Annotated in this window: 105 protein-coding genes and 1 tRNA gene (2 of these 106 cut by a window edge); 38 read left to right on the top strand and 68 right to left on the bottom strand. The window is 76.5% G+C overall.

Translation table 11 applies throughout. From position 1 onward, the window contains the following. The 7 genes from E4A51_RS02335 to E4A51_RS02305 form a co-directional block, all read right to left on the bottom strand. On the bottom strand, positions 1-590 hold the 5' end (the start) of the coding sequence (locus E4A51_RS02335; RefSeq protein ID WP_134850768.1) for an FHA domain-containing protein. Its footprint begins 829 nt before the window's first position; the window shows 590 of its 1,419 coding nt (coding positions 1-590); it begins with the start codon at positions 588-590; its stop codon lies beyond the left edge, outside the window. Further along, positions 587-1,432 carry a PP2C family serine/threonine-protein phosphatase gene (locus tag E4A51_RS02330; RefSeq protein WP_240696345.1) on the bottom strand — a complete coding sequence of 282 codons (846 nt, stop codon included), beginning with the start codon at positions 1,430-1,432 and terminating at the stop codon, positions 587-589. The genes E4A51_RS02335 and E4A51_RS02330 overlap by 4 nt, the downstream gene beginning before the upstream one ends. A gap of 139 nt (positions 1,433-1,571) precedes the next feature. Further along, positions 1,572-3,200 carry an alpha/beta hydrolase family protein gene (locus E4A51_RS02325; RefSeq protein ID WP_370297427.1) on the bottom strand — a complete coding sequence of 543 codons (1,629 nt, stop codon included), beginning with the start codon at positions 3,198-3,200 and terminating at the stop codon, positions 1,572-1,574. A gap of 18 nt (positions 3,201-3,218) precedes the next feature. Next, entirely contained in the window at positions 3,219-4,139 is a 921-nt protein-coding gene (gene era, locus E4A51_RS02320) for a GTPase Era (RefSeq protein ID WP_070320175.1), read from the bottom strand. Beyond that, positions 4,136-5,464, bottom strand: a complete 1,329-nt coding sequence (locus E4A51_RS02315) for a hemolysin family protein (protein WP_134850766.1) — start codon at positions 5,462-5,464, stop codon at positions 4,136-4,138. The genes era and E4A51_RS02315 overlap by 4 nt, the downstream gene beginning before the upstream one ends. Next, positions 5,461-5,913 carry an rRNA maturation RNase YbeY gene (ybeY, locus tag E4A51_RS02310; protein ID WP_046528661.1) on the bottom strand — a complete coding sequence of 151 codons (453 nt, stop codon included), beginning with the start codon at positions 5,911-5,913 and terminating at the stop codon, positions 5,461-5,463. The genes E4A51_RS02315 and ybeY overlap by 4 nt, the downstream gene beginning before the upstream one ends. Continuing rightward, positions 5,910-6,911 (bottom strand): PhoH family protein, encoded by a 1,002-nt coding sequence (locus E4A51_RS02305; RefSeq protein WP_046528662.1) that lies wholly within the window; start codon positions 6,909-6,911, stop codon positions 5,910-5,912. Before E4A51_RS02305 ends, ybeY begins: the two co-directional genes overlap by 4 nt. 209 nt (positions 6,912-7,120) lie before the next feature. On the opposite strand from E4A51_RS02305, the gene ppdK reads away from it, so the two are divergent. Beyond that, a complete protein-coding gene (gene ppdK, locus E4A51_RS02300) occupies positions 7,121-9,841 on the top strand; it encodes a pyruvate, phosphate dikinase (RefSeq protein ID WP_134850765.1) in 2,721 nt (906 codons plus the stop codon). Positions 9,842-10,007: 166 nt separating this feature from the next. Here the strand turns inward: ppdK and E4A51_RS02295 are convergent, their stop codons facing one another. The 3 genes from E4A51_RS02295 to hrcA form a co-directional block, all read right to left on the bottom strand. Beyond that, positions 10,008-10,766: a 16S rRNA (uracil(1498)-N(3))-methyltransferase gene (locus E4A51_RS02295; RefSeq protein WP_134850764.1), complete on the bottom strand. Its 759-nt coding sequence runs from the start codon at positions 10,764-10,766 to the stop codon at positions 10,008-10,010. Beyond that, positions 10,763-11,887: a molecular chaperone DnaJ gene (gene dnaJ, locus E4A51_RS02290; RefSeq protein WP_046528665.1), complete on the bottom strand. Its 1,125-nt coding sequence runs from the start codon at positions 11,885-11,887 to the stop codon at positions 10,763-10,765. The genes E4A51_RS02295 and dnaJ overlap by 4 nt, the downstream gene beginning before the upstream one ends. Positions 11,888-11,969: 82 nt before the next feature. Continuing rightward, on the bottom strand, positions 11,970-12,992 hold the full coding sequence (gene hrcA / locus E4A51_RS02285; RefSeq protein ID WP_046528666.1) for a heat-inducible transcriptional repressor HrcA: 1,023 nt from the start codon (positions 12,990-12,992) through the stop codon (positions 11,970-11,972). A gap of 169 nt (positions 12,993-13,161) precedes the next feature. Here hrcA and E4A51_RS02280 point away from each other — a divergent pair, with 169 nt between their 5' ends. Next, positions 13,162-14,031: a DUF3097 domain-containing protein gene (locus E4A51_RS02280; protein WP_134850763.1), complete on the top strand. Its 870-nt coding sequence runs from the start codon at positions 13,162-13,164 to the stop codon at positions 14,029-14,031. A 66-nt stretch (positions 14,032-14,097) separates the two neighbouring features. On the opposite strand, the gene E4A51_RS02275 is transcribed toward E4A51_RS02280, so the two are convergent. Continuing rightward, entirely contained in the window at positions 14,098-15,057 is a 960-nt protein-coding gene (locus E4A51_RS02275; protein WP_134850762.1) for a hypothetical protein, read from the bottom strand. A 164-nt stretch (positions 15,058-15,221) separates the two neighbouring features. Here E4A51_RS02275 and E4A51_RS02270 point away from each other — a divergent pair, with 164 nt between their 5' ends. Continuing rightward, positions 15,222-15,611, top strand: a complete 390-nt coding sequence (locus E4A51_RS02270; RefSeq protein WP_046528669.1) for a DUF4870 domain-containing protein — start codon at positions 15,222-15,224, stop codon at positions 15,609-15,611. A gap of 60 nt (positions 15,612-15,671) precedes the next feature. On the opposite strand, the gene hemW is transcribed toward E4A51_RS02270, so the two are convergent. Together hemW and lepA are read right to left on the bottom strand one after the other, a co-directional pair. Continuing rightward, complete coding sequence (gene hemW / locus E4A51_RS02265; protein ID WP_134850761.1) at positions 15,672-16,910, bottom strand: radical SAM family heme chaperone HemW; 1,239 nt, start codon at positions 16,908-16,910, stop codon at positions 15,672-15,674. Positions 16,911-16,941: 31 nt separating this feature from the next. Then, positions 16,942-18,822 (bottom strand): translation elongation factor 4, encoded by a 1,881-nt coding sequence (gene lepA / locus E4A51_RS02260; RefSeq protein WP_046528671.1) that lies wholly within the window; start codon positions 18,820-18,822, stop codon positions 16,942-16,944. A gap of 139 nt (positions 18,823-18,961) precedes the next feature. Between lepA and E4A51_RS02255 the strand changes: the two genes are divergently transcribed. Continuing rightward, a complete protein-coding gene (locus E4A51_RS02255) occupies positions 18,962-19,681 on the top strand; it encodes a maleylpyruvate isomerase family mycothiol-dependent enzyme (protein ID WP_134850760.1) in 720 nt (239 codons plus the stop codon). A gap of 21 nt (positions 19,682-19,702) precedes the next feature. Here E4A51_RS02255 and E4A51_RS02250 read toward each other — a convergent pair whose 3' ends face one another. The 3 genes from E4A51_RS02250 to E4A51_RS02240 are packed head-to-tail and all read right to left on the bottom strand — an operon-like array spanning position 19,703 to position 23,042. After that, positions 19,703-20,542 carry a transglutaminase family protein gene (locus E4A51_RS02250; protein WP_070320165.1) on the bottom strand — a complete coding sequence of 280 codons (840 nt, stop codon included), beginning with the start codon at positions 20,540-20,542 and terminating at the stop codon, positions 19,703-19,705. Then, entirely contained in the window at positions 20,539-21,468 is a 930-nt protein-coding gene (locus E4A51_RS02245) for an alpha-E domain-containing protein (protein WP_046528674.1), read from the bottom strand. Before E4A51_RS02245 ends, E4A51_RS02250 begins: the two co-directional genes overlap by 4 nt. After that, complete coding sequence (locus E4A51_RS02240) at positions 21,462-23,042, bottom strand: circularly permuted type 2 ATP-grasp protein (protein WP_046528675.1); 1,581 nt, start codon at positions 23,040-23,042, stop codon at positions 21,462-21,464. Before E4A51_RS02240 ends, E4A51_RS02245 begins: the two co-directional genes overlap by 7 nt. 70 nt (positions 23,043-23,112) lie before the next feature. On the opposite strand from E4A51_RS02240, the gene E4A51_RS02235 reads away from it, so the two are divergent. Together E4A51_RS02235 and rpsT are read left to right on the top strand one after the other, a co-directional pair. Continuing rightward, entirely contained in the window at positions 23,113-23,637 is a 525-nt protein-coding gene (locus E4A51_RS02235) for a type II toxin-antitoxin system PemK/MazF family toxin (RefSeq protein WP_233421163.1), read from the top strand. A 145-nt stretch (positions 23,638-23,782) separates the two neighbouring features. After that, on the top strand, positions 23,783-24,043 hold the full coding sequence (gene rpsT, locus E4A51_RS02230; RefSeq protein WP_134850759.1) for a 30S ribosomal protein S20: 261 nt from the start codon (positions 23,783-23,785) through the stop codon (positions 24,041-24,043). Between the two features lie 118 nt (positions 24,044-24,161). On the opposite strand, the gene E4A51_RS02225 is transcribed toward rpsT, so the two are convergent. Next, positions 24,162-25,490 (bottom strand): helix-turn-helix domain-containing protein, encoded by a 1,329-nt coding sequence (locus E4A51_RS02225; protein ID WP_134850758.1) that lies wholly within the window; start codon positions 25,488-25,490, stop codon positions 24,162-24,164. 114 nt (positions 25,491-25,604) lie between these two features. Next, positions 25,605-25,733 carry a hypothetical protein gene (locus E4A51_RS18840; protein WP_255430519.1) on the bottom strand — a complete coding sequence of 43 codons (129 nt, stop codon included), beginning with the start codon at positions 25,731-25,733 and terminating at the stop codon, positions 25,605-25,607. A gap of 195 nt (positions 25,734-25,928) precedes the next feature. Between E4A51_RS18840 and E4A51_RS02220 the strand changes: the two genes are divergently transcribed. After that, positions 25,929-26,696 (top strand): EAL domain-containing protein, encoded by a 768-nt coding sequence (locus E4A51_RS02220; RefSeq protein WP_070320963.1) that lies wholly within the window; start codon positions 25,929-25,931, stop codon positions 26,694-26,696. 125 nt (positions 26,697-26,821) lie between these two features. On the opposite strand, the gene holA is transcribed toward E4A51_RS02220, so the two are convergent. The 5 genes from holA to leuS all read right to left on the bottom strand — a co-directional run bounded on the left by holA (position 26,822) and on the right by leuS (position 34,278). After that, complete coding sequence (holA, locus tag E4A51_RS02215; protein ID WP_046528679.1) at positions 26,822-27,787, bottom strand: DNA polymerase III subunit delta; 966 nt, start codon at positions 27,785-27,787, stop codon at positions 26,822-26,824. Positions 27,788-27,902: 115 nt separating this feature from the next. Then, a complete protein-coding gene (locus E4A51_RS02210) occupies positions 27,903-29,456 on the bottom strand; it encodes a ComEC/Rec2 family competence protein (RefSeq protein WP_134850757.1) in 1,554 nt (517 codons plus the stop codon). Continuing rightward, positions 29,453-30,265, bottom strand: a complete 813-nt coding sequence (locus E4A51_RS02205) for a ComEA family DNA-binding protein (protein ID WP_240696344.1) — start codon at positions 30,263-30,265, stop codon at positions 29,453-29,455. Before E4A51_RS02205 ends, E4A51_RS02210 begins: the two co-directional genes overlap by 4 nt. A 99-nt stretch (positions 30,266-30,364) precedes the next feature. Next, a complete protein-coding gene (locus E4A51_RS02200) occupies positions 30,365-31,318 on the bottom strand; it encodes a DegV family protein (protein WP_082740344.1) in 954 nt (317 codons plus the stop codon). Between the two features lie 44 nt (positions 31,319-31,362). After that, on the bottom strand, positions 31,363-34,278 hold the full coding sequence (leuS, locus tag E4A51_RS02195) for a leucine--tRNA ligase (protein ID WP_134850756.1): 2,916 nt from the start codon (positions 34,276-34,278) through the stop codon (positions 31,363-31,365). A 90-nt stretch (positions 34,279-34,368) separates the two neighbouring features. Between leuS and E4A51_RS02190 the strand changes: the two genes are divergently transcribed. Further along, positions 34,369-36,270, top strand: coding sequence for a helicase HerA-like domain-containing protein (locus E4A51_RS02190; protein ID WP_134850755.1), 1,902 nt, complete (start codon positions 34,369-34,371; stop codon positions 36,268-36,270). Here E4A51_RS02190 and E4A51_RS02185 read toward each other — a convergent pair. The 6 genes from E4A51_RS02185 to E4A51_RS02160 all read right to left on the bottom strand — a co-directional run bounded on the left by E4A51_RS02185 (position 36,202) and on the right by E4A51_RS02160 (position 44,749). Continuing rightward, positions 36,202-37,488: an MFS transporter gene (locus E4A51_RS02185; RefSeq protein ID WP_070320917.1), complete on the bottom strand. Its 1,287-nt coding sequence runs from the start codon at positions 37,486-37,488 to the stop codon at positions 36,202-36,204. The two genes, E4A51_RS02190 and E4A51_RS02185, sit on opposite strands and share 69 nt — an antisense overlap. 76 nt (positions 37,489-37,564) lie before the next feature. Beyond that, the gene (locus E4A51_RS02180; protein ID WP_046530623.1) at positions 37,565-38,245 is read right to left on the bottom strand and encodes a metal-dependent transcriptional regulator; all 681 of its coding nucleotides are present in this window, start codon (positions 38,243-38,245) and stop codon (positions 37,565-37,567) included. Positions 38,246-38,264: 19 nt separating this feature from the next. Beyond that, positions 38,265-39,821, bottom strand: coding sequence for a D-alanyl-D-alanine carboxypeptidase family protein (locus E4A51_RS02175; RefSeq protein ID WP_156442198.1), 1,557 nt, complete (start codon positions 39,819-39,821; stop codon positions 38,265-38,267). Positions 39,822-39,948: 127 nt separating this feature from the next. Next, on the bottom strand, positions 39,949-41,964 hold the full coding sequence (locus E4A51_RS02170; protein ID WP_134850753.1) for a metallophosphoesterase: 2,016 nt from the start codon (positions 41,962-41,964) through the stop codon (positions 39,949-39,951). Positions 41,965-42,098: 134 nt separating this feature from the next. Next, the gene (locus tag E4A51_RS02165; protein ID WP_134850890.1) at positions 42,099-42,881 is read right to left on the bottom strand and encodes an LLM class F420-dependent oxidoreductase; all 783 of its coding nucleotides are present in this window, start codon (positions 42,879-42,881) and stop codon (positions 42,099-42,101) included. A 77-nt stretch (positions 42,882-42,958) separates the two neighbouring features. Further along, on the bottom strand, positions 42,959-44,749 hold the full coding sequence (locus tag E4A51_RS02160; protein WP_240696342.1) for a hypothetical protein: 1,791 nt from the start codon (positions 44,747-44,749) through the stop codon (positions 42,959-42,961). A gap of 290 nt (positions 44,750-45,039) precedes the next feature. Here E4A51_RS02160 and E4A51_RS02155 point away from each other — a divergent pair, with 290 nt between their 5' ends. The 3 genes from E4A51_RS02155 to E4A51_RS02145 all read left to right on the top strand — a co-directional run bounded on the left by E4A51_RS02155 (position 45,040) and on the right by E4A51_RS02145 (position 47,729). Further along, a complete protein-coding gene (locus E4A51_RS02155) occupies positions 45,040-46,041 on the top strand; it encodes a glutathione S-transferase family protein (RefSeq protein ID WP_134850889.1) in 1,002 nt (333 codons plus the stop codon). Positions 46,042-46,149: 108 nt separating this feature from the next. Continuing rightward, positions 46,150-46,608 carry a MarR family winged helix-turn-helix transcriptional regulator gene (locus tag E4A51_RS02150; RefSeq protein WP_070320794.1) on the top strand — a complete coding sequence of 153 codons (459 nt, stop codon included), beginning with the start codon at positions 46,150-46,152 and terminating at the stop codon, positions 46,606-46,608. Between the two features lie 29 nt (positions 46,609-46,637). Then, a complete protein-coding gene (locus tag E4A51_RS02145; RefSeq protein ID WP_134850752.1) occupies positions 46,638-47,729 on the top strand; it encodes a DUF6544 family protein in 1,092 nt (363 codons plus the stop codon). Positions 47,730-47,733: 4 nt separating this feature from the next. On the opposite strand, the gene E4A51_RS02140 is transcribed toward E4A51_RS02145, so the two are convergent. Beyond that, positions 47,734-48,366, bottom strand: a complete 633-nt coding sequence (locus E4A51_RS02140; protein WP_070320796.1) for a CYTH domain-containing protein — start codon at positions 48,364-48,366, stop codon at positions 47,734-47,736. A 179-nt stretch (positions 48,367-48,545) separates the two neighbouring features. On the opposite strand from E4A51_RS02140, the gene E4A51_RS02135 reads away from it, so the two are divergent. Both E4A51_RS02135 and E4A51_RS02130 read left to right on the top strand, forming a co-directional pair. Beyond that, the gene (locus E4A51_RS02135; RefSeq protein ID WP_134850751.1) at positions 48,546-50,324 is read left to right on the top strand and encodes an alpha/beta-hydrolase family protein; all 1,779 of its coding nucleotides are present in this window, start codon (positions 48,546-48,548) and stop codon (positions 50,322-50,324) included. Between the two features lie 222 nt (positions 50,325-50,546). Further along, positions 50,547-52,208: a DEAD/DEAH box helicase gene (locus E4A51_RS02130; protein WP_134850750.1), complete on the top strand. Its 1,662-nt coding sequence runs from the start codon at positions 50,547-50,549 to the stop codon at positions 52,206-52,208. Positions 52,209-52,336: 128 nt separating this feature from the next. Here the strand turns inward: E4A51_RS02130 and E4A51_RS02125 are convergent, their stop codons facing one another. After that, complete coding sequence (locus E4A51_RS02125) at positions 52,337-53,404, bottom strand: sigma-70 family RNA polymerase sigma factor (RefSeq protein ID WP_233421264.1); 1,068 nt, start codon at positions 53,402-53,404, stop codon at positions 52,337-52,339. A gap of 116 nt (positions 53,405-53,520) precedes the next feature. Between E4A51_RS02125 and E4A51_RS02120 the strand changes: the two genes are divergently transcribed. The 3 genes from E4A51_RS02120 to E4A51_RS02110 all read left to right on the top strand — a co-directional run bounded on the left by E4A51_RS02120 (position 53,521) and on the right by E4A51_RS02110 (position 56,107). After that, on the top strand, positions 53,521-53,913 hold the full coding sequence (locus E4A51_RS02120; RefSeq protein WP_240696363.1) for a VOC family protein: 393 nt from the start codon (positions 53,521-53,523) through the stop codon (positions 53,911-53,913). A gap of 51 nt (positions 53,914-53,964) precedes the next feature. Continuing rightward, complete coding sequence (locus tag E4A51_RS02115; protein ID WP_046528689.1) at positions 53,965-54,483, top strand: NUDIX domain-containing protein; 519 nt, start codon at positions 53,965-53,967, stop codon at positions 54,481-54,483. A gap of 127 nt (positions 54,484-54,610) precedes the next feature. Beyond that, positions 54,611-56,107, top strand: coding sequence for an AAA family ATPase (locus tag E4A51_RS02110; protein ID WP_134850748.1), 1,497 nt, complete (start codon positions 54,611-54,613; stop codon positions 56,105-56,107). Between the two features lie 111 nt (positions 56,108-56,218). On the opposite strand, the gene E4A51_RS02105 is transcribed toward E4A51_RS02110, so the two are convergent. Next, positions 56,219-58,894 (bottom strand): phosphoenolpyruvate carboxylase, encoded by a 2,676-nt coding sequence (locus tag E4A51_RS02105; RefSeq protein WP_134850747.1) that lies wholly within the window; start codon positions 58,892-58,894, stop codon positions 56,219-56,221. 119 nt (positions 58,895-59,013) lie between these two features. On the opposite strand from E4A51_RS02105, the gene E4A51_RS02100 reads away from it, so the two are divergent. Continuing rightward, the gene (locus tag E4A51_RS02100; RefSeq protein WP_240696341.1) at positions 59,014-59,451 is read left to right on the top strand and encodes a hypothetical protein; all 438 of its coding nucleotides are present in this window, start codon (positions 59,014-59,016) and stop codon (positions 59,449-59,451) included. Positions 59,452-59,459: 8 nt separating this feature from the next. Here the strand turns inward: E4A51_RS02100 and E4A51_RS02095 are convergent, their stop codons facing one another. Continuing rightward, complete coding sequence (locus E4A51_RS02095) at positions 59,460-60,074, bottom strand: NADPH-dependent F420 reductase (RefSeq protein ID WP_134850746.1); 615 nt, start codon at positions 60,072-60,074, stop codon at positions 59,460-59,462. A gap of 81 nt (positions 60,075-60,155) precedes the next feature. Between E4A51_RS02095 and E4A51_RS02090 the strand changes: the two genes are divergently transcribed. The 3 genes from E4A51_RS02090 to E4A51_RS02080 all read left to right on the top strand — a co-directional run bounded on the left by E4A51_RS02090 (position 60,156) and on the right by E4A51_RS02080 (position 62,006). Next, positions 60,156-60,656 carry a MarR family winged helix-turn-helix transcriptional regulator gene (locus tag E4A51_RS02090; protein WP_134850745.1) on the top strand — a complete coding sequence of 167 codons (501 nt, stop codon included), beginning with the start codon at positions 60,156-60,158 and terminating at the stop codon, positions 60,654-60,656. A gap of 100 nt (positions 60,657-60,756) precedes the next feature. Next, positions 60,757-61,515: a DinB family protein gene (locus E4A51_RS02085; protein ID WP_134850744.1), complete on the top strand. Its 759-nt coding sequence runs from the start codon at positions 60,757-60,759 to the stop codon at positions 61,513-61,515. 86 nt (positions 61,516-61,601) lie between these two features. Continuing rightward, positions 61,602-62,006 (top strand): TIGR03618 family F420-dependent PPOX class oxidoreductase, encoded by a 405-nt coding sequence (locus tag E4A51_RS02080; RefSeq protein WP_240696340.1) that lies wholly within the window; start codon positions 61,602-61,604, stop codon positions 62,004-62,006. A gap of 47 nt (positions 62,007-62,053) precedes the next feature. Here the strand turns inward: E4A51_RS02080 and E4A51_RS02075 are convergent, their stop codons facing one another. The 3 genes from E4A51_RS02075 to E4A51_RS02065 form a co-directional block, all read right to left on the bottom strand. Beyond that, positions 62,054-62,530, bottom strand: a complete 477-nt coding sequence (locus E4A51_RS02075) for a serine hydrolase domain-containing protein (RefSeq protein WP_167748800.1) — start codon at positions 62,528-62,530, stop codon at positions 62,054-62,056. Positions 62,531-62,639: 109 nt separating this feature from the next. Next, positions 62,640-63,347 (bottom strand): response regulator, encoded by a 708-nt coding sequence (locus E4A51_RS02070; RefSeq protein ID WP_370297417.1) that lies wholly within the window; start codon positions 63,345-63,347, stop codon positions 62,640-62,642. Then, the gene (locus E4A51_RS02065) at positions 63,344-64,204 is read right to left on the bottom strand and encodes a sensor histidine kinase (RefSeq protein ID WP_134850741.1); all 861 of its coding nucleotides are present in this window, start codon (positions 64,202-64,204) and stop codon (positions 63,344-63,346) included. The genes E4A51_RS02070 and E4A51_RS02065 overlap by 4 nt, the downstream gene beginning before the upstream one ends. A 133-nt stretch (positions 64,205-64,337) precedes the next feature. Between E4A51_RS02065 and E4A51_RS02060 the strand changes: the two genes are divergently transcribed. From E4A51_RS02060 to soxR, 4 genes are all read left to right on the top strand, one after another. Next, positions 64,338-65,048, top strand: a complete 711-nt coding sequence (locus E4A51_RS02060) for an ABC transporter ATP-binding protein (RefSeq protein ID WP_134850740.1) — start codon at positions 64,338-64,340, stop codon at positions 65,046-65,048. Beyond that, positions 65,045-65,836: an ABC transporter permease gene (locus tag E4A51_RS02055; RefSeq protein ID WP_134850739.1), complete on the top strand. Its 792-nt coding sequence runs from the start codon at positions 65,045-65,047 to the stop codon at positions 65,834-65,836. Before E4A51_RS02060 ends, E4A51_RS02055 begins: the two co-directional genes overlap by 4 nt. Further along, on the top strand, positions 65,833-66,552 hold the full coding sequence (locus tag E4A51_RS02050; protein ID WP_134850738.1) for an ABC transporter permease: 720 nt from the start codon (positions 65,833-65,835) through the stop codon (positions 66,550-66,552). The genes E4A51_RS02055 and E4A51_RS02050 overlap by 4 nt, the downstream gene beginning before the upstream one ends. A gap of 68 nt (positions 66,553-66,620) precedes the next feature. Continuing rightward, positions 66,621-67,124 carry a redox-sensitive transcriptional activator SoxR gene (gene soxR, locus E4A51_RS02045; RefSeq protein ID WP_134850737.1) on the top strand — a complete coding sequence of 168 codons (504 nt, stop codon included), beginning with the start codon at positions 66,621-66,623 and terminating at the stop codon, positions 67,122-67,124. A gap of 73 nt (positions 67,125-67,197) precedes the next feature. On the opposite strand, the gene E4A51_RS02040 is transcribed toward soxR, so the two are convergent. From E4A51_RS02040 to E4A51_RS01960, 18 genes are all read right to left on the bottom strand, one after another. After that, on the bottom strand, positions 67,198-68,193 hold the full coding sequence (locus tag E4A51_RS02040; protein ID WP_134850736.1) for a LacI family DNA-binding transcriptional regulator: 996 nt from the start codon (positions 68,191-68,193) through the stop codon (positions 67,198-67,200). A 164-nt stretch (positions 68,194-68,357) separates the two neighbouring features. Beyond that, positions 68,358-69,449: a Gfo/Idh/MocA family protein gene (locus tag E4A51_RS02035; protein WP_134850735.1), complete on the bottom strand. Its 1,092-nt coding sequence runs from the start codon at positions 69,447-69,449 to the stop codon at positions 68,358-68,360. A gap of 4 nt (positions 69,450-69,453) precedes the next feature. Beyond that, positions 69,454-70,560 carry a Gfo/Idh/MocA family protein gene (locus E4A51_RS02030; protein ID WP_134850734.1) on the bottom strand — a complete coding sequence of 369 codons (1,107 nt, stop codon included), beginning with the start codon at positions 70,558-70,560 and terminating at the stop codon, positions 69,454-69,456. Positions 70,561-70,583: 23 nt separating this feature from the next. Beyond that, on the bottom strand, positions 70,584-71,750 hold the full coding sequence (locus E4A51_RS02025) for a Gfo/Idh/MocA family protein (protein ID WP_134850733.1): 1,167 nt from the start codon (positions 71,748-71,750) through the stop codon (positions 70,584-70,586). A gap of 185 nt (positions 71,751-71,935) precedes the next feature. Continuing rightward, positions 71,936-72,820 carry a transketolase family protein gene (locus E4A51_RS02020; protein ID WP_134850886.1) on the bottom strand — a complete coding sequence of 295 codons (885 nt, stop codon included), beginning with the start codon at positions 72,818-72,820 and terminating at the stop codon, positions 71,936-71,938. Beyond that, positions 72,820-73,506 carry a transketolase gene (locus E4A51_RS02015; RefSeq protein WP_046528702.1) on the bottom strand — a complete coding sequence of 229 codons (687 nt, stop codon included), beginning with the start codon at positions 73,504-73,506 and terminating at the stop codon, positions 72,820-72,822. Before E4A51_RS02015 ends, E4A51_RS02020 begins: the two co-directional genes overlap by 1 nt. 146 nt (positions 73,507-73,652) lie before the next feature. Then, positions 73,653-73,725: transfer RNA gene (locus E4A51_RS02010), tRNA-Ala, on the bottom strand. 101 nt (positions 73,726-73,826) lie between these two features. Then, positions 73,827-74,525, bottom strand: coding sequence for a histidine phosphatase family protein (locus E4A51_RS02005; RefSeq protein ID WP_046528703.1), 699 nt, complete (start codon positions 74,523-74,525; stop codon positions 73,827-73,829). Continuing rightward, positions 74,522-74,905: a ribosome silencing factor gene (rsfS, locus tag E4A51_RS02000; protein ID WP_070320490.1), complete on the bottom strand. Its 384-nt coding sequence runs from the start codon at positions 74,903-74,905 to the stop codon at positions 74,522-74,524. Before rsfS ends, E4A51_RS02005 begins: the two co-directional genes overlap by 4 nt. A gap of 64 nt (positions 74,906-74,969) precedes the next feature. Beyond that, the gene (locus tag E4A51_RS01995) at positions 74,970-75,731 is read right to left on the bottom strand and encodes a hypothetical protein (protein ID WP_134850732.1); all 762 of its coding nucleotides are present in this window, start codon (positions 75,729-75,731) and stop codon (positions 74,970-74,972) included. A gap of 547 nt (positions 75,732-76,278) precedes the next feature. Then, entirely contained in the window at positions 76,279-76,896 is a 618-nt protein-coding gene (gene nadD, locus E4A51_RS01990) for a nicotinate-nucleotide adenylyltransferase (protein WP_082131383.1), read from the bottom strand. Between the two features lie 2 nt (positions 76,897-76,898). Beyond that, positions 76,899-77,054 (bottom strand): hypothetical protein, encoded by a 156-nt coding sequence (locus tag E4A51_RS18195; protein WP_163276453.1) that lies wholly within the window; start codon positions 77,052-77,054, stop codon positions 76,899-76,901. 134 nt (positions 77,055-77,188) lie between these two features. Then, on the bottom strand, positions 77,189-78,496 hold the full coding sequence (locus E4A51_RS01985; RefSeq protein WP_134850731.1) for a glutamate-5-semialdehyde dehydrogenase: 1,308 nt from the start codon (positions 78,494-78,496) through the stop codon (positions 77,189-77,191). Between the two features lie 112 nt (positions 78,497-78,608). Then, positions 78,609-79,757, bottom strand: coding sequence for a glutamate 5-kinase (proB, locus tag E4A51_RS01980; protein WP_134850730.1), 1,149 nt, complete (start codon positions 79,755-79,757; stop codon positions 78,609-78,611). 107 nt (positions 79,758-79,864) lie between these two features. Next, positions 79,865-81,382, bottom strand: coding sequence for a GTPase ObgE (obgE, locus tag E4A51_RS01975; protein ID WP_046528709.1), 1,518 nt, complete (start codon positions 81,380-81,382; stop codon positions 79,865-79,867). A gap of 112 nt (positions 81,383-81,494) precedes the next feature. Beyond that, a complete protein-coding gene (rpmA, locus tag E4A51_RS01970) occupies positions 81,495-81,752 on the bottom strand; it encodes a 50S ribosomal protein L27 (protein WP_046528710.1) in 258 nt (85 codons plus the stop codon). A 58-nt stretch (positions 81,753-81,810) separates the two neighbouring features. Next, positions 81,811-82,119 (bottom strand): 50S ribosomal protein L21, encoded by a 309-nt coding sequence (rplU, locus tag E4A51_RS01965; protein WP_201775302.1) that lies wholly within the window; start codon positions 82,117-82,119, stop codon positions 81,811-81,813. Positions 82,120-82,412: 293 nt separating this feature from the next. Then, entirely contained in the window at positions 82,413-85,646 is a 3,234-nt protein-coding gene (locus E4A51_RS01960; RefSeq protein ID WP_240696339.1) for an Rne/Rng family ribonuclease, read from the bottom strand. A 474-nt stretch (positions 85,647-86,120) separates the two neighbouring features. Here E4A51_RS01960 and E4A51_RS01955 point away from each other — a divergent pair, with 474 nt between their 5' ends. The 5 genes from E4A51_RS01955 to E4A51_RS01935 are packed head-to-tail and all read left to right on the top strand — an operon-like array spanning position 86,121 to position 94,176. After that, positions 86,121-87,647: a cytochrome ubiquinol oxidase subunit I gene (locus tag E4A51_RS01955; RefSeq protein WP_070320656.1), complete on the top strand. Its 1,527-nt coding sequence runs from the start codon at positions 86,121-86,123 to the stop codon at positions 87,645-87,647. A 14-nt stretch (positions 87,648-87,661) separates the two neighbouring features. Next, on the top strand, positions 87,662-88,717 hold the full coding sequence (gene cydB / locus E4A51_RS01950; RefSeq protein ID WP_070320655.1) for a cytochrome d ubiquinol oxidase subunit II: 1,056 nt from the start codon (positions 87,662-87,664) through the stop codon (positions 88,715-88,717). A 37-nt stretch (positions 88,718-88,754) separates the two neighbouring features. Beyond that, positions 88,755-90,536 (top strand): thiol reductant ABC exporter subunit CydD, encoded by a 1,782-nt coding sequence (gene cydD, locus E4A51_RS01945; RefSeq protein WP_134850728.1) that lies wholly within the window; start codon positions 88,755-88,757, stop codon positions 90,534-90,536. After that, positions 90,533-92,407, top strand: coding sequence for a thiol reductant ABC exporter subunit CydC (cydC, locus tag E4A51_RS01940; protein WP_134850727.1), 1,875 nt, complete (start codon positions 90,533-90,535; stop codon positions 92,405-92,407). The genes cydD and cydC overlap by 4 nt, the downstream gene beginning before the upstream one ends. Continuing rightward, complete coding sequence (locus E4A51_RS01935) at positions 92,404-94,176, top strand: GAF domain-containing protein (protein WP_306298857.1); 1,773 nt, start codon at positions 92,404-92,406, stop codon at positions 94,174-94,176. Before cydC ends, E4A51_RS01935 begins: the two co-directional genes overlap by 4 nt. Before the next feature lie 166 nt (positions 94,177-94,342). Here the strand turns inward: E4A51_RS01935 and E4A51_RS01930 are convergent, their stop codons facing one another. Beyond that, positions 94,343-94,969 carry a response regulator transcription factor gene (locus E4A51_RS01930; RefSeq protein WP_046530638.1) on the bottom strand — a complete coding sequence of 209 codons (627 nt, stop codon included), beginning with the start codon at positions 94,967-94,969 and terminating at the stop codon, positions 94,343-94,345. A gap of 84 nt (positions 94,970-95,053) precedes the next feature. On the opposite strand from E4A51_RS01930, the gene E4A51_RS01925 reads away from it, so the two are divergent. Continuing rightward, entirely contained in the window at positions 95,054-95,998 is a 945-nt protein-coding gene (locus E4A51_RS01925; protein WP_134850726.1) for an NAD(P)-dependent oxidoreductase, read from the top strand. Between the two features lie 12 nt (positions 95,999-96,010). On the opposite strand, the gene mutM is transcribed toward E4A51_RS01925, so the two are convergent. The 6 genes from mutM to coaD form a co-directional block, all read right to left on the bottom strand. Continuing rightward, the gene (mutM, locus tag E4A51_RS01920; RefSeq protein ID WP_070320413.1) at positions 96,011-96,976 is read right to left on the bottom strand and encodes a bifunctional DNA-formamidopyrimidine glycosylase/DNA-(apurinic or apyrimidinic site) lyase; all 966 of its coding nucleotides are present in this window, start codon (positions 96,974-96,976) and stop codon (positions 96,011-96,013) included. A gap of 3 nt (positions 96,977-96,979) precedes the next feature. Continuing rightward, positions 96,980-97,702, bottom strand: coding sequence for a ribonuclease III (gene rnc, locus E4A51_RS01915; RefSeq protein ID WP_046528717.1), 723 nt, complete (start codon positions 97,700-97,702; stop codon positions 96,980-96,982). A 46-nt stretch (positions 97,703-97,748) separates the two neighbouring features. Continuing rightward, complete coding sequence (gene rpmF / locus E4A51_RS01910) at positions 97,749-97,946, bottom strand: 50S ribosomal protein L32 (protein ID WP_046528718.1); 198 nt, start codon at positions 97,944-97,946, stop codon at positions 97,749-97,751. 2 nt (positions 97,947-97,948) lie between these two features. After that, on the bottom strand, positions 97,949-98,527 hold the full coding sequence (locus tag E4A51_RS01905) for a DUF177 domain-containing protein (RefSeq protein WP_046528719.1): 579 nt from the start codon (positions 98,525-98,527) through the stop codon (positions 97,949-97,951). A 154-nt stretch (positions 98,528-98,681) separates the two neighbouring features. Then, positions 98,682-99,188, bottom strand: coding sequence for a hypothetical protein (locus tag E4A51_RS01900; RefSeq protein WP_070320414.1), 507 nt, complete (start codon positions 99,186-99,188; stop codon positions 98,682-98,684). Continuing rightward, positions 99,185-99,679 (bottom strand): pantetheine-phosphate adenylyltransferase, encoded by a 495-nt coding sequence (gene coaD, locus E4A51_RS01895; protein WP_087510156.1) that lies wholly within the window; start codon positions 99,677-99,679, stop codon positions 99,185-99,187. The genes E4A51_RS01900 and coaD overlap by 4 nt, the downstream gene beginning before the upstream one ends. Before the next feature lie 70 nt (positions 99,680-99,749). Between coaD and E4A51_RS01890 the strand changes: the two genes are divergently transcribed. Next, positions 99,750-100,355, top strand: coding sequence for a GNAT family N-acetyltransferase (locus E4A51_RS01890; protein WP_134850725.1), 606 nt, complete (start codon positions 99,750-99,752; stop codon positions 100,353-100,355). A 37-nt stretch (positions 100,356-100,392) separates the two neighbouring features. Here E4A51_RS01890 and rsmD read toward each other — a convergent pair whose 3' ends face one another. From rsmD to E4A51_RS01865, 5 genes are read right to left on the bottom strand one after another with little or no spacing between them, the layout of a single operon-like run. Further along, entirely contained in the window at positions 100,393-100,971 is a 579-nt protein-coding gene (rsmD, locus tag E4A51_RS01885; RefSeq protein WP_070320415.1) for a 16S rRNA (guanine(966)-N(2))-methyltransferase RsmD, read from the bottom strand. Then, a complete protein-coding gene (locus tag E4A51_RS01880; protein ID WP_240696338.1) occupies positions 100,968-102,647 on the bottom strand; it encodes a DUF6297 family protein in 1,680 nt (559 codons plus the stop codon). The genes rsmD and E4A51_RS01880 overlap by 4 nt, the downstream gene beginning before the upstream one ends. Next, a complete protein-coding gene (locus tag E4A51_RS01875; RefSeq protein WP_046528723.1) occupies positions 102,644-103,330 on the bottom strand; it encodes an ABC transporter ATP-binding protein in 687 nt (228 codons plus the stop codon). Before E4A51_RS01875 ends, E4A51_RS01880 begins: the two co-directional genes overlap by 4 nt. 13 nt (positions 103,331-103,343) lie before the next feature. Continuing rightward, positions 103,344-105,581, bottom strand: a complete 2,238-nt coding sequence (locus E4A51_RS01870) for an ATP-dependent DNA helicase RecG (protein WP_134850724.1) — start codon at positions 105,579-105,581, stop codon at positions 103,344-103,346. Position 105,582: 1 nt separating this feature from the next. Beyond that, complete coding sequence (locus E4A51_RS01865) at positions 105,583-107,097, bottom strand: DAK2 domain-containing protein (RefSeq protein WP_167748799.1); 1,515 nt, start codon at positions 107,095-107,097, stop codon at positions 105,583-105,585. Positions 107,098-107,460: 363 nt separating this feature from the next. Here E4A51_RS01865 and rpmB point away from each other — a divergent pair, with 363 nt between their 5' ends. The 5 genes from rpmB to E4A51_RS01840 all read left to right on the top strand — a co-directional run bounded on the left by rpmB (position 107,461) and on the right by E4A51_RS01840 (position 111,243). Beyond that, positions 107,461-107,652 (top strand): 50S ribosomal protein L28, encoded by a 192-nt coding sequence (rpmB, locus tag E4A51_RS01860; protein ID WP_046528726.1) that lies wholly within the window; start codon positions 107,461-107,463, stop codon positions 107,650-107,652. Positions 107,653-108,051: 399 nt separating this feature from the next. Further along, positions 108,052-109,170, top strand: a complete 1,119-nt coding sequence (locus tag E4A51_RS01855; protein ID WP_134850722.1) for an esterase family protein — start codon at positions 108,052-108,054, stop codon at positions 109,168-109,170. Next, positions 109,167-109,940, top strand: a complete 774-nt coding sequence (locus E4A51_RS01850; protein ID WP_167748798.1) for a DUF998 domain-containing protein — start codon at positions 109,167-109,169, stop codon at positions 109,938-109,940. The genes E4A51_RS01855 and E4A51_RS01850 overlap by 4 nt, the downstream gene beginning before the upstream one ends. Continuing rightward, a complete protein-coding gene (locus E4A51_RS01845; protein ID WP_167748797.1) occupies positions 109,937-110,632 on the top strand; it encodes an alpha/beta fold hydrolase in 696 nt (231 codons plus the stop codon). Before E4A51_RS01850 ends, E4A51_RS01845 begins: the two co-directional genes overlap by 4 nt. An 86-nt stretch (positions 110,633-110,718) precedes the next feature. Then, the gene (locus E4A51_RS01840) at positions 110,719-111,243 is read left to right on the top strand and encodes a GNAT family N-acetyltransferase (RefSeq protein WP_046528728.1); all 525 of its coding nucleotides are present in this window, start codon (positions 110,719-110,721) and stop codon (positions 111,241-111,243) included. On the opposite strand, the gene E4A51_RS01835 is transcribed toward E4A51_RS01840, so the two are convergent. After that, positions 111,228-112,223: a thiamine-phosphate kinase gene (locus E4A51_RS01835; RefSeq protein ID WP_134850719.1), complete on the bottom strand. Its 996-nt coding sequence runs from the start codon at positions 112,221-112,223 to the stop codon at positions 111,228-111,230. The genes E4A51_RS01840 and E4A51_RS01835 overlap by 16 nt on opposite strands. A 93-nt stretch (positions 112,224-112,316) precedes the next feature. Here E4A51_RS01835 and E4A51_RS01830 point away from each other — a divergent pair, with 93 nt between their 5' ends. After that, the gene (locus E4A51_RS01830; protein WP_070320335.1) at positions 112,317-112,790 is read left to right on the top strand and encodes a DUF3515 family protein; all 474 of its coding nucleotides are present in this window, start codon (positions 112,317-112,319) and stop codon (positions 112,788-112,790) included. A gap of 48 nt (positions 112,791-112,838) precedes the next feature. Here the strand turns inward: E4A51_RS01830 and E4A51_RS01825 are convergent, their stop codons facing one another. Next, positions 112,839-113,999: a D-alanine--D-alanine ligase family protein gene (locus E4A51_RS01825; protein ID WP_134850718.1), complete on the bottom strand. Its 1,161-nt coding sequence runs from the start codon at positions 113,997-113,999 to the stop codon at positions 112,839-112,841. A 182-nt stretch (positions 114,000-114,181) separates the two neighbouring features. Here E4A51_RS01825 and E4A51_RS01820 point away from each other — a divergent pair, with 182 nt between their 5' ends. Then, positions 114,182-115,343, top strand: partial view of a PLP-dependent aspartate aminotransferase family protein gene (locus E4A51_RS01820; RefSeq protein ID WP_233421183.1) — the 5' portion only. Its footprint extends 77 nt past the window's final position; only the first 1,162 of its 1,239 coding nucleotides appear in the window; the start codon lies at positions 114,182-114,184; the stop codon falls past the right edge of the window.

Genomic DNA, 115,343 nt, shown 5'->3' with positions numbered 1-115,343 from the left:
TCGACGACGACGGGCTCGACCGCCGGCGCGGGCTCCGCCGCAGCGGCGGGCGCCGGGGCCGCGACGGGCGCCGACGGCGCCTGCTCGACGACCGGCTGCTCGTGCGTCAGCGGGGCGGCGTCGGCCGCGGGCTGCTCGGCGTGCACCTGCCCGGTGCGCAGCCCCGCGGCGCGCACCACGCCACCGACCAGCGGCCACCACGAGGCCGCCGGCTCCTGCGCGGCACCGGTGACGAGCACGAGACCGCGCACACCCAGGGCACGGTGCTCGGTCCACACGGCACCGTCGCCGGCGGCGACCTCCTGGACCTCGTCGGCCCCGTGCAGCCGCAGCAGCAGGGGCCCGCGCAGCACGGCGTGCACGGCACCGTCGGCGTCGGTGCGCACGACCGCGAACCGCGGCAGCGACGCGAAGCCGTCGGCGGCGACCACGCCGAGCGCGCCGAGCACGTCGCCGTCGCCGCGCGCGACGCGCCACAGCCCGTCGACCACGTGCGCGGGCGCGTCCGGCTCGACGAGCGCGAGGAAGCCCGCACCGGTGACGGCGGTCCACTGCCCGTCCTGGTACTCGTGGTGGGGCGTCTCGGTCATGCGGGGTCCTCCTGGGCGTGGTCGGGCGTGGTCGTCCGGGGGTGCGGGGCGGTGTCGGCGGGCGCGGTGGACGACGTCCGCGGGACGGTCGCGCCGTTGAGCATCTCGTCCCACAGGTGCGGCCCCAGGTCGGGGGCCGACCGCGGAGCCGTGACGTGCGTCTGCTCGGCGGGCGTCGCGGCCGTCGCGACGTCGACGACGACCGCGCTGACGTTGTCGCGCCCGCCGCGCTCGAGCGCGTGCTGCACGAGCTGCGCGGCCGCGTCCTGGGGGTCGCTGACCGCGGCGACGACGCGTGCGATGTCGTCGTCGCCGAGCTCGCGGGTGAGCCCGTCGGTGCAGATCAGCAGGCGGTCGGTGACGCCCGCGGGCAGCAGCCAGTAGTCGGGCTCGGGCGGCTCGCCGGTGCCGAGCGCGCGCGTGAGCACGTGCCGCTCCGGGTGGCGCCGCGCGCCGTCGGGCGTGATCTCGCCCGCGTCGATGAGCTCCTGCACGACCGAGTGGTCGACGCTGACCTGCTCGAGCGCGCCGTCGGCCCAGCGGTACACGCGCGAGTCCCCGACGTTGAAGACCAGCCAGTACCAGCCGCCGTCGTGCTGCGTGACCGCGACCCCCGCGACGGTCGTGCCGCCGCGCCGCCCGCCGGTGAACTCGGTGCGGATCCGGGCCGACGTGCGGTCGAAGCACGCGTGCACGTCGTCGGACGTCGCGGACTGCTGGCCGGCCAGCTGCGCGAACTCCTCGACGGCGATCCGGCTCGCGAGGTCACCCGCGTCGTGGCCGCCCATGCCGTCGGCGACGAGGAACACCGGCGGGTACGCCAGCAGGGCGTCCTCGTTCACCTCGCGGACGCGTCCCCGATCCGTCGCCGAACCCCACGACGTGCGCACTGCACCACCCCGTCCTCGCCTGCCAGAGTCATCGGCGCACATGGTGCCTCACCTGAGCGGTGCGGTTCACGTGCGTCCGTCCAGTTCACCCTCAGATGCCCAGCTGGTACACGCCCCAGTACGCGAGCACCACGAGCAGCACCGCCGAGCCCGTCAGCACCCCCCACGTCGCGAGGGTCCGCACCACGCCGGGCGCCACGGCGGCACCCGCGTGGTGCACGTCGTGCACGCGCCGGGCCAGCAGCACGGCCGCGAGCACGGCCACGACGCCGAGCAGACGCACCGCGACCCACCCGCCCTGCACGACCCACGCGTTGCGCTCGTAGTCCATCGCGAGCCGTGCGATGGCCACGAGGTACCAGATGAGCGCGAGCACGGTCACGACGCTCGCCGCCGCGAGCGCGGTCAGCCGGGCGGCGACCCCCCGCCCGAACAGCCGCGGGCCGTGCGTCGCGTCACGCGCCGGGGAGCGCCGCCGCGTGGTGCGCTGCACGACCCTGGTCGCGCCGACCGCGGCACCCGCGAGGAGCATCAGCGCGGGTGCGCCGACGACGAGGCCGAGCAGGACGTCGCCGTCGCGCAGCCACCGCGGCTGCGGCACGGGGCCGGCGACGTACGGCTGGAACGGCTGCGCGCCCGCGACGTGCGGCTCGGCGTCGCGCGTCCCGGGCAGCCCGAGGACCCAGCCGGACAGGTCGCGCAGGAACGTCGGCGCGACCTGCCCGCCCACGCGGATGCCGTGGTCGGCGTCCGCGTAGTAGCGGATCGTCACGTCCTCGTTGCCGGCGGCGGCGACGTCGTCGCGCACCTGCAGGGCGCCCTGCACGATCGGCATCGACGCGTCACCCGTGCCGTAGACGACCAGCACGGGCTGCGTCATGCGGCGCTGCCACGGCTCGACGTCGAAGTCGACGTACTCGAACCCGCCGCCGGGCATGGTCATGCCGACCGCGCGCGGGATCGCCCGGAACACCGCGTCCGGCACGCCCGTGTTGCGCAGGTACGCGTCGACCGCGAACGCGGCCTGCTGCCGCGGCGGCACGACCGGCGACGACACGAGGACCACGCCCTCGATCGCCGGGTCCTCGACCGCCATGACGGGCGCGATCCAGCCGCCCTCGCTCTCGGCGTACACGCTGACGCGGTCCGGGTCGACCTCGGGCCGGTCCCGCAGCAGGTCGACCGAGCGCAGGTAGTCCTGGGCCATCGCGACGTAGTCGCGGTGGCGGGTCGTGTACGTGTCGAGGCGCTTGTCCGGCACCATCGCGACGACGCCGTGCTCCGCGAGGCTGCGCGCCTGGGCGACGAACGCCTGCGCGAACTTCCCCGTGCCGGCACCGTGCACGAACACCACGCCCGGCAGCGGGCCCGGCGCCCCCACGGGGACGCTGATCCGCGCCTGGACGCTCGCACCGTCGAGCGGCACGGTCACGACGACCTCGCGGACGTCGTACGTGCGCAGCGACGGCGCAGCGCCGATCGCGGTGCGCGCCGTCTCGACCTCGATCACCCGCTCGAGCGGCTCGGGCGTCCAGCGCGGACCGAGGACGGCCCCGAGCACGGCGAGCAGCACGACGCCCAGCGCGACGCCCGCGACGACGCGGTACAGGTTCTCGGGGCGCCCGGCGGGCGCGCCGGGGTCGCGCCGGCGCACCACACGACGCCAGGTCGACGTGGTGGCGGCCGGCTCGGGTGCGCCGTCCTCCTGGGGTCCGGTCACCGCGGGAGCCACGTCACCTCAGAAGCCCAGCCTGCCGAGCTGCTTGGGGTCGCGCTGCCAGTCCTTGGCGACCTTGACGTGCAGGTCGAGGAAGACGCGCGCGCCGAGCAGCGCCTCGATCTGCGTGCGGGCGCGCGTGCCCACGTCGCGCAGGCGCGCGCCGGCGCGGCCGATGACGATGGCCTTCTGGCTGTCGCGCTCGACGTAGAGGTTGACGCGGACGTCGAGCAGCTGACGGCCGTCGGCGCCCGGGGGCTGCTCGCGCGGCACGATCTCCTCGACGACGACCGCGAGCGAGTGCGGGAGCTCGTCGCGCACGCCCTCGAGGGCGGCCTCGCGCACGAGCTCGGCGACCATGACCTGCTCGGGCTCGTCGGTCAGCTCGCCCTCGGGGTAGAGCGCCGGCCCCTCGGGCAGGTGCCCCACGAGCACGTCCGCGACGACGTCCACCTGGTAGCCGTCCTGCGCGGACACGGGCACGACGTCCGCCCACTCGCCGAGCTGGTCGACCGCGATCAGCTGCTCGGCGAGCCGCGCGCGCGGGACCTTGTCGGCCTTGGTGACGACCGCGACGACGGGCACGCCGGGGCGCCCCGGGGTCGCGAGCCGCGCGAGCTGCTCGGCGATGTAACGGTCGCCGGGGCCGATCTTCTCGTCGGCGGGCAGGCAGAACCCGACGACGTCGACCTCGGTGAGCGTGTCGCGCACGAGGTCGTTGAGGCGCTCGCCCAGCAGCGTGCGCGGACGGTGCAGCCCGGGGGTGTCGACGAGCACGAGCTGCGCGTCGTCGCGGTGGACGATCCCCCGCACGACGTGCCGCGTGGTCTGCGGGCGCCCCGACGTGATGGCGACCTTCTGCCCCACGAGCGCGTTGGTCAGCGTGGACTTGCCCGCGTTGGGGCGTCCCACGAAGCACGCGAAGCCGGACCGGTGCGTCACCGCGCCACCTCCGTCCCGTGGTCCGCGGCCGCGGGCACGCCGCGGCCGGGCGTGGCCTCGTGCGCCGCGCCGTCGTCCGCCGCGCGGTGCACCAGCACGGTCGCGAGCCGCTTGCGGCGCCCCTCGACGCGCTCGGCCTCGAGCCGCAGGCCGTGGATCTCGCCCACCGATCCCGGGAGCGGCACCTTGCCCAGCGCCTTGGCGAGCAGTCCCGCTGCCGTGTCCACGTCCTCGTCCTCCACCTCGATGCCGAACAGGTCCCCCAGCTCGTCGCGCCCCAGGCGCGCCGGGACACGGTAGCCGCCGTCGGGCAGCTCCTCGACACCCGGTGCGCTCGTGTCGTGCTCGTCGGTGAGCTCGCCGACGATCTCCTCGAGCGCGTCCTCGATCGTCACGAGGCCCGCGATGCCGCCGTACTCGTCGACGACGAGCGCGATGTGGCTCGACCCGTCGCGCAGCTCGCGGAGCAGCTCGTCGACCGGCTTGGACTCCGGGACGTAGACGGGCGGGCGCACGAGCGACGACGCGGGCGCGTCGAGCGGGTCGTCGCCGGGCGTGGCGCCGCGGGCGGGGATCCGGCGCACGACGTCCTTGAGGTACAGCACGCCGAGCATGTCGTCGACCGAGTCGCCGACGACGGGCACGCGCGAGAACCCGGAGCGCAGCAGAAGGGCGAGCACCTTGTGCAGCGGCGTGTCCGCGTGCGCGGTGATCATGTCGGTGCGCGGCACCATGACCTCGCGCGTGAGCGTGTCGCCCAGCTCGAGGACCGAGCGGAACATGTCGCGCTCGTCGTCCTCGAAGCCGTCGGACTCGCTCACGCGGTCGACCATGTCGCGCAGCTCGGTGTCGTCGACGCCCGCGGCGGCGACGGTCGGGTCGGCGCGCCGGCCCACGCCGCCCGCGACGGCCGTGACGACGAGCAGCAGGCGCGACAGCGCGGCGAGCACGCCGACGGGGTGCCGCCGGCCCATGCTGCGCGGGCTGACGCGCACGAGCAGGAACGCCACGACCGCGCACGCGGCGATCGCCAGCAGCGCGGTCGCCCACCAGGACAGCGAGCCGGCGCTGATCGCGAGCGTGAGGCACACCGTCGCGGTCATCTCGCCCAGCAGCCGCACGAACGACGCGGCCTGCGCGACCCGCGCGGGGTCGTCCACGAGCCGCCGCACGCGCTCCGCGGCGCCGGGCCGCTCGGCCTCGAGCTCGGCGACGCGCGAGCGCGTGACCCGCAGCACCGCGACCTCGCCGGCCGAGAGCGCGGCGGCCAGCACGATGCCCGCGACCGCGACGGCCACGAGGCCGGCGACGGGGACCCCGGTCATCGCCCGGCCAGGAACGTCAGCAGCAGCTGCCGCTGCAGCGCGAACATCTCCTTCTCCTCGTCGGGCTCGACGTGGTCGTACCCCAGCAGGTGCAGGATGCCGTGCGTCGTGAGCAGCAGCATCTCCTCGGCCGTCGAGTGCCCGGCGGTGCGCGCCTGGGTCGCGGCGACCTCGGGGCACAGCACGACGTCGCCGAGCACGCCGGGCCCCGCGGGCTCACCCTCGCGACCGGGCCGCAGCTCGTCCATGGGGAACGACAGGACGTCGGTCGGGCCGGGCTCGTCCATCCACCGCACGTGCAGGTCCGTCATCGTGGCCGTGTCGACCAGCCGCACGAACAGGTCGGCCTGCGGGTGCACGTGCATCGCGTCCATGACGTACCGGCCGAGCGCGGCGAACTCCGCCTCGTCGACCTCGACGCCCGACTCGTTGCTCACCTCGACGCTCATGCCCCGTCCCACCTCGCGTACGCGTCGATGATCTCTCCCACCAACCGGTGCCGGACCACGTCCTTCGACGTCAGCCGGCAGAACTCGACGTCCTCGACACCCGCGAGGACCTTCTCGACGACCCGCAGCCCCGACGTGGTCGCGCTCGGCAGGTCGACCTGGGTGACGTCCCCCGTCACGACGACCTTGGACCCGAAGCCCAGGCGCGTGAGGAACATCTTCATCTGCTCGACCGACGTGTTCTGCGCCTCGTCGAGGATGATGAACGCGTCGTTCAGCGTGCGCCCGCGCATGTACGCGAGCGGCGCGACCTCGATCGTGCCGGCCTCCATGAGCCGCGGGATCGACTCGGGGTCGACCATGTCGTGCAGCGCGTCGTACAGCGGCCGCAGGTACGGGTCGATCTTCTCGGACAGCGACCCGGGCAGGAACCCGAGCCGTTCGCCGGCCTCGACCGCGGGGCGCGTCAGCACGATGCGGTTGACCCTGCGCGCCTGCAGCGCCTGCACGGCCTTGGCCATCGCGAGGTACGTCTTGCCGGTGCCCGCCGGCCCGATGCCGAACGTCACGGTGTTGCGCTCGATCGCGTCGACGTAGTCCTTCTGGCCCGCCGTCTTCGCGCGGATCGTGCGCCCGCGCGTCGACAGGATGTTGAAGGTCAGGACGTCGGCGGGACGCGCGCCGGAGTCGGCCGTAAGCATCGTCACCGACCGCTGCACGACCTCGGGGCTCAGCGGCGTGCCCGCGGCGGCCATCTCGACGAGCTCGTCGACCAGGCGCGTGACGAGCGCGACGTCGCCCGCGGGCCCCGCGAGCGTGACCTCGTTGCCGCGCACGTGGACGTCGACGGTCGCGAAGCCGTCCTCGATGCTGCGCAGGACCTCGTCGCGCAGCCCGAGCAGCTCGACCATCGACACGTCCGGCGGGACGGTGATGCGGTGCTCGACGCGCGCGTGCCGCGGCTCGGGGACGCTGGCGGTGGGGGTGGGCTCGGCCATGTGCTCGGCGGCTGCCGTGCGCTCCTTCTCTCGTGGGTGGCCCGGCGGCTGCGGGCACGCCTCCATCCTACGGCGCAGGTCCCACGAGGGCCCGCGAGTTCCCGCCGTCGTGGGCCCTTCGTCCCCGGGCGTCCGGGTCGGGGCAGGAGAACACTGGCAGGAGGCCGTCGGGCAACGGAGCCTGACGGGTGCGACCCGGAGGAGGCACCGTGGCCCGCTACGTGAAGGACTTCAGCGAGGGCGACAAGGACCAGAAGGACCTGCTCGGCGGCAAGGGCGCGAACCTCGCCGAGATGACCCGGCTCGGCCTGCCGGTCCCGCCGGGCTTCACGATCACGACCGAGGCGTGCCGCGCGTACCTGCGCACGGGCGAGGTGCCGCCCGAGCTGCGCGTCGAGGTGACGATGGCGGTCCGGCACCTCGAGGACGAGCTCGGCCGCCGGCTCGGGGACTTCCACGACCCGCTGCTGGTGTCGGTGCGCTCGGGCGCGAAGTTCTCGATGCCCGGCATGATGGAGACGGTCCTCAACGTCGGGCTGAACGACGCGTCCGTGCAGGGCCTGGCCGAGCTGTCGGGCGACGAGCGGTTCGCGTGGGACTCCTACCGCCGGCTGATCCAGATGTTCGGACGCACGGTGCTCGGCATCGACGCCGACCTGTTCGCCGACGCTCTCGACAAGGCGAAGGCCGGGCGTGGCGTGACGGCCGACGTCGACCTCGACGCGCAGGACCTGCGCGCGCTCGTCGGCACGTACAAGCAGATCGTGCGCGACGAGTCGGGGCGCGAGTTCCCGCAGCACCCGCGCGAGCAGCTCGACATGGCGATCGTCGCGGTCCTGGACTCGTGGGGCACCGAGCGCGCGCGTCTCTACCGCCGCAAGGAGCGGATCCCCGACGACCTCGGCACGGCGGTCAACGTCTGCACGATGGTGTTCGGCAACCTGGGGCCGACGTCGGGCACGGGCGTGGCGTTCACGCGGGACCCCGCGACGGGCCGCACGGGCGACTACGGCGACTACCTGGTGAACGCGCAGGGCGAGGACGTGGTCGCCGGCATCCGCAACACGCTGTCGCTGGCCGACCTCGAGCAGGTCGACCCCGCGGCGTACGCCGAGCTGCGCCAGGCGATGCGCCGCCTCGAGACGCACTACCGCGACCTGTGCGACATCGAGTTCACGATCGAGCGCGGCAAGCTGTGGATGCTGCAGACGCGCGTCGGCAAGCGCACGGCGCCGGCCGCGTTCCGGATCGCGTGCCAGCTGGTCGACGAGCACCTCATCACGATGGACGAGGCGCTCTCGCGCGTGTCGGGCGCGCAGCTCGCGCAGCTGCAGTTCCCGCAGTTCGCACCCGCCCCCGACGGCGCGGCCGACCGCGTGCTGCTGACGCGCGCGATGCCCGCGTCGCCGGGCGCCGCGGTCGGCCGCGCGGTGTTCGACCCCGCGACCGCGCAGGAGTGGGCCGCGCGCGGCGAGGACGTCGTGCTCGTGCGGCGCGAGACCAACCCCGACGACCTGGGCGGCATGATCGCCGCGGTGGGCGTGCTGACGGCGCGCGGCGGCAAGACGTCGCACGCCGCGGTCGTGGCGCGCGGCATGGGGCGCACGTGCGTCGTCGGCGCGGAGGAGCTGGTCGTCGACCAGGCCGACCGCTCGCTCACCGCGCGCGGCCGCACGGTGCGCGAGGGCGACGTGCTCGCGATCGACGGGACGAGCGGCGAGGTGTTCCTGGGCGACGTGCCCGTCGTGCCCTCCCCCGTGCAGCGGTACCTCGAGGACGGTCTGGACGCCGCGCTCGAGGCGGCGCCCGACGACGAGACGCGCGACCTCGTGCGCGCCGTCGACCGGATCCTGCGGCACGCCGACACGACCCGGCGCCTGCACGTGCACGCCAACGCCGACACGGCGCAGGACGCCGCGCGGGCGCGCCGCCTGGGCGCGCAGGGCATCGGCCTGTGCCGCACCGAGCACATGTTCCTCGGCGAGCGGCGCGTGCTCGTCGAGCGGGTCGTGCTCGCCGCGGACGACACGCAGCGGCAGGCCGCGCTCGACGCGCTGCTGCCGCTGCAGCGCGCCGACTTCACGGACCTGCTGGAGGCGATGGACGGCCTGCCGACGACCATCCGCCTCATCGACCCGCCGCTGCACGAGTTCCTGCCGGACCTCACCGAGCTGTCCGTCAAGGTCGCCCTCGCGGCCGAGCGCGGCGAGGTCGACGACGGCGACGTGGCCCTGCTCGCCGCGGTGCGGCGCATGCACGAGGCCAACCCGATGCTCGGCCTGCGCGGCGTACGGCTCGGGCTGGTGGTCCCCGGGCTGTTCGACCTGCAGATCCGCGCCGTGTGCGAGGCGGTCGCGGCACGGCTGGCCGCGGGCGGCGACCCGCACGCCGAGATCATGGTGCCGCTCGTGGGCTCGGTGCAGGAGCTGCGGCTCGTCCGCGAGCGCGCGCTGACCATCATGGCCGAGGTCGGCGCGGAGCGGGGCGTGCCGGTCGAGCTGCCCGTCGGCTGCATGATCGAGCTGCCGCGCGCGGCGCTCACGGCGGACCGCATCGCGACCCAGGCGGCGTTCTTCTCGTTCGGCACGAACGACCTCACGCAGACCACGTGGGGCTTCAGCCGCGACGACGTCGAGGGCGCGTTCTTCGCGCAGTACACCGCCAACGGCGTGCTGTCGGTGTCGCCGTTCGAGACGATCGACGTCAAGGGCGTCGGGCAGCTCGTCGAGACGGCGGTCCGGTTGGGCCGCGCGACGCGTCCCGACCTCACGCTCGGCGTGTGCGGCGAGCACGGCGGCGACCCCGAGTCGATCCGGTTCTTCGACGCCGTCGGCCTCGACTACGTGTCCTGCTCGCCGTTCCGGGTGCCGGTCGCGCGGCTCGAGGCGGGCCGCGCGGCGGTCGAGCACGAGGGCAGCGACTCGCGCTGACCGGCGCGACGGGCGGGCTGGATCGCCCTCTCACCGCGAGAGTGCGATCCAGTCCCACCACTCACCGCGAGAGAGCGATCCAGCCCCACCCGACCCACCGCGAGAGCGCGATCCAGTCCCCCGCACCGCGAGAGCGCGATCCGACGGCGCACCGCGCCGGGCGGGCTCAGCCCCAGCGGCCGAGCCGGTCGGCGAGCATCGCGAGCGCGACCGGGCCCGCGGTCGACGTGCGCAGCACGTGCGGCCCGAGCCGGCAGGTCAGCGCGCCGGCCCCGGTGAGCGCGTCGAGCTCGCGGTCGCTGATGCCGCCCTCGGGGCCCACCACGACCAGCAGGTCGCCGGCGGCGGGCGGCGTGACCTCGTGCAGCGGTCGCGTCGCGCTCTCGTGGAGCACGACGACGACCCCGCCCGCGGCCACCACGTCGGCGACGTGCGCGACGAGCCCCTTGCCGTCGAGGGCCTGCTCGACGAGCGGCACGCACGCGCGGCGCGACTGCTTGGTGGCCGTGCGCACCGTCCCGATCCACCGTGCGCGGCTCTTCTGCGCGCGGTCGCCCCGCCAGATGACGACCGAGCGCTCGGCCTGCCACGGCACGACCACGTCGACGCCGACCTCGGTCGCCGCCTCGATCGCCATCTCGTCGCGGTCGCCCTTGGCGAGCGCCTGCACGAGCACGAGCCGCGGCGACGGCGCGGGCTCGCGCACGACGTCCTCGACGTCGATCCGCACGCCCTCGGGACCGGCGGCGCGCACACGCCCGAGCAGCCGGACGCCCGCGCCGTCGACGACGTCGACGCGTTCGCCCGGCCCGCGGCGCTGCACGACGCCCGCGTGCCGCCCCTCGGTCCCGTCGAGCAGGAACTCCCCGCCCGCGACGACGTCGTCGAGCCGCCCGGCGTCGACGAGGAAGACCGGTGCGCTCACCGGCCCGTGAGCTTGTCGCGCAGCTTGGAGAACACGCCCGGGTGGGCGGCCGCGAGCCGCGCCTCGGGGCGCTCCTCGCCGCGCAGCGCGGCGAGCCGCCGCAGCAGCTCCGCCTGCTCGTCGTCGGCGGGCGTGGGCACCTGGACCTCGACGTGCACGTGCAGGTCGCCGCGGCCTCCCACGTGCAGGTGGCCGACGCCCAGCCCCTTGAGCGTGACGACCTGCCCGGGCTGGGTGCCGGGGCGCAGGTCGACCTCGCGCTCGCCGTCGAGCGTCTCCATGGTGAGCACCGTGCCGAGCGCCGCCGCCGTCATGGGGACCTGCAGGGTCGCGTGCAGGTCGTCGCCCTTGCGCACGAACGTCTCGTGCTTGCGCTCGCGCACCTCGAGGTAGACGTCGCCGGCAGGGCCGCCCGCGGGGCCGACCTCGCCCTGGCCCGTGAGCTTGATGCGCGTGCCGGTGTCGACGCCCGCCGGCACGTCGACGGACAGCGTGCGCCGCGAGCGCACGCGCCCCTCGCCCGCGCACTCGGTGCACGGCTCGGGGATGACCGTGCCGAACCCGTGGCACGCCGCGCACGGCTGCGTCGTCATGACCCGGCCGAGGAACGATTGCGCGACGCGCTGCACCGAGCCGCGCCCGCCGCAGACGTCGCACGTGCGGGGCGACGTGCCCGGGCGGCAGCACGTGCCGCCGCACGTCGGGCACAGCACCGCGGTGTCGACCTGGATCTCGCGGTGCACGCCGAACGCGGCCTCGGCGAGGTCGAGGTCGAGGCGCACGAGCGCGTCCTGGCCGCGCCGCGCGCGCGGCGCGGGACCGCGCGGCGCACCGCCGCCGGCGGCGCCGAAGAACGTCTCGAAGATGTCCTGGAACCCGAAGCCGCCGCCCATGCCGCCGCCGGGCGACGACGGGTCGGCGCCCATGTCGTACGCGCGCCGCTTGTCGGGGTTGCCGAGCACGTCGTACGCGCGCGACACGTCCTTGAACCGCTCCTCGGTGGCGGCGTCCGTCCCCGCGACGTCGGGGTGCAGCTCGCGTGCGAGCTTGCGGTACGCCTTCTTGATCTGCTCGGGCGTCGCGTCGCGCGCGACGCCCAGGATCTCGTAGTAGTCGGTCACGTGGCGTGGTGCTCGCTTCCTGCTCGTGCGTGGCGTGGACGGGCCTGCGCGGGGCGCCGGACGGCGCGTGCGCGGCGCGCCGTCAGCCCGCGAGGATCCGGGTCAGGTACCGGGCGACGGCACGCACCGCCGCCATGGTCTGGGGGTAGTCCATGCGCAGCGGGCCGACCGACCCGAGCACGGCGACCGACGACCCGTCGCCGCCGTAGCCGCTGGTGACGATGCTGGTCTCCGCGAGGCCCTCGTGCTGCGTCTCGCGCCCGATGCGCACCGCGACGCCCGAGGCGTCCTCGGCCATCTCCGACAGCAGCCGCAGCAGCACGACCTGCTCCTCGAGCGCCTCGAGGACCGGGCCGAGGGTGTGCGCGAAGTCGGCGCCCGCGCTGCGCGCGAGGTGCGAGGCGCCGGCGACGACCACGCGCTCCTCGCTCTCCTGCGCCAGGGTCTCGGAGACCACCGCGACGACGGCGCGCACGAGGTCGCCGCCCGCGGGCGTGAACTCCGCCGCGAGGTCCTGCAGCGCGCCGTCCAGCTCGGCCAGCCGCATCCCGGCGGCCGCGACGTTGAGGCGCACGCGCAGACGCGCGACGACCGACTCGTCGAGGTCCTCGCGGAGCTCGAGCGTGCGCTGCTCGACGCGCCCGGTGGTCGTGATGATGACGACCAGCAGGTGCCGCGCGCCGACGGGCACGAGCTCGACGTGCCGCAGGGCCGAGCGCCGCAGCGACGGGTACTGCACGACCGCGACCTGGTGGGTCAGCTGCGCGAGCAGCCGCACGGCGCGGTCGATGACGTCGTCGAGGTCGACCGCCTCCTCCAGCAGCAGGCCGATCGCGCGCTTCTCGGCCGCCGAGAGCGGCTTGACGCCCGAGAGCTGGTCGACGAACACGCGGTAGCCGAGGTCGGTGGGCACGCGACCGGCCGAGGTGTGCGGCTGGACGATGAGCCCGGCGTCCTCGAGCGCGGCCATGTCGTTGCGGATCGTCGCCGGCGACACGCCGAGCGCGTGCCGCTCGGTGAGCGCGCGCGACCCGACCGGCTCGCGCGTCGCGACGTAGTCCTCGACGATCGCGCGCAGCACGTCCAGCCGACGGTCCTCGCTCATCTCGCCTCCTCCGTCGCCCGTGCGCCCACCCGTGCGGGGGGCGCCCCGCGGCCCGTGACGTAGCACTCGCCCGGACCGAGTGCCAATTCTACGCGGTCCCTCCGGCGGGACCACGGCGAGGCAGCGCGTCACCCGTCACGTCCCGCACGGACCTCCTAGAGTCTCCCGCGTGACCCACGACCGCTACGGCTCCGACGTGCTGTCGTCGGACCGCTCCGCCCCCCGCACCGCGCACCACCGCCCGCCGCGCACGGCGCGCGACCAGCCGGCCGAGCACGGCCTCGTCGTCGAGGACGTCGAGACCGGCTGGGTCGGCGCGGTCGTGCGGGTCGAGAAGTCCGGCGGGCAGCACGTCGTCGTGCTCGAGGACCGGCGGGGCCGCACGCGGACCTTCCGGCTCGGCCCGGGGTTCTGGGTCGACGGCGAGCCCGTCGTCCTCACCGCGCCCGTGACGTCCCGCGCGCCCGCCCGGCCGACCCGCACCGCGTCCGGGTCGGTCGCCGTGCCCGACGCACCGGCGCGCGTCGCGCGCGGGTCGCGCATCTGGGTCGAGGGCAAGCACGACGCCGAGCTCGTCGAGAAGGTGTGGGGCGACGACCTGCGCGTCGAGGGCGTCGTGGTCGAGCTGCTCGACGGCGTGGACCACCTCGCCGACGCGCTGCGCGACTTCCGGCCGAGCGCCGACCGGCGCGTCGGCGTGCTCGTGGACCACCTCGTGCCGGGGTCGAAGGAGAGCCGGATCGCCGCCGAGGCCGTCCGCGGCGTGCCCGCGGGCACGGTCCTGGTGCTGGGGCACCCCTACGTCGACGTGTGGCAGGCCGTGCGCCCCGAGCGGCTCGGGCTCACGTCGTGGCCCGCGATCGAGCGCGGCACCGAGTGGAAGCGCGGGATCCTGCGCGAGCTCGGGTGGCCGGCCGCCGAGCAGGCGGACGTCGCGCGCGCGTGGCAGCGGATCCTGCGCTCGGTGCGCTCGTACGCGGATCTCGAGCCGAGCCTGCTGGGACGCGTCGAGGAGCTCATCGACTTCGTCACCGCCTGACACGACTCGGCACGACGAGGCCCGCCCGGGGAGCCCGGGCGGGCCTCGTGCCGTGCACCGGGGCCGTCAGGCCGCGATCTGCCCGTTCGTCACGCGGCGGTACGCGTACGCGGAGAACAGCGCGGCGACCGGGCCGGCGACCAGCACGCCGACGAAGCAGGCGATGATGCCGACCACGACGATCGCGATGGCGACGAGCACCACGAGCACCGAGGACCCGACGTTGCGGGTCTGGAGCTGCACCGACTCGCGGATCGCGTCGATCGCGCCGAGGTTGCGGTCGACGATCAGGTGGTAGCCGAAGAACACGAAGTACGTGATGGCGATCTGCGCGAGCGCGCCGAAGAACGGGATGAACGTGAGGACCCCGTTGGCGACCGCGAGCAGCAGGCCCAGCACGAACACCTGGGCCACGTGCGAGAAGTCGAACATGTCGGCCAGCGACACCGGACGCCCGGCCGTGACCTTGAGCGCGGTGCCGATGACCGCGGCGCTGAACAGCGACCCCAGCAGGATCGTCACGGCCGTGATGACCGCACCCGCGATGCCGGCCGAGGCCAGCGCGAAGCCGGCGCCGACGCCGCTGCCGTCGCGGCCGATCAGCGAGCCGAAGCCGCCGAAGATGCCCGAGACGAGCGACGTCACGACGCTGATGCCGATGCCCCACAGCAGCGTGCCGACCAGGAACGTCACCCAGTTCTGACCGAACTTGGAGAACGCCCACGAGAAGCCGTTGCCGATGTCGACCTGGCCCGGTGCCGGCGCGTACGGCTGGCCGTAGGGCTGCTGGCCATAGGGCTGCTGGCCGTAGGGCTGACCCGCCGGCTGGCCGTACGGCGACGCCGGCGGCGTGGTGCCGTACCCCGGGGGCGGCGGGTAGGCGCCGCCCGGGGGCGGGGTGGGCGCGCCCGGCTGCGGCGCGGCGGGCGGCACGTCGCCGCCCGGCTGGCCGTAGCCCGGCGGGGGCGGCGGCACGTCGCGGCCGTCCTCGTCGCGGGGCGGCACGCCCCCGGTGTTCTCGCTCATCAAGGACCCTCCAGGTCACAGGAAGGGACGTGGGCCGTCCCGCGGGTCAGAGAACCGAAACGCGACAGAACGTGTCAAGTCCAGAAGTCCCGATCCCGCCACGTGCACCCGTCCGCACCTGTACGCTACGCGCGGACTTCACCCCCTGCGACCGGAGCACCCACGTGACCCACCCCGCCGACGGGCCACCGGCCTGGGGCCCGCCGCCACCCGCCCCGCCGCTGCGGCCCGACGAGGAGCGCACGTGGGCGATCCTGGCGCACGTGCTCCCGCTGCTCGGCCTCGGTTTCGTGCCGCCGCTCGTCGTGTGGCTCGTCTTCCGCGGCCGCGGGCCGTTCCTCGAGCACCACGCCAAGGAGTCGCTCAACTTCCAGCTCGCGTCGCTCGTCGCCCTCGCCCTGGCGGCCGTGGTGGCCGTCGTGACGTTCGGGCTGCTGTCGCCGGTGCTGCTCGGCGTGCTCGTGGCGTGGGTCGTGCTCGGCGTCCTCGCGGCCGTCGCCGCGAGCCGCTGGGAGTGGTACCGCTACCCGCTGACGATCCGCTTCGTCCCCTGACGGCGACGCCGCCGGTCCGTGGCGGGTCCGGCGAGCGCCGGCACCGGGGCGGACGGCGCGTCAGACGACGAGCGCGCGCACCACGGCGTCGGCCAGCAGCCGCCCGCGACGCGTGAGGACGACCCGGCGCTCGCCGTCGGCACCCAGCGCAGCGCGGCCGTCGACCAGGCCGTCCGCGACGAGCCCCGCGACCGCGGCCCGCGCCGCGGGCTCGAGGTCGGCGACCGGCAGCCCCTCGGCCACGCGCACGCCCAGCATGACGCGCTCGAGCTGCGCGGTGCCCGCGTCGACGAGCTCGCGGCCCGCGGCCGGGCTCAGCCCGCGTCCCAGCCGGTCCGCGTAGGCGCGCGGGTGCTTGACGTTCCACCACCGCACGCCGCCGACGTGGCTGTGGGCGCCCGGGCCGATCCCCCACCAGTCGTCCCCGCGCCAGTACCCGAGGTTGTGCTGCGACGCGTCCGCGGGCGTGCGGGCCCAGTTGCTCACCTCGTACCAGCGCAGCCCGGCGGCCGTGAGCAGGTCGTCGACGAGCTCGTACTTGGTCGCCTGGTCGTCCTCGTCGGGCAGCGTCAGCTCGCCGCGGCGCACCTGCACCGCCATGCGCGTGCCGGGCTCGACGACCAGCGCGTACGCGCTGACGTGGTCGACCCCGGTGCTCAGCGCGACGTCGACCGAGCGCCGCCAGTCGTCGAGCGACTCCCCCGGCGTGCCGTAGATGAGGTCGAGCGAGACCCGCAGCCCCGCGTCGCGCGCCCACCGCACGACGTCCGGGACCCGCGCGGGGTCGTGCGTGCGCTCGAGCGTCGCGAGCACGTGCGGCACGGCCGACTGCATGCCGAACGACACGCGCGTGACGCCGCCCGCCGCGAGGCGCGCGAGCCCCTCGGGCGTCACCGAGTCGGGGTTGGCCTCGGTCGTGACCTCGGCGCCGGGCGCGAGCCCCCACGTGTCGCGCACGCCGGCCAGCAGGCGCACGAGGTCGTCGACCGGCAGCAGCGTCGGCGTGCCGCCGCCGACGAACACGGTCGACACCGTGCGGTGCGGCACGCCCGCGTCCCGCAGCACGCGGTCGGCGAGCGCGACCTCGCCGAGGGCGGTCGACGCGTACGCGTCGAGGCTCGCGCCCCCGCCCAGCTCGGTCGCGGTGTAGGTGTTGAAGTCGCAGTACCCGCAGCGCACGGCGCAGAAGGGCACGTGCAGGTAGACGCCGAACCGGCGCGCGTCGGCACCGGCCGCCGCCGACGCGGGCAGCGCGCCGTCGGGCGGTGCGGGGTCGCCGTCGGGCAGCGCCGGGCTCACGCGGCGCCGCCCTCGACGAGCGCCGTCGCGCTCACTTCTTCTTCGCGTCCTTCGCGTCCTTGCCGCCGCTGCCGCCGTCGGACGAGAGCGCGGCGATGAAGGCCTCCTGCGGCACGTCGACCCGACCGATGGTCTTCATGCGCTTCTTGCCCTCCTTCTGCTTCTCGAGCAGCTTGCGCTTGCGGCTGATGTCGCCGCCGTAGCACTTGGCGAGGACGTCCTTGCGCATCGCGCGGATGGTCTCGCGCGCGATGATCCGCGAGCCGATCGCGGCCTGGATCGGCACCTCGAACTGCTGGCGCGGGATGAGCTCCTTGAGCTTGGCCGTCATCATGACGCCGTACGCGTACGCCTTGTCCTTGTGGACGATCGCGCTGAACGCGTCGACCTGCTCGCCCTGCAGCAGGATGTCGACCTTCACGAGGTCGGCGGCCTGGTCGCCGGTCGTGTCGTAGTCGAGGCTCGCGTACCCGCGCGTGCGCGACTTGAGGTGGTCGAAGAAGTCGAACACGATCTCGGCGAGCGGCAGCAGGTAGCGCATCTCGACGCGGTCCTCGGACAGGTAGTCCATGCCCTGCAGGTCGCCGCGCCGCGACTGGCACAGCTCCATGATCGTGCCGACGAACTCCGACGGCGTGAGGATCGTGGCCTTGACGACCGGTTCGCGGACCTCGCGGATCTTGCCCGCGGGGAACTCGCTCGGGTTCGTCACGACGACCTCGGTGCGGTCCTCGAGCGTGACGTCGTAGACGACGTTCGGCGCGGTCGAGATGAGGTCGAGGTCGAACTCGCGCTCGAGCCGCTCGCGCACGATCTCCAGGTGCAGCAGGCCGAGGAACCCGACACGGAAGCCGAAGCCGAGCGCGACCGACGTCTCGGGCTCGTAGTTCAGCGCGGCGTCGTTGAGCTTGAGCTTGTCGAGCGCGTCGCGCAGCGCCGGGTAGTCGGACCCGTCGATCGGGTACAGGCCCGAGAAGACCATGGGCTTGGGGTCGGAGTACCCGCCCAGCGCCTGGTCCGCGGGCTTGGCCGCGTTCGTCACGGTGTCGCCGACCTTCGACTGGCGCACGTCCTTCACGCCGGTGATGAGGTAGCCGACCTCGCCGACGCCCAGGCCCTTGGTCGGCACGGGCTCGGGCGCGATGACGCCGATCTCGAGGAGCTCGTGCGTCGCGCGCGTCGACATCATGACGATGCGCTCGCGCGGGTCGAGTCGGCCGTCGACGACACGGACGTAGGTGACGACGCCGCGGTAGGTGTCGTACACGGAGTCGAAGATCATCGCGCGGGCCGGCGCGTCGGCGTCGCCGACCGGCGCCGGCACGGTCTGCACGATCCGGTCGAGGAGCGCCTCGACGCCCTCGCCGGTCTTGCCGGACACCTTGAGCACGTCGGCCGGGTCGCCGCCGACGAGCCCCGCGATCTCCTCGGCGTACTTCTCGGGTTGCGCGGCCGGCAGGTCGATCTTGTTGAGCACGGGGATGATCTGCAGGTCGTTCTCGAGCGCGAGGTAGAGGTTCGCGAGCGTCTGCGCCTCGATGCCCTGCGCGGCGTCGACGAGCAGCACGGCGCCCTCGCACGCGGCGAGCGAGCGCGAGACCTCGTACGTGAAGTCGACGTGGCCGGGCGTGTCGATCATGTTGAGCGCGTACGGCGTGCCGTCGAGCTCCCACGGCATGCGCACGGCCTGCGACTTGATCGTGATGCCGCGCTCGCGCTCGATGTCCATGCGGTCGAGGTACTGCGCGCGCATGGCACGCGCCTCGACGACGCCCGTGAGCTGCAGCATGCGGTCGGCGAGCGTCGACTTGCCGTGGTCGATGTGCGCGATGATGCAGAAGTTGCGCAGCAGCTCGGGCGCGGTCGCCGACGGGCGGATCCGCGCGGCGGCGGTGGCGGACGGGATGGGCAACTCGGCGTTCTCCGGCTTCTGGACGGGCTCGACGGGCGCTCGCGCCGACGGCGCTCGAGCACGCGCGCGGCGTGATCACGACGGTCGGTGGCGGCCCCGGCCCTGTCGGGGTGTCGGTGGCGGGCAGCACCATGGTCCCATGACGGACGCCCTGGGCCACCCACCCGTCGCGACGACGGCCGTGCTGGCGGATCTGCAGGACCGGTTCCTCGCGTCGATGCGCGAGGTCGACGCCGAGGTGCGCGTGCCCTGGTGCGGCCGCTGGCGCGTGCGGAACCTCGTCGAGCACCTGGGCCGGATCCACCACTGGGCGGCCGGCCAGGCGCGGCGCCGCCAGGAGACGCCGCTCGGCCGCGGGCCGTTCGTGCTCGACGCGTTCTACGCCGCGCAGGCCGCCGAGCTCCGCGAGACGCTCGCCGGGCTCGACCCCGACGCGCCCGCGTGGACGCTCGACGACTCCGGCGTCGTGCGCTTCTGGCACCGCCGCCAGGTGCACGAGACGCTCGTGCACCTGTGGGACCTGCACACGGCGGGCGGCCTGCCGCTCGACGTGGCGCCCGCGCTCTGGGCCGACACGGTCGACGAGGTCGTCGCGGTCATGCACCCGCGCCAGGTGGCCCTGGGGCGCGCACCCGAGCTGCCGGGGCGGGTGCGGCTCGTGGCCGACGACGCGCACGGCACGTGGGACACGACGGCGGCACCCGACGCGCCCGCGGAGCCGTCGGTCGTCGTCCACGGGCCCGCCGAGCGGCTCGCGCTGCTGCTGTGGGGCCGCACGACGCCCGCCGACGCCGCGCTGGCGATCACGGGCGACCGCGCCGCGCTCGACGCGGCGCTCGCGGGGCGGATCACGCCGTGACGCGCGCCGAGGAGCGGCCGGTCACGCCTCGCGCGTGATCCGCACCCGCACCACGAGGTCCTGCGTCTGCGCGCCCGCGTAGATGCCGCGCAGGGGCGCGACGTCGTCGTAGCAGCGTCCGCGCGCGAGGACCACGTGGTGCTCGCCCGCCGGCACGCGGTTGGTCGGGTCGTAGCCGTACCACTCGCCGGCCCACCACTCGACCCACGCGTGCGACTCCCCCGTGACCGTCGTCCCGACCTCGCCCGACGAGTCCGGGTGCAGGTACCCCGAGACGTACCGCGCGGGCACGCCGATCGCGCGCAGCGCACCGAGCGCGAGGTGTGCCATGTCCTGGCACACGCCCGTCCGGCTCGCCCACGCCTCGGCCGCCGGCGTGTGCACGGTGGTGACCCCGGGGATGTACTCCATCTCGTCGCGCAGCGCGCGGCACACCGCCTCCGCGGCCGCCGCCGGCTCGAGCCCCTCGGCCGCGGACCGCGCGAGCGCGACGACGTCGTCGGGGACGTCGGTGGCGTCGGTCGTGCCGAGGTGCTCCGCGAGCCGGTCGCGCACCTCGGGCCCGTGCAGCACGTCCCACGCGACCGACTGCGACGGCGCCGCGCGCTCGGCCACCTCGACGACGTGCTCGGCCGTCAGCACGAGCGAACGGTGCGGCGCGATCACCTCGAACGCGGTGACGTGCGTGCCCCAGTAGTCACGGAAGTCGTGCGACCACGTCTGCGGCTGGATCTCGAGCCGCGTCTCCAGCACCGACTGGCCCGGCAGCGACAGCGGCGTCATGCGCGCCTCGTTGTACGACGCGACGACCGGGTCGGCGTACCGGAACGTCGACGTGTGGACGATCCGCAACCTGCTCACAGCGCCTCCCCGACCCACGTCAGCTCCGCCCCGGACGGGAAGTACCGCGCTCGGATCGCGTCGGACGCCGCCGAGCACGCCCGCTGCACGAGCTCCATCTCGCGCGGGAGGTCGTCGAGGACCTCCAGCAGCGGCCGGTACTCGAGGTTCGAGCGCACGTGCCCGATGTGCCGGCGCGCGTCGTCGATGCCGGCGCGGTCCGCGACGGGCTCGAGCGCCGTGAGCGAGGCCTCCGCCTCGTTGAGCGCGTACACGATGGACCGCGGGAACAGCCGGTCGAGCAGCAGGAAGCCCGCGGCACGCTCGTCGGACGCCGTGCCGCGGTACGTCCGCAGGAACGCCTCGTGCGCACCGCACGAGCGCAGCAGCGTCGACCACCCCGGGCCGGCGGACCCGAGCAGCGCGCGCGTCGTCAGCAGACGGGCGGTCATGTCGGCGCGCTCGATCGCGCGGCCCAGCACCAGGAAGTGCCACGTCTCGTCGCGCGACGTGGTGGACTCCACGATCCCCGCGACGATCGCGGCCCGCTCGCGCACCCACGTGAAGTAGTCGTGCGGTCGTGCCGGCCGCATCTGCGAGGGCAGCTGGTTCCAGCTCGCGTTGAGGCACTCCCACAGCTCGGTCGAGACGATCTCGCGCGCGCGCCGCGCGTTCTCGCGCGCCGCGACCAGCGCACCGGCGATCGACGACGGCGAGAACCTGTCGTACCCGAGCACGTCGAGCACGTGCTCGCGCCCCACCTCGACGTGGTCCGGCGGCGCCGGGCGGTCCATCACGGACAGCAGCGAGCGGCAGGCCAGGTCCTCCTCGGCCCACGGGTCCTCGAGCAGGATCTGCACGTGGACGTCGAGGAGGCGCGCGGTGTCGTCGGCGCGCTCGACGTAGCGGCCGATCCAGAACAGCGACTCCGCGATGCGGCTCAGCACGTCGTCCCCCCGACCGCGAGCGTCTGCTGCTGCTGCATGACCTGCACGCGCCGGTCCGACGGGTTCGAGTCGATCGGGACCGACGCGTCCTTCGGCACGGTCTGCGGCACCGTCTGCCCCGTGCCGGGCGCGCGGCGCGGCACGCGCCCCCCGAGCACCCAGGTGTCCTTCGACCCGCCGCCCTGCGACGAGTTCACGACGAGCTGCCCCTCCGGCAGCGCGACGCGCGTCAGCCCGCCGGGCAGCACGTAGACCGACTCGCCGTCGTTGACGGCGAACGGCCGCAGGTCGACGTGCCGGGGCCGCAGACCGTCCTCGACGAGCGTGGGCACGGTCGACAGCTGCACGACCGGTTGCGCGATCCAGCCGCGGGGGTCCTCGCGGAGCCGCCCGCGCAGCTCGTCCAGCTCGGATCGCGTCGCCCGCGGCCCCACCACGAGCCCCTTGCCCCCGGAGCCGTCGACGGGCTTGACCACGAGCTCGTGCAGGCGGTCGAGGACCTCCTCGAGCGCGCCGGGGTCCTCCAGGCGCCACGTGTCGACGTTCGGCAGGATCGGGTCCTCGCCCAGGTAGTACCGGATGAGGTCGGGCACGTACGTGTACAGCAGCTTGTCGTCCGCGACCCCGTTGCCGACCGCGTTCGCGAGCGTCACCGTGCCGAGGCGCGCGCACGTCATGAGGCCGGGGCAGCCCAGCAGCGAGTCCGAGCGGAACACGACCGGGTCGAGGAACTCGTCGTCGACCCGGCGGTAGATGACGTCGACGCGGCGCCGGCCCCGCGTCGTACGCATCCACACGCGCCCGCCCGCGACGTACAGGTCGCGTCCCTCGACGAGCTCGACGCCCATGGTGCGCGCGAGCAGCGTGTGCTCGAAGTACGCCGAGTTGTACACGCCCGGCGTCAGCACGACGACCGTGGGGTCGTCGACGCCCGCCGGCGCCGCGGCCATGAGCGCGGCGAGCAGGCGCCGCGAGTAGTCGACGACCGGCCTGATCCGCAGTGTCGCGAACAGCTCGGGGAACGTCTGGGCCATCGCGCGGCGGTTGGACAGCACGTAGCTGACGCCCGACGGGACGCGCACGTTGTCCTCCAGGACCCGCCAGCCGCCGAGCGAGTCGCGCACGAGGTCGATGCCCGACACGTGCACGCGCACGCCGTTGGGCGGCTCGACGCCGCGCGCGGCGCGGTGGAAGTGCGTCGAGGACACGACGACCGAGCGCGGCACGACGCCGTCGGCGACCGCCTTCTGCGGGCCGTACACGTCGGCGAGGAACGCCTCGAGCGCACGCACCCGCTGCGAGACCCCGGGCGCGACGTGCTCCCACTCGTCACCCGCGAGGACGCGCGGCACGACGTCGAGCGGGAACGGCCGCTCCTCGCCCGCGAAGTCGAAGGTCACGCCCTGCTTGAGGTACGAGCGCGCGAGCGTGTCGGCCCGGGCCCGCAGCTCGCCCGCCGAGAGCTGCGCGAGCGCCGAGTGCACCTGCCGGTACGCCGCGCGGGCCTCGCCCTCCGGCCCGATCATCTCGTCCCACGCGGTCCCCGCCGGGTAGTCGTCGAAGAGGTCCGCCATGCCGCGAATGTAGCCGGACCGTGTCAACGTCGCGTTACGGGACGCACCGCTCACCCCTAGGCTCCTGGACGTGCGCACCGGACGACTGGCGGGACTGCTGCGGCAGGCCACGCGTGCCCTGCTCGCGCCGACGCGCGAGCGGGCGCCGCAGACCCGACCCGGCCCTTCCGCGCCGTCCGCGGGAGGCGCTGCGACCACGCCGTCGGGCGGGGGCGTCCGACCCGCGTACGCGCCGCGCGACGACGGCCGGCCCGACCCCGGCGAGGTCGTCTGGACGTGGGTGCCCTACGAGGAGGACGCCACGCGCGGCAAGGACCGCCCCGTCCTCGTGCTGGCCGTCGAGGGCCCCGTGATCGTCGCGCTCATGCTCACGAGCAAGGACCACGACCGCGACGCCGCGGACGAGGCACGGCACGGCCGGACGTGGCTCGACGTCGGCACGGGCGCGTGGGACCCCCGCGGGCGGCCGAGCGAGGTCCGGCTCGACCGCGTGCTGCGCCTGCCCGCCGACGCGGTGCGCCGCGAGGGCGCCGCGCTCGACCGGCGGCGCTACGACGCCGTGGTGCGCGCCGCCGCACGGCTGCACGGCTGGTAGCATCGTCAGTTGCGTGTCCGCTCCGGGTCGGTGTGGACACACGCGCAGGCCTTTCCCGAGGGTGTCCCCACGCCCCAGTCCCGGCGCTGCGCACGCCCTCTACGACCTGTCAGATCGCTTCGGCGAACACAAAGAGAGTCCACACGTGGCGAACATCAAGTCCCAGATCAAGCGCATCCGCACGAACGAGAAGGCCCGGCTGCGGAACAAGGCCGTCAAGTCGGAGCTGAAGACGTACGTGCGTCGCGTCCGCGAGGCCGTCGCCGGTGGCGACAAGGAGGCTGCCGCGACCGCGCTCACGGTCGCCTCGTGCAAGCTCGACAAGGCCGTGTCGAAGGGCGTGATCCACGCCAACCAGGCCGCGAACCGCAAGTCGGCGCTGGCGAAGGCCGTCAACGGCCTCTGAGCCCGCCGCGCAGCTTCCACCTGCGCGCACGGTCACCTCGCGGTGACCGCACGAACGCCGGAAGGGCGGCACCCCCGCGGGGGTGCCGCCCTTCCGGCGTTCGTGCGTCGGCGCCGCCTCAGCTCTCCAGCGCCCACGTCTCGCGCGGCACGCCCGCCGGGACCGACGGCTGGAAGCCGGCCTCGCGCAACGCGCGGTCGAAGGCCCGGGCCGCGGCCTCGACGTCACCGCGCCGCAGGTACCGGTCGCCCAGGTCACGCCAGACGCCCGCCGAGTGCCGGGTCGCCGCCATCATGCCGAGCATGTCGGCACCGCGCTGGTACGCGTCGGCAGCCCCGTCGTGGTCGCCCTGCGCGTCGAGCACGTCGCCGAGCGCGATCCGGGCCGTGGCCGCCTCCAGACGCGGCGCGTCCCCCAGACCCGCGAGCGCCGCCCGCGCGTCCGTCTCGGCCGCGGCACGGTCGCCGAGCAGCAGGTGCGCGCGCGAGCGCTCGACCTGCAGCCGCGCGACGTCGAGCGCCGACCCGACCGCCGTCAGCCCCGGCTCGGCCCGCTCGATCTGCTCGAGCGCACCACGCGGGTCCGCCGGGTCCGAACGCAGCAGGAGCCACGCGTAGTTGACGCGCAGCCGCGGCAGGTCGCGGTCCGGCTCACCCTCCGAGAGCAGTGCGAGCGCGCGCTCGGTGTAGCGCTGCGCGAGCTCGTAGTCGCGACGCTGCTCCGCGACGAGCGCGGCGTTCCAGTAGACGCTGCCACGCCCCCGGGGGGTGCCGAGCGACTCGGCGAGCCGCACGAGCTCGGCCGCGCGGTGCGTCGCGTAGAGCAGGTCCCCCCGCTCGACGTACGCCCACAGCACGGTCGACGCGAGGCGCAGGTGCTCGTCGGTGCCGACGAGGTCGGCGCCGTCCAGCTCGGCGAGCGTGCGCTCCCCGACCTCGACCGCGCGGTGCAGGTCCCCTGCCTCGAGGTAGCAGCCCACGAGCGCGGTCGTGAGGGTCGCCGCGCGCAGGTGGTCCGGGCGCTGCTGCGTCTCGAGGAGCAACGGCTCCAGGAGCGCGATCGCGGTCTCGAGCTCACCCAGCAGCTCGTGCGCGCGTGCGAGCGTGGTGTGCGCCTCGATGCGCAGCGTGGGCGTCACGACCGAGAGGTCGAGCCCGACGATCCGCTGGACGGTGCCAGCCGCGTCCCCGCTGGCCAGGTCCAGCCGCGCGTAGTCGAGCTCGAGTCGCGTGCGGGCCTCGTTGGGGCCGTCCTCGCCGTGCTTGAGGAACTCGAGCGTGGTGCCGAGCCGCTCGGCCAGCACGCCGAGCGCGGCGTCCGTCGGCTCGCGGTGCCCGGCCTCGATGAGGGAGATGTAGCTGGGCGAGAACGCGCTGCCCGCCAGGGCCGTCTGGGAGAGCCCAGCGGCCAACCGCGCCTCGCGGACACGGTCACCGATAGTCGTCATGAGAAGTCATTGTACGTATGACCTCTGGGTGCGCCAGACCCCATCGTCCCGGCGCGTCCACGCGGGTGCGGCGCCACGCCCGTGCGTGACGCCGCGACCCACGGATCGATCAGATCAGTGGAAGTCCTTGCAGCAGCCGCTCGCTCCACCGTTGAGCGAGGCGGACGCCGAGACGGCGGGCGTGGCGACCGCGAGCGAGCCGACGACCGCGAGAGCGGCGAGTGCGCTGGCCAGAGCCTTCATGTCGTATCTCCTGTCCGGTGTCTACGTATCTCCTGGGAACCGATGCCGACGGGCCTCCAGGCAGGCGGGCCGTCGCGGACAGGGTGACACACGGCACACCGTCGCCGCGACCCTGCGTTCACCCGGACGAGTGGTCCACGATTCCACCCGGCGGCCGAGGGATCACACGGTGCGACCTGTGGTGTCATAGTCCCCATGACATCGGACGGGCCCGACGCGGTCCTCGCGCAGCTGGGGGCGGCGGTCGACGCCGCGATCCCGCGCTCGCTCGCGCAGGCCTGGCAGGAGCACGTGGCGCACGCGCCCGTGCTCGTCGCGCGCCAGGGCATCTACTCGACGCACGGCCGCCCCTTCGCCTATCAGCTGTCGTACCGCGGCCCGGGTCTCCACCCCGAGCTCGCGCGGGAGTGGGGCCCCCTCGAGCACGAGCAGGCCACCGACCACGTGCTCGGCGCCACGTTCGGTCGCGCCGACCTGGAGCGCGTCGCGCACGGGCGGCTGCTGTTCGTGCGCTGCCCCCGCGCCCACCTGGTCGGGGACCTCGCGGTGCCCCACCGTCCGGACCGGCTCGTCATCGAGGTGAGCGCGACCGCCGACGTCGACGCGGCGGCCCTCGCCGGGCTGCGCCGGCTGCGGGAGGAGGGCTTCCGCATCGCGATCCCCGCGTTCGCGGACCGCCCCGAGCAGCGACGCCTGCTCCCCCACGCCGACTTCGTCAAGGTCGACGTCCGCGACCTCGACGTCGAGGGCCACCCCGTCGTGCGGGTCGCGCGGTCGTTCGGCGCGATGCTCGTGGCCGAGTACGTCGAGACCGCGGACGAGCTGCGGCAGGCGCGCGACCTCGGGTTCACGCTGTTCCAGGGCAACCTCATCGAGCGCGCGGGCGTGCTGGACCGGACGGACGACAGGCCCGTCGGCAGCGACGCCGGGCGGCAGCAGGGCGGACGACCCTTCCGCCCGTGACCTCGGGCGGGTGAATCCCGCACGCCACCGAGTCACGCCTCGCGCAGCGGTCCGTGACGCGCAGGCACGCACGACGAGCCGCTCGCAGCCCGCGCTTACCCCGGGACGTGACGCCTCCGCAGACCTCAGCGGTCGACGGCGGCGGCGACGCGGAGCACGGCACGCTCGACCGCGAACCGCGGGTCGCGCCCCTCGCCCTTGACCTCGGCGTCGGCCTGCGCGACCGCCGAGATGGCGACCGCGAGACCCTCGGGCGTCCACCGCCGCAGGTCCTGCGCCGCGCGGTCGACCTGCCACGGCGCCATGCCGAGCTCCCGCGCAGCAGCCGCTCCCCTGCCGCGGACCGCACCGACCTTCGCGAGCGTCCGCAGGCGTGCCGCGACGGCGGCGACGATCGGGACCGGGTCCAGCCCCGTCGCGAGCGCGTGCCGCAGCAGGGCGACGGCCTTGCCCGCGTCGCCCGCGACGGCGGCGTCGGCGACCTGGAAGCCCGTGGCCTCCACGCGCCCCCCGTGGTACCGCTGCACCGCCTCCTCGCCGATGAGGCCCGTGGTGTCGGCGACGAGCTGCGCGCACGCGGCCGCGAGCTCGCGCAGGTCGGAGCCCACGGCGTCGACGAGGGCGCGCACGCCCCGGGCGTCGGCCCGGCGCCCGGCACGCCTCAGCTCGTCCTGCACGAACGCCGACTTGTCGGCGTCGGTCTTGACGGGGTCGCACGCCACGGTCGGCACCTGGGCCCGCTTCGCGGCGTCGAGGAGGCGCTTGCCACGCTGCCCGCCTCCGTGGCGGAGCACCACGACGACGTCGGGCACAGGGTCGGCGAGGTACGCCTCGGCGTCGAGCAGGAGCGCGTCCCCGGCGCGCTCGACGCCCTCGACGAGCACGACCTTGCCCTCGGCGAAGAGCGACGGGCTGGTGAGGACCGTGAGCTCTCCCGCCGCGTAGGTCGCGGCGTCGACGCGCGTCACCTCGACGTCGGGGTCCGTCTCGCGCACGCGCGCGACGATCCGCTCGCTCGCGCGCTCGGACAGGAGCGCCTCGGCGCCGCTGACGAGCACGACCGGTGCGGGCTCGGCCTGCGACCACGGCACCCCGGCGGTGCCACCGCCGCGACCCGATCGCGCGGGGGTGCCACGGGAGGAACGAGCGGGGGCTGCCACGGGTCCAGCCTGCCAGACCCCGACGACACCGCCGCGCGCCGTCCGGTCACCCGTGCCGGGGCCGCACGAGCGCGGCCACCGCCACGACCACGAGGACAGCGCTCGCGGCCCCGACCGGACCGGGCCACCACGCCAGACCCGCGGCGGGCAGCCGCGCGACCCACCTCGCCACCGCCGCCACCCACCAGCACGCCGCGCCCGCGACCGCGGCGAGCGCCGCGCCGCCGGGTGGCCACACGGTCGCGACGAGCGCGGCGAGCAGCCCCAGCACGGTCGCGGGCGCGATCGCGGGCACCACGGCGAGGTTGGCGAGCACGGCCCACGGCCCGAACGTGGGCCACACCGCCAGCGCGACCGGCAGGCACCCGACCTGGGCGGCCACGGGTGCCGCGAGCAGGCCGGCGGCGTCCCGGCCGCACAGCGGGGCGAGCCGTTCGACGAGCGGGCGCGCGAGCAGCACGAGGCCCGCCGTCGCCGCGACCGACAGCCCGAAGCCCACGTCGACGGCGAGCCACGGGTCGGCCACCAGCAGCACCACGACCGCCGTGGCGAGCGCCGCGGGTCCCACGGAGCGGCGTCCCACGACGAGCCCGAGCAGACCGACGCCTCCCATCACTGCCGCCCGTACGACGCTCGGCTGCGGTCCGACGACGAGCAGCATCAGACCACCGGCCGCCGCGACCGCGGCCGCACGGACCACGAGCGGGGCCCGCAGCGCGCCGGCGAGCGCGAGGACCAGCGCACCCACGATCGCGAAGTGCGCGCCCGACACGGCCGTCACGTGCGTCAGCCCGGCGGTGCGCATCGCCGCCACCAGGTCCTCGGGCACGGCGCGCGTGTCGCCGACCGTCACGGCGGGCAGCAGGCCGCGCACGTCGGGCGGCAGCGGAGCCGCGACGGACCGCGCACCGGCACGCACGCGCTCCGCCCACGTGTGCGCGGTGCGCGGGTCCGCCGTGACCGACGCGGGCCCGCGCACGCTCAGCCGCACCGCCGCGCGTCCCGCGCGGTCGGACGGGGCGAGCGTCCCGCGCAGGCGCACGACCGCGTCGGTCGGGAGCCCGGCCGGACCGAGCGTGGTCACGGGCGCCGCGACGGCCCGCCACGCCCCGTCGACCCGCACCGCGGTGGCCGCGACGGTCACGCGCTCGCGCGGTGCGGAGCCCGCGGTGACGGCGCGCGCGTCTGCGCCGACACGTCCGACCAGCTCGACCGCGTCTCCTCGGGCGGCCGCGGCGGCGAGCACGTCGGGTTCCGCCGCCGCCCGCTGCGCACCGCCCGCGACCAGCACGGCCGCGGCGGTCGCGAGGGCGAGCGCCGCGACCCGGGCGACCCGCCCCGGCAGGCCGCGACCCGCCGAGCGCGGGGCGGGTGCGGTCGCGCGACGCCACCGGGGGCTCGACGCGCCCGCCACGCGGCCCGCCGCCGCGGCGAGCACCGCCGCAGCGGCGGCCGCCAGCAGCCAGCCCGCGCCGGTCGCCGCGGGTCGCAGGACGCCGGGCGCGAGCGTGACGACGAGCGCGGAACCCCACGCCGCGACGGCCGGCGGCACGAGGCGCAGGTCCGCAGCGGTCGTCGCGGCCGACGGCGACGCGCTCACACGCGGACCCGCGCACGCAGGTCGGCCATGAGCGCGGGTCCGATGCCGGGGACGTCGTCGAGCTCGTCGACGCTCGTGAAGGGCGTCCGGGTGCGGTGCTCGACGATGCGACCCGCGAGCACGGGCCCGACCCCGGGGAGCTCCTGCAACGCGGTCGCGTCGGCGCGGTTCAGGTCGACGAGCCCGTCGTCCGGCGCGGAGCCGTCGGGCGCCGCGGCGAGCTGCTCGCCGACGACCGGGAAGCGGAGCTGCTCGCCGTCGGTCACCGTGCGCGCGAGGTTCAGCGCCCCGAGGTCCGCGTCCGGCGTGCCGCCGCCGGCCGCGGCGAGCGCGTCGGCGACCCGGGCGCCCGCGTCGAGCCGCACGACCCCGGGGGTCCCGACCGCGCCGACCACGTGCACGACGACGCCGCCCGGTGCGGTGGCGTCCGGTGCGGGGGCCGGGCCGCTCGCGCCGGACGGGACCGCCGCCCCGGGCACGGGCAGCTCGACGGCGTCGCCGCGGGGCGCCGTCGACGCCCGGAGCGCGACGCCGCCCGCCGCGAGCGCGAGCACGAGGACCGCGGCGCCGACGGTCCGCCAGGACGGTGCCCAGCGCGTGCGCGGCGGGTGCGGCGCGGGCGGGCGCTCGACCCGGTCGGCCGCGTCGGCGAGGGCGGCAGCGACGTCGGGGTGCCACGGCTCCGGGGCGACGGGTCGCGGCGTCCAGCCCGTGTCGCGACGGTCCGCGACGGGCGTCGCCGGCGGTGCCGCGAGGGCCGCGAGCCGCCGGGCGACGTCGGGCGGGACGGGGGGACGGTCGGGACGCACCGTCGTGACGCTAGGGACCGTGACCGCCGGGCGGGTGCGCCGCTCGTCCTCGCGGGAGCGAGCGGCGCGTCCATCGTGCTGTGGGCGGCTCGCCGGGCGTCAGGCGTCGGCGACGACCACGGCCAGCAGGCCCGGGCCGACGTGCGCGGCGAGCACCGCACCGGCGTCCGCCACGACCGTCTCGACCACGCGCGCCCCCGGCGTCGCCGCGAGCCGGGCGGCGAGCGCGTCGGCGACGTCGGAGGGCCCCACGTGGTGCACGCCCACGCGTGCCGCAGGTCGCGCGGCGAGCTCGGCGGCCGCGACCTGCTCGAGCCGCTCGCGCGCCGCACGCCGCGTGCGGATCTTCTCGGCCACGACCAGCCGGCCGTCCTGCAGCGACAGCAGCGGACGCAGACCCAGGACCGTGCCGAGCGCCGCGGCACCTGCGCCGAGGCGTCCGCCGCGCCGCAGGTGGTCGAGCGAGTCCACGAGGAACCACACCTGCGTGCCGCGCGCCGCCTGCGCCGCGACGCGCGCGACCCGCTCGGCGTCCGGCCACGTCGGCGCGGCGTCGGGCTCACGGCGCGTGACCCGCGCGACCCACCGCCGGACGGCCGCCGCGCGACCGTCGGCCGGCGCCGCCGTGGCGTCAGGACCGGCGAGCTCCGACGCGTCGAGCGGCGTCGCGGCGCACCGGGCCGCCGCGAGCGCCGCGAAGCCGAGACCGAGGGCGGCGCTCCGCGAGTCCACGACGCGCACCGGCACGGGGCTCACGGTCGCCGCGGTGCGTGCCGACCGGACGGTCCCCGACATCTCGCCCGACAGGTGCACCGAGACGATCTCGTGCGCGCCCGCGGCCGCCGCGCGCTCGTAGGCGGCGGCGAACGCGGACGGCGGCGGCTGCGACGTCGTCACCTTCGCGCCGCGCTCGAGCGCCTGCAGCAGCTGCTCGGGCGTGACGTCGACGCCCTCGACGTGGCGCGCGCCGTCGACGCTCACGTCGAGCGGGACGACGTGCAGCCCGACCTGCGCGGCGAGCGCGGGCGGGAGCGCCGCGGTCGAGTCGGTCACGACCGCGACGCGCGGCACCGCCGCGGCGCCCCTCGGCGTGCCGGTCAGGCCGGCACCACGTTGACGAGCTTCGGCGCCCGGACGACGACCGTGCGCACGTCGCGCCCGGCGAGCGCGCGCTGCACGCCCTCGTCGGCGAGCGCGAGCTCGCGCAGCGCGTCGTCCGTCACCGACGTGGGGACCTCGGCGCGCCCACGGACCTTGCCCTGCACCTGGAACACGCACGTGACGGTGTCCTCGACGAGGTGCTGCGGGTCGGCCTGCGGGAACGACGCGTGCACGACCGACTCGTCGTGGCCCAGGCGGGCCCACAGCTCCTCGGTGATGTGCGGCGCGACCGGCGCCGTCATGACGACGAGCGCCTCGACGGCCGCGCGCGGTGCACGCTCGAGCGTCGTCAGGTGGTTGTTGAGCACGATGAGCTTGGCGATCGCGGTGTTGATGCGCATCGCCTCCATGTCCTCGCGGACGTCGGCGATCGTGCGGTGCAGCACGCGCAGCGTCTCGGCGGACGGCGCGTCGTCGCTGACGACGAGCTCACCGGTCGTCTCGTCGACGACGTTGCGCCAAAGCCGCTGCAGGAAGCGCTGCGCCCCGACGACCGCGCGCGTCTCCCACGGGCGGGACAGGTCGAGCGGACCCATCGACATCTCGTAGACGCGCAGCGTGTCGGCCCCGTACGCCTCGTACATCTCGTCGGGCGACACGGCGTTCTTCAGCGACTTGCCGATCTTGCCGTACTCGCGGTTGACGGGCTGGCCGTCCCACGTGAAGCCCGTGGGCGACGCCTCGTCCTCGAGGACCTCGGCCGCGGGCACGTAAACGCCGCGCTCGTCGGTGTACGCGTAGGCCTGGATGTAGCCCTGGTTGAACAGCTTGTGGAACGGCTCCGCGCTGCGCACGTGGCCCAGGTCGTAGAGGACCTTGTGCCAGAACCGCGCGTACAGCAGGTGCAGCACGGCGTGCTCGACGCCGCCGACGTACAGGTCGACGCCGCCGGGCGAGCCCGCGGGCTGCGAGCCGTGGCCCGGACCCATCCAGTACTCCTCGAGCGCGGGGTCGACCAGGCGGTCGTCGGCGTGCGGGTCGAGGTAGCGCAGGTGGTACCAGCACGAGCCGGCCCAGTTGGGCATGGTGTTGGCGTCGCGCCGGTAGGTCTTGGGCCCGTCGCCCAGGTCGAGCTCGACGTGCAGCCAGTCGGTGTTGCGGCCCAGCGGCGGCTCGGGCTCGGAGTCGGCGTCGTCGGGGTCGTAGGTGCGCGGCGAGAAGTCGGGGACCTCGGGCAGCTCGACGGGCAGCGCCGAGTCGGGCAGCGCGATCGGCGTGTCGTCCTCGTCGTAGACGACCGGGAAGGGCTCGCCCCAGTAGCGCTGCCGGCTGAACAGCCAGTCGCGCAGGCGGTAGGTGACGGTGCGCTCGCCGACGCCCTTGGCCTCGAGCCACGCGACGATGCGCTCCTTGGCCTGCGCGACGTCGAGCCCGTCGAGGCTGATCTCGTCGTTCGACGAGCCGACGACCAGGCCGTCGTGCGTGCGCGCGCCGGGCGGCGTGCCCTCGGGCGCGTCGACCGTGTAGACCACGGGCAGCCCGAACGCCTCGGCGAACTGGAAGTCGCGCTCGTCGCCCCCCGGGACCGCCATGATCGCGCCGGTGCCGTAGCCCATGAGCACGTAGTCGGCGGTGAAGACGGGCAGCAGCGCGCCGTTCACGGGGTTGACGGCGAGGTGGCCCGTGAAGACGCCGGTCTTGCGGCCCGCGTCCTGCTGGCGCTCGCGCGCCGTCTTGGCGGCGGCCTGCGCGCGGTACTCGGCGACCGCGTCGGACGGCGTCGCGTGCCCGCCGGTCCACGCGCTCGACGTGCCGTCGGGCCACGCCGCGGGCACCTCGTCGAGCAGCGCGTGCTCGGGCGCGACCACGAGGAACGTCGCGCCGAACAGCGTGTCCGGGCGCGTGGTGAAGACCTCGACCTGCTCGCCGCCCTGCACCGCGAAGCGCACGCGCGCACCCGTCGAGCGGCCGATCCAGTGCCGCTGCATCGACTTGACCTTCTCGGGCCAGTCGATGCGCTCGAGGTCGTCGGTCAGGCGGTCGGCGTACGCCGTGATCCGCATGTTCCACTGGCGCAGGTTGCGCTGGAAGACCGGGAAGTTGCCGCGCTCGGAGCGCCCCTCGGACGTGACCTCCTCGTTCGCCAGGACGGTGCCCAGCCCGGGCGCCCAGTTCACGGGCGTGTCGGACAGGTACGCCAGGCGGCGCGAGTCGATCACGCGGCGGCGGGTCGCGGCGTCGAGGTCGGCCCACGTCGCACCCGGCGTGACGCCCTCGACGTCGGCGGGCAGCGCGCGCGTGCCGGCCTCGTACTCGGCGACGAGCTCGGCGATCGGGCGCGCGCGCCCGGTGCCGCCGTCGGGGCGCACGGCGTCCTCGTCGTACCAGGACTGGAAGATCTGCAGGAAGATCCACTGCGTCCAGCGCACGTACTCGGGGTCGATCGTCGCGAACGAGCGGCGCGGGTCGTGCGCGAGGCCCAGCCGGCGCAGCTGGCGCTGCATGATCGCGATGTTCGCCTCGGTCGTCACGCGCGGGTGCTGCCCCGTCTGCACCGCGTACTGCTCGGCGGGCAGGCCGAACGCGTCGAAGCCCAGCGCGTGCAGCACGTTGTCGCCGCACATGCGCCGGTAGCGGCCGACCACGTCGGTCGCGATGTACCCCAGGGGGTGCCCGACGTGCAGGCCCGCGCCCGACGGGTACGGGAACATGTCCATGACGAAGAACGCGCGCGAGCCCGGCGCGGCGTGCCGTCCGGCGCCGTCGGTGAGCGCCCCGACCGGGTTGGGCGTGTGGAACGTGCCGCGCCGGTCCCACTCGTCCTGCCAGCGCAGCTCGATCTCCTGCGCGAGGGCGGCGGTGTAGCGGAACGGGACGTCGTCGGGGGTCGGGTTCGAGGACTGGTCGCTCACCCGGGAATCCTATCGACGCCGCACGGTCGCCCGGCGCCGCGGCCCGCACCCGGACCGGCGCGGCGCCCGGTTCGTCCCTAGGATCACGTCATGTCGGACAGCACGCCGTCGTCGTCGGGCAGGTCGTCGGACGCGCCCGCGGGAGCCACCGCGGACGCCGAGCTCGCGCGGCTCGAGGCCGCGGCGGCGCGCGCGACGGCCGACGCCGCGCGCGCCCGCGCCGAGGCCGCCGAGGCGGAGGCCGCCGCCGCGGCCGCCGCGCTCGCGGCCGCCCGCCGCGCCGCCGCCGGTTCCGGGGGCGACGACGTCACGGACTCCCCGCCGAGCGGGGCCGGCGACGACGTCACGACGTCCCCGCCGAACGCGACCGCGTCGGCGACGACGGACGCACCGGGCGGGCCCGACGCGGGCGTCTCCGACCTGGAGCGCGCCGTGACCGCGGGCTACGTCGCTGCGGGGCCCACGCTCGACCTGGGTGTCCTGCTCGAGGACGGCACGCCCCGGCCCGGCGCGGTCGTGCGGCTCCCGCTGGGGATGCTCAACCGGCACGGGCTCGTGGCGGGCGCGACCGGCACGGGCAAGACCCGCACGCTGCAGCTCATGGCCGAGCGCCTGTCGGCGGCCGGCGTGCCCGTGCTCGTCGCCGACGTCAAGGGCGACCTGACCGGCCTGGCCGAGCCGGGCGCGACCTCCCCGGGGCTCGCCGCCCGGACCGCGGCCCTCGGTCAGGAGTGGGCGGCGACGGGCTTCCCGGTCGAGCTGTACGCGCTGGGCGGCGCGGGCGACGGCGTGCCGCTGCGCACCACGGTGACCGACCTCGGGCCGCTGCTGCTGGCCAAGGTCCTCGGGCTCAACGCCACGCAGGAGTCGAGCCTGGGCCTGGTGTTCCACTGGGCCGACCGGCAGGGCCTCGCGCTGCTCGACCTGGCCGACCTGCGCACGACCCTGCAGTGGCTGACGAGCGACGAGGGCAGGCCCGAGCTGAAGGGCATCGGGGGGCTGTCGGCCGCGACGGCCGGCGTGATCCTGCGCCAGCTCGTCGCGCTCGAGGCGCAGGGCGCCGGGGCGTTCTTCGGGGAGCCGGCGTTCGACGTGACCGACCTGCTGCGCACCGCACCGGACGGGCGCGGCGTGGTCTCGGCGCTCGAGCTGCCCGGCGTGCAGGACCGCCCGGCGCTGTTCTCGACGTTCCTCATGTGGCTGCTCGCGGAGCTGTTCGAGGTGCTGCCCGAGGTGGGCGACCCCGAGCGGCCGCGGCTCGTGTTCTTCTTCGACGAGGCGCACCTGCTGTTCGCCGACGCGTCGAAGGCGTTCCTCGCCGAGGTCGTGCGGACCGTGCGTCTCATCCGCTCCAAGGGGGTCGGGATCGTGTTCGTCACGCAGAGCCCGAAGGACGTGCCGGCCGACGTGCTCGGGCAGCTGGGCAGCCGCGTGCAGCACGCGCTGCGCGCGTTCACGCCCGACGACGCGGCGGCGCTGCGGGCCGCGGCACGCACCTACCCCGCGTCGGTCTACGACCTCGAGCGGGTGCTGCAGCAGCTCGGCACGGGCGAGGCGGTCGTGACGGTGCTGAGCGAGAGCGGCGTGCCGACGCCGGTCGCGTGGACCCGCCTGTACGCACCCGAGGCGTCGATGTCCCCCGCCGCGCCCGCGACGGTGCACGCGACCGTGGCGGCGTCGCCGGTCGCGGCGCGGTACGTGCAGCCCGTGGACCGCGAGTCGGCGCGCGAGCTGCTGCAGGCCCGCATGGCGCACGCCGACGCCGAGCGGGCCGCCGCCGACGCGGCCGACCGGGCGGAGCGCGACGCGCGCGCGGCGGAGCAGGAGGCGGCGCGGGCCGAGCGCGAGCGGGCGCGCACCGAGCGGGCGCGCAGCGGGACCGCGCGGGGCCGGGGTGCCGACCCGCTGGACGCGTTCCTCAGGTCAGCGGGCACCCAGCTCGGCCGGGAGATCACGCGGACGATCTTCGGCACCCGGCGCCGGCGCCGCTGACGCGGGGGCCGCGGCGTGCGTCGTCGCGGGCGGGGGCGTGCGCCCCGCCGTGAGCACGACGACCAGGCCGACGGCGGTGAGCGCAGCGCCCACCCACGCGGGGGCGAGCAGCCCCCAGCCGGCCGCGATGACGAGACCGCCGAGGAACGCGCCGGCGGCGTTGCCGAGGTTGAGCGCCGAGTGGCACAGGGCGGCACCGAGGGACGGCGCGTCGGGCGAGACGTCCATGAGGCGCGTCTGCAACGACAGCCCGAGCACCTGCGACGTCACGCCGAGCAGCACGATCGCGGGCACGGCGGCCCAGGCCCAGGGCCCGACGAGCGCGATGAGCACGAGCACGACGATCGTGGCGACCATGCCGGCGATCACGGTGCCGAGCACGGACCGGTCCGCGAGCCGACCGCCGACGAGCGTGCCGGCGGTCATGCCGACGCCGTAGAGCGCGAGCACGAGCGGCACGAGCCCGACGTCGAGCCCCGTGACGTCGGTGAGCAGCGGCTTGACGTACGAGTAGACCGAGAACATGCCGCCGAACCCGACGGCCCCCGCGGCGAACGCGACCCACAGCTGGCGGTTGCGGACGGCCGCGAGCTCGGTGCGCACGCTGGCGGCGGGGTCGGACGGCAGCGACGGCGTCCAGGCGCGCAGCGCGAGCAGCGTGAGGACGCCGATGACGCCGACGGCGACGAACGCCGACCGCCACCCGACCGCGTGGCCGACGACGGCCGTGAGCGGCACGCCGACCGCGCACGCGACCGTCAGCCCCGTCATCATCGCGGCGACGGCGCGCCCGCGGCGCTCGGGCCCGACGACGGCGGTGCCCATGACGGCGCCGACGCCGAAGAACGCGCCGTGCGGGAGCCCGGCGAGCAGGCGCGCGGCGACGAGGGTCTCGGCGGTCGGCGCGAACGCCGAGAGCACGTTGCCGACGGTGAACGCGACCATGAGGAGCAGGAGCAGCCGGCGTCGGTCGAGCCGTGCGCCGAGCGCCGCGAGCGTGGGTGCGCCGAGCACGACGCCCAGCGCGTACGCGGTGATCGCGTGGCCCGCGACGGGGATCGTGACGTCGAGGTCGTGCGCGATCTCGGGCAGCAGGCCCATGGTGGCGAACTCGGTGGTGCCGATGCCGAACCCGCCGAGGGCGAGCGCGAACAGCGCCGCGCCGGTGCGCGTGCCGGGCTCGCCGACGCGCGGCGCGGTGGGGGCGGTGGCGGTCACGGCCGGTCCTCGAATCGATTCGACGCAGGGCGGGAGGACGCCGTCGGCCACACGCGGGGATGACGTCGAGGGTACGTCAGCCGCGCGGCGCGAGCCAGATCGCCCCGGCCGCGACCTCGCCCAGCTCGACCCGGTCGGCCGCGCCGTCGACCCGCACGCTCACGGTGCCCGTGACCGCGCGCCGCTCGTCGAGCTGCACCGGCGCGTCCAGCACCAGGCCGACGTCCTCGAGGTAGCGCAGCAGCTCGGGGTCGGCGTCCGAGATCCGCGCGACCCGGTACTCCCCCGCCGGGACCTCCCACATCGGGTGCGCGTCGGGCAGGTGCACGGTGCCGTCGGCCGCCGGGATCGGGTCCCCGTGGGGGTCCCGGTCCGGGTGCCCCAGCACGTCGGCGACCCGCTCGACGAACCGGTCGCTCACCGCGTGCTCGAGCACCTCGGCCTCGTCGTGCACCTCGTCCCAGCCGTACCCGAGCCGCTCGACGAGGTACGTCTCGATGAGCCGGTGCCGACGCACCATCGCGACCGCGTGCGCGCGCCCCGCGTCCGTCAGCTCGACCGCGCCGTAGGGCCGGTGCGTCACGAGGCCCGCGTCCGCGAGCCGCTTCACGGTCTCCGACACGGTCGAGGCGCCCACCCCCAGGCGACCGGCGATCAGCCCGGTCGTCACGGGCACGTCCGACCACTCCTGGGCGCCCCAGATCACCTTGAGGTAGTCCTGGCTCACCGCGGTCAGGGGTGCAGGGCTCTGGCTCACGGGCCCCAGCGTAGGGGGCTCACGAGCCGTCGACGCTCCAGTGCCAGGGCTCCCCGGGCAGGTTCTCGAGCCCGTACGCCTCCGCGTGCTCGACGAGCCACGCGTACGCCGCCGAGCCGGCGCCGAGCGTCCGGCCGCCGCTCGTGAAGTCGATCGCGAGCCCGCGCTCGTGCCGCGAGGCCCCCGGCCGCGCGGTGCTCGGCGAGCACTGCGACGCGGGCTTGTCGTACACGTCGTGGTCGGACGGGCCGCAGTGCGCGCGGCGCAGCGCGACCTGCTGGTCGGGGCTGCGCCACCCGCCGCCGCCCAGCACGACGCCGTCGGCGCGCGCCGCCTCGACAAGCGCGTCGACCGCCTCGGCCAGGCACGCGTGCACGCGGATCCCGGACCGCGTGCGGACCGTGTCGGCCTCGGGCACGGGCCCGTCGACCCGGGCGCAGTCGGCGGGTCGCACGCCCGCCGGGACGCGGTCCGCGGGCACCGCGACCTGCCACAGCACGCCGCCCTGCGGCCCGACGAGCAGCACCGCGGCCTCCTCGAGCACGAGGCGCGCGCCGTCGTGCCCGGCCGTCGCCGTGCCCCACACCGGCGTCCCGTCCCGGTCGACCAGCACGAGGTTGCCGTCCGGCTGCAGCCGGACGAGCGCGCCCCCGACGTCGCCCGACGTCCAGACGTCCTCGCCGTCCCACGTCGCGACGAGCGCGCCGTCGCGCACCACGAGGCCCAGGTGCCCCGACGGCGAGCCCAGCGACGCACCCGGTGCGAGCTCGCCGCCCGGGTCGAGGGTCGACGGCCCGACGGGTGCGCCCGAGCTCCACACCGCGTCGCCCGCGTCGTCGCGCAGCACGAGCGTCCCGTCGTCGCCGACCGCGAGCGACCTCGCACCCAGGCCCGCGGTCCGCGAGCGCCACACGCGGTCGCCGTCCTCGTCGACCGCGACCAGGTTGCCGTCCGCGCGCAGCTCGAGCGCGACGGCGGTCGTCGGCGCGGGCGCGTCCGGCCGTGCCGGGGCGGCCTCGGTCCCGGGTGCCCACCGCACGCTCCCGTCGGGTCCCTGCAGCTGCACACCCGCGCCGGGCACGACGAGCAGCGTGTACCGCCCGTCCGGCGACGACAGCACCGCGTCGGCCGTGAGCCGCGCGGGGCCGTCGAGCGTCGACGGCGCCTGGGCCGTGCCCGCGCTCCACACGACCGCGCCGGCGGGGTCGGTCACGACGACCTCGCCGTCGTCCCGGACCCGCAGCGTGCCGCCCGACCCGCCCGTCGCGGTGCTCCACACGAGCGTGCCGTCGGGCGCGACGAGCCGCACGTCGCCGGTCGCGCCGGTCGTCAGCGCCGAGCCCGCGACGCCGCGGCCGGACGACCACCGCGGCGCGGTGCCGTCGCCCGCGTACAGCCCGAGGGCACCGTCCGGCTGCACGACGAGGCTGTGCACGCCACCGGGCGCGAGGAGCGCCTGCCCGGGCTCCAGGTGCTCACCGGGTCGCAGCACGTCCTCGCCGGGGCCCGCGAGCGCCGGCCCGGCCCCCGCGAGCAGCACGACGGCCGCGACCACGCCGACCAACAGCCGTCGCACGCCCACCCCCTCACGCCGCGCGGGCGCCGGCACGACGACGTGCCGGGTGCGCGCGCAGCACCCAGGCCAGCACCCCGGTGCGCGGTCGCGCAACCCCCGAGGGCGTTTCTCATCCGACCGAAGCGCTTCAGCCCGCCGGGGCGCCGTCCGTGCCGTCGTCCTGCGCGGGCGGCGCGAGCGGGGCCTCGGGCGGCTGGTTGGCGTCGTCCGCGGCGCCCTCCCCCGCGGGCGGCGCCCAGGGGTTCAGCGCGTCGTCCTGCGGGTCGACCACGCGCGGCCAGGGCCGGCGCGGGTTCACCGTCACGGTCGCCTGGGGGGTCACCTCGACGACCTGGTAGTCGAGCATGCGCCGCTCCTGCGGGTCGAACCGCAGGACGGTCAGCTGCGCCGTGCCGCGCAGCGGCCCAACGGTCGGCTGGTTGAGCGTGGCGCCGGCCGTGCTCGACGAGATGTACCGGATCCCCAGGCCGACCTGCTCGGGGTCGACGCGCCGGTGGTAGTGCCCCGACACCTGTGCGGGCACGCAGCCCTCCTCGAGCGCCGCGTCGCCGACGGTCGGCGTGTGGATGAGCAGCAGGTCGACGTCGCCCGCCTCGCACGCGACCTCGGCGAGCCGCTCACCCATCTCGGCGGGCGTCTCGGCGGACGCCGCCGCGGTGCCCCCGGCGCCCACGCGCGTCTCCTTCGGGTCGTGGTCGCCGAGGATCCGCACGCCCGCGACGTCGACGACGCCGCCGTCCAGGACCGTGGCCCCGGCGCGCGCGTACATCGCAGTGGTCTCGCGCGAGTCGTGGTTGCCGGGCGACGTGACCAGCCGCACGCCGGCCGGGACGGCGCGCGCGAACGACGTCACGCAGTACTGCTCGACCGACGTGCCGTTCATGGTGGTGTCGCCCGCGTCGAGCACGGCGTCGGCGCCCGCGAGGTCGGCGAGCGTGCCGATGAGGGAGGCCATGCCGACGTTGCAGTGCAGGTCGGACACGACCACGAGGACGACCGGCTCGACCTCGGGCGACGGGGTCGGCGTGGGGTTGCGCGTCGGCGTGCCGGTCGGCTCGTCGCCGGCGGCGGCCGCGCCCTGCTCCGGGTCGGCGTCGGCTGCGTCAGGGCCGTCGGAGCCGCCCGTTCCGGCAGCGTCTCCCCCGGCGGCGTCGGTGCCCCCGGCGGCGTCGGCGTCCGCGGCGTCAGTCCCGGGCTCGCCGTCGCCCCCCGGCACGGCCTGCGACCCGGCGTCCGGGTCGTCGGCGGACTGCGCGGACCCGTCGTCCTCCCACTGCCGCCACGCCGCGACGAGGGCCGCGTCGGCGTCGCGGTAGAAGGTCTCGTTCTGCCGCCACGCGTCGACCGCGTACGCGCCGTACGTGTCGATGACGCCGCCGAGCCGACCGGTCACGCGCGCCCCCGCGAGCGGCGTGCCGTCGAACACCGCTGACGACAGGTGCGCCTGCGACGGCCGGTCGCCGGGCCCGACGCTCGACGTGAGCACGGTCGCGCCGAGCACGAGCGCGAGCGATCCGGCGGTCACGGGCCGTGCGTGAGCGCCGAGCCAGCGCGCGAGCTCGTCGCGGCGCGCGACGCCGAGCAGCGCGCGCAGCACCCACCACGCGACGACGAGCACGACGAACGCCGACGCGGCACGGAACGCCGCGTCGCTGACCAGCGCGACCGCGATGTCACGGATCGCGGCGGCGGGGCCCGAGAAGAACTGCACGTACGCGGACAGGTCGTTGCTCAGCGCCTGCAGCGTGCGGGCCTCGCCGAGCTCGGTGACCGACGACGGGATCTCCTGCACCGTGGCGCGCACACCGAGCGTGAGCGGCAGCGGCGAGTCGATCTGCAGCGTGCCGAGCGGTCCGAAGTCGATCGTCACGGTCGAGTCGGTCGTGACGTCGTACCGCGTGACGTGCGGCCCCAGCGCCGACTGCACCGACGCGGTCGTGACGCCGAACACGACGGACGCGACCGCCGCGAGCGCGACGAGCCCCACGGCGGGCCACCAGCCGTGCCTCGGCCGCCGGGGCCGCCACGCCCGCACGGCGCGCACCGCGCGGGCCACCCGGTGCCGGGACCCGACGGTCGGGGCGGCGGCCGGCTCGGCGGGCGGGCGCGGCCCGTCGGGCGGGGCGGTCGTCGGGTCGTCCATCGGCACCGAGCCTAGACGTGGGCGCGCGGGTCGGCGCGCGGGCGTCCGGGCGGACGTCGGCGCCCGGCGACGCCCGCGTCCGAGGGCACCCCGGGGATCCGGGTGCGACGACGCAGGCCCGCGTCAGCGCGCGCTCAGCGGCGCTCGTCGCGCCAGCGCACCCACTTCTGCGTGAGCGACAGGTCGTAGTCGGGGCCGCTCGCGCTCGTCGTCAGCAGCCGCACGCCCGCAGCGAGCATCGCGTCCCCGGCGTCGGCCGGGTCCTGGCCGTCGACGGCCGCGGACCGCTCGACGAGCGTCGCGGTGTCGCGGCCCACGGCGGCGCCGTGCTCGTCGAGGATCGCGCTCTTGCGGCGCAGCGTCTCGACGTCGCCGAACGAGTGCCAGATGTCGGCGTGCTCGGCCACGACGCGCAGCGTCTTGCGCTCGCCGCCACCGCCGATCATCACGGGGATGTCCCGCACGGGCGCCGGGTTGAGCCGCGCCCACCGGTCCTTGATGCGCGGCATCGCCTGCGCGAGGTCCGCGATGCGCGAGCCCGCCGTGCCGAACTCGTACCCGTACTCGTCGTAGTCGCGCTGGAACCAGCCCGCGCCGATGCCGAGGATCAGGCGGCCGTCGCTGATGTGGTCGACCGTGCGGGCCATGTCCGCCAGCAGCTCGGGGTTGCGGTACGAGTTGCACGTCACGAGCGCGCCAAGCTCGACGCGCTCGGTCTGCTCGGCCCACGCCGCGAGCATCGTCCAGCACTCGAAGTGCAGGCCGTCGGGGTCGCCGTACAGCGGGAAGAAGTGGTCCCAGTTGAAGATCACGTCGACGCCGAGGTCCTCGGCGCGCAGCACCGCGTCGCGGATCTGGCCGTACGCGGCGTGCTGGGGCTGGAGCTGGACGCCGATGCGCACACCGGCCGTGGAGATCTCGGTCACACGCCCACGCTAGACCCGCGACCGCCATGGCCGCGCAGCCGAGCCGGTGGGACCACCGGGGGGCGCGCCTACTGGTAGGTGACGAGGTCCGGCACCGGCTGCACCTGGTACGTCTGCGCCGGGTCGAGCATCGGCACGTCCTCGTCGTAGAAGTTCTTCCAGCCCCAGTGCACCTGCGGTGCGCCGTTGCGCAGCGTCGCCCACGTGCCGGCCTTGGCGGGCTGGCTGCCCTGCCCGTCGACGTGGATCAGGGGCGCGAGCTCGTCGTGGGACGTGTCGAGACGCTCGCGCTCGGTGATCATGCGCAGCGAGAACTGGTGCAGCACGAACATCTTCTGCGGCAGGCCGCGCTCGCGCGTGAACCCCGCGAGCCACGCCGCCGTCGCGTTGACCTCGTCGATCCCCACCGAGCCGATCTGCCGCAGGTGCACCTGGTCGGGCGCGAGCCGCCACTCGGGGTCGAGCGCGAGCCCGACGTGCGGCAGCGCGAGCAGGTCGGCGTAGGCCTGCGCCTGCGCGACGAAGTCCTGCCGGCCGGGCTGCAGGTCCAGCACCACGTACTGCCCGGCGGCGCCGGCCGCCTCGACCAGCGGGCGCAGGTCCTCGACGGGCCGCTTGCGCGAGTAGCTGCCGTCAGCCTCGGGCCCGCTCGACGCGATCGTCGCGATGATCTCGACCGCGGGCACCACGGTGTCGGCCGTGAGCCCGCGGTAGGGGGCGGCGTGCTGCTCGGCGCGCGCGATCGTCGCCGGCACGTCCTGCTCGCCGAGCACGCCGAGCGCCCCCGACCCGGGCGTGCCGTACAGCGCGACGTACTTCTTGCCGGGCTGCCCGGCGACGGCCGGGAACACGAGCTGACCGCCGCCGGGCAGCTCGACGCCCGTCCGCGCGGTCGCGACGCGCGCCGCGAGGAGCTCCGCCGTGCCGAACGTGTCGCCGTAGGCGATCACCGCCGTCGGGTCGGCCGACGCGACGGCCTGCACCGTGGCGGACGTCGCGCGCGGGTCGCCGCCCGGGACGTCGAGCACGGCGACGCCCAGCGCGCGCAGCGTCGCCGCCGCGGCGGGCGGCACGGGGCCGTCCGCGAGCGCGACGACGCCGTCGGCGGTCACCGGCGCGGTCGCGGGCAGCGTGTCCGCGGTGCCGGTGGGCGTCGTGGCCGCGGCGGTCGCGCCGCCACCCGGAGCAGCGGACGCGGTCGCCGCGGGATCGGCCGCCGGGGCGTCGTCCGCGAGCAGCACGGCGGGCTCGGGACCCTCGAGCGCACGCACCGCGGCGGCCTCGTCGCCGGCCGCGACCGGCACCGGGGCGCCGAACGTCGCGCCCGTGGCGGCGGCGAGCGCGTCGGCGTCGGCGCCGGGAGCGACCGCGACGACGACCGTGCCGTCGGGCAGCGCGTCCGCGGGCACTCCCCCGACCGTGAGCACGTGGGTGGCGCCCAGGCGGTCGAGCTCGCCCGCGACGTCCGCGCCGTCGGCCGTGAGCAGCACAGGCGCACCGACGGCGACGGCGGCGCTCGCGGCGGTGAGCGTCGCGGCGGTGTCACCGCCGGGCGCGAGCACCGCGACGGGGGCCGACGCCAGCAACGTGCTCGACGTCGCGAGGGCCGCCTGCACGTCGTCGCCCGTGACGACCGACGCCGGCGGGGGCGCCTGCACGGCGGGGCTGACGGGAGCCGCGGGCGCCGACGCCGTCGGCGCCGAGGCGCCGTCGCCGTCGGGTGCCGTGCCCCACGAGCACGAGGCCGTGAGCGCGACGGCGAGGGCCGCCGCGAGCGCGACCGTGCGCGGGCGGCCCCGTCGCCGCCGACCGTGGCGTCCCGTGCTGGCCTCGGACCCGTCGGACGTCTGCACCTGCACCCGCACCTCCCGCGGTCACGCGGTGCCCCCACCGCGGGCCGGCGGCCGCCGACGGGCGTCACTGTAGGGGCGTGGGCCGCCCCGCGCAGCCGCGGAACCGGGGTGATCCGGGGCGAAGCCCCCGCGCCGAGGCCGGCGGGGCGCGCCCACCTGCGACGACGCGCGCGGCGAGGGATGATCGACGCGTGGACGACGAGACGCGCACGACACCGAGCAGCGGGACGACCAGCGACGCCGCGGGCGGGACGACGCCCGACGGCACGTCGGCGCACGACCGCCCGGGCGTCTACGTGACGCCGGGGGCCGGCTACGAGCGCGACACGCGCTACCTGACGGACCGCATCACGGCCGACGGCGCCGAGGGCTGGCCCGTCGAGGCGGGCCGCTACCGGCTGGTCGTGTCGCGCGCGTGCCCGTGGGCGAGCCGCGCGGTGATCGTGCGGCGCCTGCTGGGGCTCGAGGACGCGCTGTCGATGGGCATCTGCGGGCCGACGCACGACGAGCGGTCGTGGACGTTCGACCTCGACCCGGGCGGCGTCGACCCGGTGCTGGGCATCCCGCGCCTGCAGGACGCGTTCCTGGCACGCGACCCGCACTACCCGCGGGGCATCACGGTCCCGGCGATCGTCGACGTGCCGTCGGGCAAGGTCGTGACGAACGACTTCGCGCAGATCACGCTCGACCTCGAGACGCAGTGGACGGCGTTCCACCGCGAGGGCGCGCCGGACCTGTACCCGCAGGCGCTGCGCGACGAGATCGACGCGGTGTCGGGCGAGATCTACCGCGAGATCAACAACGGCGTGTACCGGTGCGGGTTCGCGGGCTCGCAGGAGCAGTACGACCGCGCGTACACGCGCCTGTTCGACGCCCTGGACCGCGTGTCCGACCGCCTGGCGGACCGGCGCTACCTGGTGGGCGACACGATCACCGAGGCGGACGTCCGGCTGTTCACCACGCTCGTGCGGTTCGACGCCGTCTACCACGGCCACTTCAAGTGCAACCGCAGCAAGCTCACCGAGATGCCGGTGCTGTGGGCGTACGCGCGTGACCTGTTCCAGACCCCCGGGTTCGGCGACACGGTCGACTTCGTGCAGATCAAGCAGCACTACTACGAGGTGCACCGCGACATCAACCCGTCGGGGATCGTGCCGCGGGGCCCGCAGACGCACGGCTGGCTGACCGCGCACGGGCGCGAGGCGCTGGGCGGGCGGCCGTTCGGCGACGGCACGCCGCCGGGGCCGGTGCGCGACGGCGAGGTCGTGCCGGCGGGGCACGGGGCCGCGCCGGCCTGACCTCCCGCACACCCGCGGGCCCCGCGGCCCGGGCAGGACGCGCGACCGGGACCGGCCCGGGACGACGGTCCCGTTCGGCGACCGGCGATGCGCAATACGTTGCGCATCATGGATCGCCCCACGACCGAGGACGACGTCCTCGGTGCCCTCTTCGTCCTCACGCAGCACCTCACGCGGTACGCCGACGACGCGCTCGCGCGCTACGGCGTCTCGGCACGCCAGTGGCTGCTGCTCGCGGTCCTCGTGCGCGGGTTCCCCGGCGAGCGGCCGACGCTCACGCAGGCGGCGCGCGCCTACGGGACGTCGCGGCAGAACGTCACGCAGGTCGCGCGCCAGCTCGCGGCCCGCGGGCTGGTGACGCTCGAGCCCGACCCCGCCGACCGCCGCGCCACGCGCCTGGCCGTCACGCCGCTCGTCGCGCGCACCTTCGACACCCCCGACGCGGCCGCGCACCAGCGCGCGGTCGTCGCGACCGTGTTCGCCGACCTCGGCGACGACGACCTCGCCGCGCTCGACCGGCTGGTGGGCCGCTGCCTGGGCACGCTGCGCGCGGCGGCCGACCGGTGAGCCGGTGGCCGGTCCGCACGCTCGCCCGCGTGGCGCTGGGCTGCGTCGTCGTCGCCCACGGGCTCGTGCACCTGCTGGGCGCCGTCGCCGCCTGGGCTCCGGGTGCGGTGCCCGCCCTGGGCGTGCCGCGCGCGGCGGGCGCCGCGTGGCTCGCGGTCGCGGCCCTCACCGTGGTCGCCGGCGTCGGCCTCGCGACGGGGCGCGCACGCTGGTGGCGGGCCGGAGCCCTCGCGCTCGCAGGGTCGGTCACCCTCGTCGCGACGGCATGGCCCGCGGCGGCGGCCGGGCTCGTGCCCGACGCGCTCCTGCTCCTCGCCGTGCTGCACGCGTGGTGGTGCGGGCACGCCGCGTCGCCGCGCGGCCGCTACCGCTCGGCGGTCGCCGCGCTGGCCGCTCCCCCGGGACATCACCCGGCACCCCCCGTGTCCGACGCCGACGTCGACGCGCTGCCGCCGCTCGTCGCGCACTGGCTGCGCCGCACCGGCGTGGTCGGACGGCCACACGTCGGCGTCGTCCGGACGACCGTCACGGGCCGCCTGCGCGGCGGCCCGGACGAGCCCTGGATGACGTTCACCGGCGAGCAGACCAACACGTTCGACGCCGACCCCGCACGGCTGTTCCTGCTCGACGCGACGCGCGGCGGGCTGCCCGTCGACGTGCTGCACGTCCTGCGGGGCGGGCGCGCGACCATGGCGGCGCACGTGCTCGGCGTCGTGCCGGTGATGCGCGGCGCCGGCCCCGACCTGGACCGCAGCGAGGTCGTCACCGTGCTCGACGACCTGTGCCTGCTGGCGCCCGCCGCGCTCGTCGACGCCCCGGTCACCTGGCGGGACGTCGACGCGAGCCGTGTGCGCGCGACCTACCGGACCGCGACCGGGTCGGTCGACGCGGTGCTGACGTTCGACGCCGCGGGCGACCTGGTCGACGTCGCGTCCGACGACCGCGGGCGCGCGTCCGCGGACGGCCGCACGTCGACCCCCACGCACTGGTCGACGCCGGTGGACCGGGTGGAGCTCGACGCGCAGGGGCGGCGGGTGGTCACGGGACGTGCGGTCTGGCACGGACCCGAGGCGCCGTTCACGTACGCCGACATGACGTTCACGGTGGAGCGCACGGCGTGAGGCGTCAGATCCCCGTCATGCGGTGGTCGTGCCCGAAGCCCTGCAGGAACCGCGGCCCGGTGCGCGCGAGCTCGTCCTCCCACGTCGTCGCCCAGCCCGCGTAGGGCGCGTGCGCGAGACCGTCGTTCGCGAAACGCGGGTCGGTCGTCACCTCGGTCACGCAGAAGTCGGGGATCGCGAGGTCCGTGACGGGGCCGCCGCGCTCGACCTCCGCGACCACGAGCGGCGCGTTCGCGCCCGCGAACACGTCGACGACCCAGCCGTCCTCGCCGAGCCACACCGAGTGCCGCACCTTCGCGACACGCGCGCCGCCGCGGCGCACCATCTCGACGCCCACGAGCGGGTCGATCTCACGCTCGGCCTCGTAGCGGGTCCCGCCGTTCATGGGGCCCTTGACGGTCACCGCGCAGAAGTCGACCCGGTCGGCGTACCGCTCGAGCAGCGTGGCCTCGTCGTCGTGCACGTCGACGCCCGCCACGGCGGAGACCTGCGCGCGCACGCGCAGCGCGAACCCCTCGTCGGCCAGGTAGTAGCTCTGCACGATGAGCGCGGGCGCCGGGTCGAGCAGCTCGGCCGGCACGTCGCGCGCGACGAAGCGCCGCTCGAACTCGAAGTCGCCGTACCCGGTGTCGCTCATCGTCGCCCGCCGTCCTGACGGCCCGCGCGGCCGCCCGGCACCACGGTACCCACCCACGCACCGGGACGGGCCGCTCGACCAGCGACGACGCGCCGGTCGGCGCCACGCCGGGCTCGTCCCACGAGTCGGGCGGCGAGGCTCGTGGGACGAGCCCGGCGTGGCGTGGCACAGTGGCCCGCATGGCGAGGGGGGCGTCGGGCGACGCGACGACGACCGACGACGCGCGCCCGGGACCGGGCGCGCCGGCCCGTCGGGGTGCGCGTGCGGTCGCCGCCCTCACCCGCTGGTGGCGCCGCTTCTCCCCCACGGGTCTCGCGGGCGCGATCGTGCTCTTCGCGGCGGCGCTCGGGCCGTCGCTCATGCCCCGCAGCCCGCTGTACCAGGGCGCGATCGCGGGCGTGTGCGCGGCGCTCGGCTACGGCCTCGGCACGTTCGTCGGCTGGGGCGGACGCCGCATCGGCCTGCGTGCACCCTGGCCGCGTGCGCGGCGCACGCTCGTGCACCGCTGCTGCGCCGGGCTCGCGCTCGTCGTCGTCGTGTGGGCGCTGCTCGTCGACGCCGACTGGCAGGAGCGGTCGCGCGCGCTGCTCGGCATGGGCGACCCGACGCCCGCCCGGCCGCTGCTCGTGCTCGCCCTGGCCGCCGCGCTCGCGCTGCTGCTCGTGCTCGCCGCACGCGGCCTGCGGTCGGCCGTGCTCGCGGTCGCCCGGCTCGCGGGGCGGCTGCTGCCGCCGGTCGCGGCACGGCTCGTCGCCGTGGTGGTCGTCGCGGTGGCCGCGTACCTCGTCCTCGACGGGACCGTGGTGGCGGGGGTCAAGCACGTGCTGACGACGACGTACGCGGCGCTCGACCAGGACACGTACCCCGGCGACGAGCCGCCGACGTCGTCCCTGCGCAGCGGCTCGCCCCACTCGCTCGCGGCGTGGGGGACGCTGGGCCGCGAGGGCCGCCGGTTCGTCTCGGGCGGGCCCGACGTCGACGAGCTCGCGCGGTTCTCGCAGGCCGCGGGACTGGACCGCGAGGTGCGCGAGCCCGTGCGCGTGTACGCGGGCCTCGACGCCGGCGACGACCTCGACGCGGTCGCCCGGCTGGTCGTCGACGAGCTCGACCGCACCGACGCGTGGGAGCGGTCGGTGCTCGTCGTCGGGACCACCACGGGCACGGGCTGGGTCGACCCGCCGGCCGCCGCGGCCGTCGAGCTGCTGTGGGGCGGCGACACCGCGTTCGCGGCGATGCAGTACTCGTACCTGCCGAGCTGGGTGAGCTTCGTCGGGGACCGTGCGACCCCGCCGGCCGCCGGGCGGGCCCTGTTCGAGGCCGTGCACGCGCGCTGGTCGCAGCTCCCGCAGGACGACCGCCCCGCGCTCTACGCGTTCGGCATCTCGCTGGGCAGCTACGGCTCGCAGGGCGCGTTCGCGTCGCTGCCCGACGTCGCCGCGCGCACCGACGGCGCCGTGTGGGCCGGCACGCCGGGGTTCACGCCCCTGTGGCGCGACCTCACCGACCACCGCGACCCCGGCTCGCGCGAGATCCTGCCCGTCGTCGACGACGGCCGGCGGGTCCGGTGGGGCGACACGTCCCGCACCGAGGACGCGGCGACGTTCCTCGGCGACGCGCCGTGGGAGCGACCCCGCGTGGCGTACCTGCAGCACGCGTCGGACGGCGTCGTGTGGTGGTCGCCGGACCTGCTGCTGGCGGAGCCGGACTGGTTGCGCGAGCCGCGCGGCGCGGACGTGCTGCCCGACGTCGACTGGTTCCCCGTCGCGACGTTCTTCCGCGTCGGGATCGACCTGTTCGTCGCGGGCGAGGCACCCGCCGGGCACGGGCACACGTACGTCGGCGAGTACGCCGACGCGTGGTCGGCCGTCGCGCCGCCACCCGGGTGGACGCCCGCGGCCACGACGCTCCTGCGCGGCGTCCTGGACGACCCGCACGGCACGTCGGTCGGCACGCGCTGAGCCCCGTGCGCCGGCGCCGAGGGGTGCCCGTGGGACCCCGCGTCCGGGTCGCCGACGCGGCGGCGACCGCGACGCGCCCGGCACCGTCCGCGGGCCGTGTGCGACACTGGAGGTCGAGTGGCAGCGCGACGACCGCGCGCCCCGCGTCGTGGAGTCCCCCCGGGCATCGTGCGGCGGACCCCGACCCCCACCGGCCGATCCCGGCCTGAGAGGCACCATCCTGTGACGACCTTCACCGACCTCGGCGTGCCCGAGGTGCTGGCCCGCGCGCTCGCCGCCCAGCAGATCACCTCCCCGTTCCCCATCCAGACCGCCACGCTGCCCGACACGCTGCGCGGCAAGGACGTCCTCGGCCGCGGCCGCACCGGCTCGGGCAAGACCCTCGCGTTCGCGCTGCCCGTCGTGGCGCGCCTGGCCGCGTCGGGCACGCCCCGCCGCGCCCGCCGCCCGCGGGCGCTCGTGCTGTGCCCGACCCGCGAGCTCGCGACGCAGATCGACGCGACGTTCGCGCCGCTGGCCGCCGCGGCCGGCCTGCGCACGACGACCGTGTTCGGCGGCGTCGCGCAGTCCCGCCAGGTGACGGCGCTCGACCGCGGCGTCGACGTGCTCGTCGCGTGCCCCGGCCGCCTCGAGGACCTGCTCCGGCAGAACCTCGTGACGCTCGACGGCATCGAGATCACGGTCCTCGACGAGGCCGACCACATGGCCGACCTCGGCTTCCTGCCCGTCGTGCGTCGCCTGCTGGACCGCACGCCGACCCGCGGTCAGCGCCTGCTGTTCTCCGCGACGCTCGACAACGGCGTCGGCACCCTGGTCGACCGGTACCTCACGTCGCCCGTCGAGCACGCGGTCGACCCGGCCGCGCAGACCGCGGTCGCGAGCACGCACCACGTGCTCGAGGTCGCCGACGTCGCGGTCAAGCGCGACGTCGTGCACGCGCTCGCGGCCGGTCGCGGCCGCCGCGTGCTGTTCATGCGCACCAAGCACCACGCCAAGAAGCTCGCCAAGCAGCTCAACCAGGCGGGCATCCCCGCGGTCGACCTGCACGGCAACCTCGGCCAGGGCGCGCGCGAGCGCAACCTCGCGGCGTTCGCGTCGGGCGAGGCCCGCGTGCTCGTCGCGACCGACATCGCCGCGCGCGGCATCCACGTCGACGAGGTCGAGCTGGTCGTGCACGTCGACCCGCCCGCCGAGCACAAGGCGTACCTGCACCGCTCGGGCCGCACGGCGCGCGCGGGCGCCGCGGGCACCGTGCTCACGCTCCAGCTGCCCGAGCAGCGCGCCGACGTGCGGGCCATGACGCGCGCGGCCGGCATCGCGGTGACCCCGGTGGCGGTGCGCGCCGACGACGCGCTCGTGCGGCAGCTCGCGGACGCGCCCGGCTCGGTCGCCCCCGCGGCCGGCAGCGCGCCGCTCGCGCCCGCCGCCGCGACCCCCGTGCGGGCGCCCGGGTCGGGCGACGCCGCGCGCGGCGACCGGTCCCGCACGGCCCGCGGCTCCGGCGGCCGCGCCGAGGGTGGCCGGGCCGAGGGCGGCCGCGGCCGCGACGGCGCGCGGCGTGACGACCGCGCCGCGGGACGCCCCGCGGACGCGGCACGCACCGGCCGCGCCCCGGCGGGCGGACAGCGCGACCGTGTCGACGCACCGGCCACGGCCGGCCGGACCGACGACGGTCAGCGCCGCCGGACCGGCGCGCGCAGCGCGAGCCGCCCGGCGGGTCCCGCGACGGCCGCCGCCCCGGCGGCCGGTCGGTCGGCCGGTCCGTCGGCCGAGCAGCACCGGGCGGGCGACCAGCAGCGCCCGGCCGACGGTGCGGGTGGTCAGCGCCGCCGTCGCCGCGGCGGGCGTGGTCGCGGCCGCAGCACCGCAGCCACCACGGCCTGACCTCCCGGGGCCCCGTCCCCGCTGCTCGAACGCGGGTCCACGCCGCTTCTCGTCCGCGAGAACCGGCGTGGGCCCGCGTTCGTCGTCCCGGGCCGGCGTCCCGGGACGGCGTCCCGGGACGGCGTCCGTCAGGCGAGCTCGACCGGCAGCCCGAACCTCGCGAACAGCGCGGCCCCGAACCACACCGTGACGTGCCGCACGCCGTCCGCACCGACCGTCACCTGCTGCACCTGGAACGCGCGGTGCACGCCGTCCGGGTCGCGCATGTACAGCGCGAAGGCCGGGAGCCCGTTGGCGCTCGTCGGGACCATGCGCATGTCCCCCGGCCCCTGCGCGGGGCACCACGTGGCGATGAGCTCGCCCACCGCGCGCGGCCCGGCGTACCAGCCCGGGTACGGCGGCATCTCCCAGACCACGTCGGCCGCGAGCAGGTCGACGATCGCCGCGACGTCGTACGCCTCGAACGCCTCGACGTACCGCTCGAGCAGCTCCTTGTGCCGGGGGTCCGTCGGCTCGAGCGGCGTGACGTGCTGCACGCCGGCCATGTGCGCGCGGGCCCGCTGCAGGGTCGAGTTGACGGCCGCGACGGACAGGTCGAGCGCGTCGGCGACCTCGGCCGCGGACCACGCGAGCACGTCCCGTAGCAGCAGGACCGCGCGCTGCTGCGCCGTCAGGTGCTGGAGCGCTGCGACGAACGCGAGCCGGACCGTGTCGCGGTCGACCGTGACCTCGGCCGGGTCCCGCGGCGGTCGCGACCACACCAGGTCGTCGGGCAGCGGCTCGAGCCACGGCGTGGCGTGGTCCTCGCGCGGCTGGTCGCGCGGGTCGGCCGCGGGCGCTCCGATGCCGGTGGGCAGCGGGCGACGACGCCGACCGTCCAGGTGCGTGAGGCACGCGTTGGTCGCGATGCGGAACATCCACGTCCGCAGCGACGAGCGGTTCTCGAAGCCGCGCATCGCGCGCCACGCCCGCAGGTACGTCTCCTGGAGCATGTCCTCGGCGTCGTGCACCGAACCGGTCATGCGGTAGCAGTGCGCGAGGATCTCGCGCCGCAGCGGCGCGAGCCGCTGCGCGAACTCGTCGGCCGAGAGGTCGGTCGGGACGGGCTCGGCCCGACCCGCGGCACCGTCGGGCGCGGCGCCCGGGAGCGAGCCGGTCACGGCGCCGGGCGGAGTGCCAGGTGTGGTCGTCGTCACACCTGAGACGGTAGACCGCGCCACCGACATCGCACACCCCGACGACCCGGACGAGGTGCGCCGGTCGGTACCGGCGACGCCCCACCCACCTGCCAGGGAGCACCGCCGTGGACCGCATGATCGTCGTCACCCTGCCCGTGCGCGACCTGGCCGCGGCCCGCGCGTTCTACGCCGGCCTCGGCATGCGCGTGAACGAGGAGCTCAGCGACGAGCACGTGGTCTGCGTGGTCGTGTCCGGCACGATCTGCGTCATGCTGCTGGACCACGCGCGGTTCGCCGACGTCGCGCCGCGGCCGATCGCCGACGCGCACGCCACGACGCAGGTGCTGCTCTGCCTGACCGCCGCCGACCGCCGCGACGTCGACGCGCTCGCGCAGGCCGCGCTCGCGCACGGCGGCACCGAGGTGCGGGACGTGCAGGACGACGGCCCGGTGTACGCCCGGGCCGTGTCCGACCCCGACGGCCACGTGTGGGAGCTGCTCCACACGGACCCCGCGGCGACCGCCTGAGCACCGCGCCACCCGGGCCCGACCGCCCGCCCGCCGTGCCAGACTCCCCGCATGCCCGCCGCACCCGGACCCGCCGCCGACAGCTACCCCGAGGACGACCACGTGGACGGTCGCAGCCTGCTCGTCGCGGCGGCCTACGTGGTGCTGCGCCGCCCGGGCCCGACGGGTGACGAGGTGCTGCTGCAGCTGCGTGCCGGCACGGGGTACATGGACGGCTGGTGGGCCACGGTCGCGGGCCACGTCGACCCGGGCGAGTCCGTGCACGAGGCGGCGGTGCGCGAGGCCGCCGAGGAGGCCGGCGTCGTCGTCGACCCCGCGGACCTCGAGCCGTTGACGGCGCTGCACCGGTTCGAGCGCGGTGGCCCGCAGGTCGAGCAGCGCGTCGACGTCTTCTTCCAGGTCACGCGCTGGCGCGGCGACCCGGCCCTGCGCGAGGCCGACCGCGCCGCGGCGATGGGCTGGTACCCGCTCGCGGCGCTGCCCGACCCCGTCGTGCCCCACGAGCGTCTCGTGCTCGACCTGCTCGCGGCCGGCGCCGCCGTACCCGCCGTGCTGTCCGTGCCCCGCTGAGGCACCGCGACGCCGCGCGCCCGCCTCGCCCGCCGCGCGGCGGGCGACGTGCGGCATCCGAGTGGATCGCACGAGCGCCCGGCCGTCGCCGCACGGTGCCGACGGGCGACGGCGCTAGCGTGGCGCCGTGCTCCCCGACGGCTCCCGCGACGACGTCGCCGCGCTCGTGGCGGCCCGCACCCCGATCCTCGTGCTCGAGACCACCGACGAGGCCGAGGCGCTCGAGCTCGTGCTCCGCGCCGCCTCGCGCGCGCCGGGTGGGCGCGGCGCGCTCCCGGTGTTCCGGTGGAGCGTGACGGACGGGCTGCGCCGCGCCGACGTCGACCTGGGCGGCTCGCAGCTGCACAACGCCGACCCGCCGACGCTCCTGCGCTCGGTCCTCGAGAACGTCGCACCGGCCGTCTACGTGCTGCTCGACCTGCACCCGTGGTTCGACGACCCGGTCGTCGTCCGCCTCCTCAAGGACGCGGCGCAGCGACCGCTGCACCTGCGCAGCACGCTCGTGCTGGTGTCGCACGCGATCGACCTGCCGCGCGAGCTCGAGCACGTCGCCGTCCACGTGCCCGTGGCGTTCCCCTCGGCGGCCGAGCGCGCGCTCGTCGTCGACCGCACGGTGCAGGCGTGGGCCGCCGCGACCGGGCGGGTCCCCCACGTCGACCCGCACGCGCGGGAGCTGCTCGTGCAGCGGCTGGCGGGGCTGTCGCGCACCGACGTCGCGCGCCTCGCGCACGGCGCCGTCGTGGACGACGGCGCGCTGACGACGCGCGACCTGCCCGCGGTCGAGCGCGCGCGGTTCGAGGCGCTCGCCGCGGACGGCGTGCTGTCCTACGAGTACGCGACCGTCGGCCCCGCGGACGTGGTCGGGCTCGACTCGGTCGTGCGGTGGCTCCTGCTGCGCCGCCCGGCGACCGACGGCACGGCGCCGCACCTCGAGGCACCGCGCGGCGTGCTCCTGCTCGGCGTGCAGGGCTGCGGCAAGTCGCTCGCAGCCAGGGCCGCGGCGTCGATCCTCGGCGTGCCGCTGCTGCGGCTGGACCTCGCGGGCGTGCACGACAAGTTCGTCGGCGAGTCCGAGCGACGGCTGCGCGACGCGCTCGCCGCCGCGGACGCGCTCGCACCGTGCGTGCTGTGGGTCGACGAGATCGAGAAGGCCGTGGCCACGGGCGACGGCGACGCCGGGTCGGCGCGGCGCGTGCTCGGCACGCTGCTGACGTGGCTGGCCGACCGGCGGTCGCGCGTGTTCGTCGCCGCGACGGCGAACGACGTCACGGCGCTGCCGCCCGAGCTCGTGCGCAAGGGCCGCTTCGACGAGCTGTTCTTCGTCGACCTGCCCGACGAGGCCGCGCGGGCCGCGCTGCTGCGCCTGCACGCGGGACGACGGGGACTGGTGCTGCGCGACGACGAGCTGGGCCCGCTGGTCGCGGCGTCGCACGCGTTCTCGGGCGCGGAGGTCGAGCAGGCCGTCGTCTCGGCGACGTACGTCGCGCACGCGCACGGCGGCACGCTCGACGCCGGGACCGTGCTCGCCGAGCTGCACGCGACACGGCCGCTCGCGGTGGTCATGGCCGAGCGCGTCCAGGCGCTGCGCGCGTGGGCGGGACCGCGCACCGTCCCCGCCCGCTGAGCGCGGTCGGCCGCTGACCGCGGCGCGCCCGCCGCGCGCCGAGCACGTCCCCCACGCACGACGCCCCGTCCCGCACGTGCGGGACGGGGCGTCGGCCCGGGTCGGCCCCGGTCAGCCCGTGTTCTGCAGACCCGCGGCCACGCCGTTGACGCTCAGCAGCAGCAGGCGCCGCAGGTCGTCGACCGACTCGGCGTCGTCGCCCGTGCGCAGGCCGCGCAGCGCGCGCAGCTGCAGCAGCGACAGCGCGTCGACGTAGGGGCTGCGCAGCTGGACGGCGCGCCCCAGGATGCGCCGGTTCGACAGCACGCCCGTGCTGCCCGTGATCGCGAGCACCCACCGGCGCGTGAGCCGCATCTCGTCGAGGATCATCTGCGCGAGGTCGTCGCGGTCGCCCAGCGCCAGGTAGCGCGCGGCGATGCGCTCGTCGGTCTTGGCGAGCGACATCTCGACGTTGTCGATGATGGTCGCGAACAGCGGCCACTCGGCGTACGCGGTGCGCAGCTCGGCGAGGTCGCCGACCGACTCGAGCGCGGCGCCCAGGCCGTACCAGCCGGCCAGGTTGATGCGCGCCTGCGACCACGAGAACACCCACGGGATCGCCCGCAGGTCGTCGAGCGAGGAGACCGAGAGGCCGCGGCGCGCGGGGCGCGAGCCGATCGGCAGGAGGCCGACCTCCTCGAGCGGCGTGACCTGCGCGAACCACGACGGGAACCCGTCGGCGCGCACGAGGCCGTGGAACCGCTCGCGCGACGCGACGTCGAGGCGCTTGGCGAGGTCGGCGAACCGCTCGGCGGCGTCGTCGTTGCGCCGCACGACGCTGGGCGCGTCGGCGAGGAGGGTCGCCGCCGTGACCTGCTCGATGTGCCGCGTCGCGATGTCGGCGTCGCCGTACCGGGCGAAGATGACCTCGCCCTGCTCGGTGAGCTTGAAGCGACCGTCGACGGAGCCCGGGGGCTGCGCGAGGACGGCGCGGTTGGCGGGGCCGCCGCCGCGCCCGAGCGCGCCGCCGCGCCCGTGGAAGAGCGTGAGGACGATGTCGTGCTCACGCGCCCAGCGGGCGATGCGGCGCTGCGCGTCGTCGAGCGCGAGCGTCGCGGACACCGGTCCGACGTCCTTGGACGAGTCGGAGTACCCGAGCATGACCTCGACGCGGCGGCCGTTGGCGGCCAGGCGCTCCTGCACGCGCGGGTGCTGCAGCGACGCCTCGAGGATGTCGACGCTGTTCTCGAGGTCCGCGAACGTCTCGAACAGCGGGATCGCGTCGATGACGGGCGCGTGCTCGGCGCCGCCGAACGCGAGCTCGGCGAGCCGGTACACGGCCGCGAGGTGCTCGGGCGACTGCGTGAACGACACGATGTAGCGGCGCGCCGCCGCGACGCCGAAGCGGCGCTGCACGGTGCCGAGCGCCCGGAACGTGTCGAGCACCTCGACGGTCATGGGGGCGAGCTCGCCGTCGACGCCGTTGGCCTCGATGTCCGCGAGCGCGGCCGCGTGCACCTGGGAGTGCTGGCGCACCTCGAGCTCGGCGAGGTGGAACCCGAAGGTCTGCACCTGCCACACCAGGCGCTGCAGGTCGCCGTACGCGGCGCGACGCGCGCCCGCGGCCTCGAGCGAGGACTGCACGACGCGCAGGTCGGCCTCGAGCTCGGCGGCGTTCGCGTACGCGAGGTCCGCGTCGCGGCGGCGGGTCGCGGCGATCCGCTCGATGACGACGAGCAGCGCGCGACGGTGCGGCTCGTTGGGGGCGTCGTCGGCGGCCTTGGCGGCGATCTGCTCGGCGAGCGACCGCTGCCGCTGCCACAGGGCGCTGAGCTCGGGCGAGGCCGGGGTGCCGACGCCGTCGAGCGTGAGCGCCGCGGCCGTGCGCCGCGCGGAGGCGAGGAGGGCGTCGAGCGCGTGCTCGGAGGCGAGCACGGCGGCGGCACGCGTGACCTCGGCCGTGACGTTGGGGTTGCCGTCACGGTCGCCGCCGATCCACGAGCCGAGCCGCGCGAACGGCGCGACGACGGGCGCGGTGGTGCCGGCGTCGCCCGCGAGCAGCCAGTCGTCGAGACGGCGGTAGACGGTCGGCAGCACGTCGGCGAGCGTCGAGTCGAAGATCGACAGCACGGTCGCGACCTCGTCGAGGACCGTGGGCTTGGCCGCGCGCAGCGGCGACGTGCGCCACAGCGTGTCGATCTCGGCCAGCAGCCGCCGCTCGTTCTCGACGAGCGACGTGCCGCCGACGTGCAGCGTGTCGCGCTCGGCGACGAGCTCGGCGATGCGGCGGATCGACCCGGCGACGGCGCGCCGGCGCGCCTCGGTCGGGTGGGCCGTGAAGACCGGGCGGAACTCGAGGCCGCGCAGGCGCTCGCGCGCCGCGTCCTCGCCGATCTCGGCCGCGAGCTGCTGGTAGGCGGCCGGCAGCGAGTCGTCGGGCGCGAGCTCGTGCGGCGCGAGACGCGACTCGCGGTCGCGCAGCACCCGCACGCGGTGGTACTCCTCGGCGAGGTTCGCGAGGTGGAAGTAGCACGTGAAGGCGCGCGCCACCTGCTCGGCGCGTTCGCGCGTGAAGCCGGCGACGAGCGCCTCGGCGGCGCCGAGGGCGTCGCCCCCGGGCTCGCCGTGCGACGCGATGGTGAGCTCGCGGAGGCGCTCGACGTCGGCGAGCAGGTCCTCGCCGCCGGCCTCGCGCAGCACGCGACCCAGCAGCTCGCCCAGCAGGCGCACGTCGTTGCGCAGCGGCTCCGGTACCTCGTGGCTGACGACGCCGCGAGGGACGTCCGACCCGATCTGCGGTTCGTTCACGGGGCAAAGGTAAGGGACGTCCCACCACTCGCGCCCGTCGCGACCGACGGGTGGGCGCCACGACCTGGGCGCGCTCCGGCCGTGGACTCGCGCCGGGGGCCACGTGGCATGCTGGGCGCGTGGCCCTGTTCCGCCGCCGGCCCGAGGTGCCGGCGCACGTCGAGGACGGCTTCAGCGCTGCCGAGGCCCCGGCCATGCAGCGCTCGATCCTGGAGGCGCTGGGCCTCGGCGACCGACCCGCCCCCGCGGTCGTCCCCGCGCGCCTGCGGGTCGAGGGCGGCGCCGACGACCGGCTCGTGCTGGTGTGGCGCAACGTCATCGTGGGCTTCGTGCCCCCGGGGGCGACCGCGCCGCTCGCCGCGCAGCTCGCGGCGGCGGGCGACGCGACGCTGGTCGCACCCGGTGCGGTGCACCACGTCGACGGGACGTGGCGCGTGTGGGTCGGTGCGGTGCCGACCGGCGGCTTCCCGCCGGTGCCCGACGGGCTGGACACGCTCGCACCGCCCGAGACGACGATCCTGGGCGTGCCCGTCCGGCGGCTCGACCACCGCGGCTGAGCGGCCGGTCAGACCAGCGCGAACCCGCCGGTCCAGCCGATGGTCTCGCGGACGGCGAGCGTGAGCTGCAGGAACCCGAGCGCCTCGAGCTCGTGGGCCCGCGCGAGCGCACCCGCGTCGACGACGCGCACGGCACCGCCGAAGGCCTGCGTGAACGCGGCCTTGGCGTCGGCGTCGTCGCCCGCGACGAGCACGGTCGTCGGCACGTCGCCGACGGTGCCGGTCGCGAGCGTCGCGGCGAACGTCGTGTTGAACGCCTTGAGGACGTGGGCGCCGGGCAGCTGCGCGGCGATCTCCGCCGCCGCGGACGAGCCCGCGGGCACGACGAGCGAGTCGAACGTCGTGAAGTCGAGCGGGTTGGTGATGTCGACGACGACGCGCCCCGCGAGCTGGTCGCGGTAGGTGGCGAGCACCTCGCCCACGGCGGGGTAGGGCAGCGCCAGGGCGACGACGTCGCCCGTGACCGCGTCGCCGAGGGCGCCGCTCGTCGCGCCCGCCGGAGCGGCCTGCGCGGCCTGCGCCGCGTCGCGCGCCAGCACCTGGACCTGCGTGCCCGCCCGGGCCGCGAGGCCCGCGATCGCCGCACCCATGCTGCCCGCGCCGATGACCGTGACCGTGCTCATGTCGACCTCCAGAAAACTTGTTGGCGCAACCAACGTAGACCTCTGTAGTTGTCGCGTCAACTTTCCGGTAGGATCGCCGCCGTGACCACGTCGACCCCCTGGCTCTCCCCCGCCGAGCTGCGCGCGTGGCTCGGCCTCGTCGCCGTCGCCGAGCTCCTGCCCGCGCAGCTCGACTCCCAGCTCCAGCGGGACGCGACCCTCACGCACTTCGAGTACCAGGTGCTCGCGATGCTCTCGGAGGCGCCCGAGCACGTGCTGCGCATGTCGGCGCTCGCGCAGCGCACCAACGCGACACTCCCCCGCCTGTCGCACGTCGTGAAGCGGCTCGAGGACCGCGGCCTCGTCGAGCGCGCGCCCTGCGCGGACGACCGGCGCGCCACCAACGCGCACCTGACGCCGGCGGGCTGGGACCTCGTCGTCGCGTCCGCGCCCGGTCACGTGCGGACCGCGCGCGAGCTGGTGGTCGACGCGCTCACGCCCGCGCAGGTCGCCGAGCTCGAGACCATCACGCGAGCGATGCTCGGCCGGCTGGACCCCGAGGGACGCCTCACGCCCCCGCTCGACGGGGACACGCCCGGCTGAGCCCGGCCGGGCGCCACGCGACGGACCACCCGACGGGCGCGGCGTGCGCAGGCGCGCCGCGGGCAGGACAGGGGCCCGGGCCCGTGCCAGAGTCGGCGGCATGACCGAGGCCACCGGGGACACCCGCCGGCACGTCGAGACGTTCGTCGACCGCGACCTGCGCGGCGCACGGTTCGTGCGCAGCGACCTCACCGGCGCCGTCATGCGGGGCGTGCAGATCGGCGGCGCCGACATCGACGCGCCGTGGCTGCTCGACGGCGAGACCCGGCTGCTCGTCAACGGCGTCGACGTCGCGCCCTACGTCGACGCCGAGCTCGACCGCCGCTTCCCGGGCCGGGCGCTGCGCTCGGCCGGCACGCCGGACGGGCTCCGCGAGGCGTGGGCCACGGTCGAGGCCGCGTGGGCCGCCGCGCTCGCGCGCGCCGCGGCGCTGCCGCCCGGGTCCGTCGACCTCGCGGTGGACGGCGAGTGGTCGTTCGCGCAGACGCTGCGCCACCTCGTCATGGCCACCGACACGTGGCTGCGGCGCGCCGTCCTGGAGGTCGACGACCCGTACCACCCGATCGGCCAGCCCAACGTCGAGTACGCCGCCGACGGCCACGACCCCGCGGTCTTCGACCCGGGCACCCCGCCGTACGCCGACGTGCTGGCGGCCCGCGCGGACCGTCAGCGGCTCGTCCGCGAGCACCTCGCGACGGTCACCGCCGACGACCTCACGGGCGTCCGCCGCAACCCCTGGGCGCCCGACCACCCCGAGACCGTGCTCGCGTGCCTGCACACGATCCTCGAGGAGGAGTGGGAGCACCTGCGCTACGCGCTGCGCGACCTGCACGTGCTGGAGGCCCGCGCGACCCCGTGATGGCGCTTCACCCGGGCCGCGGATCCCGCGCGGGCGGCCGCCGGGGTCGAGGGGACCCACCGGTCGGTCCGCCGTACGCTCGGGCGGTGCACGTCCTCACCGCACCCCAGCTGGCGTTCGTCACCGAGCGCCACCTCGCGACGCTCACGACCCCGCGCGCCGACGGCACGCCGCACGTCGTGCCCGTGGCGTTCACGTGGGACGCGGCGGCGGGCGTCGCACGGACCACGACCGGGCCCGCGACCGTCAAGGCCGCGAACGCGCGCCGCGGGGACGGCCGGGGCGGCCCCGCGCGCGCGGCGCTGTGCCAGGTCGACGGCCGGCGCTGGCTCACGCTCGAGGGCACCGTGACCGTCACCGACGACCCCGGCGAGCTCGACGAGGCCCTGCGCCGGTACGCCGAGCGGTACCGCCCGCCGCGCGCAGGCGTCGAGCGCGTCGTGCTGCGCCTCGCCGTGGACCGCGTGATGTCGTCGCGCGACCTGCGCTGACGGCGGCGCGACAGCACGGCGGCCCCGACGCACGCGGCACCGGGGTGTCACGCCCAGCCGTGCACCGCGGCGAGCGCCACGAGGCGCCGCCCCACCACCGAGCCGGTCTGCGCGACGCCCGGCTCGCAGTTGACCAGCACCGCTGCCGCACCGCGCGAGCGGGGGTACCAGCGCACCTGCCCCTGGAAGCCCCGACCCCGGTGCGCGAGCAGCTGCCAGGGCGTCGGCCCGGTCTCCCCCGGCACCTCGACGGGCACGAGCGCGCGCACGTCGTCGTGCAGGCCGAGCACGCCGCGCGCCGCGAGGCGCAGCACGACGACCGCGGCCACCGTCTTGGCCTTGGCCACGGAGCACAGGTGGAACGGCGTTCGGGGGGTCGCGGCGACGCCCGTGACGGTGTCGGCGGGCCCCGTGACGTCCACGAGCACGGCGCCGTCGCCCGGGAGCACCACCGTCGCGACCGCGGCAGCACCGCCCGGCACGTGCCGGTCCTCGACCGCTCCCGCTGCACCGTCCTCGACCACGCGCCCCACCTCTCCCGTCGGTGACGCGACGCTAGCGCCCGGCACCCACACGGGCCGAGGCGGGTCGCCGACCGGCACGTGCGGCCACCGCGACCCGCGACCACCGCGGTCAGGCCACCCCGACGAGCCCCGACTCGTAGGCCGCGATGACGAGCTGGGCGCGGTCGCGCGCGTGCAGCTTCGCCAGCAGGTTGCCGACGTGCGTCTTCACGGTCTTGACCGAGATCACCAGCGCGGCGGCGACCTCGTCGTTCGACAGCCCGCGCGCGACGTGCGCGAGCACCTCGGTCTCGCGCGGCGTCAGCGCGGGCCGTGCGGCCGGCCGGTCGACGTAGTGCTCGACGAGCCGCGCGAGGATCGCGGGAGCGAACAGCGCGTCGCCCGCGTGCGTGCGCCGCACGGCGTCGAGCAGCTGCTCGGGGTGCGCGTCCTTGAGCAGGAACCCGCTCGCGCCCGCGCGCAGCGCGCCGTACACGTACTCGTCGAGCTCGAACATGCTCAGCACGAGCACGCGCGTGCCCGCGAGCGCGGGCGAGGCCGTGATGCGACGCGTCGCCTCGATGCCGTCGCCGCCCGGCATGCGGATGTCCATGAGCACGACGTCGGGCACGAGCGCGTGCGCCCGGGCGACGGCCTCGGAGCCGGTCGCGGCCTCGCCGACGACGACCGTGCCCGACGCGCCGTCGACGAGGACGCGCAGGCTGTGACGCAGCAGCGGCTGGTCGTCGACGACGAGCACGCGCACGTCCGGCACCGCGACGCCGTCGCGCCCGGAAGGGTCGTCGCGCGCGACGCCCTCGCCCGCAGTGCCGGTCACGCCGCACCCCCGGCGGGCACCCGCACGCGCACCGCCCAGCCGTCGCCGTGCGGCCCCGCGGTCAGCGAGCCGCCCGCGACGGCGACCCGCTCCCGCAGGCCCGCGAGCCCGTGACCGGCACCGGGTCGCGGCTCCCAGCCGACCTCGGGGCCCGCGTCGTGCACGTCCGCGACGAGGTCGTCAGCCTCGCGGCGCACCACGACGGAGACGGCGGTCGGCCCGGCGTGCCGGACCGTGTTCTGGAGCGACTCGCGGACGACGGCGCACACCGTGAGCTGAGCGAGCGGCGCGACGTCGCCGAGACGCTCCAGGTCGACCTCGAGCGTCGGGGCGGTCACGCCCGCGGCGGCGGCCTCGACGACCTCGGGGAGGTCGGCGAGCGTGTCCGCCGGGCGCAACGGCGCGGGACCGGGCGAGCGCAGCACCGTGAGCATGCGTCGCAGCTCGTCGGTGGTCCGCCGCGAGGCGTGCTCGATGTCCGCGAGCGCACGCGCCCGCTCGACCGCACCGTCCACGCCCGGGACGCTGCGCGCGGCGGCGGCCCGCAGCGTGATGAGCCCCAGGCCGTGCGACGCGAGGTCGTGCAGATCCCGCGCGATCCGCAGCCGCTCGGCCTGCGCGGCGCGCTCGGCCGCCCACCCGGCGAGCTCGTCCTCGTACCGCCGCCGCTCGTCGCGCAGCCGCAGGGACGCCGAGAGCGTCGCGCCCCCGACCACGGTGATCGCGAGGGTCCAGGCGACCGCGACCGATCCGGGTCCCTCCACCCCGACGGTCGCGAACACGAGCACCACGACCCCGACGGCGGCGGCCACCGCGGTCCAGGCGCGGGAGCGCCAGATCGGCCGGTCGGTGTCCATGGGCGCCAGCGTAGGGACCCGGCCCCGCGCACGGATCGGACCAGGGTCGCAGGGACCCGGGTCCCGCGAGGCCGTCCGCGGCCCGGGCCGGGGGCCGATGCGCCCCCGTGAGCCCGCCTGGTGGCATGGCCGCATGCTCTCGATCACGGGTCTCGCCAAGCGGCACGGACCGCACCAGGTGCTCCACGACGTCACGTTCCATGCGCTGCCCGGGCGCGTCACCGCGTTCCTCGGCCCGAACGGCGCCGGCAAGTCCTCGACCCTGCGGATCCTGCTCGGGCTCGACCGCGCGACGGCCGGCACGGCGCTGGTCGACGGGCGGCCGTACCGGGCGTTGCGCGACCCGCTGCGCACGGTCGGGTCGATGCTCGACGGACCCGGTGCGCACCGCTCGCGCACCGCGCGCAACCACCTGTCGTGGGTGGCCCTCGCAGCCGGCGTCCCGCAGCGCCGCGTCGACGAGGTGCTCGCTCAGGTCGGCCTCGCGGGCGCGGGCCGCACGCGCGTCGGGCGGTTCTCGCTCGGCATGGGGCAGCGGCTCGGCCTGGCGACCGCGCTCCTGGGCGAGCCGCGCGCGCTGGTGCTCGACGAGCCCGTCAACGGACTGGACCCCGAGGGCATCCGGTGGATCCGCGGGCTGCTGCGCGGGCACGCGGACGCCGGTGGCACCGTCCTGCTGTCGAGCCACCTCATGGGCGAGGTGGCCGGCGTCGCCGACGACGTCGTGCTGCTCGCCGGCGGACGCGTCGTCGCGGCGGGTCCACTCGCCGACGTCACCGCCGGGCACGCGTCGCTCGAGGACGCGTTCTTCGCGCTGACGACGAGGACGGAGGCGACGCGGTGAGCGGGGTGCGCACGCTCACCGCCGAGATCGGCAAGCTCGCGGCGCTGCCGGCGGCGTGGGTCGCGGTCGCGGTCGCGACGCTGGGCTCGCTGGGCGTCACGGTGCTCAACGCCGCGGGCGTGCGCGACGCCGTCGCGGCCGGCGACAGCGCCGCCCTGGGCTACACGTCGGCCGTCGAGGCGGCGTTCTCGGCCGTCCCGCTCGGCACCGTGGGCGCCGTGATCCTGGGCGTCGTCGCGATGAGCAGCGAGTACACGCCGAACGGCACCGAGGCCGGCGGTGGCCGGCAGATCACCACGACGCTCACGACCACGCCCTCGCGGTGGCGCGTGCTCGTCGCGAAGGCGCTCGCCGTCAGCGCGCTCGTGCTCCTCGTGGCCGCGGTGACGGTGCCCGCGTGCCTCGCGGTCGCGCACGTGCTCGTCGGTGACGTCCCGGACGGGGGCGCACCGCACGACGCCGTCGCGCGCACCGTGGGCACCGCCGTCTACTGGGCCCTCACCGCCCTCCTCGCGCTCGCGGTCACGGTCGTCACGCGCAGCGGTCTCGTGCCCCTCGTGGTGCTCGTCGTCAACAGCTCGACGGTCTCGTTCTCGCTGCTCGTCGGGCGCCTCACGCCGCTGGCCCGGTTCCTGCCCGACGCGGCCGGGATCTCGCTGTTCGCGCGCGACTGGGAGCCGCCGGGCGGTGTCGCGCTCGCGCCGCTCGCCGGCGGCCTGGTCATGGCGGCGTGGGCCGTGGGCGCCCTCGCGGTCGCGGGTCTCGTGCTCACGCGGCGCGACGCGTGAGCGCGCCGCTCGCCCGCGTCGTGACCGCCGAGCTCGTCAAGCTGCGGGGGCTGCCCGCGGTCGTGGGGGTGGTCCTCGGGACGCCCGTCGTGGCGGCCACGCTCGCGGCGGCGCACGCGGCGGCCGCCGCCGCGGGGGCCTCGGCGGGCGGCCTCGCGCTGGCGACGGTGCCGTACCTCCAGGTCGCGACGGTGCTCGTCGGCGTCCTCGCGGCGGGCACGGAGCACGCCGGACGCCAGATCGCCACGACCCTGACGGTCACGCCCGCCCGGTGGCGCCACCTGGCGGCGCAGTCGCTGGCCGTCGCGGCGACGTCCGCGCTGACCGCGTGCGCGGGGCTCGCCGCCGCGCTCACGGCTGCCGCGGCGTGGGGGCCGGGCGACGGCGTCCCCGGCGCGAGGTCCGGCGTCCGCCCGCTGCTCGGGGCCCTCGTGGCGCTCGTGCTCGTCGGCCTGCTCGCGCACGCGGTGACCGTGCTCACCCGGTCGCTCGTCGGTGCGCTCGTCGCGACGCTCACGCTCCTGCTCGTCGTCTCCCCGCTGGTGGCGGCGGTCACCGAGCACGCGCGCTGGCTGCCCGACCGCGCGGGGTCGCTGCTGTACCTGCCGGGCCGCGACCCGGTGCTCGGTCCGGTCGGCGGGGGTCTCGTGCTCGTCGCGTGGGTCGCGGCGGCCGTCCTGGCCGCGGGCTGCGCGTCCGCGCGCCGCGACGTCTGACGGCGAGGCTTGAACCTCGACCGTGGTTGAGGTCTAGGGTCGGCTCGACGTCCACGACGGGAGACGCTGTGCGGTCCGACGACCTGCTCACGGTGGGCGAGGTCGGCGCGCGCACCGGCCTCGCCCCCTCCGCCCTGCACTTCTACGAGCGCGAGGGGCTCATCGCGTCGTCGCGCACGGCCGGGAACCAGCGGCGCTACCCGCGGCACATGCTGCGGCGGATCTCGCTGGTGCTGGTCGCCAAGCGGCTCGGCATCCCGCTGGGCGAGGTCGCCGAGGCGTTCCGCGACCTGCCGATGGACCACGAGCCGACGCGCGCCGACTGGCAGCGGGTGTCCCGCGTGTGGAAGGTCCGGCTCGAGCAGCGTCGCGAGGCGATCGTGCGGCTCGAGAAGGAGCTCGTCGGGTGCATCGGCTGCGGGTGCCTCGCGATGCGCTCGTGCGACCTGCTCAACCCCGAGGACGTGCTGGGAGCCGACGGGACGGGACCGCAGCGGCTCGGTGCCGTCGCGGGGGGCCAGGTGTCCGCCGCCCGCCCGGCGCGGGCGTCCGGGGGGCGCACGCCGCGGTGACTCGCGCTGACGCCCGGGTCTGCGACGCCCCGGCACCGAGCACGACGGTCACGCCCGACCGCACGTCGTCGGGTCACGACGCCGTGGCGTCCCCCGTGGACTCACGCCAGACCACCGTCATCACGCCGACGTCCGACCGGTCCGGCTCGGCCCCGTCGATCTCGGCGACCAGCCGCCGCACGCCCCGTCGGCCGATCCCGACGCGGTCCACGGCCACCGTGGTGAGCGACGGGGTCATGAAGCGCCCCATGTCCATGTCGTCCCACCCGCTCACCCCCAGGTCGCCCGGCACCGCCCAGCCCCGCTCCCGGGCCGCGCGCACCGCCCCGGCCGCCAGCAGGTCGTTGGCCGCGACGAGGCCGAGCGGCCGGACCGCCCCCGGCAGGTCGCGGACGGCGGCGTACCCGGCGCGTCCGCCCCAGTCGCCCTCGACCGCACCGAGCGACTCCAGGCCGAGCGCGTCGACGGCCTCGAGGTAGGCACGGCGCCGCGACCGCGCGGCCGCGTGGTCGGCCGGCCCGCCGACGTGCAGGAACCGCCGGTAGCCCGCGTCCGCCAGCCGCTCCACGAGGGTGCGCACCGCCGACGCGTCGGTGAACGAGCCCGCGGGGCGCGTGCGCGCGTCGAACTCGTCGGACACCACCACCGGGCACGCGAGCGCGCCGTCGACGACCGCGTCCACCTCGACCGGCGCGTACACGACGACGCCCTCGAAGCTCCCGGAGCGCGCGAGCTCGACGACCCGTTCCGTGCACGACGCCGCGGACGGCCCGGCGTCGTGGACCTCGAGCACGTAGCCCGCCTCCCGCGCGGCGGCGCCCGCACCCGACAGGACGTCGGTCGCCCGGTACATGACGACGCCCAGGACGACCGCGAGCCGACCGGTCCGGCGCGTGCGCATCGACCGCGCCGCGAGGTTCGGGCGGTACCCGAGCTCGTCGATCGCCCGCAGCACCCGGGCGCGCGTCGCGGGCGCGACGTTGACCCGCCCCGTGAGGACGTGCGACACGGTCGCCTGCGCGACGCCCGCGAGCCGCGCGACGTCCCGGCTGGTCGGCTGCCGCGTCACGCCCCGTCACCTCCCGGACACCGACCGGCCCGCACCGGGCGGGGCCCGCGGAGGACCGCCCGTCCGCGCTGCCGCCACCCTAGTGCGCACGACGCGCGGCCCGGGCCCGCCGTCGGCGGTCACCCGCACGGGCCGCCCCCGGAGTCGGACCGGGCCGGGTCAGGTCACGTCAGGTCGACGGGCGACCCGGACCGCGCCGAGCGGTAGACCGCGTCGACGACCTCGAGCGCGCGGATCCCGTCCTCCACGCCGACGCGCGGGGGTCGCCCCTCGCGCACGGCACGGACCACGTCGGCGAGCTGCCGCTCGTGCGCGACGCCCCAGCCGCCCGCCACCTCGTGCTCGGCCGTGCGGCTGCCGGTCCCCGCCACGGCCAGCGCGTCCGCGGTCACCTCGGCCCGCGGGCTCGGGACCTCGCCGAGCCGCGCGTCGACCACCACGCGGTCGCCCTCGACGACGACCGACCCGGCCGTGCCGTGCAGCGCGAGGCGCGCCGGGAACCCCGGGGCGACGGCGGTCGACGCCGCGAGCGTGCCGAGCGCCCCGCTCGTGAAGGTCAGGGTCGCGCACACGACGTCCTCGACCTCGATGTCGTGCAGCCGCGTGGCCGCCGCCGCCTGGACCCGCGCGACCGGACCGGCGGTCGCGAGCATGAGGTCGACCGTGTGGATCGCCTGGTTGACGAGCGCGCCGCCGCCGTCGCCGTCGACCGTGCCGCGCCACGCGTCCGCCGCGTAGTACGCCGGGTCGCGCCACCAGGGCACGCGCGCGTCGACGAGCACGGGCACGCCGAGCGCGCCCGTCGCGACGAGGTGCTCGACGTGCGCGGTGGCGTCGTCGAAGCGGTGCTGGCTGACCACCGCGACGGTCCGCCCGGACCGGCGGGCCGCCGCCGCGAGGTCCCGTGCCGCGGTGAGCGTGACGTCGACGGGCTTCTCGACGACCACGTGCTTGCCGGCGGCGAGCGCCGCCACGGCGAGCGCGGCGTGCCCGCCGCTGGGCGTGCAGACGCTGACGGCCTCGACCGCGGGGTCCGCGAGCACGTCGCCCCACGACCGCGCCTGCGCCCCGTGCTCGTCGGCGAGGGTCCGCGCGCGGCTCTCGACGACGTCGACGCACGCGACGAGGCGCGCCGCGGTCGCGCCGCCGCGCGCCGCGAGGCCCGCGAGCGCCCGCGCGTGCGTCCGCGCGATGTTCCCGCAGCCCACGATCGCGAACGTCAGCGGGGACGCCGGCGTCCCGGACCCGTCCGTCATCGCGTCACGCCCCGGCCCGGTCCGTCCCGCGACCCGGGCCCGGCGTCAGGTCGCGCGCGCCCAGCTGCGCGCGGATGCTCAGCTCGGCCGCCGCGAACGCGTGCTCCTGCGTCATGGCGGTCTCGGTCCGCTCGAGGCAGTCGCGGATCAGCAGGCCGAAGAACGGGTACCCGACGTCGCCGCGCGTGACGAGGTGGTGCTCGGAGGTCCCGTCGACGAGGAACACGTGGCCCGGGCCCTCGTCCGTGCCGACGTTCACGAACTTGCGCAGCTCGATGTAGCCGTCGGTCCCCAGCAGCAGCGTGCGCCCGTCGCCCCAGGTCCGCAGGCCGTCGGGCGTGAACCAGTCCACGCGGCAGTACCCGGTCGCGCCGTTGTCGAGCACGACGTTCGCGTCGCCGAAGTCGTCGAGCCCGGGCGTGCGCGGGTTCGCGTAGTTCGCGATCGAGGCGTTCACGACGGTGCCGCCGGAGGCGCCCGTGTAGTGGAGCATCTGCTCCATGTTGTGGCTGCCGATGTCGCACAGGATCCCGCCGTACCGCTCACGGTCGAAGAACCAGTCGGGACGTCCGGACCCGAGCCGGTGCGGCCCGAGCGCGAGCACCTGCACGACGCGCCCGATCGCGCCCCGTTCGACGAGCTGGCCGGCGAGCACCGCCGCCTCGACGTGGATGCGCTCGGAGTAGTAGACGGCGTACTTCAGCCCGGTGCGCGCCGTGGCCTCGCGCGCGGCGGCCAGCTGGTCGAGCGTCGTGAGGGGTGCCTTGTCGGTGAAGTAGTCCTTGCCCGCCGCGATGACCCGCAGGCCCAGCGCGCAGCGCTCGGACGGCACGGCGGCGCCGGCGACGAGCCGCACGGCGGGGTCGCCCAGCACCTCGTCCTCGGAGCGCGCCGCGCGCGCCTGCGGGAAGCGCGCGCGGAACCGCTCGACCTTGACGGGGTCGGGGTCCCACACCCAGGTCAGGGTGCCGCCCGCGCCGATCAGGCCCTCGCACATGCCGTAGACGTGGCCGTGGTCGAGGCCGACGGCCGCGAACGGGAACTCCCCCGGCTCGACGACGGGCGCGGGCACGGGCTCCGGGGCGTACGCGGCCCCGTCGGCGGTGCTCATGGTCTCTCCTCGGTCTCGTCCGGTCACCGGGCGTCCGCGGCGGCGCCGCCGACCCGGATCTGGCCGGGCAGGCCCGCGACGGACCCGGTCTTCTCGTAGAAGTGCGGCGCGCGCTCGACGAGCGTGCCGGCGCGGTAGTACGGGTCGTCGGGCGTGATCGGCAGGGGCACCGTGCGGTGCTCGATGCCGGAGGCGTAGATCGCCGTGACCAGCTCGACGGCGTTCCTGCCGTCCTGCGCGTCGATCGCCGGGGCGCGCCCGTCGCGCACGGCGGCGAGGACGTCGCCGATCTGGCCGGTGTGCCCCTGGTGCGGCAGCGCGGGGAGCGCCGCCGCGAGCGCCTCGAGCCGCTCGACCAGCTCCGGGTCGCCGCCGGGGGCACCGAAGCCGTTGGGCGCGGCGACGTCGGCGACGACCTTCCACGGCTGCGACACGCGCGCCCGCTCACCCTGGACGACGATGCCCTGCTCCTCGCCGTGGTGGACGACCGACGCGGTGACGGTGGCCAGCGCGCGCTCGTACGCCAGGACCGCGACCGAGAGGTCCTCGACCTCGGCGTTGTCGTGCTGCGCGTTGGTGAGGACCGCGGTCACGGCCCGGGGGCGACCCAGCAGCCAGAGCGTGAGGTCGAGGTGGTGGATCGCGTGGTTGAGCGTGCAGCCGCCGCCCTCCGACGCCCAGGTGCCGCGCCAGTCGAGGTCGTAGTACGCCCGGCCGCGCCACCAGGCGGAGTCCACCCGCGCGTGCGAGACCGTGCCGATCAGGCCCGAGTCGAGCGCCGCCTTGAGGGTCGCCATGTCGTCCCGGAACCGGTTCTGGGCGACGACGGAGCAGATCCGGCCCGCGCGCTCGGCGGCCGCGATCATGGCGTCGCAGTCCTCGAGCGACGGCGACATGGGCTTCTCGACCAGCACGTGCACGCCCGCCTCGAGCGCGGCGACCGCGAGGTCGCGGTGGGTCGCCGGCGGTGTCGCGACGCTGACGAGGTCGAGGTCCTCGGCCGCGAGCATGGCACGCGCGTCGTCGTGGACGCGGGCGCCGTCGAGCCCGAACTCGGCGCGCCGGGTCCGGGCCCGCTCCGGCTGGACGTCGCAGAGCGCCACCACCTCGCAGTCCTGGCCGAACCGGCCGTACCCCTGCAGGTGGGCGCCGGAGATCCCTCCGGCGCCGATGATCCCGACCTTCAGCATCGTCGTCCTCCCGATCGCGCGCGGGCCGCTCTGCCCACGGGCAGCCGCCCGGCCCGTCGGGGGGCGCGCGCGGCTTGATACGTATCAACATACGTGGCGCGCGGCGGCCTGACCACCCCGACGGCGCACGCACGCGGAGGCGGACGGGACGCCGTGCGCCCCGCCCGCCTCCGGGCCGCCCGCGGTCAGGCGTCCGCACCCCCGTGCCCCAGCACGCGCGCACGGACGCCCGCCGCGTCGAGCCCGTGCAGCCGCGCGTGGTCGGCGGGCGTGCCGTACGTCCGCCGCTCCTCGCGCCCCACGCCGACGTGCTCGACCTCGACGCGCCGCCCCCGCAGCGCGGCGGCCACCTCGGGGGCGGTCGTCCCCTCGAGGTACGGCTCGACGACCACGACCCGCACGTGGTGCTCGGCGAGCGCGCGCAGCGTGCCGCGGTCGAGCGGGAACGGCGTGGCCGTGTACGCGAGCGTCACGCCGAGCCCCTCGACCGCCTGCTGCGTGGCCGCGAGCGCGGGCCCGACCGCGAGCACGAGCGTCCCGCGCCCGTGCCGGACCACGTGGATCCCGCCGTCGGCGGGCCACGCCTGCGGGTTCACCTGCGACGACAGCCGGACGTACTGCCGGTCGTCGGCACGCGCCGCGGCACGCACCAGCGTCTCGACCTCGTCGGGGTGCCCCGGGGTGTGCAGGCGCCAGCCGGGCAGCGCGCTGAGCAGCGCCACGTCGGCCGGGCTCTGGTGCGTGCGCCCCTCGCTCGCGGCGTCGAAGCTCGCACCGATCGACACGAGCACCGCACCGAGGTCCTGGTGGGACAGGTCGAGCTTCACCTGCTCGTACGGTCGCTCCACGAGGAACGGCGCGTAGCTGTGCACGAACGGGCGCAGACCCGCGAGCGCGAGCCCCGCGGCGACGCCGACCATGGTCTGCTCGCGGATCCCGACGTTGAGCACGCGCTCGTCGGCCGGCTCGCCCGCGACGAGCCCGAGGGGGCCGATGTCCGCCAGCACGAGCGCCGTCCGCTCGTCCGTGCGCAGCAGGTCGGCCATCGTGGCGTAGAACCGGGCGCGCATCACGACCCCTTCCTGGCGGTGCGGACGACCGTCACGTGCGGGCGGTCGCCGTGCACGCGCAGCGAGTCGCGCAGCGCGTCGTGGTCGGCCGTGTCGACGACGGCCCCCGTCCAGCCCTCGTGCTGGAACCGCGTGACGATCCCGCCGGGCCAGCCGAGCGTCGCCGAGTCGTTGTCGACGACGACGCACGCGAGGCGACCGAGCCCCCAGCGGCCCGCGACCGCGATCGCCTCGTGGTTGCTGCCCTCGTCCAGCTCGGCGTCCCCGACCAGCACGACGACCCGTCCGGGCGCACCCGCGATCTCCAGGCCCCGCGCGAGCCCCACCGCGATCGGCAGCCCGTGCCCGAGCGAGCCCGACGAGATCTCCACGGGCGGCACGAGCAGCCGGTCCGGGTGGTGCCCCAGCGGCGAGCCGGGCCCCGCGAGGTCGTCGAGCCACGACGCGGGGATCAGGCCCTTCGTCGCGAGCACCGCGTAGTACGACGCCGGGCCGTGCCCCTTGGACAGCAGGAACCGGTCCCGCTCGGACCAGGGGTCGAGCCGCAGGACCTGGTCGTGCAGGACCCACAGCACGTCGAGCGTGGACTGCGCGGCGGCGTCGTGCTTCTCGTCGCCGGTGACGCGCGTGAGGTGGCGCAGCAGGGTGTCGGGCAGGCGGTCGGTCAGGGGTGGTGAGGTGCTCATGCCCCCACGCTCGGTGCTCAACAGAGGTTGAGGTCAAGGGGCGTGCCGCGTGCGACGTCGTCGACGTCGCGGCGCCGCGCGAACGACGGCGGCACCGGGAACGACGAAGGCACCGTCCAGGTCCCTGGACGGTGCCTTCGTTCCGGTGGAGCTGAGGGGACTCGAACCCCTGACCCCCTGCATGCCATGCAGGTGCGCTACCAGCTGCGCCACAGCCCCGTGGTCCCCGAGAGGACCCCGTCGCCCCGAGGGGCGCCCGGAGAGTTTACGACGATCCGAGCGTCGAAAGCGAATCGGGCGCCGGGGCGACGGGCGTGACGTCAGTCCGGGTCGCGGACCGCGTCGTCGTCGTCCCCCGCCGGCTCCGGGTCGGGGCCCGCGTTCCAGTCGGACGACGCGTCCGTCGGGCCCACGTTGAAGCCCAGGAGGCGCCAGGCCGGGTCGACGCCCGGGCCCGAGCGCACGAGCTCGACCCAGTGCGCGTTGTGCAGCCCGCCGACCCCGCGCCACGCGGGGTCCTGCCCCAGCAGCGCCGCCACGAGCGCACCGATCGCCGCGCCGTGCGACACGACCACCAGGCCGCCGCCGTCCGGCGTCCGCTCGAGCTGGTCCGCGACCGCGCCCGTGAGCCGCGCCGCGAGGTCCGCGCGCGTCTCCGCGCCGACGCCCGTCGGGTCGCCCCCCGCGCGCCACACGCCGAACTCCCCCGGCCAGCGCGCGTCGATCTCCGCGCCCGTCAGGCCCTCCCACTCGCCGAACGACCGCTCGCGCAGCCGCGGGTCGGTCTCGAGGGGCAGGTCGAGCGCGCGCGTGAGGTAGGTCGCCGTCTCGACCGCACGCGTGAGGTCCGACGACACGACGCGCGCGGGGCGCGCCCGCTGCGCGAGCCGCGACGCCGCCGTGCGCGCCTGCCAGTGGCCGACCTCGTCGAGCGGGATGTCGACCTGGCCCTGCAGGCGCGCGGCGGAGTTGTACGCGGTGCGGCCGTGCCGCCACAGCAGGAGGTGCTGCTGGGTCATGCGTCGGCCTGCTCGCCGCGCGCCTCGGGCGGCAGCTCGATGACCGGGCAGTCCTTCCACAGCCGCTCGAGGGCGTAGTACACGCGGTCCTCGGCGTGCTGCACGTGGACGACCACGTCGCCGAAGTCGATGAGCACCCAGCGCCCCTGGGACTTGCCCTCGCGGCGCACGGGCTTCGCGCCCAGCGTGTGCAGCGCCTCCTCGACGGCGTCGACGATCGCGCCGACCTGGCGCTCGTTCGTCCCCGACGCGATGAGGAACACGTCGGTGAGCACGAGCTGCTCGCTCACGTCGAGCGCGATGATCTCCTGCGCCTTGAGGTCGGAGGCCGCACGCGCGGCCGCGTGGGCCAGCTCGACGGCACGGGGGCTCGCGGTCACGGGGCTCCTCGGGGTGGTGTCGGTGCGCGCGGTCGCCGGGGCGGCGCCGAACGCGAGGGGGATGTCAGAGAGGGCCGGAGCCGTCGTGCACCACGACGCCGTCGACCACGCGGACGGCGGCGCCCGCGGCGGGCTCGTCGTTCCCGCTCGCCTGGATGTAGAGCAGCATCGCGAGGAAGCCGAGCACGAACGCGACGAGCGAGAGCACCAGCAGGTGCAGCCACGTGTAGGGGTGCCGGCGCGTCGTGGGCTCGTCGTCCTCGTCGAGGTCCTCGTCCTCGTCGTGCGCGACGGCCGACGCGGTGCGCGACGAGCCCCACGGCGTCGCCGCGGGTGCGTCGGACGCGCGCTCCGCGGGCGTGGGGGTCGCGGCCGGCCGCGGCCACGCGTCACCGGACGTCGTGCCCCCGGCGTCGGCCGCGCCCTGGACGGCGGGCCACGCGCGCCCGTCGGCGTCGGTGCGCTGCGGCGCGGCCGTCTGGAAGGAGCTCAGCGCGGGAGCCGCTGCCTCGGCAGCCGCCGGCCGCGGCGCCTCGGCCGGTGCCGCGGGGGTCCACGACCGCCCGGGTGCGGGTGCGGGTGCGGGGGACGCATGGGGAGCCGCCGCGGGAGCACCGCCGCCCCACGGCGTCGGCCGTGCCGACGGGGCCGCCGGCGAGGCCGCCGCGGCCGCCCAGCTCGGCCCCCCGGACGCCGGGGCGGGCGCGGGGCCGCTCTCCCGGGCCCAGGCCGGACCCTCGGACGCCTGACGTGGCGTCGGGGCACCACCCGGGGACGAGGCCGCCGGGGGCTGCGCCCAGGGGCGCGTCGCGGCGGGCGGCTGCACGGGTGCGGACGGTCGCGACGTGACGCGGGCGTCCGTCGACCCGGCACCGGACGCCGCACCCCAGGCGCCGCCGGACGCCGGCACGGGTCCCGCACCGGTCGCCGGGCGGGGCGCGGGGGCGGCCGGGCGCGGCGCCACCGGCGCGGTCGAGCGTGCGGTCGGGGCGGCGGGACGTGCCGCCGCGGGAGGCGTCGCCGCACGCGGGGCGGCGGTCGGGTCGAGCGCCGAGTCGCGGTACGAGCGGCGCGAGCGCGCACCGTCGGGCGACGCCGCGGGACCGGGCGCCGCCGGGGCCGACGGCGTCGGACCCGCCGGGACCGGGCCGGGCCGGGGCACCGACGCCTGCGGTGTCGGCGCGGCCGACCACGCGGACGGTGCGGCGCCGCCCGTGCCCGCGGGCGGGGTCACCAGACGGCTGCGCAGGGCGCGTCGCGAGCCGGGCGCCGGGGCACCGCCCCCGGAGGCCGGGGACGCCGGGGCGCCGGCGCCCTGTCCTCCGTCCTCGACCGCGCGCTCCATCTCACGACGGCGGCGACGCTCTCCGGGTTCACTCATCAGGACCTCGATACAACCTGTGCTTGGCGATGTACTGGACGACCCCGTCGGGGACGAGGTACCACACCGGCTCCCCCGCACGCGCTCGTGCGCGGACGTCGGTCGAGGAGATCGCCAGGGCCGGGACCTCCAGGACGTCGACCCGCCCGGAGGGCAGGCCGTCCACCGACAGCGTGTGCCCGGGGCGGGTGACCGCCACGAACCGCGCCATGTCGAAGAGCTCGGCAGCATCCTTCCACGTGAGGATCTGCGCGATCGCGTCGGCACCGGTGATGAAGAAGAGGTCGGCGTCCGGGCGCGCGGTCTTGAGGTCCCGGAGCGTGTCGACCGTGTACGTCAGGCCCGTGCGGTCGACGTCCACCCGGCTGACCGTGAAGCGCGGGTTCGACGCCGTGGCGATCACCGTCATGAGGTAGCGGTGCTCGGCCGGCGAGACGTCGACGTGCTGCTTGAACGTCGGCTTGCCCGTCGGCACGAACACGACCTCGTCGAGGTCGAACCGGGCGGCGGCCTCGCTGGCCGCGACCAGGTGGCCGTGGTGCACGGGGTCGAACGTGCCGCCCATCACCCCGAGGCGTGGGCGGGCAGGGACCCCCGCGGAGACCGGCACGGTCAGTGGCGGGTCCCGACGGACCGGAAGGCGTACGTGACGAGGAGCATCGCGAGGAGCCCCACGAAGGCGCCGACGCCGAACACGACGGGCGGGAACGGCAGCTCGCTCGCGTGGGCCGCGGTCTCCTCGGCGGCGGCGATCAGGGTGGCCTGCACGGCATCCTCCTGGGGGTCGTCGGTGGTGCGGGGACGGGGGTGGTGCGGGGGCGGCACGTCGGACGGAGGCCGCCCGACGCCGCAGCCACCCAGTGTCGCATGCCCGCCCGTGCGGACCGGGCACGCGACGGGTGTCAGGGGCGCACGTGCCCGTCGCCGTGCACGACCCACTTGGTCGTCGTGAGCTCCGCCAGCCCCATCGGGCCGCGGGCGTGCAGCTTCTGCGTCGAGATGCCGATCTCGGCGCCCAGCCCGAACTGGCCGCCGTCGGTGAAGCGCGTCGAGGCGTTGACGATCACGGCGGCCGCGTCGACCTCCGCGACGAACCGCTCGGAGGCCCGCAGGTCCCGCGTGAGGATCGCCTCGGTGTGCCCCGTGGACCAGCGCCGGACGTGGTCGATCGCGGCGTCGAGGTCGTCGACGACCCGCACCGCGAGGTCGAGCGACAGGTACTCGGTGCCCCAGTCGGCCTCGGTCGCCGGCACGGTCGCCACGCCCTGCGGCGCGTGCGCGAGCGTCGCGGCGTCGCCGTGCACCGTGACCCCGGCCTGGCCGAGCGCGGCCAGCGCGGACGGCAGGAACGCGTCGGCGACGTCGCGGTGCACGAGCAGCGTCTCGACCGCGTTGCACACCCCGACGCGCTGCGTCTTGGCGTTGAGCAGGATAGGCAGCGCGTCAGCGAGGTCGGCGCTCGCGTCGACGTAGAGGTGGCAGTTGCCGACGCCGGTCTCGATGACCGGCACGGTCGCCTCGCGCACGACCGTCGCGATGAGGTCGGCACCGCCGCGCGGCACGAGCACGTCGACCAGGCCGCGCGCGTGCATGAGGGCGACGCCGCCGGGACGCCCCCAGGCGTCGACCGACTGGACGAGGTCGCGCGGCAGGCCCTGCGCGGCGAGCGCCTCGGCGAGGACCTCGACGATCGTCGCGTTGCTGCTCGCGGCGGCCGACCCGCCGCGCAGCACGACCGCGTTCCCGCTCTTGAGCGCGAGGCCCGCCGCGTCCACGGTCACGTTGGGCCGCGCCTCGTAGATCATGCCGACGACGCCCATGGGCACGCGCACCTGACGCAGCCGCAGGCCGTTCGGCAGCGTCGAGCCGCGCACGACCTCGCCCACCGGGTCGGGCAGCGCCGCGAGCTCGCGCAGCGCGTCGGCGATCGCGACGACCCGCTCCGGGGTCAGCGCGAGGCGGTCGAGCAGGCCCTCGGACATCCCCCCGGCGCGTCCGCGGGCGACGTCCTCGGCGTTCGCGGCCAGCACGCGGTCGGTCGCCGCGACCAGCGCGTCCGCGAGCGCACGCAGCGCGGCGTCCTTCGTCGCGCGTGTCGCGGTCGCGAGCGCGCGCGACGCCTCGCGGGCACGGCGCGCGACCTCGAGGACGGCGACCTCGGGGTCGTCCTGCGCGAGCGCGGGCGTCGACTGCTCCAGGGACGTGGTCATGCGCCCAGGCTAGTCGCGCACGGGCGCGTGCGTGCCGGGCGCCCGCCTCGCGGACCGGCCCCGCGCGGGCGGCACGACGCCGGGCCCGTCACGCGCGCCCGACCGCGGCACCTCACCGCCGCCGACGCACCAGCACGAGGTCGTCGCGGTGCACGAGCTCACGGTCGTAGCCCGGCCCGAGCGTGTCGCGCAGGTCGCCCGTGCTGTGCCCCAGCAGCTGGGGCACCTCGTCCGAGCCGTAGGCCACCAGACCGCGCGCGACGACGCCGCCCGCGGCGTCCACGAGCTCGACGGGATCACCGGCCTCGAACGCGCCCTCGACGGCCGTCACGCCCGCGGGCAGCAGCGACGTGCGACGCTCGACGACGGCACGCACCGCACCGTCGTCGAGCACGAGCCGCCCGCGCGTGCGCGCCGCGTGCGCGAGCCACAGCAGCCGGATCGAGCGCCGCCGGCCCGTCGCGGCGAACCACGTGCCGACGTCCTCCCCCGCGAACGCGGCCGCCGCCTGCGCGGCCGACGTGAGGACCACCGGGATCCCCGACTGCGTCGCGATCGCGACCGACTCGATCTTGGTGACCATGCCGCCCGTGCCGACCGCGCTGCCGCGGGCCGTCACGTCCACGCCGTCGAGCTCGCCGGGCGCGCGCACCTCGGCGATGCGTCGCGACCCGGGCCGCGACGGCGGGCCCGTGTAGAGCGCGTCGACGTCGGTCAGCAGCGCGAGCGCGTCGGCGTGCACGAGGTGCGACACGAGCGCCGCGAGCCGGTCGTTGTCGCCGAACCGGATCTCGTCGGTCGCGACGGCGTCGTTCTCGTTGATGATCGGCACGACGCCGAGGTCGAGCAGGCGCGTCAGCGCACGGTGCGCGTTGCGGTAGCGCCCGCGCCGCCACGTGTCCTCGGCGGTCAGCAGCACCTGCGCGACCGTGAGGCCGTGCGCGGCGAACGCGCGCTCGTAGTCGGCGACGAGCAGGCCCTGCCCCACCGACGCGGCGGCCTGCTGCGTCGCGAGGTCCCGCGGGCGCGCAGGCAGCCCCAGCGGGCCGATGCCCGCCGCGATCGCACCCGAGGACACGAGCACGACCTGCGTGCCCGCCGCACGCCGTGCCGCGAGCACGTCGACGACGGCGGCGAGCCGCTGCGGGTCGAGGTGACCGTCCGGGGTCGTCAGGGACGACGACCCGACCTTGACGACGATGCGCCCGGCGTGCGGCAGCTGGTCTCGGCCCTGGAGGGCGACGGCACTCACGCAGGCCATGATGCCGCGCCGAGCGCCGTCGCCCGTGCGACGCCCGCCCCGCGGACGGGCCGCGGGCCGGCGCCGGACGGGTGCGGGCCGCACGGCGTGCGCGCGGCCCGCCCGCGTCACGCGTCGGGGTCGGTCCAGACGCCCTTCTCGCGCTCGGTCCACAGCTCGGCGCGCGCGGCGGCCTTGGCGTCCATCCGCTCGGTGTACTCGCGCCGCTTCTGGCCGCGCGTGGGGCGCGACTGGTCGTCGAGACGCGCGTCCGTGCCACGGGGGCCACCCAGCAGCTCGGAGCCCGTCAGCAGCGTCGGCTCCCAGTCGAAGACGACGGCGTTCTCGTCGGGGCCGATGCGCACCTCGTCGCCCGCGACCGCGCCCGCCGCGTAGAGGCGCTCCTCGACGCCCGCGCGCGCGAGCCGGTCGGCGAGGTAGCCGACCGCCTCGTCGTTGGAGAAGTCCGTCTGGCGCACCCACCGCTCGGGCTTCTCGCCGCGCACCACGAACCACACCTGGCCGTTGCCCTCGCGCCGCGTGACCGTGAACCCGGTCTCGTCGACCGCGCGCGGGCGCAGCACGACGCGCGTGGCCTCGGGCGGCGGCGCGTCGCGACGCGCCTGCACGACGCGCTCGGCGAGCGCGAACGTCAGCGGGCGCAGGCCCTCGTGGCTCGCGGTCGACACCTCGAACACCGGCAGGCCGCGCGCCTCCAGCTCGGGGCGCACGAGGTCGGCGAGCTCGCGGGCCTCGGGCACGTCGATCTTGTTCAGCACGACGACGCGCGGGCGCTGCGTGAGCGGTACGCCGCCCGCGGCGACCTCGAGGTCCTCGGCGTACGCGGCGAGCTCGGCCTCGATGACGTCGAGGTCGGTGAGCGGGTCACGTCCCGGCTCGAGCGTCGCGCAGTCCAGCACGTGCACGATGACGGCGCAGCGCTCGATGTGCCGCAGGAACTCCAGCCCGAGGCCCTTGCCCTGCGACGCCCCGGGGATCAGACCCGGCACGTCCGCGACGGTGTACCGCGCGTCCCCGGCCTGCACGACGCCCAGGTTCGGCACGAGGGTCGTGAACGGGTAGTCGGCGATCTTGGGGCGCGCGGCGGACACGGCCGCGACGAGGCTCGACTTGCCCGCGGAGGGGTAGCCGACGAGCGCGACGTCCGCGATCGTCTTGAGCTCGAGCACGACGTCGGCGGACTCGCCGGGCTCGCCGAGCAGCGCGAACCCGGGCGCCTTGCGGCGCGGCGAGGCGAGCGCCGCGTTGCCGAGCCCGCCGCGACCGCCCGCGGCGACGACGTAGCGCGCACCCGCGCCGACGAGGTCGGCCAGCACGGTGCCGTCGGGCGACTTCACGACGGTGCCGTCGGGGACCCCGAGCACGAGGTCCTCGGCGGTCGACCCGCTGCGGTGGTCGCCCATGCCCTGCGTGCCGGACGCGGCGCGCCGGTGCGGCAGGTGGTGGTACGGCAGCAGCGTGGTCACCTGCGGGTCGACCTCGAGGATCACCGACCCGCCGTTGCCGCCGTTGCCGCCGTCGGGGCCCGCCAGGGGCTTGAACTTCTCGCGGTGGATCGACGCGCACCCGTGCCCGCCGTCACCGCCGGTCGCGTGCACCACGACTCGGTCGACGAACGTCGCCACGGGTGTCCTCCTCGTCCTTCAGGGTGCGGGCAGGCGCCCGCCTCGGTCGTGCAACGACGAAGGGGCGCACCGCACCGGTGCGCCCCTCCGACGTCGATGGTGAGGCAGCGCCTCAGGCGTCGGCCGCCACGATGTCGACGACCTTGCGGCCGCGGCGCGTGCCGAACGCGACCGCACCGGCGGTCAGCGCGAACAGCGTGTCGTCGCCACCCCGGCCGACGTTGTCACCGGGGTGGAAGTGCGTGCCGCGCTGGCGGACGATGATCTCGCCGGCCTTGACGACCTGACCGCCGAAGCGCTTCACGCCCAGGCGCTGGGCGTTGGAGTCGCGACCGTTGCGCGAGGAGCTCGCGCCCTTCTTGTGTGCCATGACAGACCTGCTCTCAGTGTTCCGGAGTACGGGGTGCAGCCGCCGAGGCGGCGCGAGCTCACTTGATGCCGGTGACCTTGAGGCGGGTCAGCTTCTGGCGGTGACCCTGGCGCTTGCGGTAGCCGGTCTTGTTCTTGTACTTGAGGATGTCGATCTTGGGACCCTTCTCGTCCCGCACGACCTCCGCCGTGACCGTCACCTTCGCGAGCGCCGCGGCGTCCGTGGTGACCTTCTCGCCGTCGACGAGCAGGAGCGCCGGCAGCTGGACCGACGAACCCGCCTCGGCGGCGAGGCGGTCGACGACGACGACGTCGCCGACGGCGACCTTCTCCTGGCGGCCGCCAGCCTTCACGATCGCGTACACCACGTTGCTGCTCATCTCTGCTCGTCGGACCTGCACGTCACTGCTCATCGGTACTGCACTCGGTGCCCGTGACCCGCCGAGGCCCGCGCACCACCCCGCCACGGGGGCGAGGGGTTCGCGTCGGCGAGGTCGTCCGCGGCGCCCGACCGTGGTGCCTGCCGGCGGCCCCGGCTCTCGCGAGCCCGGTGCGGTACCGGCACTGCCACGGCGCGCACGCGACGCACCGACGTTCTAGGGTACGGACCCGTCCGCGCCGGGTCAAACGCGCACGGACGGGTCCGGGTGGCTCCCGGGCGTCAGTCGCCCTCGCCGTCCGCCGGCGCGGCCCCGGCCTGCGCGGGCTCGTCGTCCTCGAACGACGCGAACAGGTCGGGGTCGACCGCGTGCAGCTCGAGCGGCGCGTCGGTCTCGACGACCGGCGCAGCCGCCGCGCGCGCCGCACCGAGCTCCGCGAGGACGTCCAGCACGGGCGCCGCCGGCGCCGGGGCGGCCTCGGGCGCGGCGTCGGCCTGCGCCGCCGCGTCCGTGCCGTCCTGCTCCGGGGCGTCCGCATCCTCGGTCCGCTCGTGGTCGTGGTCGTGCGCGTGCGCGGCGGCCGCCGCGATCGTCGCGAGGGTCGCCTTCACGGCCTCGCGCGCCTCGGGCAGCACCGGGACGGCCGCGGCCGCCACCGGGGCGGCGGCGCTCCCCTGCTCGGCGGTGGCCCGCTTGCGGCGCGAGCGCTTCGACTCGCCCTGCTCGGGTGCGGGCTGCGCGCCCGCGTCCTGGCGCGAGCTCTTCGACACGGGGTCGGTGTGCACGATGAACCCGCGACCGTGGCAGTGCTCGCACGTCTCGCTGAACGCCTCGACCAGGCCCTGGCCGACCCGCTTGCGCGTCATCTGCACGAGGCCGAGCGAGGTCACCTCGGCGACCTGGTGCTTGGTGCGGTCGCGCCCCAGGCACTCGACGAGGCGGCGCAGCACGAGGTCGCGGTTGGACTCGAGCACCATGTCGATGAAGTCGATGACGATGATGCCGCCGATGTCGCGCAGCCGGAGCTGGCGCACGATCTCCTCGGCCGCCTCGAGGTTGTTGCGCGTCACCGTCTCCTCGAGCGTGCCGCCGGCGCCCGTGAACTTGCCGGTGTTGACGTCGACGACGGTCATGGCCTCGGTGCGGTCGATCACGAGCGAGCCGCCCGACGGGAGCCAGACCTTGCGGTCCATGCCCTTGGCCAGCTGCTCGTCGATGCGGTGCACGCTGAACAGGTCCTGCGTACCGGTCCACTTCTCGACGCGGGCGGCGAGGTCGGGCGCGAGCTCGCCGACGTACGTCGAGATGGTCGTCCACGCGTCGTCGCCCTGGACCACGAGCGAGGAGAAGTCGTCGTTGAAGATGTCGCGGACCACGCGGATCGCCATGTCGGGCTCGCCCTGCAGCAGCGCGGGCGCGTTGGCGGTCTTCGTCTTGCGCTCGATCGCCTCCCACTGGCCCTGCAGGCGCACGACGTCGGCGCGCAGCTCGTCCTCGCTCGCACCCTCCGCGGCGGTGCGCACGATGACGCCCGCGGAGTCCGGCACCACGTCGCGCAGGATCTTCTTGAGGCGCGAGCGCTCGGTGTCGGGGAGCTTGCGGCTGATGCCGGTCATGCCGCCGCCCGGCACGTACACGAGGTACCGGCCGGCCAGCGTGACCTGGCTGGTCAGGCGCGCACCCTTGTGCCCGATGGGGTCCTTGGTGACCTGGACGAGCACCGAGTCGCCCGACTTGAGGGCCTGCTCGATGCGGCGCGGCTGCCCCTCGAGGCCGGCCGCGTCCCAGTTGACCTCGCCGGCGTACAGCACGGCGTTGCGGCCCTTGCCGACGTCGACGAACGCGGCCTCCATGGACGGCAGCACGTTCTGGACGCGGCCCAGGTAGACGTTGCCGACCATCGAGGCCTGCGCCTGGTGCGACACGTAGTGCTCGACGAGCACGCCGTCCTCGAGCACCGCGATCTGCGTGCGGCCGTCGCGCTCGCGCACGACCATCGACCGCTCGACCGACTCGCGGCGCGCGAGGAACTCCGCCTCGGTGATGATCTGGCGCCGGCGGCCAGCGTCGCGTCCCTCGCGGCGGCGCTGGCGCTTGGCCTCCAGGCGCGTCGACCCGCGCAGCGCGGTGACCTCGTCGCCGCCCGAGCGGCGGCGCGGCTCGTCGCCGCCCTCGGCGCGGGCGCCACGGCGGCGGCGTCGACGGCGTCGGCTCGAGCCGCCCGTCGACTCGTCGTCGCCGGCGTCCTGCTCGGGCTCCTGCTCGGCGTCCTCGTCCTCGTCGCCCGCGTCGGGGGCGTCCTCGGCGCTGTCGTCGCCCGCCTGCTCGGCACGGCCGCGACGGCCGCGGCCGCCCCGCCGCCGACGACGGCGCGGGCCGCCGTCCTCGTCGCCGGACTCGTCGTCGGCGGTCTCCGCGGTGTCGGCCGCCTCGGCGGCGCCGTCGGCCGCGTCCTCGGTCTCGTCCTGCGTGTCCTCGGTCGCGTCGTCCGCGGTCGCGTCGTCCGCGGACGCCTTGCGACCCCGGCCGCGACGACGGCGCGCGCGCGGCGCGGCCTCCTCGGCGACCGGCGCGTCGTCGACGACGACCTCCTCGACCGTCTCGACGGCGGTCTCCTCGTCGCTGCGCGCGGCCTCCGAGATCTCCTCGGGCGAGCCGGTGGACGCCTGCGCGCGCCGACGCCGGGGGCGGACGGCGGGGTCGGGCGCCTGGAAGAGGAGGGCGGTGGTCGCGAGGCGGGCGCGCGCGGGCGCCTCCTCCGCGGTGCGGTCGGCGCCACGCTCGGCTCCGCGTCCGGCGCTGCGCTCGGCCGTGCCGTCGGACGCGGGCTGCGCGGCACGTCCGGCAGGACGGACCGCACCGAGCTCGGCGAGCACGTCGAGCGCGCCCCGGTCCGCGGGGGCGACGGGCTCGGCGGCGGCCGGGGCGTCCTCCTGCGGCGCGTCGGCGGTGGCCTCGTCGGCGTCCTTCGCGGTGCGCGCGGACCGGCCGCCACGACGGCTCGGACGACGCCGGCGCGGCGCGCGCTCCTCGGCGTCCTCGGCCACGGACTCGGCGACACCCGAGGCCTCGGGCTCGTCCGCGGGCGCCTCGGCCTCGTCGGCGGGTGCGGGGTCGACGACCTCGTCCGCCGGCACGTCCTCGTCGGTCTCGTCGGCCGCGGGCTCGACCGCGGCCGGCTCGGGCTCGGCCGGCGGCGCGACGGGCGTGGCGTCGTCCAGGACGACGGTGCGGGTCACGCGGCGCGAGCGCCGGGCGCGCGCGGCGGGCTTCTCGGCCGCCTCGACCGCGACCGGCGGCTCCTCGGCGACGGGCGGCTCGACGACGGGAGCCTCGGCGGGCGTCGCCGCCGACCGCGCATCGGTGGCCGGCGCGTCGTCGGCGACGGGCGGCGCGGCGGACGCCTCGGGGGGTGTCACGACGTCCCGCACGACCCGCCGGCGGCGCTTCGCGGGCGCCTTCTGCGTGGCCTCGGAGGCGTCGGTGGTGTTCTCGGGGGTGTTCGCGGGAGACAAGCGGGGTGCTCCTGGGTACCCCGGGGCCCCGTCCACACGTCGTACGCCCCCGGGCGGTCGGTCGTCGCTCACGTCCGGCTGCCCGGTGCGGCGACGGAAGTCGTCGGTCGGGCCCGCCGCGGCGTTCGGCGCCATCGCCTGCCGGGCCGTCTCGGGGCTCCCGGGGGAGCCCGCCGAGGGCGGGGCGGCGGCTGGCCTGCACGATCACGTGACGGCGAGCTCGTCGGCCCCGACGGTGTGGGCGTCAGGACCTGTGGTCAGTATCGCACAGACGGCCGCGACAGCCCCGCCGACACGGGGCGAGGTTCACGACGAGACGTCAGCACCCGGGACGTTGGTCCTGTCGCTCCGGGGCCTCCCGGCCTACGGTTCGAGGGGCAGGACTCGCACCCGGCGTGCGCACCGTCGCGGCCCCCACCGCGACCCGTCCGACCCCCGTCAGCCCGCCCGCCTCGCACCAGCACGGAGAACCGCGTGGACGTCCTCGACCTGGCACGGTGGCAGTTCGGCATCACGACCGTCTACCACTTCATCTTCGTCCCGCTGACGATCGGGCTCTCCCCGCTCGTCGCGATCATGCAGACCGCGTGGGTCCGCACGGGCAACGAGCGGTGGCTGCGGCTGACCAAGTTCTTCGGCAAGCTCCTGCTGATCAACTTCGCGATCGGCGTCGCCACGGGCATCGTCCAGGAGTTCCAGTTCGGCATGAACTGGTCCGAGTACTCGCGGTTCGTCGGCGACGTGTTCGGCGCGCCGCTCGCGATGGAGGCGCTCGCCGCGTTCTTCGTCGAGTCGACGTTCCTGGGCCTGTGGATCTTCGGCTGGGACCGCCTGCCCAAGAAGATCCACCTCGCGTGCATCTGGGCCGTCGCGATCGCGACGAACCTGTCCGCGTTCTTCATCCTCGCGGCGAACTCGTGGATGCAGCACCCCGTGGGCACGACCTACAACTTCGAGACCGGCCGCGCCGAGATGACCGACATCGTGGCGGTCCTCACCAACCCGACCGTGCTCGCGGCCTTCCCGCACACGATCGCGGCCGCGTTCCTCACGGCCGGCACGTTCGTCGCGGGCATCGCCGCCTGGTGGATGGTCCGGCTGGTGCGCCGCGGCGACACCGCCAAGGCGCGCGACGTCTACCGCCCCGCCGTCATCCTGGGCCTCGTGACGATGCTCGTCTCGGGCGCCGGCGTCGCGCTGACCGGCGACTGGCAGGCCAAGCTCATGTTCGACCAGCAGCCCGCCAAGATGGCCGCCGCGGAGGGCCTGTGCGAGACGCAGGACGGCGCGGCGTTCTCGATCCTCGCGATCGGCGACCTCACCAACGACTGCGACGGCGTCAAGCACCTCATCGAGCTGCCCGGGTTCACGTCGTTCCTCGCGACCGGCGACTTCAACGCCCGCATCCGCGGCGTCGACGAGCTGCAGGAGCACTACACGCAGTGGGTCACGCAGTGGGAGCAGGACAACGGCGTCGAGGCGACGTTCGACCCCGCCGACACGCGCTTCTACCCCAACCTCGCCGTCACGTACTGGTCGTTCCGGCTCATGATCGGCTTCGGCGTCGGCTCGGCCGCGCTGTCGCTCGCCGCCCTGTGGCTGCTGCGCCGCAAGGGCTCGGTCACCGGCAAGCCGTGGTTCGGCCGGCTCGGCATCGCCGCGATCGCCACGCCGTTCCTCGCGTCGGCGTTCGGCTGGATCTTCACCGAGATGGGCCGCCAGCCGTGGGTCGTCGCGCCGAACCCGAACAGCTCGGGCGTCGACGGTGTGTGGCTGCTGACCGCCCGCGGCGTCAGCGAGGTCGTCTCCCCCGGCATGGTCTGGTTCTCGATGATCGGCTTCACGCTGCTGTACGGCGTGCTCGCCGTCGTGTGGTTCCGGCTCATGAAGCGCTACGCCGTCGAGGGCGTCGCCGACACCGAGCACGACCCCAGCCCTGACAACCCCGACAACGCCCCCGACGCGGACGGCACCGACCGTCCCCTGTCCTTCGCGTACTGAGGAGAGCGGCCACCATGGACCTGTCGACCGTCTGGTTTCTCCTCATCGCCGTCCTGTGGACCGGCTACCTCGTCCTCGAGGGCTTCGACTTCGGCGTCGGCATGCTGCTGGCGATCCTGCCGAAGGGCGACAAGGCGCGGCGCGAGAAGGAGCGCCGCCTCATGATCAACACCGTCGGACCCGTGTGGGACGGCAACGAGGTGTGGCTCCTCACGGCGGGCGGCGCGACCTTCGCGGCGTTCCCCGAGTGGTACGCGACGCTGTTCTCGGGCTTCTACATCCCGCTGTTCATCATCCTCGTCGCCCTGATCGTGCGTGTCGTCGCGTTCGAGTGGCGCGGCAAGATCGACTCGCCCGTGTGGCGGGCCTGGGCCGACCGCGCGCTGATCTTCGGCTCGTTCGTGCCGGCCCTGCTGTGGGGCGTGGCGTTCGCGAACCTCGTGCGCGGCGTCGAGCTCGACGCGAACCACCAGTACGTCGGCGGGTTCCTCGCGCTGCTGTCGCCGTTCGCGCTGCTCGGCGGCCTCGTGACGCTGACGATCTTCCTCACGCACGGCGCGATCTTCCTGGCGATGAAGACCGACGGGGACGTGCGCGAGCGGGCCGGCGCGTTCGCGGCGCGCAGCTCGGTCGTGACGCTCGTCCTGGCGGGCGTGTGGGCCGTGTGGGCGCAGCTGGAGTTCAGCGGCAAGCCCTGGACGTGGGCGGCCGTCGCGGTCGCCGCCGTCGCGCTCGTGCTGGTCGTGGGTGCCACCCGCGTGCGCCGCGAGGGCATCGCGTTCACGGCCTCGGCCGTCGCGATCGTCGCGGCCGTCGTGCTGATCTTCGGCTCGATGTTCCCCGACGTCATGCCCGCGTTCGACGCGGCGAACTCGCTCACCGTCGACAACGCGTCGTCCACGGACTACACGCTCACGGTCATGACGTGGGTCGCGGTGATCCTCACCCCGCTCGTGCTGCTCTACCAGGGCTGGACGTACTGGGTGTTCCGCAAGCGCCTGACCGTCGAGCACATCCCGGACTCGATCGGGCTCACGTTCGACAAGGTCCTGCCGAAGACCCGCGCGTGACGCCGCCCGTGCGCCCGCTCGTGATCTCCTGGACCGCGTGAAGCCTCTCGACCCCCGGCTGCTGCGGTACGCACGCGCGGCGCGCGGGTACCTCGCGCTGACGGTCGCGCTCGGCGTCGTCACCGGCGCGCTCGTCGTCGCGCAGGCCCTGCTGCTCGCGCACGCGCTCGGCTCGGCCGTCGCCGACGGCGCGACGCTCCCCCGCGTGCTGCCGCTCGTCGGCGGCCTCGCGGGGGTCGTCGCGGTGCGCGCGCTCGTGGCCGGGGTGCAGGAGCGGTACGCGCACCGCGCCGCGACGCGCGCCGTCGCCGAGCTGCGCGAGCGCGTCGTCGCGCACGCGGCCGCGGTGGGGCCGCGCCGAGCCGCGCCGGCCGACGGCGCGAGCCTCGTGACGCTCGCGACGCGCGGGCTCGACGCGCTCGAGCCCTACTTCGTGAAGTACCTGCCGCAGCTCGTGCTCGCCGCGACGCTGACCCCGGCGACGCTGCTCGTGGTGCTGGGCCTCGACTGGGTCTCGGCGGCGATCATCGCCGGCACGATCCCCCTCGTGCCGGTGTTCATGTGGCTCGTCGGGGTCATGACGCAGGGCCGCTCCGAGCGCGGCCTGGCGACCATGCAGCGGCTGGGTGCGCAGGTGCTCGACCTGCTCGCGGGCCTGACGACGCTGCGCGCGTTCGGCCGCGAGCGGGGGCCGGTGGCGCGGGTGCGCGAGCTGGGCGACGCGCACCGGCGCGCGACCATGGGCACGCTGCGCGTCGCGTTCCTGTCCGGCATGGTCCTGGAGCTGCTGACGACGCTGTGCGTCGCGCTCGTCGCGGTCGCGATCGGCATGCGCCTGGTCTACGGGCAGATGGACCTGGTGACGGGCCTCGCGGTGCTCGTGCTCGCCCCCGAGGTGTTCAACCCGCTGCGCCAGGTCGGTGCGCAGTTCCACGCGTCGACCGACGGCGTGGCCGCCGCGGACCGGGCGTTCGCGGTCCTCGAGGTCCCCGTCCCGCCCACGGGCACCCGCCCCGCGCCCGACCTCGCGGGCGGTGCGGTCCGCGCCCGCGGCGTCGCGGTGCGGGCGCGGTCGGGCTGGGCCCCGGCGCCCCTCGACGTCGACCTCGCGCCCGGGCGCGTCGTCGCGCTGGTCGGTGCGTCGGGCGCCGGCAAGTCCACGACGGTCGAGGTGCTGCTGGGCCTGCTGACGCCCGACGCGGGGCGCGTCGAGCTGGTCGCCGCCGACGGCACCGCGACGGACCTGGCCGACGTCGACGTGCACGGCTACTGGCGCCAGGTCACGTGGCTGCCGCAGCGCCCCGTGCTCGAGCCCGGCACGGTGCACGAGGTCCTCGGCTCCCCCGACCCGGCCGACCGGGACCGCGCCGCCGCGCTCACCGGCCTCGACGCCGTGGTCGCGACGCTGCCCGAGGGCTGGTCCACCGCGCTCGGCACGGGCGGGACGGGGCTGTCGGTCGGCCAGCGGCAGCGCCTCGCGCTGACGCGCGCGCTGCTGCGCCCCAGCCCCGTCGTCGTGCTCGACGAGCCGACGGCGCACCTCGACGCCGCCGGCGAGCGGGTCGTGCTCGCGACGCTCGCCGCGCTGCGGGACGCGGGCAGCGCGGTGCTGCTCGTCGCGCACCGCGCGTCGCTCGCGGCGCGCGCCGACGACGTCGTGCACGTCACGTCGGCCCCCGACCCGACGGGGTCGGACCCGCGCGGCGGCGCACCGTCGCCCCGGGACGTCCCGACCGCTCGCGGCGGGACCGCCGCGGGCGTCGCTCCCGCGCGCGCCACCGGGCCCGTCCCCACCGACCCGACCGGAGGGACCCGATGACCGCGGCACCGACCACGGTCCCCGCGACCGCAGCCACCGCCGCACGACCGCCGCGCGGGACGCTGCGGCGCGCTGTCGCGCTGCTCGAGGTCGACCCGCGCCGCGTCGCCCTCGCGGTGCTGCTGGGCACGCTCGCGCTCGGCTCGGCGGTCGCGCTGGCCGCCGCGAGCGCGTGGCTGATCGCGCGGGCCTCGCAGATGCCGCCCGTGCTCCAGCTCTCGGTCGCGACCGTCGGGGTCCGCGCGTTCGGCATCGGGCGCGGTCTCATGCGCTACCTCGAGCGGCTGGTCTCGCACGACGTCGCGCTGCGCGGCATGGCGACGCTGCGCACCACGCTGTACGGCCGGCTCGCGGCCGGCTCGCCGCGCGCGCTGCTCGCGGTGCGGCGCGGCGACCTGCTCGCGCGCGTCGGCGCCGACGTCGACGCGGTCGGTGACGTCGTGGTGCGCGGCCTGCTGCCCGCCGGCGTCGCGGTGACGCTGGGCGTCGGGACGTCGGTCGCGATGGCGCTGTTCTGGCCGCCGGCGGGGCTCGCGCTCGCGCTGTGCCTGCTCGCGGCCGGCGTGCTCGCGCCGTGGCTGGCGGCGCGCGGCGCACGCACGGCCGAGGAGCGCGGCGTGGCCGCACGCGCGCGCATGAGCGCGGTGTCGCTGGGCGTGCTCGACGACGCAGGCCCGCTCGCGGTGTCGGGCCGGCTGCCGCACGAGCTCGCGGCCCTGCGCGACGCGGACGCCGACCTCGCGCGCGCGACGGACGCGGGCGCGCGACCCGCGGCGCTCGCCGCGGCCGTGGGCCAGCTCGCGGTCGGCGTGGCGGTGCTCGCGGCGCTCGTCACCGGCGTGCCCGCGGTGCGGGCCGGGCTGCTCGCGCCCGTCGAGCTCGCCGTGGTCGTGCTGACCCCGCTCGCGGCGTTCGAGGCGACCTCGCTGCTGCCCGCCGCGGCGGTACAGGTGCAGCGCTCGCGCGCGGCCGCGGCGCGCGTGCTGGCGCTGCTCGACGACGCCGCGACCCCCGCACGGGCGCGCGGCGCGGCACCTGACGCCCCCGTCGCCGCGACCGGCCCCCGCGGCACCACGCGCACGTCCGTCGACGACGACGGCGCCCCGGACCCGTCGGAGCACGGACCGGTGCTCGTCGCGCGCGGACTCGCGTGCGGCTGGCCCGGGCGCGGCCCGGCGGTCGCGGGCGTCGACCTCGTGCTCGCGCCCGGCGCCCGGCTCGCCGTCGCGGGCCCGAGCGGCGAGGGCAAGACGACGCTGCTCCTCACGCTCGCGGGCCTGCTGCCCCCCGTCGCCGGCACGGTGACCCTCGACGGCGTGCCGCTCGACCGCGCCGACCGCGCGGACGTCGTGCGCAGCGTCGTCGTGACGGGCGAGGACGCGCACGTCTTCGGCACGTCGGTGCTCGAGAACCTGCGCGTCGCGCGCGGCGACGTCACGCCCGAGGAGGCCACGGACGCGCTGCGGCGCACGGGACTCGGCACGTGGCTCGCCGGTCTCCCCGACGGCCTCGACACCGTCCTCGGCTCCGACGCGCGCACCGTCTCGGGCGGTGAGCGTCGCCGCCTGCTGCTGGCGCGCACGCTGCTCTCGGACGCCCCGCTGCTGCTCGTGGACGAGCCGGGCGAGCACCTCGACCCCCGCACGGCCGACGCCGTGCTGGACGAGCTCTGGCACGCGCCGGCGACCCGCGAGGGGGCTGCACGCGGCCTCGTCGTCGTGAGCCACCGCCTCGCACCCCTCGCCGCGGCCGACGAGGTGCTGTGGCTCACGGGTGGGCGGGTCGCGGCGCGCGGCACGCACGCGCACCTCGCGGCGCACGTCCCGGGCTACGGTGAGGCGGTGCGAGCCGAGCAGCGGGACCTGACGTGAACGAGCACCGGGGCGAGATGCGCGAGGTCACGGCGTCACCGCCCGTCGCGGGGGCGCCGTTCCAGCGCGGCGTGCTCGTCGACTCCCGCCCCACGCAGACGCCCCTGACGGGCGACGCGCTGACGGACCTGCTGAGCGCGATCCTCGCGGTCGCCGGGCAGCTCGACCTCACGACGGTCCTCGACCGGTTCGTCCAGGTCAGCGCCGAGCTCACGGGTGCCCGGTACGGCGCGATCAACGTGCTCGACGACCAGGGCGCGTCCACCACCTTCGTGTACACCGGCATCCCGACGGCCGTCGCGCGCATGCTGCGCCGCCCGCCGCACGCCGAGGGCGTGCTCGGGCAGATCCCCGTGGACGGTGCGCTGCGTCTCGACGACCTCACGCAGCACCGCGCGTTCCAGGGCTGGCCCGCCAACCACCCGCCGATGGGCTCGTTCCTCGGCGCGTCGGTGAAGGTCGGCGAGCACGTGTACGGCCAGCTCTACCTGTCGGAGAAGGTCGACGGCGGCTCGTTCACCGACACTGACGAGTCGATGGTCGTCGCGCTCGCGGCCGCCGCGGGCGTCGCGATCTCCAACGCGCAGCTCTACGCCGAGGCCGAGCGCCGCGAGCACTGGCTGCAGGCCGGGCAGGACATCACGACGATGCTCCTCGAGGGCGTCGACGAGGAGTCCGCGCTCGAGCACGTCGCGCGCACGGCCCGCGAGGTCGCGGGGGCCGACACCGCGGCGCTCGCGCTGCCGGGGCTGGGCGGCGAGCTCTACCTCGAGCTCGCGGACGGCTACCAGGCCGACGTGCTCACGGGGCTCGTGATGCCGCGCGGCGGGCGCGCGTGGACCGTCCTCGAGGAGGGCCACGGCCTGCTGACGCCCTCGCTGAGCGCGTCCCGGACCGTCAAGCTCGAGGAGATGCGCGCGTTCGGGCCCGCGATGTTCGCGCCGCTGCACTCCTCGGGGCGCGGCGTCGGCGTGCTGCTGCTGCTGCGCCGCATCGGCCGGACCCCGTTCGACGAGGGCGACCTCGCGACCGCCGAGTCGTTCGCCGCGCAGGCCGCGCTCGCGTACGTGCTCGCCGAGGCGCGGCACGCGCAGGACCTCGCGGCGCTGCTCGACGAGCGCGAGCGCATCGCGCGCGACCTGCACGACCTGGCGATCCAGCAGCTCTTCGCGACGGGCATGCAGCTCGAGACCGTGCGGCGCCGCTCGGCGCGCGGGGTCGACGCGCACGAGCTCACGAGCATCGTCGAGGAGGCCCTCGACAACGTCGACAGCTCGGTGCGCGAGATCCGCCAGATCGTGTACGCGCTGCGCGACCCCGACGCGGCGACCGGCCTCGTCGAGCGGCTGCGCCGCGAGACGTCGCTCGCGCGCACGGGCCTGGGCTTCGCGCCGTCGCTCGTGCTGTCCCTCGACGGCGAGGTGCTCACGCCCGGCGACGGCGAGGGCGAGGACCGCATCGACGAGCGCCTCGAGCAGGAGCTCACCGACGACGTGGTCGCCGTGGTCCGCGAGGGGCTGGCGAACGCCGCACGCCACGCGCACGCGTCCTCCGTCGGCGTGTGCGTGAGCGTGCGCGGGTCGGGGCACACGGGCTCGGTGACGGTCGACGTCGAGGACGACGGCGTCGGGCTGCCGGCCGACCGCGAGCGCAGCTCCGGCACCGGCAACCTCGCGTCGCGCGCGCGGCAGCACGGCGGCGCGTTCAGCCTCGGCGTCGCCCCCAGCGGCAAGGGCACCCTGCTCACCTGGCAGGCCCCGCTCGCCTGACGGGTCGCGGGCGCCGACGACGCCCGCGTGGCGCGACGACGTGCCGGGCGGCGTCGCCCGGCACGTCGTGACGCCGCAGGGGTGTCGTGTCGCAGACGCGTGACGTCGCCGTGCCGGGAGTCCGGGAGTCCGGGAGGGCGCGACGTCGGCGAGGTGGGCCGGCGGCTCAGTGGCCGGGCTCGGCCCGCCAGCCGGAGTTCTTGCGGGACGCGACCCACGCCGCGACCTGCGTGCGCCGCTGCAGGCCCATCTTGGCGAGCAGCGACGTGATGTGGTTCTTCACCGTCTTCTCGGCGACGCCGAGCCGCTCCGCGATCTCGCGGTTCGACAGGCCCTCGCCGATGAGGTCGAGCACGCGCAGCTCGCTGGGCGTCAGGCTCTCGGTCGGGTCCTCGTGGCCCGCGCGCCGCCGCGCGACCGTGCGGTCGTCGAGCAGCGTGCGACCGGCCGCGACCGCGCGGATCACGTCGGTGATCTCGGCGCCGCGCACGCTCTTGAGGAGGTACGCGGACGCGCCCGCGTCGAGCGCGGCGGCCAGCGCGTCGTCGTCGTCGAACGACGTGAGCACGATCGCGCGCGCGGTCGGCAGCGTCTCCTTGACGGCGCGCATGAGGTCGATCCCGGTGCCGTCGGGCAGCTGCAGGTCGACGAGCATGACCTGCGGGCGCACGAGCGTGGCGCGGCGGACGCCGTCGGCGACCGACCCCGCCTCGGCGACGACGGTCATGCCGTCGGTCCGCTCGACGACCTCGGCGATGCCGCGGCGGACGACCTCGTGGTCGTCGACGATCATGACGGAGATGGGCGCCGTGCGGGCGCCCGGACCGGGCGCAGGCGTCGACTGGCTCGTGGCTGACACGATGGCATCGTATCGACCGTGACCACGATCCTCGTCCCCCGGACCGTCGACGGCGTGCCGCCCGTCCCCGACGGCGTGCGCGTCGTGCCCTACGACGTCGACGCGCCCCCGCCGTCCGCGGCGGCCGACGCGGAAGCGGTGGTCGTGTGGGGCAACCCGGCCGACCGCCTCGCCGAGCTGGCCGCGGCGGCCCGGCGCGTGCGCTGGGTGCAGACGCTCGCGGCCGGCCCGGACGCCGTCCTGGCCGCGGGCTTCGGGCGGGGCGTCGTCGTCACGAACGGCCGCGGGCTGCACGACGCGACGGTCGCCGAGCACGTGCTCGCGCTCACCCTCGCGTGCGTGCGCCGCGTGCCGGAGCTGCTGCGCGCGCAGGCCGAGCACCGCTGGGCGGGCGAGCTCGGCGGCCTGCAGCCGCTGCACCCCGCCGGGGAGGTCCGCACGCTCGTCGGCGCGCACGTCACGGTCTGGGGGTTCGGGTCGATCGCCGCGCGCCTCGCTCCCCTGCTGGCGGGGCTCGGGGCTCGCGTGACGGGCGTCGCGACCACGCCCGGCGAGCGGCACGGCTTCCCCGTCGTCACGCCCGCCGTGCTGCCCGACGTGCTGCCGCGCACCGACGTCCTGATCGGGCTGCTGCCCGCGCTCGACGCGACCCGCCACGCGATCGGACCGCGCGTGCTGGACCTGCTGCCGTCGCGCGCGTGGGTCGTCAACGCGGGGCGCGGCACGACGCTCGACGAGGCGGCGCTGCTCGCCGCCGTGCGGACGGGCGCCGTGGCGGGTGCGGCGCTCGACGTGTTCGAGACCGAGCCGCTGCCGCCCGGGTCGCCGCTGTGGGACGAGCCGCGCGTGCTCGTCAGCCCGCACGCCGCCGGGGGCCGACCCGTCGGGTGGCAGGACCTCGTGGCGGACAACGTCGCGCGGTTCGTGGCACGCGAGCCGCTGCGCAACGTCGTCACCCGCTGAGGGGCGCGCCGCTCACGTGCGACGTGCGCGCGGCCGCGGCTGGCACACCGGGCACGTGAACGACGACCGGTTGGCGAACGCGTCGCGGCGCACGGGCGCGCCGCAGCGCCGGCACGGGCGGCCCTCCTGGCCGTAGACGGCCAGGGAGCGGTCGAAGTACCCCGAGGCCCCGTTGACGTTGACGTAGAGCGCGTCGAAGCTCGTGCCGCCCTGCGCGAGCGCCTCGCGCATGACCTCGGCGGCGGCGTCGAGCAGGCGTCCGACGTCCGCACGGCGGGCCGTGGCCGTGGGGCGGGCACCGTGCAGCCGCGCGCGCCACAGCGCCTCGTCGGCGTAGATGTTGCCGACGCCCGACACGAGCGTCTGGTCGAGCAGCGCGCGCTTGAGCTCGGTGCGGCGCGCCCGCACGGCGTCGACGAGCGCGGGGCGGTCGAGCGCGGGGTCCAGCAGGTCGCGCGCGATGTGCGCGACGGGCAGCGGCACGACCGCGCGGTCGGACCCGAGCCCGCCGGGGGCGCCGTCCGGCGTCGCGACGAGGTCCGGCACGGCGAGGTGGCCGAACGTGCGCTGGTCGACGAAGTCGAGCGCCGAGCCGTCGTCGAGCTCGAACCGCACGCGCAGGTGCGGGTGGTCGACCCACCCGTGCGGCCCCGGTGCCGCGACCGGGTCCACGGCGGCGCCCCCGTCGGCGTGCGCCGCCGGCCCGCGCACCAGCAGCTGCCCGCTCATGCCGAGGTGCGCCAGCAGCGCGTCGTCGCCGCGCCCGGCGCCCTCGTCGAGCAGCAGCCACAGGAACTTGCCGCGCCGCACGGCGGCCTCGAACCGGCGCCCCGTCAGCCGGGCGGCGAAGTCGGACGGACCGCCGTCGTGGCGGCGCACCGAGTAGTCGCGGTGCACGCGGACGGCCTCGACCGTGCGGCCCAGGACGTGGCGGGCCAGACCGTCACGGACGGTCTCGACCTCGGGGAGCTCGGGCACGCGTCAGCGGACGTCGGCCGTGCTGCCGGCGTCCTGGGCGTCGCGCAGCTCGGACAGCGTCGCGTAGGCCGCCGCGGCGGCCTCCTGCTCGGCGATCTTCTTGGCGCTGCCGGTGCCGCTGCCCCGCACCTGACCGCCCACGACCGCGTGCGCGGTGAACGTGCGGGCGTGGTCGGGGCCCTCGCCGGTGACGTCGTACGACGGCGCGCCGAGGCCGAGGTGGGCCGACAGCTCCTGGAGCGACGTCTTCCAGTCGAGCCCGGCGCCCAGCCCCGCGGCGGCCGCGAGGGTCGGGCTCACGAGACGGTCCACGAGCTCGCGCGCCGTCTCGAGGCCGTGCGACAAGTAGACGGCACCGAAGAGCGCCTCGAGCGTGTCGGACAGGATCGAGTCCTTGTCCTTGCCGCCGGTCGCGAGCTCGCCCTTGCCGAGCAGCACGAAGTCGCCCAGCTCGAGGTCGCGCGCGACGTGCGCGAGCGCGCGCTGCGACACGGTGGCCGCACGCATCTTCGCGAGGTCGCCCTCCGACTGCGCGGGGTACGTGCGGTACAGGTGCTCGGTGACGACGAGCCCCAGGACGGTGTCGCCCAGGAACTCGAGACGTTCGTTGGTCGGGATGCCCCCGGCCTCGTGCGCGAAGGAGCGGTGCGTCAGGGCGAGCACGAGAAGCTCGGGGTCCAGGTGGACCCCGAGCTTCTCGAGGAGCGACTGCGCTGCCGTGCTCACGCGACGCCGGTGTCGACGGGTGTGCCGGTCATCGTGGCCGCGAGGGTCAGACGGCCTCGTGCTCGCTGCGCACGGCCTCGACGTAGCGACGGCCGTTGTACGCACCGCACGTCGGGCACGCCACGTGCGGGCGCGTCTGCGACTTGCACTGGGGGCAGGTGGTGAGCGTCGTGGCAGTGGTCTTCCACTGCGACCGACGCGCACGGGTGTTGCTGCGCGACATCTTGCGCTTCGGAACCGCCACGGTCAGCTCTCTCTCTTCTCGTCGTCAGAACCCGCCAGGCCGCCGAGGGCCGCCCACCGGGGGTCGATCAGGTCGTGCGCATGGTCCGGGTCGTCCGCGAGCCGTGCACCGCACTGCGAGCACAGGCCCGGGCAGTCCGGCCGGCACAGGGGCCGGAACGGCAGCGTCGGGACGACCGAGTCCCGGAGCGCGGGCTCGAGGTCGACCAGGTCGCCCTCCAGCTCGCGCACGTCCTCGTCCTCGTCGTCCCCGCTCGCGACCGCGGCCTGCGCCCGCTCAGGGTAGACGTACAGCTCCTGGATCGGTGCATCGACAGGCTCGACGACCTTCTCCAGGCACCGCACGCACTCCCCGACGGCCTCGCCGCGGATCGAACCGGTGACCAGGACCCCCTCCATGACCGCCTCGAGCCGCAGGTCCAGCTCAAGGTCGCTCCCGGAGGGGATGCCGATCATGCCGCTGCCGAGCTCGTCGGGGGCCGCGACCGTGCGCTGCACCGTCCGCATCGATCCCGGACGTCGGCCGAGCTCGTGGGTCTCGAGCACGAACGGCGAGCGGGGATCGAGGTGGGATGGGCGCACGGTCCGTTCCCCTCGTTCCCGGCCGTGCCCCGCGGGTGCGCGGCACGGCTGTTGTGGCGACATGACTGACTCGGCCCGCGCCCACGACAGGCAGGACCAGCGGACAACTGTACGGCACCCGCGAGCCCCGCCCAAACGGCCGGTGCGCGTCGGGTCAGACCGAGACGGCCCCGTCACCGGGTGCGAGCCGCCCGGCGAGCTTCGCGCGCCCGGCCTGCACCTGCGACAGCACCTTGCCCAGGTCGATCTCGAAGTCGGCGAGCCGCCGGTCGCAGTAGTCGTCGGCGTCGCGGCGCAGCCCCTCGGCGGTCTCCTGCGCCTCCGCGACGATCTGCGCGGCCCGCTCGCGGGCCTGCGCCACGACGCTCTCCTGGTCGACCAGCTCGGCCGCGCGCGCCCGCGCCCGGGCGAGCACCGCGTCCGCGTCCGCCTGGGCCTGCGCACGCGCCGCGTCCGCGTCCGCGAGCACCTCGTCCGCGCGGTGCAGCTGGGCCGGCAGGGCCGCGCGCACCTCGTCGACCAGCTCGAGCAGCTCCGCGCGGTTGACCAGCACCGACGAGGACATCGGCATCGCGCGCGCCTGCACCACCGCCTGCTCGATCGCGTCGAGCACGCCGCCGACGCCCTCGACGCGCTCCTGCGTGTCGTCCTGCTCCGTCATCGTCCGTCCTCTCCCCCGGCCGCGAGCGCGCGGCGCACCGCCGCCGCGACCGCCGGCGTCACCATGTCCTCGATCCGCCCCCCGTGCCGCGCCACGTCTTTGACGAGCGACGACGCGACGTGGGCCAGCGCCGGGTCGCCGAGGACGAAGACCGTCTCGACCCCCGACAGGTGCCGGTTCATGAGCGCCATCGCGTGCTCGGCGTCCAGGTCGGCCCCGCTGCGCAGCCCCTTGACGACGGCGCTCGCACCGACGTCGCGCACGAGGTCCACCAGCAGCCCGCTCGTCGCGACGACCCGAACGCCGTCGAGGTCCGCGAGCGCGTCGGCGGCGAGCGCGACCCGCTCGTCCGGCGTCAGCAGCGCACGCTTGGACGCGTTGTGGGCGACGGCCACCACGACCTCGTCGAACATCGACCGCGCGCGGCGCACGACGTCGGCGTGGCCGAGCGTGATCGGGTCGAACGACCCCGGGCAGACCGCTGTGCTCACGGACGCCAACCTACGTCACGCACCCGCGCCGGACCGGCCGGCGCGACGCTCCGGCGCTACCGTGTCGGGCGTGGTGAGCCTGCGCCCCGCGACCGCGGCCGACGTCCCGACGCTGCGCACCGTGTGCGCGCTCGCCTACCGGGACAACCCCCTGATGCGCTGGGTGCTGCCCGACGACGCGACGCGCGCCGACGCGTGCGCCGCGTGGCTCGGTCCGGCGCTCGAGCGGTACGTCGCGCACGGACGCGTCGACGTCGCCGTCGCGGGGGATGCCGTCGTCGCGGTGGCCGCCTGGCGCCCGGCCGGCGTCGACCTGGCGGGCGCCGGGGCACCGGTCCTGCCGAGCCCGGCGGGCGTCCTGCGCGCCCTGGTGGGAGCGACCCGGGCCGACGAGGTGCTGACGGCCCTCGCGCGCTCCGCTCCGCTCGCGCCGACCACGCCCGGTGCGTACCTCAACTACCTCGCGGTGGACCCCGAGCACCAGGGCCGCGGCGTCGGCGCAGCGCTGCTGGACGCCGGGCTCGCCACGCTGCGCGCACCGGGCGCGGGGACGCCGTGGCTCGCGACGACCGACCCGGCGAACCTGCCGTTCTACGCGCGCCGGGGGTGCACGGCGGCCGGCACGGTCGACCTCGCGCCCGGCGGGCCCACGCTGACGGTGCTGCACGCGGCCTGACGCGCACGGCACGGCGCGCCGGCGGCACCCGCTCGCGTCACGCGGGCCGTTCGGCGAACCACACCTGCGTCTCGCCGTAGCGCCGGTCGTCGAGCGGCTCGAGCGGCGCGGGCCACGCCGGCGCCGACGCCCGCGCCGACCGCTCGACGACCACCACCCCACCGGGGGCGAGGCACCGGGCGACCGCGTCGACGGCGCCCTGCAGGACGTCGTCGCGCAGGTCGTAGGGCGGGTCGAGCAGCACGAGGTCGAACGCCTCGCCCGGCGCGACCCCGTCCGCCGGCGGGGCGAGGCGCGCGAGGTACCGGTCGACCCGGTCGGCGACCACGTCGACCCGGTCGGCGAGGCCCAGCGTGCGCGCGTTGCGGCGGCACGCGTCGACCGCGACGCGCGCGCTGTCGACGAGCACGGCGCTGCGCGCACCGCGGCTGACGGCCTCGAGCCCGAGCGCGCCGGACCCCGCGAAGAGGTCGAGCACGCGCGCGTCGTCGACGGCGTCGAGGTGCTCGAGCCGGGAGAACAGCGCCTCGCGGACGCGCTCGCTGGTGGGGCGCGTGCCGGACGACGGGACGACGAGCGTGCGACCGCCCGCGGAGCCCGCGACGACGCGCGTCACGCGCCGGCCTTCTTGCGCTCGTCCTGCTCCTCCATCATGCGCTCCAGCCATCCCTTGTCGTGGACCGACGACGCGATCGTCACGGCGATCGCCGAGAGCGCGACCTGCGCGGTCACCATGACCGTCGTGACCGTGTGCAGGCCGATCGCGATCCACAGCGGCAGCAGGCAGAACGCGATGAGGTCCGGGCCGCGCGCGACGACCTGCAGCACACCGGTGGGCAGCGCCCCGGCGGGCGTCGCGACCAGCGGCTTGTCCCAGCTCGGCGCGGGCCGGTACGCCGCGCGCACGGCCGCCGCCGCCCACACCGGCACCGCGGCGAGGCCGAGCAGCACCCAGTCCACGGGCGCGCCCGCCCAGACGCCCACCGCGCCGAGCGCCACGACCGTCCACAGCAGCACGGCGATCCCCGGCACGACCATCCGCAGGCGTCGCACGGTCCGCGCCTCGAGCGGCAGCAGCCGGTCGACGACGGGCGCCATCTCCGCCCAGCGGGCGCCCTCGGCGCTCGCGCTCGCCGCCATCCAGCCGCCCACGAGCACCGCGACGAGCACGCCGACCGTGCTCGCGAGCTGCGGCACGACCGTCGCGAGCACGGGCAGGCCCGCCGCGACCACGAGCTGCACGACGTGCCGCAGCGACCGGCGCAGCACCACGAGATCGGCCGTGACGAGCGCCGTGGCGGGGCCGCGCGCGGTGCGCAGGCGCGAGACCCGGCGGTGCGACGACGCCGCGGCGCCGCCCGTGAGCGCGCGCCCGAGCTCGCGCGAGTCGAGCGAGACGACCGCGCCGACGGCCTGCGTCGCCGCCGAGCCGCCCTCCCGGAGCGTGCGGCCCGGCAGCGCGCCCAGGCGCGCGTCGACGAGCGCCGCGAGCAGCCCGGCCACGACGGCGGCGCCCGCGACGGCGACCCACGACGGTGCGGGCAGCGACGCGGGCGTGCGCCTCGTCAGCACGAGGACGAGCGCGACGACCGGCGCCGCGACGAGCACGAGGTCACCCACGACCGCGGTGCGACGGCGCGGCACCCCGCGCGACTGCGCGACCGCCGCGAGCAGCACGACGACCGCGGCGACCAGCGCGCCGAGCAGCCCCGACCGCACGAGCGCGCCGCCGCCGGACGCGAGCAGCCCGGCGTCGAGCACCACCACGACGGCGCCGCCCGCGAGCGCCGCGACCAGCGGGCCGCGCGCGGCTGCGGGCCGCAGCAGGCCCCGACGGTCGACCGGCAGCGGGAGCCACCACGCCGCCTGCGGTCCCTCCGCCCCGACGGGTCCGAGACGGCCGGCCGTCGAGAGCAGCGCGCCGACGCCCGCGAGGAGCAGCACCGCGACGAGCGCGGGCAGGCTCAGGCCGCCGGGCGCGTGCACGGGCGGTGCGGGCGGCAGCGCCTCGCCGAGCTGCTGCACGACGCCCAGCACGATGAGCACCGAGATGACGACGCTCGTGACGGCGGTGTACACGTCCGTGAGCAGCGACCCGACGCTCGCGCCCGCCCGGGAGCGCGCGGCCCGGGCCGTGAACCGGCGGATCGAGCTCGCCGAGGGGACCTCGCCGAGCTCGAAGTCGCCGACGCGCGGGTCGTCGTGGTCGTCGTGGTCGCCGTCCGCCTCGTCGAGGTCGACGGCGTCGGTGTCGAGGTCCGGGTCGTCGGGCTCGCGCACGCCCGAGCTCACAGCGCGACCCGCGCGATGCGGTCGGCGGCCTCGGCCGCCGGCAGCACGACCGAGGCGGCGTCGTCGACCAGCACGGCCTGCGTGCACACGGCCGCGACCAGGTCGGGGTCGTGCGTCGCGAGCAGCACCGCACCGCCGGCCTCGCGCTCGGCGCGCAGCCGGTCCGCGAGCCGGGCCCGCATGCGCTGGTCGAGCCGCGCCTCGGGCTCGTCGAGCACGATCAGCGAGCGCGGCCGTGCGAACCCCGCGGCGAGCAGCAGGCGCCGCCGCTGGCCGGAGGACAGCGACACGGGCGTCGCGCGCGCGTGGTCCGCCAGGCCGAACTCCTCGAGCAGCACGTCGACCTCCTGCTGCGCACCCATGACGCCGTGGCCGCGGGCCGTGAGGTACAGGTGCTCGGCGACCGTCAGCGCCGGGAAGTACGCGTCGTCGTCGAGCACGGCCGAGACCTCGCGGCGGAACCGCACGTCCCGCTCGTCGACCGGCCGGCCGAGCACCTCGACCGAGCCGCCGATCGGCGTGAGCAGGCCGATGACGGTCTTGAGGACCGTGGACTTGCCCGAGCCGTTGGCCCCGACGAGCGCCACGGCGCGTCCTTCGCCGAGCGTGAACGACACGGGGGCGCACACGGGTGCCTCCCCGTAGCCGACCTGCAGGTTGCGCGCGCGCACCACGGGAGCCATGGCGCCAGGGTAGTCACGCGCGCTCGAGGAACTCCTCACGCTCACCCGTAAGCGACTCCTCGATCGCCGCACGCAGGTGCGGCCACGGCGCGAGGTCGACGTCCTGCTCGACGAGCGCACGCGCGTCGGTGCGCGCGCGCTCGATGACCGCGGCGTCGCGCGTGACGCGCAGCAGGCGCAGCGACGTCGAGCGGCCGTGCTGCGCGGCGCCGAGCACGTCGCCCTCGTGGCGCAGCTCGAGGTCGAGCGCCGCGAGCTCGAAGCCGTCGGTCGTGCTCGCGAGCGTCTCGAGCCGCGTGCGCGCGTCGGTCCCGGGCTCGGCCGCGCTGACGAGCAGGCACAGGCCCGGGCGCGTGCCACGACCCAGGCGGCCACGCAGCTGGTGCAGCTGCGAGAGCCCGAACCGGTCGGCGTCGAGCACGACCATGACCGTGGCGTCGGGCACGTCGACGCCCACCTCGATGACCGTGGTCGAGACGAGCACGGGCGCGGCGCCCGACGCGAAGTCGGCGAACGCTCGCTCCTTGTCGTCGGGCGCCATGCGACCGTGCAGCACGCCGATGCCGACGCCCGCGAGGTCGGGGCGCGCCCGCAGCTCCTGCGCGACGTCGAGCACCGCGCGCAGCGGGCGACGCTGCGCGGCGTCGGACGCGTCGGACGCGTCGGCCGCGTCGGTCACGAGGTCGGTGCCGTCCTCCTCGACCGCTCGCGCGGCGGCCGCCGCGTCGTCGTCGCCGTCGATGCGCGGGCACACCACGTAGGCGCGGCCGCCGCCGCCGACCTCCTCGCGCACGCGCTGCCACGTGCGGTCGGTCCACCGCGGGTTGTCGGCCGGCACGACGTGCGTCGTGATGCCCTGGCGCCCGGCGGGCAGCTGGTCGAGCACCGACGTCTCGAGGTCGCCGAACACGGTCATCGCGACGGTCCGCGGGATGGGGGTCGCGGTCATCACGAGCGTGTGGGGCGTGCGCGCGGCCTTGGCGCGCAGCGCGTCGCGCTGCTCGACGCCGAACCGGTGCTGCTCGTCGACCACGACGAGGCCGAGGTCGGCGAACTGCACGTGCTCCGAGAGCAGCGCGTGCGTGCCGACGACGATGCCCGCGGCGCCGCTCGCGGCGTCGAGCATCGCCTCACGGCGCGCCGCGGTCGGCAGCGACCCGGTGAGCAGCGCGACGCGCGTCGCGTCGCTCGCACCGCCGAGGAACCCGCCGTCGGCGAGGTCGCCGAGCATCCCGCGCAGCGTGCGCGCGTGCTGCGCGGCGAGCACCTCGGTGGGTGCGAGCAGCGCGGCCTGCCCGCCCGCGTCGACCACCTGGAGCATCGCGCGCAGCGCGACCACGGTCTTGCCCGAGCCGACCTCGCCCTGCAGGAGGCGCTGCATGGGGCGCGCCGCCGCGAGCTCGGCGGCGATCTCGTCACCGACGGCGCGCTGCCCGTCGGTCAGCGTGAACGGCAGGCGCGCGTCGAACGCGTCGAGCAGCCCGCCGGCCCGGGGCGGGCGCGCGACGGCCTCGGTGCGGGCCACGCGCGCGCGGCGGCGCGCGAGCTCGGCCTGCAGCACGAGCGCCTCCTCGTAGCGCAGCCGCGCGCGGCCGCGCCGCCACTGCGCCTCGTCGTGCGGCACGTGCACGAGGCGCAGCGCCTCCAGGAGCGTGGGCAGGTCGTCGCGCTCGCGCAGGTGCGCCGGCACGGGGTCGGGGACGTCCTCCTCGCGCAGCGGGTCGAGGACCGCGCGCACCGCCTTGCCGACCTTCCACGACTCGAAGCCGGCAACCGCCGGGTACACGGGGATGGGCCGCTCGGCCTCCTCGAGCGCGGCCTCCTCGTCCTCGTCGAGGTGGCACTCGGGCTGCGTGAGCTGGAGCGTGTCGCGGTACACCGAGACGGTGCCGGTGAACAGGCCCCGCCGACCGGGGCGCAGCTGCGCCTTGCGCCACTCGAGCTTGTGGACGTTCGACGCGAAGAACGTCAGCTCGAGGCGGTGCGTGCCGTCCGTGATCGTGGCCTGCAGCAGCCCGCGGCCCTGCGACGTCGGCCGCGCCGAGCTGCGCAGGACCTCCGCCATCACCGTGACGTGCTCGCCCACGCGCAGGCTCGCGATGTCGGTCAGCGTGCCGGGCTCGGCGTACCGCCGCGGGTAGTGCCGCAGCAGGTCGCCGGTCGTGGCCAGGCCGAGCTTGGCGAGCGGCTTGGCGGTGCGCGCCCCGAACTGCTTGGCCAGGGGCACGGCGAGCGGGTCGACGGCGGTCACGTCAGTCGACCCCCGCCCACCACGCCTCGCCCGCGACGGGTCCCACCAGCAGCACCTCGAGCTCGGGGTGGGCACGGGCGACGACGTCGGCGGCGGCGCGGGCCTCGACGGCGTCGAGCCCGTGCGCGAGCGTCACCGCCTGCGCCGCGGGGACGGCGGCCACGAGACCGTCCACGACCGCCGCCAGGCCGGACGCGTCGTGCGCCGTGCCCGTGCGCAGCCGGCCGAGCGCGGCCCGCCCCGCGGCCGGGTCGACGTCGGGGTCGGCGAGCAGCGAGAGGCACGCGACGACGGCCGCGCCGTCCCCCGCCGCGGCGACGACGTCGTGGTCGCGCACGTCGGCGCCCGTCCCGGCGTCGACGACCACCGCACGGCCGGTCCGGGCGTCGGCGGTGGCGCGCGCGAGCTGGTCGGCGTCGGGCACGTCGCCGACGAGCGTCACGGCGCCGCACGTCGCGTACCAGGCCGCGAGCCCGGGCGACCGCGTGAGCACCACGAGCCCGCGGGTCTCGGGCGGCCCCTCCTCGACGCGTCGCACGACGACGCGCTCCCGGTCGGCGGCCGGGACCAGCGCGAGCACCGCGGCGGGGTCGTCGGCGTGCACGTGCGCGTGCAGCGCACCGCCCGCGTCGGCCACCGCGACCGCGTCGCCGACCCCCCGCAGCGCGCCCACGAGCCGGTCGGCGGGCACGCCGCGCACGAGCATCATGACCTCGAACGCGCCGCCCGCGCCGGGTGAGCACCCCGCCACGACCTCGGGCGACGCCGCCGGCAGCCAGGACAGGTCGACCTCTGCGCCGGTCGCGCCGCGCAGCGCCGCGACCAGCGCGTCGAGCACGACCAGCAGCGCGCACGCGCCCGCGTCGACCACGCGCGCGGCGCGCAGCACGTCGTGCGCGGCGCTCACGCGGCGCAGGTCGCCGCGCGCGGCGTCGACGGCGCCCGCGAGCAGCTCTGCGGGGTCGGGCCCGTCCGTCGGGGCGTCGTCGTCCGCGCCGACCGCCGCGCGCGCGGTCCGTGCGACGTCGCGCGCGACCGTGAGGACCGTGCCCTCCTGCGGGTCCGGCACGGCCGTCGTCGCGGCGTCGGCCGCGGCGGTCAGCGCGCGCACGAGGCGCACGGCGTCGCGCGCGGCCGGGACGGCACCGCGCTCGTCGGGCTCGTCCGGCTCGTCGGCCCGGCCGCCCTCGTCGGGCCCGTCCTCGCCGATGCCCGCGGCGAACCCGACGAGCCACTGGCTGAGGATCACGCCCGAGTTGCCGCGCGCGGACCGCGCCGCTCCGTGCGCGAACGCCGTCGCGGCGCTCTGCACGGGCACGCCCGTGACGTCGCGCACGGCGTCGCGACCGCCCGCGACCGTCAGGGCGACGTTCGAGCCGGTGTCACCGTCGGGGACGGGGAAGACGTTGACGGCGTCGATGCGGTCCCGCGCCGCCGCGCACGCCGCGGCCGCCGTCGCGGCCCAGCCGCGCACGAGATCGACGTCCAGCCGGGCACGCCGCGCGACCACGTCCACGCCGTTCCTCCTGTCCGAGTGCCTGCCGTGCCGTCCGTGCGGGCGGCGGGTCGCCGCCCGGGGGCGGCCCGGGCCGGTGCCGCCGCCGACGCGACCGCGGCCGGCCGTGACGGGTACCGTCGCAGCGCCGGGGCACGCGTCCGCCGCCGCCCCACCTTGCCGCACGGGACCCACATTTGGGTGACGTGGACGCGATGGGCTAGTCTTGCCCGGTTGCCCGGACCACGTCCGGCACCCTCACAGACCTCCGATGCACCGTCGCGCGGTCCGAGCCTCCGGGTCCGGTCCGTCGACGTGTGCGCGGGACGTGCACGACACGGGGCCGCTCGTCGGCCCGACAGGAATCAGAACCAGGAGAAGACCGTGGCTGCCAACTGCGACGTCTGCGCCAAGCGCCCGAGCTTCGGGCACAGCATCTCGCACTCGCACGTGCGCACGAAGCGGCGCTGGAACCCGAACATCCAGCGCGTGCGCGTCGTCGTCGCGGGGACGCCCAAGCGTCTCAACGTCTGCACGTCGTGCCTCAAGGCCGGCAAGGTGCAGCGCGCCGTCTGACCGAGACCCCGGCCGCCCGCACGGCGACCGGCACCCGCACGTCGAAGGCCCGTGAGCAGCGCTCACGGGCCTTCGTGCTGCCCCGGCAGCCACGGCACCGCACCCGGCGACGACGGCGGGGCACGGGCACGCGCCGTGCCGACGTACGACCCGGGGCTGACCCGCACCCGCCGCGCGACCGACCCGACCCCACCCCTGCTCCGACGACACGCGCCACCTCGGCGGGGTTGACTCGACGCGGCCCGACCCGTGGCCCGCCCGCACCGCCCCGGTGCCGGGCGGCCGGGTCCCGACGCCCGGCGGAGCGATGCGCACGACGACGACCCAGCCCGACGCGCCGGGCGCGCTCGCCGCAGGCGACCGCGCGGCGCCCGTGACCGCCCGCCGCCGGGTGGCCGCATGAGCCCCGACGCGCCGATCGACCTGCCGACCACGCTCCCCGGGCGCGTCGAGGGCGACCTCCTGCTGGGCTCCCCCGTCCCCGTCGTGCTCGCCCTCGGCGTCGCCGTCGTCCTGCTCGTGCACGCCCGCCGCGCGCACCGCGGGCCCACCCGCCGACGCACGGCCGCCGCCGTCGGCGGGGCCTCGGCGCTCGTCGCGCTCGCGGCCGTGCTGGGCGTCAACCTGTGGGTCGGGTACCTGCCGTCGGTCCAGACCGCCGCACGCTGGGTGCAGACCCGCACGTGGACGCCGCACGCCACGAGCCCCGAGGTGCCCGCGCCCCCGCACGCGCGCGACCCGCGGCACGGGCGCGTGCTCCACGTGACCGTCCCGTCGACGAGCCCGGGCGTGCCCGACTCCCCCGCCTGGGTGTACCTGCCCCCGCAGTACGACCGTCCCGGGAGCACGGCGCGCTTCCCGGTCGTCTACGCGCTGCACGGCGCGCCCGGGACGGCCGCCGACTGGTTCGCGGGCGGTCGTGCCGACGCCACGGTCGACGAGCTCGTGGCGACGGGTCACCTGCCGCCCGTGGTGGTCGTCGCGCCCGACCTCAACGCGGGGGCCGCGCCCGCGGGCACCGAGCCGCTCGACGTCCCCGGCGGGCCGCAGCTCGGCACGTACCTGCGGACCGACGTCGTCGCCTGGGCCGACCGGACGCTGCGCACGCGCGACGAGCCGGCCGGGCGCCTCGTCGTCGGGATGTCCGCCGGGTCGCTCGGCGCTCTCGTGACCGGCCTGGGGCACCCGGACGTGTTCGGCGGCGTGGTCGCGCTCATGCCGTACGCCGCGCCGGACACGCCGGCCGTGGTCGCCGACCCGCAGGCCGCGGAGCGGTCGACGCCGACGTCCGTGCTGCGTCGACGCGACCCCGCGACCGTGCAGCCGGTCTTCCTCGGCGTCCCCGGTGCCGAGTCGCCGGCCGCGGGGCAGGCGCTGGCGCGCGCGCTGCGCGACGCGCACCAGCCGACGACCCTGCGGGTGTACCCCGGGCTCGGGCACACGTGGGTCGGCGCGCGCACGATGCTGCCCTACGGGCTCGTGTGGTGCGCCGGGCAGCTCGGCTGGGTCGCGCCGTGACGCCGGCCCGCACGCTCGGCGACGCACCTCCCGGCGCCGTCCCCGCCGTCGTCCCCGGACGCACCCTGCGAACCGTCCACGTGCTGCTCGTCGTCGCCGCCGTCGCCTACGCGGGACTGCCGCTCGAGGTGCTCACGGGCTTCCCGCTCGACCCCGTCACGTCGTACCTGTCGGAGCACGCCGCGCGCGGCCAGGCGTGGCGCGGCCTCTTCGTCACCGCGGACGCGCTGGCCGGCCTCGCCGTGGCCACGGCCGGTGCGACCCTCCTGGGAGCCCGCGCCGCGACGCTGCCGGCGACCCCCGACGGCCCGCGCCGGTGGGCCGTCGTGCTCGCCGTCGCCCTCGTGGTCGCCGGTGCCGCGACCGTCGTCGACGTGCTGAGCCCGATGGCCTGCGCGCCGTCGGCCGACGCCTGGTGCGCCTCCGCCGAGGCCGCGCGCACGCTGGGCGCGCAGCACACCGTCCACGAGGTGTCGAGCAGCCTCGTGTCCCTCGCGCTCGTGGCCGCGTGCGTGGCCGCGCTCGCCCTGGTGCGCGGCGCCCGCGGCGACAGCCTCTCGCGCGTGGTGCGGCACGCGCTCGCGCCGCTCGTGGTCCTCGCGACGAGCGCGGTCGTGGGCACCATCGCCGTCGCCTCGACGCTGGGCGCCGACGCGCCGCCGGTCGGGCTGTGGCAGCGCGCGCAGACCCTCGCGGCGTGCGCGACGTTCGTCGTCCTGGTGCCGCTGCTGCGCGCCGCTCGCGTCGCGCGCCGTGCGGGCCGGCCGTGAGCGCCTCGCGCTGGCTCGTGCTGCCCGGCCTCGCCTGCCCGGCGTCGTCGTTCGACGCCGTGCGGCGCCTGCTGCCCGCGCACGTGTCGCTCGACGTGCGCGCGCACGCCCTGACCACGACCGCCGCGCAGGCGCTCGCCGACGGGCCGTACCACGGCGTGGTGGGTCACTCGCTGGGCGGGCTGCTCGCGCTGGAGGCCGCGCGAACGCACCCCGACCGGGTGCCGCGCGTGCTGCTGCTGGACCCGACGCGCCTGCACGAGCAGGGACCGCCGGCGCCGTTCCGTCGCGGCCTGCTCGCGGTGGCCCGCGCGGTGACGCGTGCGCCGGGGGCGGCACGCGCGGCGGCGCCCGTCGAGCGGCGGATCGACCGCTGGTGGGCGCGCCGCGGCGTCGTGCGGACCGCTCAGGACCGGGGGCCGGAGGCGTGGCGGCACGGCGTCGACGCGCTGGCGGCGGGCTGGGACCGCGCGGCGCGCGTCGACGCGCTCCTGGCCACGGGCCCGCCGCGCGCGGAGGTCGTGCTCGCGGTGCCGGTGCGCGGCGCCGCGCGCGAGCGCCGGGCCGACGGGCGCCTCGCGGCCCGGACGGGCGCCCGCACGGTCGCGGTGCGCCGCGCGGGCCACCTGCTCATGTGCGACCGTCCGGACGCGGTCACGGCGCTCCTCGTCGCTCTGTCGGACGGCCCCTGACCGTCCCGCGGCCGCGACGCGCGCCCGGCACGTCCGGATCGGCACGACCCCTTCAAGCGCGCGGGGCCGTGTGGCAGGGTGGACGCATGGTCGAGCAGATCGACGAGGTGACCATCCGCCCGGCGACCACCGACGACGCCGCCGGCATCGCGGGCGTGCACGTCCGCTCCTGGCAGGAGGCCTACGCGGGCATCGTGCCCGACGACTACCTGCGCGCGCTCGACCCGGCGCAGCGTGCGCAGCGCTGGGCGCAGCTGCTCGCGCAGGGCCCGGCCGACCACGTCCGCACGATCGTCGCCGAGGCGGGGCCCCGGCTGCTGGGCTTCGCGTCGTACGGTCCCGCGCGCGACGAGGACGCGCGCCGCGGCGAGCGCGAGATCTACTCGATCTACCTCGACCCGGGGACGTGGGGCCACGGCGTGGCCCGGGACCTCATGCGCACCGTGCTGTCGGAGCTCGGCGACGGCACGCCGGTGTCGCTGTGGGTGCTCGCCGACAACGCGCGCGCCCGGCACTTCTACCGGCGGCACGGGTTCACGCCCGACGGGGTCGAGCGCCTGGAGAACCGGGGCGGCGTCGACCTGCTCGAGGTGCGCTACCGCCGCGGCTGACCTCGGTCGCGGAAGTGGTCCCAGCCGGACCCCGCGGCGCGTGGCGGCTCGCCCCCGACGCGGACGAGGTCCGCCGAGCGCGTCGACACCACGCCGATGCGTCGGAACGGCTCCGGCAACGGCACGCCCGCCGGGAACGTCGCGAGCAGGCCGTGGTCCTCGCCGCCCGTCAGCAGCCACTCGGCGACGTCCGCGCCGAGCGCGTCGGCCGCCGCGGCCAGCCGTCGGGCGTCCGCAGCGAAGGCGACGCGTACGTCCTCGAGGTCGAGCGTGACCCCGCTGGCCCGCGCGAGCCGTCGGCCGTCGCGCAGGAGACCGTCCGACACGTCCATCATCGCGGTCGCGCCCGCGCGCGCGGCGTCGGGGCCTGCCGCGAGCACGGGCTCGGGCGACCGGTGGTCGGCGACGAGCCCGGGGTCGACGTCGGGTCGCTCCGCCGTGAGCAGCGCAAGGCCCGCGGCCGACCACCCGCACCGTCCCGCGTACGCCACGACGTCGCCGGCGCGGGCCCCGCTGCGCCGCACGGCCGCGCGGCCCTCGAGGTCGCCGTGCGCGGTGATCGACACCATCACGACGGGCCCGGACGACAGGTCGCCGCCCACCACGCCGACGTCGAGCGGCCGGCACGCGTCGCCGAGGCCGCGCGCGAGGCCCTCGACCCAGGACACGGGCGTCGCACCGGGCGTGACGAGACCGACGACGAGCGCGACGGGTCGGGCGCCCATCGCGACGACGTCCGCGAGGTTCTGCATCGCTGCGCGACGCCCCACGTCCTGCCCGGTCGACCAGCGCCGACGGAAGTGCACGTCCTCGACGAGCACGTCGCACGTGACGACGAACCGGCCGTCCGGCGCGGTGACGACCGCGGCGTCGTCGCCCGGCGGCACGAGCGTGCGCGACCCGACGGGTAGGTGCGGGAAGATCCGGTCGAGCAGGTCCTGCTCGGTCAGGTCGGCGACGACGGGACTCTCGGCGGGCACGCGCCCACGCTAGACCGTCCGCGGCGCACGGGGTGCACCGGGGCAGGTGCCGGTGCCGACGGCGCACCTCACCCGGGCGGGTACCGTGGCGGCGTGCTCCCGCGTCCCGTCGTCCCCGCGGCCGCCACGACCGGCGCCCTCCTGCTCCTCGCGGCCTGCGCGCCCACCGTGCCCGTGACGGCCGCGCCGTACGCGACGGACCCCGTGTGCGCGGCGGTCGTGCTGGCGACCCCCGACTCCCTCGGCGACGGCCTCGACCGCGTCGCGACCGACGCGCAGGCGACGACCGCGTGGGGCGAGCCGCGCGACGCGGTCGTGCTGCGCTGCGGCGTCGAGCCCCTCGGCCCCACGACCGAGCGGTGCGAGTCGGTGACCACGCCGAACGGGCCGACGATCGACTGGGTGATCGTCGAGGACGACGGCGACTGGACGTTCACGACCTACGGGCGCGAGCCCGCGGTGCAGCTGCTGGTGCCCGGCGCCGTGGCCGAGTCCCGGTCGACGTCGTTCGTCGACGCGCTGGGCCCGGCGGTCGCCCGCACCGAGCAGCTGCGGCAGTGCCTCTGACGCGAACCCGCCGGACCGGCGGACGCCGGGCGTGCGCGGCCGTGCGGCTCAGCGCAGCCCGGTGGGCCGCTCGAGCGCGAGCGCGAGCAGCTCGTCGACGAGCTCCGGGTAGTCCACCCCGCTGGCCTGCCACATGCGCGGGTACATCGAGTACGGCGTGAACCCGGGCATGGTGTTGATCTCGTTGACGACGACCTCGCCGTCGTCCGTCACGAACACGTCGACGCGCGCGATGCCCTCGCACCCGACCGCCTCGAACGCACGCACCGCGGCGTCCTGCACGCGCGCGACGACGTCGGCGGGCAGGTCGGCGGGGCACGCGAGCGTGACGCCGGTCTGGTCGAGGTACTTGGCGGCGAAGTCGTAGAACGTGTGGCTCGCCTCGGCGACGACGATCTCGCCCGGCAGCGACGCGCGCGGTGCCGCGCCGCCGCGTCCCCCGAGCACGCCGCACTCGACCTCTCGCCCGACGACGGCGGCCTCGACGACGACCTTGGGGTCGTGCTCGCGGGCCGCGGCGATCGCCGCGGGCAGGTCCGCCGCGTCGGCGACGCGCGTGATGCCGAGGCTCGAGCCGGCGCGCGCGGGCTTGACGAACAGCGGCAGCCCGAGGTCCGCGACGATCGTGTCGAGCACCGCCGGATCGGGGGCCGGACCCGCCGGGACCACGCGGAACGCACCGACCCGCAGGCCGGAGCCCGCGAGGACGAGCTTCATCATGTGCTTGTCCATGCCGACCGCCGACGCGAGCACGCCCGAGCCGACGTAGCGGACGTCGGCCAGCTCGAGCATGCCCTGCAGCGTGCCGTCCTCGCCGAACGGCCCGTGCAGCAGCGGGAACACGACGTCGACCGCGCCGAGCGGCGCACCGAGCCGGCCCTCGTGCAGCACCTGGACGTCGCGCTCGGCCGTGCCCTGCGGCAGCAGCACGCGCGTCGCGGTGTCCTCGACCTCGGGCAGGTGCCCGTCGCGGATCGCCCACCGGTCCGGGTCGTCGTCCGCGAGGACCCACTCGCCGCGACGCGTGATGCCGACCGCGAGCACGTCGTAGCGGTCGCGGTCGATCGCGCGCAGCACGCCGCCGGCGGTGGCGCAGCTGATCGCGTGCTCGCCGGACCGGCCGCCGAAGAGCACCATGACGCGGGGCCGACGCGGGTCGGTCGCGCCGGGGCGGGCGTCGTCGCTGAGGGGTGTGCTGGTGGCGTCCATCGCGGACCGACCCTACCGCCCGCACCGCCGCACGCCCGGCACGGCGCACGTCCGGTTCGTCACCCCCGCCACCCGCCGCCCGCTCCCGCCGCGCCGCGCCGCGGCGCACGCCCGCGCACCGGCGCGTCCGCCCGCGCGGACCGCGGGCGCGGCGGCGTCGCGCCCTCACGTAACCTGCCCGGGTGACCACCCCGGCGCCCGCCTCCCCGGACCAGTCCCCCGCCCCGCACGCGTCCGACGTGTCGCCGCGCACGCTCGCGGTGAGCGCGGGGCGCCCGCCGCGCGCGCCCGGCGGCGCGCTCAACCCGCCCGTGGTGCTGACCTCGACGTTCGTGTCGCAGGGCGCCCCGACCGCGGGCGAGCACCTCTACGGCCGCATCGGCACGCCGGCGTGGGAGCCGTTCGAGGAGGCGCTCGCGGCGCTCGAGCGCATCGACCACGTCGCGACCGGCCGCCGCACCGACGGGCCGCCGGCCACGGTGTTCGCGTCGGGCATGGCGGCGATCGACGCCGCGCTGTCGCTCGTGCCGCTCGGCGGTCGCGTCGTCGTGCCGCGGCACGCGTACCAGGTGACGCTCGTGCTGCTGCGCGAGCAGGCCGAGCGGGGCCTGCTGCGCGTCGACGCGGTCGACGTCGCCGACACCGACGCCGTCGTGGCGGCCGTCCGCGGCACCGGCGACGACGCGCCCGCGGCGCTGCTCTGGCTCGAGTCGCCGACCAACCCGATGCTCGAGGTCGCCGACGTCGCGGCGCTGGTCGCGGCGGCGCACGACGTCGGTGCGCTCGTCGTGGTCGACAGCACGTTCGCGACGCCGCTCGTGCAGCGTCCGCTCGCGCTCGGCGCCGACGTCGTCGTGCACTCCGTGACCAAGTACCTCGCGGGCCACTCGGACGTCGTGCTCGGCGCCACGGTGACGGACGACCCCGCGCTGCACGCACGCCTGGTCGCGCACCGCACGACGCACGGCGCGATCGCCGGACCGTTCGAGGTGTGGCTCGCGCTGCGCGGGCTGCGGACGCTCGCGCTGCGCGTCGAGCGCGCGCAGGCGAACGCGGGCGAGCTCGCGCGCCGGCTGGCCGCGCACCCGGGAGTCGCCGAGGTCCGCTACCCGGGCCTGCCCGGCGACCCGGGCCACGCGCGCGCGGCCGCGCAGATGGACGGCTTCGGCGCGATCATCGGGCTGCGCCCCGCGGGCGGCGCCGCGGCGGCCGACGCGCTCGTCGCGGCCGTGGCGCTGTGGGTGCCCGCGACGAGCCTCGGCGGCGTCGAGTCGACGCTCGAGCGCCGTCGCCGCTTCGCGACCGAGTCGCCCACCGTGCCCGAGGACCTCGTGCGGCTGTCGG

The organism is Cellulomonas sp. HD19AZ1 (genome assembly GCF_004535805.1).
GTDB classification, from domain to species: domain Bacteria; phylum Actinomycetota; class Actinomycetes; order Actinomycetales; family Cellulomonadaceae; genus Cellulomonas; species Cellulomonas iranensis.
Note: the sequence above shows the minus strand (reverse complement) of the source record. Positions and strands in the feature narration are given on the sequence as shown.

Coding starts and splice junctions, on each gene's coding strand:
- E4A51_RS02315 (WP_134850766.1), bottom strand. CDS start 5,464: ATGACCGGGGTCCCCGTCGCCGGCCTCGTGGCCGTCGCGGTCGCGGGC.
- E4A51_RS02120 (WP_240696363.1), top strand. CDS start 53,521: ATGATCGTCGTCACCCTGCCCGTGCGCGACCTGGCCGCGGCCCGCGCG.
- E4A51_RS01900 (WP_070320414.1), bottom strand. CDS start 99,188: ATGACGGAGCAGGACGACACGCAGGAGCGCGTCGAGGGCGTCGGCGGC.
- E4A51_RS02240 (WP_046528675.1), bottom strand. CDS start 23,042: ATGGCGGACCTCTTCGACGACTACCCGGCGGGGACCGCGTGGGACGAG.
- E4A51_RS02015 (WP_046528702.1), bottom strand. CDS start 73,506: ATGAGCACCTCACCACCCCTGACCGACCGCCTGCCCGACACCCTGCTG.
- E4A51_RS02150 (WP_070320794.1), top strand. CDS start 46,150: ATGGATCGCCCCACGACCGAGGACGACGTCCTCGGTGCCCTCTTCGTC.
- E4A51_RS01930 (WP_046530638.1), bottom strand. CDS start 94,969: ATGATCGTCGACGACCACGAGGTCGTCCGCCGCGGCATCGCCGAGGTC.
- E4A51_RS02220 (WP_070320963.1), top strand. CDS start 25,929: ATGACATCGGACGGGCCCGACGCGGTCCTCGCGCAGCTGGGGGCGGCG.
- proB (WP_134850730.1), bottom strand. CDS start 79,757: ATGGCCTGCGTGAGTGCCGTCGCCCTCCAGGGCCGAGACCAGCTGCCG.
- E4A51_RS02085 (WP_134850744.1), top strand. CDS start 60,757: ATGACCGAGGCCACCGGGGACACCCGCCGGCACGTCGAGACGTTCGTC.
- E4A51_RS02025 (WP_134850733.1), bottom strand. CDS start 71,750: ATGCTGAAGGTCGGGATCATCGGCGCCGGAGGGATCTCCGGCGCCCAC.
- E4A51_RS02115 (WP_046528689.1), top strand. CDS start 53,965: ATGCCCGCCGCACCCGGACCCGCCGCCGACAGCTACCCCGAGGACGAC.
- ybeY (WP_046528661.1), bottom strand. CDS start 5,913: ATGAGCGTCGAGGTGAGCAACGAGTCGGGCGTCGAGGTCGACGAGGCG.
- E4A51_RS02305 (WP_046528662.1), bottom strand. CDS start 6,911: ATGGCCGAGCCCACCCCCACCGCCAGCGTCCCCGAGCCGCGGCACGCG.
- E4A51_RS02140 (WP_070320796.1), bottom strand. CDS start 48,366: ATGAGCGACACCGGGTACGGCGACTTCGAGTTCGAGCGGCGCTTCGTC.
- E4A51_RS02095 (WP_134850746.1), bottom strand. CDS start 60,074: ATGAGCACGGTCACGGTCATCGGCGCGGGCAGCATGGGTGCGGCGATC.
- hrcA (WP_046528666.1), bottom strand. CDS start 12,992: ATGAGCGAGGACCGTCGGCTGGACGTGCTGCGCGCGATCGTCGAGGAC.
- E4A51_RS02275 (WP_134850762.1), bottom strand. CDS start 15,057: ATGAGCGAGAACACCGGGGGCGTGCCGCCCCGCGACGAGGACGGCCGC.
- E4A51_RS02225 (WP_134850758.1), bottom strand. CDS start 25,490: ATGACGACTATCGGTGACCGTGTCCGCGAGGCGCGGTTGGCCGCTGGG.
- E4A51_RS02035 (WP_134850735.1), bottom strand. CDS start 69,449: ATGACGGACGGGTCCGGGACGCCGGCGTCCCCGCTGACGTTCGCGATC.
- cydB (WP_070320655.1), top strand. CDS start 87,662: ATGGACCTGTCGACCGTCTGGTTTCTCCTCATCGCCGTCCTGTGGACC.
- E4A51_RS02170 (WP_134850753.1), bottom strand. CDS start 41,964: ATGGACGACCCGACGACCGCCCCGCCCGACGGGCCGCGCCCGCCCGCC.
- E4A51_RS02135 (WP_134850751.1), top strand. CDS start 48,546: ATGGCGAGGGGGGCGTCGGGCGACGCGACGACGACCGACGACGCGCGC.
- E4A51_RS01855 (WP_134850722.1), top strand. CDS start 108,052: ATGAGCCCCGACGCGCCGATCGACCTGCCGACCACGCTCCCCGGGCGC.
- E4A51_RS02065 (WP_134850741.1), bottom strand. CDS start 64,204: ATGGACACCGACCGGCCGATCTGGCGCTCCCGCGCCTGGACCGCGGTG.
- rpmA (WP_046528710.1), bottom strand. CDS start 81,752: ATGGCACACAAGAAGGGCGCGAGCTCCTCGCGCAACGGTCGCGACTCC.
- E4A51_RS02005 (WP_046528703.1), bottom strand. CDS start 74,525: ATGACCCAGCAGCACCTCCTGCTGTGGCGGCACGGCCGCACCGCGTAC.
- E4A51_RS02030 (WP_134850734.1), bottom strand. CDS start 70,560: ATGAGCACCGCCGACGGGGCCGCGTACGCCCCGGAGCCCGTGCCCGCG.
- E4A51_RS02060 (WP_134850740.1), top strand. CDS start 64,338: ATGCTCTCGATCACGGGTCTCGCCAAGCGGCACGGACCGCACCAGGTG.
- cydC (WP_134850727.1), top strand. CDS start 90,533: ATGACCGCGGCACCGACCACGGTCCCCGCGACCGCAGCCACCGCCGCA.
- E4A51_RS01875 (WP_046528723.1), bottom strand. CDS start 103,330: ATGGCTCCCGTGGTGCGCGCGCGCAACCTGCAGGTCGGCTACGGGGAG.
- E4A51_RS18840 (WP_255430519.1), bottom strand. CDS start 25,733: ATGAAGGCTCTGGCCAGCGCACTCGCCGCTCTCGCGGTCGTCGGCTCG.
- E4A51_RS01825 (WP_134850718.1), bottom strand. CDS start 113,999: ATGGACGCCACCAGCACACCCCTCAGCGACGACGCCCGCCCCGGCGCG.
- E4A51_RS01985 (WP_134850731.1), bottom strand. CDS start 78,496: ATGACCACGTCCCTGGAGCAGTCGACGCCCGCGCTCGCGCAGGACGAC.
- E4A51_RS02255 (WP_134850760.1), top strand. CDS start 18,962: ATGACGGACGCCCTGGGCCACCCACCCGTCGCGACGACGGCCGTGCTG.
- E4A51_RS02020 (WP_134850886.1), bottom strand. CDS start 72,820: ATGCGCGCCCGGTTCTACGCCACGATGGCCGACCTGCTGCGCACGGAC.
- E4A51_RS02190 (WP_134850755.1), top strand. CDS start 34,369: ATGTCGGACAGCACGCCGTCGTCGTCGGGCAGGTCGTCGGACGCGCCC.
- E4A51_RS01840 (WP_046528728.1), top strand. CDS start 110,719: ATGGTCGAGCAGATCGACGAGGTGACCATCCGCCCGGCGACCACCGAC.